Origin of the sequence: Roseburia hominis (assembly GCA_040702975.1) — a bacterium.
Taxonomy (GTDB): domain Bacteria; phylum Bacillota; class Clostridia; order Lachnospirales; family Lachnospiraceae; genus Allocoprococcus; species Allocoprococcus hominis_A.
In genome coordinates, this window is sequence record CP159990.1 from 3402200 (window position 1) to 3517542 (window position 115343).

At 46.8% G+C, this 115343-nt stretch carries 91 protein-coding genes, 3 rRNA genes, 1 other RNA gene, 3 pseudogenes, 1 riboswitch and 2 other annotated features (1 of these 101 cut by a window edge); of the genes and pseudogenes, 15 read left to right on the forward strand and 83 right to left on the reverse strand.

Annotation, left to right across the window (positions count from 1 at the left end):
- Window positions 1-87 precede the first annotated feature (87 nt).
- From ABXS75_15725 to ABXS75_15735, 3 genes and pseudogenes are all read right to left on the reverse strand, one after another.
- Window positions 88-1026, reverse strand: a pseudogene (locus tag ABXS75_15725) (MATE family efflux transporter).
- A 109-nt stretch (window positions 1027-1135) separates the two neighbouring features.
- Entirely contained in the window at window positions 1136-2608 is a 1473-nt protein-coding gene (locus ABXS75_15730; GenBank protein ID XCP84491.1) for an IS1182 family transposase, read from the reverse strand.
- A 97-nt stretch (window positions 2609-2705) separates the two neighbouring features.
- Window positions 2706-2954: pseudogene (locus ABXS75_15735) on the reverse strand (MATE family efflux transporter).
- A 24-nt stretch (window positions 2955-2978) separates the two neighbouring features.
- Between ABXS75_15735 and ABXS75_15740 the strand changes: the two are divergent.
- The 6 genes and pseudogenes from ABXS75_15740 to ABXS75_15765 all read left to right on the forward strand — a co-directional run bounded on the left by ABXS75_15740 (window position 2979) and on the right by ABXS75_15765 (window position 9370).
- A pseudogene (locus ABXS75_15740) lies at window positions 2979-3161 on the forward strand (PadR family transcriptional regulator).
- Between the two features lie 978 nt (window positions 3162-4139).
- Window positions 4140-5480: an MATE family efflux transporter gene (locus ABXS75_15745; protein ID XCP84492.1), complete on the forward strand. Its 1341-nt coding sequence runs from the start codon at window positions 4140-4142 to the stop codon at window positions 5478-5480.
- A gap of 69 nt (window positions 5481-5549) precedes the next feature.
- Window positions 5550-6209 (forward strand): response regulator transcription factor, encoded by a 660-nt coding sequence (locus tag ABXS75_15750; protein ID XCP84493.1) that lies wholly within the window; start codon window positions 5550-5552, stop codon window positions 6207-6209.
- The gene (locus tag ABXS75_15755; protein ID XCP84494.1) at window positions 6206-7663 is read left to right on the forward strand and encodes a HAMP domain-containing sensor histidine kinase; all 1458 of its coding nucleotides are present in this window, start codon (window positions 6206-6208) and stop codon (window positions 7661-7663) included. The genes ABXS75_15750 and ABXS75_15755 overlap by 4 nt, the downstream gene beginning before the upstream one ends.
- Window positions 7651-8454 (forward strand): hypothetical protein, encoded by an 804-nt coding sequence (locus ABXS75_15760; GenBank protein ID XCP84495.1) that lies wholly within the window; start codon window positions 7651-7653, stop codon window positions 8452-8454. The genes ABXS75_15755 and ABXS75_15760 overlap by 13 nt, the downstream gene beginning before the upstream one ends.
- Window positions 8455-8539: 85 nt before the next feature.
- Complete coding sequence (locus tag ABXS75_15765) at window positions 8540-9370, forward strand: M15 family metallopeptidase (protein XCP84496.1); 831 nt, start codon at window positions 8540-8542, stop codon at window positions 9368-9370.
- A gap of 7 nt (window positions 9371-9377) precedes the next feature.
- Here the strand turns inward: ABXS75_15765 and queA are convergent, their stop codons facing one another.
- From queA to pheS, 3 genes are all read right to left on the reverse strand, one after another.
- Window positions 9378-10403 (reverse strand): tRNA preQ1(34) S-adenosylmethionine ribosyltransferase-isomerase QueA, encoded by a 1026-nt coding sequence (gene queA, locus ABXS75_15770; protein XCP87176.1) that lies wholly within the window; start codon window positions 10401-10403, stop codon window positions 9378-9380.
- 15 nt (window positions 10404-10418) lie between these two features.
- Entirely contained in the window at window positions 10419-12839 is a 2421-nt protein-coding gene (gene pheT, locus ABXS75_15775; protein XCP84497.1) for a phenylalanine--tRNA ligase subunit beta, read from the reverse strand.
- A 432-nt stretch (window positions 12840-13271) separates the two neighbouring features.
- Window positions 13272-14291 carry a phenylalanine--tRNA ligase subunit alpha gene (gene pheS, locus ABXS75_15780; GenBank protein XCP84498.1) on the reverse strand — a complete coding sequence of 340 codons (1020 nt, stop codon included), beginning with the start codon at window positions 14289-14291 and terminating at the stop codon, window positions 13272-13274.
- 296 nt (window positions 14292-14587) lie between these two features.
- Between pheS and ABXS75_15785 the strand changes: the two genes are divergently transcribed.
- From ABXS75_15785 to ABXS75_15795, 3 genes are all read left to right on the forward strand, one after another.
- Window positions 14588-15859 (forward strand): IS110 family transposase, encoded by a 1272-nt coding sequence (locus tag ABXS75_15785; GenBank protein ID XCP84499.1) that lies wholly within the window; start codon window positions 14588-14590, stop codon window positions 15857-15859.
- Between the two features lie 218 nt (window positions 15860-16077).
- Window positions 16078-16300 (reverse strand) — a binding site (T-box leader).
- A gap of 574 nt (window positions 16301-16874) precedes the next feature.
- Window positions 16875-18881 carry an amino acid permease gene (locus ABXS75_15790; protein XCP84500.1) on the forward strand — a complete coding sequence of 669 codons (2007 nt, stop codon included), beginning with the start codon at window positions 16875-16877 and terminating at the stop codon, window positions 18879-18881.
- A gap of 79 nt (window positions 18882-18960) precedes the next feature.
- A complete protein-coding gene (locus tag ABXS75_15795) occupies window positions 18961-20175 on the forward strand; it encodes an IS256 family transposase (protein ID XCP84501.1) in 1215 nt (404 codons plus the stop codon).
- A 432-nt stretch (window positions 20176-20607) separates the two neighbouring features.
- Here the strand turns inward: ABXS75_15795 and ABXS75_15800 are convergent, their stop codons facing one another.
- Together ABXS75_15800 and ABXS75_15805 are read right to left on the reverse strand one after the other, a co-directional pair.
- On the reverse strand, window positions 20608-21510 hold the full coding sequence (locus ABXS75_15800) for an Rpn family recombination-promoting nuclease/putative transposase (GenBank protein ID XCP84502.1): 903 nt from the start codon (window positions 21508-21510) through the stop codon (window positions 20608-20610).
- 490 nt (window positions 21511-22000) lie between these two features.
- Window positions 22001-22816 (reverse strand): hypothetical protein, encoded by an 816-nt coding sequence (locus ABXS75_15805; protein XCP84503.1) that lies wholly within the window; start codon window positions 22814-22816, stop codon window positions 22001-22003.
- 190 nt (window positions 22817-23006) lie between these two features.
- Here ABXS75_15805 and ABXS75_15810 point away from each other — a divergent pair, with 190 nt between their 5' ends.
- Window positions 23007-23162: a toxin-antitoxin system protein gene (locus tag ABXS75_15810; protein ID XCP84504.1), complete on the forward strand. Its 156-nt coding sequence runs from the start codon at window positions 23007-23009 to the stop codon at window positions 23160-23162.
- Between the two features lie 183 nt (window positions 23163-23345).
- Here the strand turns inward: ABXS75_15810 and ABXS75_15815 are convergent, their stop codons facing one another.
- Complete coding sequence (locus ABXS75_15815; GenBank protein ID XCP84505.1) at window positions 23346-24446, reverse strand: protein kinase; 1101 nt, start codon at window positions 24444-24446, stop codon at window positions 23346-23348.
- Window positions 24447-24523: 77 nt separating this feature from the next.
- On the opposite strand from ABXS75_15815, the gene ABXS75_15820 reads away from it, so the two are divergent.
- Complete coding sequence (locus ABXS75_15820) at window positions 24524-24955, forward strand: helix-turn-helix transcriptional regulator (GenBank protein ID XCP84506.1); 432 nt, start codon at window positions 24524-24526, stop codon at window positions 24953-24955.
- 75 nt (window positions 24956-25030) lie between these two features.
- On the opposite strand, the gene ABXS75_15825 is transcribed toward ABXS75_15820, so the two are convergent.
- From ABXS75_15825 to trpE, 49 genes are all read right to left on the reverse strand, one after another.
- Window positions 25031-25849, reverse strand: coding sequence for a YihY/virulence factor BrkB family protein (locus ABXS75_15825; GenBank protein ID XCP84507.1), 819 nt, complete (start codon window positions 25847-25849; stop codon window positions 25031-25033).
- A gap of 221 nt (window positions 25850-26070) precedes the next feature.
- Window positions 26071-26251: non-coding RNA, 6S RNA (gene ssrS, locus ABXS75_15830), on the reverse strand.
- A gap of 215 nt (window positions 26252-26466) precedes the next feature.
- On the reverse strand, window positions 26467-27528 hold the full coding sequence (locus ABXS75_15835; GenBank protein ID XCP84508.1) for a sulfate/molybdate ABC transporter ATP-binding protein: 1062 nt from the start codon (window positions 27526-27528) through the stop codon (window positions 26467-26469).
- Between the two features lie 8 nt (window positions 27529-27536).
- Complete coding sequence (gene modB, locus ABXS75_15840) at window positions 27537-28241, reverse strand: molybdate ABC transporter permease subunit (protein ID XCP84509.1); 705 nt, start codon at window positions 28239-28241, stop codon at window positions 27537-27539.
- Between the two features lie 96 nt (window positions 28242-28337).
- The gene (gene modA, locus ABXS75_15845) at window positions 28338-29234 is read right to left on the reverse strand and encodes a molybdate ABC transporter substrate-binding protein (GenBank protein XCP84510.1); all 897 of its coding nucleotides are present in this window, start codon (window positions 29232-29234) and stop codon (window positions 28338-28340) included.
- Between the two features lie 283 nt (window positions 29235-29517).
- The gene (locus ABXS75_15850) at window positions 29518-30477 is read right to left on the reverse strand and encodes a molybdopterin-binding protein (protein XCP84511.1); all 960 of its coding nucleotides are present in this window, start codon (window positions 30475-30477) and stop codon (window positions 29518-29520) included.
- Between the two features lie 5 nt (window positions 30478-30482).
- Entirely contained in the window at window positions 30483-31460 is a 978-nt protein-coding gene (gene moaA / locus ABXS75_15855; GenBank protein ID XCP87177.1) for a GTP 3',8-cyclase MoaA, read from the reverse strand.
- Between the two features lie 26 nt (window positions 31461-31486).
- Window positions 31487-32512, reverse strand: coding sequence for a molybdopterin-binding protein (locus tag ABXS75_15860; protein XCP84512.1), 1026 nt, complete (start codon window positions 32510-32512; stop codon window positions 31487-31489).
- Window positions 32509-33048 (reverse strand): molybdopterin-guanine dinucleotide biosynthesis protein B, encoded by a 540-nt coding sequence (gene mobB, locus ABXS75_15865; GenBank protein XCP84513.1) that lies wholly within the window; start codon window positions 33046-33048, stop codon window positions 32509-32511. The genes ABXS75_15860 and mobB overlap by 4 nt, the downstream gene beginning before the upstream one ends.
- Complete coding sequence (glp, locus tag ABXS75_15870; GenBank protein XCP84514.1) at window positions 33030-34238, reverse strand: gephyrin-like molybdotransferase Glp; 1209 nt, start codon at window positions 34236-34238, stop codon at window positions 33030-33032. The genes mobB and glp overlap by 19 nt, the downstream gene beginning before the upstream one ends.
- Before the next feature lie 23 nt (window positions 34239-34261).
- The gene (locus ABXS75_15875) at window positions 34262-34858 is read right to left on the reverse strand and encodes a molybdenum cofactor guanylyltransferase (protein ID XCP84515.1); all 597 of its coding nucleotides are present in this window, start codon (window positions 34856-34858) and stop codon (window positions 34262-34264) included.
- A gap of 182 nt (window positions 34859-35040) precedes the next feature.
- Window positions 35041-35203, reverse strand: a riboswitch (molybdenum cofactor riboswitch).
- A 94-nt stretch (window positions 35204-35297) separates the two neighbouring features.
- Window positions 35298-36584 (reverse strand): glycoside hydrolase family 3 protein, encoded by a 1287-nt coding sequence (locus ABXS75_15880; protein XCP84516.1) that lies wholly within the window; start codon window positions 36582-36584, stop codon window positions 35298-35300.
- Window positions 36577-37716: a zinc-ribbon domain-containing protein gene (locus ABXS75_15885; GenBank protein XCP84517.1), complete on the reverse strand. Its 1140-nt coding sequence runs from the start codon at window positions 37714-37716 to the stop codon at window positions 36577-36579. The genes ABXS75_15880 and ABXS75_15885 overlap by 8 nt, the downstream gene beginning before the upstream one ends.
- A 21-nt stretch (window positions 37717-37737) precedes the next feature.
- The gene (locus tag ABXS75_15890; GenBank protein XCP84518.1) at window positions 37738-39438 is read right to left on the reverse strand and encodes a hypothetical protein; all 1701 of its coding nucleotides are present in this window, start codon (window positions 39436-39438) and stop codon (window positions 37738-37740) included.
- Entirely contained in the window at window positions 39431-40951 is a 1521-nt protein-coding gene (locus tag ABXS75_15895) for an AAA family ATPase (GenBank protein ID XCP84519.1), read from the reverse strand. Before ABXS75_15895 ends, ABXS75_15890 begins: the two co-directional genes overlap by 8 nt.
- Complete coding sequence (locus tag ABXS75_15900; protein XCP84520.1) at window positions 40936-41487, reverse strand: hypothetical protein; 552 nt, start codon at window positions 41485-41487, stop codon at window positions 40936-40938. Before ABXS75_15900 ends, ABXS75_15895 begins: the two co-directional genes overlap by 16 nt.
- A gap of 51 nt (window positions 41488-41538) precedes the next feature.
- A complete protein-coding gene (locus ABXS75_15905; GenBank protein ID XCP84521.1) occupies window positions 41539-41718 on the reverse strand; it encodes a hypothetical protein in 180 nt (59 codons plus the stop codon).
- 25 nt (window positions 41719-41743) lie between these two features.
- Window positions 41744-43345 (reverse strand): hypothetical protein, encoded by a 1602-nt coding sequence (locus ABXS75_15910; protein XCP84522.1) that lies wholly within the window; start codon window positions 43343-43345, stop codon window positions 41744-41746.
- Between the two features lie 14 nt (window positions 43346-43359).
- Entirely contained in the window at window positions 43360-45102 is a 1743-nt protein-coding gene (locus tag ABXS75_15915) for a hypothetical protein (GenBank protein XCP84523.1), read from the reverse strand.
- A 111-nt stretch (window positions 45103-45213) separates the two neighbouring features.
- Entirely contained in the window at window positions 45214-46332 is a 1119-nt protein-coding gene (locus ABXS75_15920; protein XCP84524.1) for a hypothetical protein, read from the reverse strand.
- A gap of 5 nt (window positions 46333-46337) precedes the next feature.
- The gene (locus tag ABXS75_15925) at window positions 46338-47216 is read right to left on the reverse strand and encodes a hypothetical protein (GenBank protein XCP84525.1); all 879 of its coding nucleotides are present in this window, start codon (window positions 47214-47216) and stop codon (window positions 46338-46340) included.
- 32 nt (window positions 47217-47248) lie between these two features.
- Window positions 47249-47947, reverse strand: coding sequence for a hypothetical protein (locus ABXS75_15930; protein ID XCP84526.1), 699 nt, complete (start codon window positions 47945-47947; stop codon window positions 47249-47251).
- A 44-nt stretch (window positions 47948-47991) separates the two neighbouring features.
- Entirely contained in the window at window positions 47992-49182 is a 1191-nt protein-coding gene (locus ABXS75_15935) for an SPFH domain-containing protein (GenBank protein XCP84527.1), read from the reverse strand.
- Window positions 49183-49196: 14 nt separating this feature from the next.
- Complete coding sequence (locus ABXS75_15940; GenBank protein XCP84528.1) at window positions 49197-50477, reverse strand: zinc ribbon domain-containing protein; 1281 nt, start codon at window positions 50475-50477, stop codon at window positions 49197-49199.
- Window positions 50478-50528: 51 nt separating this feature from the next.
- Window positions 50529-51212 (reverse strand): YARHG domain-containing protein, encoded by a 684-nt coding sequence (locus ABXS75_15945; GenBank protein ID XCP84529.1) that lies wholly within the window; start codon window positions 51210-51212, stop codon window positions 50529-50531.
- A 12-nt stretch (window positions 51213-51224) separates the two neighbouring features.
- Entirely contained in the window at window positions 51225-52439 is a 1215-nt protein-coding gene (locus tag ABXS75_15950) for a M48 family metalloprotease (GenBank protein XCP84530.1), read from the reverse strand.
- Window positions 52440-52469: 30 nt separating this feature from the next.
- Window positions 52470-53369, reverse strand: coding sequence for an N-acetylmuramoyl-L-alanine amidase (locus ABXS75_15955; GenBank protein ID XCP84531.1), 900 nt, complete (start codon window positions 53367-53369; stop codon window positions 52470-52472).
- Window positions 53370-53391: 22 nt separating this feature from the next.
- Window positions 53392-53997: a protein adenylyltransferase Fic gene (gene fic / locus ABXS75_15960; GenBank protein ID XCP84532.1), complete on the reverse strand. Its 606-nt coding sequence runs from the start codon at window positions 53995-53997 to the stop codon at window positions 53392-53394.
- Between the two features lie 99 nt (window positions 53998-54096).
- A complete protein-coding gene (locus ABXS75_15965) occupies window positions 54097-55437 on the reverse strand; it encodes an ATP-binding protein (GenBank protein ID XCP84533.1) in 1341 nt (446 codons plus the stop codon).
- 195 nt (window positions 55438-55632) lie between these two features.
- Window positions 55633-56562, reverse strand: a complete 930-nt coding sequence (locus tag ABXS75_15970) for a TDT family transporter (GenBank protein ID XCP84534.1) — start codon at window positions 56560-56562, stop codon at window positions 55633-55635.
- A gap of 32 nt (window positions 56563-56594) precedes the next feature.
- Window positions 56595-57827: an FAD-dependent oxidoreductase gene (locus ABXS75_15975; protein ID XCP84535.1), complete on the reverse strand. Its 1233-nt coding sequence runs from the start codon at window positions 57825-57827 to the stop codon at window positions 56595-56597.
- The gene (locus tag ABXS75_15980; protein XCP84536.1) at window positions 57824-58255 is read right to left on the reverse strand and encodes a 4Fe-4S dicluster domain-containing protein; all 432 of its coding nucleotides are present in this window, start codon (window positions 58253-58255) and stop codon (window positions 57824-57826) included. The genes ABXS75_15975 and ABXS75_15980 overlap by 4 nt, the downstream gene beginning before the upstream one ends.
- 10 nt (window positions 58256-58265) lie before the next feature.
- Entirely contained in the window at window positions 58266-60422 is a 2157-nt protein-coding gene (locus tag ABXS75_15985; protein XCP84537.1) for a molybdopterin oxidoreductase family protein, read from the reverse strand.
- Between the two features lie 12 nt (window positions 60423-60434).
- A complete protein-coding gene (asrC, locus tag ABXS75_15990) occupies window positions 60435-61424 on the reverse strand; it encodes a sulfite reductase subunit C (GenBank protein ID XCP84538.1) in 990 nt (329 codons plus the stop codon).
- A 12-nt stretch (window positions 61425-61436) separates the two neighbouring features.
- Entirely contained in the window at window positions 61437-62228 is a 792-nt protein-coding gene (gene asrB, locus ABXS75_15995) for an anaerobic sulfite reductase subunit AsrB (protein ID XCP84539.1), read from the reverse strand.
- Entirely contained in the window at window positions 62228-63241 is a 1014-nt protein-coding gene (gene asrA, locus ABXS75_16000; protein XCP84540.1) for an anaerobic sulfite reductase subunit AsrA, read from the reverse strand. Before asrA ends, asrB begins: the two co-directional genes overlap by 1 nt.
- A 156-nt stretch (window positions 63242-63397) precedes the next feature.
- Window positions 63398-64162 carry a Crp/Fnr family transcriptional regulator gene (locus ABXS75_16005; protein ID XCP84541.1) on the reverse strand — a complete coding sequence of 255 codons (765 nt, stop codon included), beginning with the start codon at window positions 64160-64162 and terminating at the stop codon, window positions 63398-63400.
- A 42-nt stretch (window positions 64163-64204) separates the two neighbouring features.
- A complete protein-coding gene (locus ABXS75_16010; GenBank protein XCP84542.1) occupies window positions 64205-64960 on the reverse strand; it encodes a prepilin peptidase in 756 nt (251 codons plus the stop codon).
- Between the two features lie 377 nt (window positions 64961-65337).
- Entirely contained in the window at window positions 65338-69804 is a 4467-nt protein-coding gene (locus ABXS75_16015; GenBank protein XCP84543.1) for an MBG domain-containing protein, read from the reverse strand.
- 669 nt (window positions 69805-70473) lie between these two features.
- Window positions 70474-72078, reverse strand: coding sequence for a phosphoenolpyruvate carboxykinase (ATP) (gene pckA / locus ABXS75_16020; GenBank protein ID XCP84544.1), 1605 nt, complete (start codon window positions 72076-72078; stop codon window positions 70474-70476).
- Window positions 72079-72480: 402 nt separating this feature from the next.
- The gene (locus ABXS75_16025; GenBank protein XCP84545.1) at window positions 72481-72828 is read right to left on the reverse strand and encodes a hypothetical protein; all 348 of its coding nucleotides are present in this window, start codon (window positions 72826-72828) and stop codon (window positions 72481-72483) included.
- Window positions 72829-72942: 114 nt separating this feature from the next.
- Window positions 72943-74433, reverse strand: coding sequence for a threonine synthase (thrC, locus tag ABXS75_16030; GenBank protein ID XCP84546.1), 1491 nt, complete (start codon window positions 74431-74433; stop codon window positions 72943-72945).
- Between the two features lie 154 nt (window positions 74434-74587).
- Window positions 74588-75370: a tryptophan synthase subunit alpha gene (gene trpA, locus ABXS75_16035; GenBank protein ID XCP84547.1), complete on the reverse strand. Its 783-nt coding sequence runs from the start codon at window positions 75368-75370 to the stop codon at window positions 74588-74590.
- A complete protein-coding gene (trpB, locus tag ABXS75_16040; GenBank protein ID XCP84548.1) occupies window positions 75363-76550 on the reverse strand; it encodes a tryptophan synthase subunit beta in 1188 nt (395 codons plus the stop codon). Before trpB ends, trpA begins: the two co-directional genes overlap by 8 nt.
- Window positions 76540-77163, reverse strand: coding sequence for a phosphoribosylanthranilate isomerase (locus tag ABXS75_16045; GenBank protein ID XCP87178.1), 624 nt, complete (start codon window positions 77161-77163; stop codon window positions 76540-76542). The genes trpB and ABXS75_16045 overlap by 11 nt, the downstream gene beginning before the upstream one ends.
- Before the next feature lie 66 nt (window positions 77164-77229).
- The gene (trpC, locus tag ABXS75_16050; GenBank protein XCP84549.1) at window positions 77230-78024 is read right to left on the reverse strand and encodes an indole-3-glycerol phosphate synthase TrpC; all 795 of its coding nucleotides are present in this window, start codon (window positions 78022-78024) and stop codon (window positions 77230-77232) included.
- Between the two features lie 147 nt (window positions 78025-78171).
- Entirely contained in the window at window positions 78172-79188 is a 1017-nt protein-coding gene (gene trpD, locus ABXS75_16055) for an anthranilate phosphoribosyltransferase (protein ID XCP84550.1), read from the reverse strand.
- A gap of 85 nt (window positions 79189-79273) precedes the next feature.
- Entirely contained in the window at window positions 79274-79840 is a 567-nt protein-coding gene (locus ABXS75_16060) for an aminodeoxychorismate/anthranilate synthase component II (GenBank protein XCP84551.1), read from the reverse strand.
- On the reverse strand, window positions 79840-81300 hold the full coding sequence (gene trpE / locus ABXS75_16065; GenBank protein XCP87179.1) for an anthranilate synthase component I: 1461 nt from the start codon (window positions 81298-81300) through the stop codon (window positions 79840-79842). The genes ABXS75_16060 and trpE overlap by 1 nt, the downstream gene beginning before the upstream one ends.
- A 69-nt stretch (window positions 81301-81369) precedes the next feature.
- Window positions 81370-81631, reverse strand: a binding site (T-box leader).
- A gap of 272 nt (window positions 81632-81903) precedes the next feature.
- Between trpE and ABXS75_16070 the strand changes: the two genes are divergently transcribed.
- Window positions 81904-82710 carry a polysaccharide deacetylase family protein gene (locus tag ABXS75_16070; protein XCP84552.1) on the forward strand — a complete coding sequence of 269 codons (807 nt, stop codon included), beginning with the start codon at window positions 81904-81906 and terminating at the stop codon, window positions 82708-82710.
- Between the two features lie 65 nt (window positions 82711-82775).
- On the opposite strand, the gene ABXS75_16075 is transcribed toward ABXS75_16070, so the two are convergent.
- From ABXS75_16075 to ABXS75_16110, 8 genes are all read right to left on the reverse strand, one after another.
- A complete protein-coding gene (locus tag ABXS75_16075; GenBank protein XCP84553.1) occupies window positions 82776-83573 on the reverse strand; it encodes an HAD family hydrolase in 798 nt (265 codons plus the stop codon).
- 232 nt (window positions 83574-83805) lie between these two features.
- Window positions 83806-86692, reverse strand: a 23S ribosomal RNA gene (locus ABXS75_16080).
- Between the two features lie 284 nt (window positions 86693-86976).
- Window positions 86977-87094 (reverse strand): 5S ribosomal RNA (rrf, locus tag ABXS75_16085).
- A gap of 213 nt (window positions 87095-87307) precedes the next feature.
- Window positions 87308-88839 (reverse strand): 16S ribosomal RNA (locus ABXS75_16090).
- The 16S, 23S and 5S rRNA genes sit together here, the layout of an rRNA operon.
- A gap of 779 nt (window positions 88840-89618) precedes the next feature.
- Window positions 89619-90092 (reverse strand): glycine/sarcosine/betaine reductase complex selenoprotein A, encoded by a 474-nt coding sequence (gene grdA / locus ABXS75_16095; GenBank protein ID XCP84554.1) that lies wholly within the window; start codon window positions 90090-90092, stop codon window positions 89619-89621.
- 135 nt (window positions 90093-90227) lie between these two features.
- Complete coding sequence (grdH, locus tag ABXS75_16100) at window positions 90228-91532, reverse strand: betaine reductase selenoprotein B (GenBank protein XCP84555.1); 1305 nt, start codon at window positions 91530-91532, stop codon at window positions 90228-90230.
- Window positions 91533-91547: 15 nt separating this feature from the next.
- Window positions 91548-92873, reverse strand: coding sequence for a glycine/sarcosine/betaine reductase component B subunit (locus ABXS75_16105; protein XCP84556.1), 1326 nt, complete (start codon window positions 92871-92873; stop codon window positions 91548-91550).
- A 38-nt stretch (window positions 92874-92911) separates the two neighbouring features.
- Window positions 92912-94426 (reverse strand): BCCT family transporter, encoded by a 1515-nt coding sequence (locus ABXS75_16110; GenBank protein ID XCP84557.1) that lies wholly within the window; start codon window positions 94424-94426, stop codon window positions 92912-92914.
- A gap of 442 nt (window positions 94427-94868) precedes the next feature.
- Between ABXS75_16110 and ABXS75_16115 the strand changes: the two genes are divergently transcribed.
- On the forward strand, window positions 94869-95546 hold the full coding sequence (locus ABXS75_16115; protein ID XCP84558.1) for a helix-turn-helix domain-containing protein: 678 nt from the start codon (window positions 94869-94871) through the stop codon (window positions 95544-95546).
- Here ABXS75_16115 and ABXS75_16120 read toward each other — a convergent pair.
- The 11 genes from ABXS75_16120 to trpS form a co-directional block, all read right to left on the reverse strand.
- The gene (locus ABXS75_16120) at window positions 95541-96104 is read right to left on the reverse strand and encodes a DUF3841 domain-containing protein (GenBank protein ID XCP84559.1); all 564 of its coding nucleotides are present in this window, start codon (window positions 96102-96104) and stop codon (window positions 95541-95543) included. The genes ABXS75_16115 and ABXS75_16120 overlap by 6 nt on opposite strands.
- Complete coding sequence (locus ABXS75_16125; GenBank protein XCP84560.1) at window positions 96049-96753, reverse strand: DUF3841 domain-containing protein; 705 nt, start codon at window positions 96751-96753, stop codon at window positions 96049-96051. The genes ABXS75_16120 and ABXS75_16125 overlap by 56 nt, the downstream gene beginning before the upstream one ends.
- 140 nt (window positions 96754-96893) lie before the next feature.
- Window positions 96894-98249 (reverse strand): DNA repair protein RadA, encoded by a 1356-nt coding sequence (radA, locus tag ABXS75_16130; GenBank protein ID XCP84561.1) that lies wholly within the window; start codon window positions 98247-98249, stop codon window positions 96894-96896.
- Between the two features lie 13 nt (window positions 98250-98262).
- On the reverse strand, window positions 98263-98673 hold the full coding sequence (locus ABXS75_16135) for an endosialidase (GenBank protein XCP84562.1): 411 nt from the start codon (window positions 98671-98673) through the stop codon (window positions 98263-98265).
- Between the two features lie 157 nt (window positions 98674-98830).
- A complete protein-coding gene (locus ABXS75_16140; GenBank protein ID XCP84563.1) occupies window positions 98831-101278 on the reverse strand; it encodes an ATP-dependent Clp protease ATP-binding subunit in 2448 nt (815 codons plus the stop codon).
- Between the two features lie 58 nt (window positions 101279-101336).
- On the reverse strand, window positions 101337-101708 hold the full coding sequence (locus tag ABXS75_16145; protein XCP84564.1) for a GntR family transcriptional regulator: 372 nt from the start codon (window positions 101706-101708) through the stop codon (window positions 101337-101339).
- A 364-nt stretch (window positions 101709-102072) separates the two neighbouring features.
- Window positions 102073-103101: a hypothetical protein gene (locus tag ABXS75_16150; protein XCP84565.1), complete on the reverse strand. Its 1029-nt coding sequence runs from the start codon at window positions 103099-103101 to the stop codon at window positions 102073-102075.
- Complete coding sequence (locus ABXS75_16155; protein ID XCP84566.1) at window positions 103098-103643, reverse strand: sigma-70 family RNA polymerase sigma factor; 546 nt, start codon at window positions 103641-103643, stop codon at window positions 103098-103100. Before ABXS75_16155 ends, ABXS75_16150 begins: the two co-directional genes overlap by 4 nt.
- Before the next feature lie 191 nt (window positions 103644-103834).
- Window positions 103835-104050 carry a hypothetical protein gene (locus ABXS75_16160; GenBank protein XCP84567.1) on the reverse strand — a complete coding sequence of 72 codons (216 nt, stop codon included), beginning with the start codon at window positions 104048-104050 and terminating at the stop codon, window positions 103835-103837.
- A 31-nt stretch (window positions 104051-104081) separates the two neighbouring features.
- On the reverse strand, window positions 104082-105428 hold the full coding sequence (glmM, locus tag ABXS75_16165; protein ID XCP84568.1) for a phosphoglucosamine mutase: 1347 nt from the start codon (window positions 105426-105428) through the stop codon (window positions 104082-104084).
- Window positions 105429-105521: 93 nt separating this feature from the next.
- Window positions 105522-106613 (reverse strand): tryptophan--tRNA ligase, encoded by a 1092-nt coding sequence (gene trpS / locus ABXS75_16170; GenBank protein ID XCP84569.1) that lies wholly within the window; start codon window positions 106611-106613, stop codon window positions 105522-105524.
- Window positions 106614-106987: 374 nt separating this feature from the next.
- Between trpS and ABXS75_16175 the strand changes: the two genes are divergently transcribed.
- Window positions 106988-107710: a 4Fe-4S binding protein gene (locus ABXS75_16175; GenBank protein ID XCP84570.1), complete on the forward strand. Its 723-nt coding sequence runs from the start codon at window positions 106988-106990 to the stop codon at window positions 107708-107710.
- A 265-nt stretch (window positions 107711-107975) separates the two neighbouring features.
- Here ABXS75_16175 and mscL read toward each other — a convergent pair whose 3' ends face one another.
- The 4 genes from mscL to ABXS75_16195 all read right to left on the reverse strand — a co-directional run bounded on the left by mscL (window position 107976) and on the right by ABXS75_16195 (window position 111740).
- Entirely contained in the window at window positions 107976-108407 is a 432-nt protein-coding gene (mscL, locus tag ABXS75_16180; GenBank protein XCP84571.1) for a large conductance mechanosensitive channel protein MscL, read from the reverse strand.
- A 202-nt stretch (window positions 108408-108609) separates the two neighbouring features.
- A complete protein-coding gene (locus ABXS75_16185) occupies window positions 108610-109470 on the reverse strand; it encodes a putative manganese transporter (protein ID XCP84572.1) in 861 nt (286 codons plus the stop codon).
- A 107-nt stretch (window positions 109471-109577) separates the two neighbouring features.
- Window positions 109578-111461 carry a heavy metal translocating P-type ATPase gene (locus tag ABXS75_16190; protein XCP84573.1) on the reverse strand — a complete coding sequence of 628 codons (1884 nt, stop codon included), beginning with the start codon at window positions 111459-111461 and terminating at the stop codon, window positions 109578-109580.
- 60 nt (window positions 111462-111521) lie between these two features.
- A complete protein-coding gene (locus ABXS75_16195; GenBank protein ID XCP84574.1) occupies window positions 111522-111740 on the reverse strand; it encodes a cation transporter in 219 nt (72 codons plus the stop codon).
- A 233-nt stretch (window positions 111741-111973) separates the two neighbouring features.
- Here ABXS75_16195 and ABXS75_16200 point away from each other — a divergent pair, with 233 nt between their 5' ends.
- Window positions 111974-112393, forward strand: coding sequence for a hypothetical protein (locus ABXS75_16200; GenBank protein ID XCP84575.1), 420 nt, complete (start codon window positions 111974-111976; stop codon window positions 112391-112393).
- Window positions 112394-112496: 103 nt separating this feature from the next.
- On the opposite strand, the gene ABXS75_16205 is transcribed toward ABXS75_16200, so the two are convergent.
- Together ABXS75_16205 and ABXS75_16210 are read right to left on the reverse strand one after the other, a co-directional pair.
- The gene (locus tag ABXS75_16205; protein ID XCP84576.1) at window positions 112497-114620 is read right to left on the reverse strand and encodes a complex I subunit 5 family protein; all 2124 of its coding nucleotides are present in this window, start codon (window positions 114618-114620) and stop codon (window positions 112497-112499) included.
- Window positions 114621-114635: 15 nt separating this feature from the next.
- Window positions 114636-115343, reverse strand: the 3' portion of a protein-coding gene (locus tag ABXS75_16210) for a proton-conducting transporter membrane subunit (protein XCP84577.1). The gene runs 768 nt beyond the window's last position; 708 of the gene's 1476 nt are visible here — the last part of the coding sequence; its start codon lies beyond the right edge, outside the window — the gene reads right to left on this strand; its stop codon occupies window positions 114636-114638.

Sequence of the window (115343 nt, forward strand, 5' to 3'; positions counted from 1 at the left end):
TTTATCCATGTAAAAATGCTTTTACATCGGCGTTTTTCTGACCTGTCTCTTTTATTTTGTTGTAAGTATAACACAAAACTATAAGAGCTACCACCTCTCCGCCGCCAATTCCTTATGTAAATGTATCGCCATGACAACAGTAATCACCGCAGAAAAAACATCGGCAATTGGTTGTGCATATAAAATACCAGTAATCCCCCAGACCCCAGGAAGGATCAAAATCACAGGGACAAAACAAATTCCCTGCCTACACGCACCGAGAAAAAATCCTGCCGTGCCTTTCCCCAGCGCAAGAAATAAAGAAGAATACACCGTGTAAAATCCAAACAGCATAAATGAAACTCCATTTGCCATAAGGGATTTCGCCCCGACGTCAATCATCTCTACATTCCCTTCTGTAAACTGTGAGATAATCTGCGTAGATAAGGTAACCATCAGAAGACCTGCGACTACACAAAAGATTGTTGACCACAGAATCGAGGTCTTGACCGCTTCCCGAAGACGGTCAAATTTCTTTGCCCCGTAGCTGAATCCTGCAATCGGCTGGAATCCTTTCAAAAATCCGAATACCACCAGGGTTCCCATAGATGTCACTCTAGTAACAGCTCCCATCCCGGCAATTACCGCATCACCATATCCGCCAGATGCGCGGTTAATCAGTGCGATGGACAGACTGGTGAGAACCTGGAATGTCAGAGTCGGAACGCCTATCTTCAAAATCTCCGCCAGCATTTGCTTTGAAGGAGCAAAATCCCTGATGCGAAAAGAAAATGCACTTTTCCCACGAAGGACATAGAACAGATACACAATAGTGGACACAAACTGTGAAATAGCGGTAGCAATGGCTGCACCGGCAACACCCATATCAAACACATAGATAAAAACCGGATCCAGGCCAATATTCAATACCGCTCCCAACAGCAGCGCGCGCATCGTTGTTTTTGCTGCACCTTCACTTGTGACAATATTGTTCATAGTCACATTAAATACGTTGAAAATACAAGAAATCACGTAAATCCTTGCATAGATAAGGGCACTGAAAAACTTCCATTTTTTAAGTGGGAGTTTTTCTTTTATGACGATTTTTTGTGATTTTCAGTTCTTTTTCGATAAGATTACAGAATAATGCTATGGTTTAAGCCATAGCCAATTCCTGTAATCTTACTATCCTTTTTACATTTGCTGTAAATGCGGTAAAATACATTTGAACATGCATAGCAAATAACCCTCTTGAATCTGCTCTGCGCAAACCGTGGGCTTCTTTTAATTCTCCATTCTTTTCTTCTATCCTATGCCGGATTTTCATTCTCTCTTGGAAGTATTCACTTTCTTCAAATTTAAGCCTTTCCATGTTTTTCGCGCTTGCCTGCGTGATACTGTAACTCCGTTCTTTTGAGTTTGATTTTCCTACACGGCAGTTTTCTCTTTGCGGGCATTTCCGGCACTTAACTTTGCTAAATATATATCTTAAATAGGTGTTCCCGTTTTTGGCAGCTCTCTTTTCCACTCGCATGGAAAGCTCTCCGGCAGGACATTGCAGCAACCCTGCATCTTTATTGAAACAGAACCCCTCCGCAAGGTTTCCGTTTGCAGCCGCCGCTACAGCTGTATTCGTTCGGGCAATCAGTGCAATCTCTTTTCCGCATACTTCCAGATTATCATCACTGACATATGCCATATCTCCGATAACTTCTGTTACTTTTATTCCATTTTTCTGTGCTTTTTCTATCAGTTTCGGCAATTCCTGACCATCCGGTGCTCCTCCATCTGTTACACTTATCCCAGCAATCAGACGGCCTTCTGTCATTGCGAGATGATTCTTATACCCATAAAACGTACTGGTCGCCGTTTTGTGCCCAAACCGTGCATCTTTATCATCTTTGGAACGGATCTCTCTGATCTGTTCGTTCTCAAGCAGTTCTTTCATCTCTTTAGAGATTTTCTGTATCTTTTGATTTCCACAGGTTTCTATCCCTTCCTCCAGAACCTGGAGCAGTTCCTTCGTATAGGCGATCTCTTCGTCCAATCCTGCTTCCAAAGATGGTTTCTCTGGAAATCTCTCTGATAATTCAAAAGCATTTTTATAAATCTCTTTCCGAAGTTGTTTACTCATATCCCTCAGGATTTGTGTGGGGGATTTCGCTCGGACGGATGCAGTTGTGTGGGTAGAATCCACGATAATCGTTCCCGATTTGATTAGACCTTTGTCCAGAGCCTGCTGGATTGTTTCTTTCAGCATTTCCTCCAGAATATCTTCCGTGATGCGGGTCTTTCTGAATTTCGTCAGAAGACTGGGATCTATCATTTTTTCTTCTGGTTCCAGATCCAGAAAAAATTTATATGCCATGTCTGTCTGAGCACTGCTGATCAGGGTTTCATCGGACAGATCGTACAGCTTTTTCAGAAAAAGCAGTTTAAACATCATCTCCGGTTCTTTCGCCGGCCGCCCGAAATTTTCACAATACTGTTTACGGAGCATTGGATTTACAAAACTAAAATCTATATTTTCTTTAATTCTACGCAAAAGATGATTTGCTGGAATGATTGCATCATAAATCCCCTGATAGGGTGATAATGAAAGTTTCAACTGTGAATGGTCTTTCAACATGGCAGAACCTCCTTCCTCATGATTCTATTATAATGGATACATTAAAAAAGCCCAATTCTTTTTTAGAATCAGACTTTTTCAGTGCCCTTGCATAGATAAGGGCATACGGCAGAATTGTATCTGTTGCTCCCAATATCGTCAATAAGGGTTTTAGGAAAATTACGGCCAGAATAATCATAACTGCTCCAATCAGAACACTGCTATACAGTGCGGTACTGGCAACCTTATTGGCGGTATCTTTGTCCCCTCGCCCCAACAGTCTCGAGAGATAGGATGCGGCGCCATTTCCAAACATCAAACCTAAACCTACGACTACCTGTCCCAACGGGAATACAATGGAGATTGCCTGCCGGCAGACAAACAGAAAGCCTGCCTTACCGATATTGAAGAGAACGTAAAAGTTCTGAAATCCTATCTGGAGGAAAATATTCTTGCCAAAGAAAACGTTCCGGAAATACCGGAGACCGGAATGGCGGTCCTACAGCAACAGTTTATACTGGCTCAGTCAATTGAAACTTGGATTGCTTCTGTGAAAGAAAATCTGCAAAAATAATGACATAAATTGCCCTTAAGGCAGACATAAAGTAAGCGACGCAGCCGAGTTGTACGATCTCTCTCGTATAACTCGGCTGCGCTCTCTTCTTTCAGCCTTCGTTTTAAACTGCTCCCGTTCCTCTGCCTGGATAAATGCTCATCACTTTCATAAAACTTTTATTCACCTGATCCCTCATGTATAAACCTCTTATTCGCTTGCTCCCTCATGTACCACAGGAAAAGAAATCTGCATTTCAAATCCCTGTTCCCACTCGGAAATGACGTGCAAAGTGATACTCATTTCTTTCGCAAGATACAAGCCCATACCAGTGGCTTTTTCCTGCTGTCGCCGGTATCGCCGGTAAAACCCTTTTCAAATATATAGGGCAAATCACATTTCCGCACGCCAGTACCATTATCCTTGATACAAAGAACATATCGCCCCTCTTTTATAAGGGACTCAAAACACAGCCCCGGCTCATTTCCACTATATTTAACGGAATTACTGATAATCTATTTTTTTAATGATTCAATTTCAAGAATAGGTCTCATTTCGTTACCTCCTTTGCTACTGTCCTTATCATAGCATAAGACCATTCCTGAAAACACTTACACTCAATGAAAGGGTTGCCCTTTAAATTCGTCCTCTGTCACGAATTCAATAATTTTGTAACTCTTGCTTGGTGATGTTTAAAGCTACATTGGAAATACCTTTAAGGTAACTTACCCCTCTTTTTTAAATGAAACGGCTAATTTCCTCTATTTCATTAGCATAACCACCGTAGAATATGTGCACAGTCTAACATAGTTGTAGTTCATTTGCAAATGATTCTTAATTACTATCCATACTACTCATGGGTCGAAAAATGCTCTTGACCTAAAAATAGAGTGATGATATAATTGAAAAATCAAAGAGGCGTTTTGAAGTAACCCCTATGGTACAGCTTGACTGTACGGTAACTTCAGAACGCCTCTAATTTATTTTAGAGGAGGACTTATGAAACAAAATCAACGGAAATCAGCTTTCAGAACGGGAAAAGAATTGGTCCTTTTCAGTGTGCCACTGATTTTGAGTGGAATATTGCAACAACTTTATAATTGGGCAGATGCTTTCATTGTCGGACATTCAGCAGGGGAAGAAGCATTAGCGGCAGTTGGCGCGACATCTACAATCACTAATCTATTCATACTTGTTATAACAGGATTTACACTCGGCTTGTCCATATATGCCGCATATAAAAACGGTGAAAACGAGCAGGAAGAGGTTCGCCGCATTCTTTCTTCTTTTCTTCTTTTAGGTGTGATATTCCTTGTATTGTCCATTGCAGGAATCGGACTTGCCGATTTTATTCTTACGGCCATGAATACCTCAAAAGATATGTTTACTCCGGCAAGCTACTATTTGCGTGTTATCTTATTAGGTATTCCGATTCTTGTGGTTTACAATATTTATTCTGCACTCCTCAGAGCGCTGAATAATAGCAAGGCACCATTCTATTCCGTCTTGCTGTCTTCCGTTTTAAATGTAGTTTTGGACATTATATTTGTAAGCATTTTGCCTTTTGGTGTAATTGGAGCTGCGGCAGCAACCATCCTGTCCCAAATTGCTATGACTGTCTTTATTGTTTTTTATTCCATCAAAAAATATCCTGTGTTAAGATTTACACTCAAAGAAAAGCTAATCCACTGGGAGACAGTGCTAAACGGCGCAAAAATGGGTTGCCCTCCAGCAATCCAATCCTCCATAAATGCCCTCGGCAATATTGCTTTGCAAAGTTTTATGAACGGCTTTGGCACACATACCGTGGCCGCCGTCACAACTGCGTATCGAATTGACAGTATCATATTGCTTCCGATCACCAATCTAAGTTCGGGCATTTCTACAAAAGTTGCAAACAGTATGGGACGGAATGATCAAAAAGAAGCAAACAACTATCTATATACCGGATTTTTAATGATGATAGTCTTTTCAGTTCTGTTGACGGTACTAATGCCAATATGCGGCAGTTCACTGGTTGCATTTTTCGGAGTTGGCCCGGAAGCTACGGAGATCGGCAGACAGTTTTTTATAAATATAGCGAAGTTTTATTTATTCTTTGGCATGACATCTGCGTTGCGGGGATATACTGAAGGAATTGGCAAAGTCTTTGTGTCAAGTATGATTGGGATATTGGCGTTGGCTTCCCGTATCTCTCTTTCCTATCTCCTTGCCCCATCCCTTGGAAATATGTCCATTGCATATTCCGAGGGACTACAGTTTATATTGATGTTCACCCTTTACATGACCTATTTCTTTTACATTCAAAAGAAACTGAAAGGGGACAGATATTGTTTTTGATGCCAAACTGATGTCAAATTCATGTATAATGATTTTGTATGTATTTTGTCAAGAAGGGAGATGACATTTTTGCTGCAGATTTTAGTGGTAGAAGACGACAGACCGATTTCCAAATTAATTTGCCTCAATCTAAAGAAAACAGGATACGCCTGCACCACTGCCTTTGACGGCATGAGCGCTGCCGATCTTCTGGAAAAGAACCGGTACGATCTGATCCTGCTGGACGTAATGCTTCCCTTAGTCGATGGATTTGAATTGATGGATTATATCCGCCCTTTGGAAATACCTGTCATTTTCATCACCGCAAAGGATTCCGTAAAGGACCGGGTCCGGGGGCTGCGTCTGGGGGCGGACGACTATATTGTGAAGCCCTTTGAAATGATCGAACTGCTGGCAAGAATCGACACGGTCCTGCGCCGTTATCATAAAACAGATGTAATCGTCCGAATCGGCGGACTTGAAATCGACACACGCTCCAGACAGGTATGGCGGGATGGTCTGGAAATCAAACTGACGAAAACGGAATACGGCTTGCTGCTTTTGTTTGCACGAAATCCCCGGCGCGCCCTTTCCCGGGAAACAATCTATGAACAGGTGTGGGGCGGCGAATTTCCTTTCGGGAGCAAAGTCGTAGATTTACAGGTACAGCGGCTGAGAAAGAAAGTGGGCTGGGATTCGATGCTTAAGTCCGTCAACCGTGTAGGGTACCGCCTTGAGGCCACAGTATGAAAGTTCGAATGAAAATTACCCTTTGTGTATTGGGACTGCTCTCCCTGCTATTGGGAATCGGCAGCAGTTTCCTGATTTCTTTATCCTTTCAGGATACCCTGGCGAGAGAAAAAGATACTGCCTTTGGCTCCTACAAAATGATTTTGGAAACGCTTCAGCTCGTAGGGGAATTCAATCCTTCTCACGACTACGATACCGTGGATCAGGTAATAAGGCAGCTTGATCAGCAGACCTCGCGTAACTGGCTGGCGCTTTCCCTGTCCTCAGAGAGCGGTTACGCCTATGAATCCGATCAGGCCGGGCATTATTTCACCGAGATGAACGTCCACCGGACGTTCACTCAGGCATGCTTGGCAACTAAAACAGCCGGCACTACCGATTCTGGAACCGTCACTTTTCGATATGAAACAGACCCCACCGGAAACCGGTATCTGCTTCTTGCCGGCACCTTCCCTGCGGTGGGCGACACCCTGACCCTTCGCATGGCCTATGATATTTCCCCGGTCTATCGTATGCGGCAGGTGCAACAGCAAATCTATCTGCGCCTGTTCCTGGTCATGCTCCTTATCGGCAGTGTGCTTTCCTACGCCATGTCCAGACTCATTACCGCTCCCCTCGAAAAGCTCTCCACCGCTTCCCGGGCCATCGCGTCCGGTGATTATTCCAGCCGCGTGGGCCTTTATGCCACAGATGAGATTGGAACGGTCGCCGCAGATTTTGACACGATGGCCGAGCAAATGGAGCAGTATATCCTGAAACTCCAGGAATCCCTCCTTCGGCAGGAACGTTTTATGGGCAGCTTTGCCCATGAACTGAAAACCCCTATGACCTCCATCATAGGCTACGCCGAACTGCTCCGGGAAGAAATATTATCACAGGAAGAACGTGTGGAGGCGGCAGACTACATCGTTTCCGAGGGAAAACGTCTGGAACGGCTTTCCCGGAAACTTTTATCTCTGTTCGGCCTGAAACAGGAAGCCCCCTCTTTCTCTGCTGCCAATCCCGCCGCCATCGTCCATGCAACAGTAGAACAGCTTGGGCCGCTCTATGAAACTTTGAATATCCGCCTTGTCTGCAAATGCCAGGGCGGCGTCTGCTATCTGGAAACTTCCCTGGTTCGTTCCCTGCTGCTCAATCTTCTTGATAACGCAAGGAAATCCATGGATAGCGGCGGCACAATTCTGATTCATCAGGAAATGCTGGCAGACGGATGCCGCATCCGCATTCTGGACGAAGGACGGGGCGTTCCCTCTGAGGCCCTGCCCCATTTGACCGAAGCCTTCTACCGGGTAGATAAAGCACGTTCAAGACAGCAGGGCGGCGTCGGGCTCGGACTGGCCTTATGTAAGGAAATCGTGGAACTACACCACGGAACAATTCGCATAAGAAACCGCAAAAAACGAGGAACCAGCGTTACCGTAGAGTTGAGAGGAGGAAGACCATGCACAAAATAAGAAATAGCCTGCTGATTCTTTTGACGCTCGTACTGCTAACAACCGGGGCATTTCTGCCTCAGGTCTTGGCCATGCTTCAGGACCGGCAGCTGGAAAAAACAAGTGAATCGCGGGAACTTAATCAAGTACAGCTATTGATCCAACAGGAAATGAGCACGGTTCAGCTCCTTGGCCTTCTCGGAAATGAGCACACCAGCCTTGCCTGGGACGCAAGCGCCAGCCTTTCCGAAGAGGAGGCCATGGACTATGCTTTTGAAACCGCACAGTTCATGATCACAAACGGCATTTTGTCTTCCATGGCAATCGACGCTTCCTTTAACTTTACGAATCACTCCTTTAAGTCCGAGCATTTGAAGCTGCCCGACTGGGACGCCGCTGCCGAGCCGTATCTTGTCATTTCCAAGACGGAAAGCCATGCTGCCGTCCTTTGGAAATGCACCTGGAAAAGCACTTTAGGCGAAATTTATACCATGTGGATTGACGACTGCACAAGAATCCTGTGCGGCATGACCAGAACGAAGCCGAAGAACTCCGATACTAAAATATACACTGATTCCAAATCCCCTTACGTTTATGTTGAGGCAGCCGATATAAATGAACTGCTTGGAAATTGGGTCGCTTTTATCAATGATTATTATGGACTTCGGACATACGATTTTGTAGAAACGCATATAGACGATAAGCAAAATAGTATAGCGCTGTCTCTGGTGCTGGCGCCAGAGGAATCTCCCAAGGATACCTGTACGGTACGCCTGCTATACGAAGAAAAAAATATTTCTTTTATTATCTGATGCCGTTTTGATGCAGAACAGATACCGTTTTAAAGCCTTTCCTTTTTATGATGAATCTGTGATAAAAGGAAAGGAGATTTTATACATGTACAGAGAAATTCAAAAGAAATACGGACAGAAAAATCGAAGAAAGGATCTATGGATACTTAAAATGTGTCTTTTGATTATTTTTTGTTTCGTATGTGTGTATCTTGCGCTCCCCTACGTTCAAAAAGCCGGCATTTTCCGCAAATTCCCAAGTAGTAAATCCGCAAATACCAAAACCGCTAACAACAAAGCCACAAACAATAATAGCACAAATAGTAATGCCGCCAATACCGAAAACGGACTGAGCTCCGCTGACAGCCAAGACTCAGAAGATGACTGGAAACTGCTCCTTGTAAACCCCTGGAACGCCCTTCCGGAGAATTATTCGGTGAATTTGACCCGGCTTCAGAACGGCCATTCTGTAGACGAGCGCTGCTATCCGGCTCTGCAGGATATGATGGACGCCTGCCGGGCAGCGGGATATAACCCCCTCATCTGCTCCTCCTACCGTACCTGGGATTATCAGGAAAATTTGTACAATAAGGAAGTCAATGCACAGATTGCACTGGGGTATTCCAAAGAAGAAGCCAAAGAAGTCGCGGCAACGATGGTGGCGATTCCCGGGTACAGTGAACACCAGCTCGGTCTGGCTGTCGACATCGTCGATAGAGACTATCAGCTCCTTGATAAAGCGCAGGAAAATACGGCCGTCCAGAAATGGCTGATGGAGCACTGCTGGGAATATGGTTTTATCCTTCGCTACCCAAACGACAAAAGCGAACTTACCGGCGTCATTTATGAGCCATGGCATTACCGGTATGTCGGCAAAAAGGCAGCGAAGGAAATCATGAAGGCCGGAATTTGCCTGGAGGAATATTTGGGGCAGTAGATCGTATTTATTTTATAAACATCGCATCCCCAAAGCTAAAGAACCGATACCGCTCTTTAATCGCTTCTTCATACGCCGCCAGCACATGCTCCCGGCCTGCGAGGGCCGAAACTAGCATGATCAGTGTGGATTCCGGCAAATGGAAATTCGTGATCAGGCAGTCCAATACTTTGAACCTATACCCCGGGTAAATGAAGATCTCGGTCCAGCCGCTGCACTCTCTTAATCTTCCATTTTCATCGGCGGCCGACTCCACTGTGCGGCAGCTTGTCGTTCCCACGCAGATGACCCTGTGTCCGCTGTCCTTGGCCCGATTGATCTTCTGCGCTTCCTCTGCCTCGATCCGGTAGAATTCCGAATGCATATGGTGTTCCAGAATATTTTCCACCTTGACCGGACGGAAAGTCCCCAGGCCTACGTGCAGGGTAACGTGGGCGATATCCACGCCCTTTTCTTCAATCTCTTTTAGCAGCTCCGGCGTAAAATGAAGTCCCGCCGTGGGCGCCGCCGCACTGCCCAAATGCCTGGCGTACACGGTCTGATAGCGGTTCTTATCCTCGAGCTGGTGCGTGATATAAGGTGGGAGGGGCATCTGCCCCAGCCGATCCAATATTTCCTCAAAAATTCCTTCATAGGAAAACTGAATCAGCCTGTTTCCCTCCTCCACGACCTCCAGAACCTCTGCTTTCAGAATTCCTCCGCCAAAAATAAGCCTCGCCCCCGGTCTCATCTTCCTCCCGGGTTTTACAAGGGTCTCCCAGATATCGTGCTCCTTCCGTTTCAGAAGAAGGACCTCCACTTTGGCGCCGGTTCCTTCTTTTTCTCCGATCAGTCTTGCCGGAATGACCTTGGTGTCATTAATCACCAGACAGTCACCCGGCTCCAGATACTCTGCAATATCCCGGAAAATGTGATGCGAAGTCTCTCCTGTTTCTTTATCCAGCACCAAAAGCCGGGAGCCGGAACGATCCTCAAGCGGATCCTGGGCAATCAGTTCTTCAGGGAGATCAAAATAAAAATCCTCTTTTTTCAACATAGAATATCCTCTTTACTGTCTCAGCTCAATACCCATCTCTTCGAGCGCTTTCAGAATCTTCTTCATTGCGGCAGAGACGTCGGCCTCTTCCAGTGTCTTATCCTTCGCACGGAAGGTGATGGAGTATGCAACAGACTTGAAGCCTGCCTTGATCTGTGCTCCTTCATAAAGGTCGAACAGCTTATAATGCTCCAGATAAGCGCCGCCCTTCTTCTCGATCACCTCTTCGATCTGGCCTACGAGAATTTCTTTCGGCACTACCATACTGATATCGCGGTTCACTGCCGGGTATTTGGCAATTCCCTGATATTTTCTGTCGTAAGTTGCAAGCTCTACGATCTCCGGCATGTCGATCACTGCCACATAAGCTCTCTCGCCGATTCCGTAAGTGTCTGCCACCTCCGGGTGAATCTCGCCCAGATAGCCAACCACTTTTCCATCGTAAATGATGTTTGCCTGACGGCCCGGGTGAAGGAAATTCTTTCCCGCATTCGGATCGTAGGTCTCTTTTTTCAGAAGTCCTACCTTCTCAAAGAATTCTTCTACTACGCCTTTCATGGTGAAGAAATCGCCGTCTCCGTACATTCCCAGTGTGAACTGCATTCTCTCTTCCGGAAGTTCGGTAAGCGGTAGGCTCTTCGGCAGGTAAATATTTCCCAGCTCGTATAAGCGTACATTCTTATTTCTACGGTTGTAATTTGTCGCAAGAGACGTCAGCATTCCGTTCAGGGAAATGGTTCTCATGATACTGTAATCTTCCCCAAGCGGATTCATGATCTGAACGGTTTCGCGTGCTTTATCGTCCGTATCGAGAAGTAATTTATCAAATACCTTCGGACTTTCAAAGGAATAGGTCATTCCCTGGCTGAAACCGCAGAATTCCGCGATATTTCTCGCCGTCTCCTCCACTCTCAGCTTGAAGGACAGCTTACCTGTGGTAGCTTCCCCCTTCGGGAGTGTAGTCGGAATGTTGTCATAGCCATAGAATCTTGCCACTTCCTCCGCCAGATCGGCCAGACGGAACAGGTCGTGACGGAAGGTCGGCGCGATTACTTCTTTTGTCTCTGCGTCATATCCCAGACCAAGTTTCTCAAAATATCCAAGCATCTCTTCCTCCGGGATATCGGTTCCCAGAAGAACGTTGATCTGCTCTGCGTCAAATGGTACTCTTACCGGCTCTTTCTTCTTGCCGTAAACGTCGACCATACCGCCGACAACTTCTCCGGCGCCCATCTCTTCTACAAGCTGGCACGCACGGTCGATGGCGTCCTTCGCATTGTTCGGGTCAAGTCCCTTCTCGAATTTGCCGGAAGCGTCTGTACGCAGACCTACCTTCTTGCTGGATTTACGGATATTTGTTCCGTCAAAGCAGGCAGCCTCAAAGAGCATCGTCTGTACATTATCTGTAATCATGGAATTCTCGCCGCCCATGATTCCCGCGATTCCGACTGCTTTTTCGCCGTCGCAGATCATCAGGACCGTGTCGTCCATCTCACGTTCCTGCCCGTCCAAAGTCACGAATTTCTCGCCTTTTTCTGCTGTGCGCACAATAATCTGATGTCCCGCGATGGTATCCAGATCATACGCATGCATCGGCTGACCGTACTCTTCCATCACGTAGTTGGTGATGTCGACCAGGTTGTTGATTGGACGGATTCCCACGGAACGCAGTCTCTCCTGCATCCATTTCGGTGAAGGTCCGATTTTAATATTCTTAACCACTCTTGCGCAGTAGCGCGGGCAAAGGTCTGTATTATCTACTCTTACTTTGATATAATCATTTACGTCTTCGTCATTTCCGGTAGGCGTCACCACTGGCGGATAGAATTTCTTGCGGAAGGTCGCCGCCGCTTCCCTTGCGATTCCAATCACACTAAAACAGTCTACACGGTTTGAGGTAATCTCATATTCAAATACTACATCGTCAAGTCCCAGAGCTTTGATTGCGCTCTCGCCTACTACTGCGTCTTCTCCGAAGATGTAGATTCCATATTCCGGAGCTTCCGGATACATGTTTCTGTCAGATCCCAATTCCTCGATGGAGCACATCATTCCGCAGCTTTCAACCCCGCGGAGTTTTCCTTTTTTGATCTTAATGCCGCCAGCAACTCTCTGCCCCGGCTCGTGACCTCCTGCCACGCGTCCGCCGTCGAGAACGACCGGAATCTTGTCCCCTTCTTTGACATTCGGGGCACCGGTAACGATCTGTACGGTCTCATTTCCCACGTTTACCTGGCAAATGATCAGTTTGTCCGCGTCCGGGTGTTTCTCTATTTTCTCAATCTGTCCAATTACGATTTTATCTAAATCTGCATCCAATTTCTCGTAGCCTTCTACCTTGGTACCGGAAAGCGTCATCGCATCCGTGTACTCCTGAGCGGTAACGTCAAGCTCTGGAACATATGCTTTAACCCATGATAATGATGTATTCATGCCTTTTTCTCCTATCTATGCTTCTCTTTCTTTCACTTCACCCCGCAGTGCTAAGCTCGATTACGCTTCGCTTCTTCTCGCTTTCCGGGCTTCGCCCTATGCAGAAAGCCTGACAAGAAAATACTTTTATGCAAGCATAACGGGGCTTCTTTTCTTTCACTTCACCCCGCAGTGCTAAGCTCGATTACGCTTCGCTTCTTCTCGCTTTCCGGGCTTCGCCCTATGCAGAAAGCCTGACAAGAAAATACTTTTATGCAAGCATAACGGGGCTTCTTTTCTTTCACTTCACCCCGCAGTGCTAAGCTCGATTACGCTTCGCTTCTTCTCGCTTTTCGGGCTTCGCCCTATGCAGAAAGCCTGACAAGAAAATGCTTTTATGCTAGCATAACGCATTTTCTTGTCATTCTTTCTGCGCACTGCTCATTGCCAACGCTAAAACTGTTTCAAAAACCTTATGTCGTTCTCGTATAACAGTCTCATATCATCAATTTCGTATTTCAGAAGTGCGATTCGCTCGAGGCCTACGCCGAATGCGAAGCCGGTGTATTCTTCGGGATCGATGCCGCACATTTCGAGTACGTGGGGATGTACCATGCCGCAGCCAAGGATCTCGATCCAGCCGGAGCCTTTACAGAAACGGCAGCCTTTTCCGCCGCACTTGAAGCAGGATACGTCTACCTCCGCGCTTGGCTCGGTGAACGGGAAATGGTGCGGACGGAACTTAGTCTTGGTATCCGGTCCGAATAATTCCTTTGCGAATACTTCCAGTGTTCCCTTGAGGTCTGCAAACGAAATATTTTTATCAATTACCAGACCTTCAATCTGATGGAAGGACGGTGAATGTGTTGCGTCCACTTCGTCAGAGCGGAATACACGTCCCGGTGCGATCATACGGATCGGCAGTTTTCCCTGCTCCATCACACGTGCCTGCACCGGAGAGGTCTGGGTACGAAGTACGATATCCTTGTTGATATAGAAGGTATCCTGCTCGTCTTTTGCCGGATGGTCTGCAGGAATATTCAGCTTCTCAAAGTTATACAGATCATACTCCACCTCCGGGCCTTCTACAACTTCATATCCCATGCCGATGAAAATACGCTCTACTTCTTCCAGCGCGATCGTATTCGGGTGACGATGTCCCACGGTGTTCTTTTTGGAAGGAAGGGTCACATCAATCACTTCCTGTTTCAGCTTTTCTGCGCGGATAGCTGCTTCCATCTTCTTTTTGGTATCTTCAAGGATTTCCTCAATGGCAGCTCTGGTCTCATTTACCAGCTGACCTACCTTCGGGCGCTCCTCCGGCGCTACATCCTTCATACCTTTTAATACTGCGGTCAGTTCTCCTTTTTTACCAAGGAACTTCACCCGCACCTCATTCAATTTTTCCGGGACATCAGAAGCCTCGATCTGTCTTAACGCTTCTTGTTTGATGCTCTCAAGTCTCTCTTTCATGGTTTTTATCATTCCTTTCGCTTCGCTCAAGGCACAAACAAGACATGAAAAAGCTTGTTGTGTCTCTCCTCCACTTTGTTTATAATGGTCTTAGGAATAGCAATACACTACAGAGCACGGAAGGAGGAGTGGCGAATTTATTTCGACCCCGTATGGTTATATGTGCCGTCATCCTTTCAAGCACAAACAAGTGGGACTTTGAGCCCGGACTCTTATCATTGGTAATAAACCATGTTTATTCAGTCGCAGGATGACAGTCAATGTTGCTATTCCTTTTTATTAAGGTGGTGATACTTATGATGAAGTTAAAATACTCCATCTGCTGTGGGCTTGATGTCCACAAAAACGTTATCGTTGCAACCATTGTAACTACCAATTCAGACGGAATATCCGAATATAACCAGAAATCCTTTTCCACCATCAATTCGGATATCCGGAAGTTTCACGACTGGCTTATCGGGAATAATTGCTATCATGTCTGTATGGAATCCACTGGAAAGTATTGGATTCCTATTTTTAATTATCTTGAAAATGACATTGACGTGTGCCTTACGCATCCCAAATATGTCAAAGCCATCAAGGGTAAGAAAACGGACAAAAAAGATTCCAAATGGATTGCCGACCTCTACAAATTTGACCTTGTCAGGTGCTCCTTTATCCCTCCAAAAGATTTTCGACAGCTCCGGGAAATCACAAGATACCGTTTTAAGCTGGTCTGCATGAAATCTTCGGAGAAGAACCGCATCCAGAACTGCATGACGGTTTCTAATGTTGGTATTGCCAGCGTACTGTCGGACCCTTTTGGCAAAACGGCAACCGAAATCATGTCTTACCTGCTGGAGCATACCGCTGATAGCATTGATGAAAAAGCCGTCCGCAAACTTATAAAAAAGGGTGCAAAAGCCAAGTCTGATGAAATCATTGAGGCTATTAAAGGCTACCGCATTGAAACAGACCAGGCCAAAAAGCTGGAACTTGCCCGCGGACATCTGGAATATCTGGATGATATGATTACCCAGACCGATGTAGAGCTCTATGTCCGCATAAAACCTTATTATGAATTTGTCGAATTCGTAAACACCATGCCAGGCATGACGGAATTGAGTTCTGCCATTGTACTTGCTGAAACAGGTGTAGACATGGACATCTTTGATGATGCCAAACACCTTTGTTCCTGGTGTGGTCTTTCCCCTGCGAACAATGAATCCGCCGGCAAGAAAAAAACTGTCCGAATTTCTAAAGCGGGCGATTATCTGAAACCAATGATGGTACAGTGTGCCCTTGCTGCAATCAAAAGCAAAAAACAGCCCTATTTTGCAATCAAGTATGGCAGGCTTAAAAAGCGCCGTGGCCACAAGAAAGCAATTATTGCAATCGCAAGAATGATGATGGTCTGTATTTACCATATGGTATCTGAAAAGAAGCCATTTACGCCTACTGACTATGAGGAATTGGTGAATCCCCAAAACCATGTGGAACGCGTTGTTCTAAATGAAAGCAATGTTTTCGCTTACCTTGAAAGCCTTGGTTATGATAGCTCTAAATTAGTAAAACGCAACGATAACTAATTCTTATTCAGTTTTATTGAATATTGTAAAAATGTGGGGATTATGTCCCCTTATTTAAGTGCTGCCAAAATCTACTTTATTTTTCACTCTTTCCTCCTTTTAGTTCTGTTTTTTGAACATAGTGGTATACCTTATGAAACGGCCGAATGGCCATACGGGATGCCCTTTGGGTATACCTTGTGGTATTTCTGTTATGAAACAAAAAAAATCCCGCCCCAAATAGGGACGAGAATCTCTCGCGGTACCACCCTGTTTCCTGCGTCAATACAACACAAGCACTCGGACTGCGTAACGTGCAGAAACGTCGTTTTCTACTCTGATTTCAAAAACGCAGCTCACGTGGGAAATTCGTTTCCTGCCTGAACCTGAGGGAACTTACAGCCGGGGATTCCCTCTCTCTGTCGGAAAACAGTGCACTACTGACACGATCATAGCTTTTTCCATATACCATAATATTCTATCATATGTTGCGAGGTTGTCAAGCTGTTTTGTTTAAAAATCCCCGGCTTTTTTTTGACCTAACTTTTCTGTTTCCGCATCAATTTCCGTGTAACCGCTTTTCATTCTTTGAATTGATGGCTGAATCGCCAGATTATATCGATATTCTTGATAATTACAATCCTCTGAAAAGTACCCTTATTATATAAGATCCCCCTCTCGCATGCAATCCGGCATATTTCACAAAATTGCAAAACCTAAAAAAACCTCATCAAATTTATTACTAAGGAAACAAAAACATAACTCCTTCCTCTTTCTTCTTAATAATCAATTTCAAGTCGCTCTATGTAATAGTCGCAATTGTTCCTTATGTTTAGCATTTTCTCCAAACATATTCAACAGAATTCAACATATTTATACCTTTTTCATGATTTTTTCTTGCAGATTTGCTCATCTTTCGATATAATATTTTCAAGACTTCATTCTATACTAAAGTCTATTTTTAATTCATACGAAAGGAAAACAACAGCGGATAACGGAGATCGTTTCTGTGAGTATGCTGTTGAAGGTGGGGGAAATGGAAAAAAAGAGTAAAGTTATGGTTCTTGATTTCTTTTGTATTGGATTCGGAGCGATTGTCGGAGTCGGCTGGGCTGTGTCAATCAATAGCTGGATGAAAGGAAGCGGCGGACCTCTTCCGGCAGCGACAGGCTATATGCTGGCGCTGGTACTGATGATTCCGGTCGCACTTTGCTATTGCGAGCTCTGTACTATGCTTCCGGTGTCGGGAGGCGGCATGGCGTATGCATTTAGGGCATTCGGAGATGAGATTGCATTCGTATCCGGCTGGGCCGCATTCGGAGCATTTATCACAATTATTCCCTGGGAGGCAATCTATGTCGTTGATATTCTAAGTATCCTGTTCCCGCAATTAAAAACGGGCAGTCCGCTCTACACGCTGGCCGGAGCAGATATTTACATCGGACATATTATCGTTGGAACTATTATTTCAATTATTCTCTTTTTCATCAACAGGAGAGGGGTTGCGGCCTCTGCCTCTCTGCAGCGATTCTTGTGCTTTGCACTGGTTGGTGCTGGCGTTCTGGCCATGATTTGTGCTGCGCTCAAAATTGATATCAACAATTATTATCCTTTATATGAAAATATGGGCTCCGGGTCCCATGATTCTTTTATGGGCGGGGCATTCTCTATTCTGGCCTCCGTTCCGTTCTTCCTGGCAGGATTTGAGACTATTCCCCAGGGAATCGAAAGCGCGGGCGGACAGGCCAAAAATGTCGGAAAGACGGTGGTACTTACCGTCATCCTATCCTGCATTTTTTATGCGCTACTTCTTGCCACTCTTGGCGGTGCACTTCCCTGGCAGGAATTCATCAATTTCGATAATCCTTCTGCCGCACTGTTGTTCCAGAAGCTTTACCCGGGCGCTGTCGGCTCCATACTATATATGCTCATTTTAGTTGGAGCTATCTGTGGCCTGCTTACAACCTGGAATGGATTTATGATGGCTTCCTCACAGATTCTTATGGCGATGGCACGGGTCAGCATCGTTCCCTATTCTCTTGCAAAACAGGATTCAAAATACAAAACGCCAGTTAACGCTCTCAAGGTCAGCCTTGTCGCCTCTCTGATCGGGCCTTTCCTCGGAAGCGGCCTGATTGGTTCTCTTACCAACTTCTCTGCCGCAGGCTACGTCGTAAGCTGGATGATTACGGCATTCTGTCTGATCAGGCTAAGACGTACCGAGCCGGACCTTGAGCGCCCGTATCGCATTCCCGGCGGCACCGCGACTGCATGGTTTGCCGGCATCAGCATGGCCGTACTTCTTGCACTGCTTTTCATACCGAATCAGCCTGTCTTCATGGGGAAAATGACGATTGCCATATTCTTCGGCTGGATGCTGATCGGTGTTGTTCTTTACATTTTAGATTACAGACAACGTCAGCGATATTCTAAACTAAAAAGAGCCACCTTCCTTTTTGCAAGTATGGCTGCATCAGATGTCAATATTCCGGAATTCGCAGGCATTTTCGAGGATGACTATCGAATCATGTCCTTCCTCGTTCCAAATGACGCCGACTATCGAGGGCAAAGCTTGATGGAACTTGGCTGGGGCCAGAGACAGAATATCCTTATAATTAAAATTGAACGTAAAACAGAAATGTTGATTCTCCCAACAGGAAAAACGACTCTCCAGGCCGGCGACAGAGTCTTCGCCGTCGGACTCAGAAAAACGATTCAAAAATTCAGTAATTACTACGATGTCGGTCCTAAATATACCGTCAGCAGCCTGAGAGATTTTATGGGCCTGGGAGATACAGAAAGACAGTCGCCACTGATTTGTGTTGAGATGAAAGTTAGAGGTATAGAGCCCTACTGCGGCAAGCAGCTCAAATACACCGGTATCCAATCAGAAGAGCATTGTATGGTAGTCGGAGTCAAACGAGCTGGCAATACAATCATGATGCCCGATGCAAATACCGTAATTCAAAAAGACGATATCCTCTGGGTCATGGGCGCGGAGGAAGATCTTGAACATCTAAAATCACTCGGTAGTGTAAAATAGTTTGTGTTTTTTGGTAAAAAATGGCTCCTTTTTGGTAAGAATTCAGATATGACAATTCTTATCGAAAAGGAGTATTTTTATGGCAGTAGCAAAGGAACAAATTCGACAGATTATCTCAGAAAATAACATCAACAGCGTTGCAGATGTATATGCACTTCTCAAAGACAGTTTCAAAGACATCCTTCAGGAGCTTATGGAGGCTGAGTTGGATGCAACCCTCGGTTATGAAAAAAATCATAAAGGGGATTTGAGCACCGGCAATAAAAGAAATGGTTATTCTACGAAAAACCTGAAAAGTCAGTATGGTGAATTTCAAATTGATGTCCCGAGAGACCGCAATGGAGAGTTTGAGCCAAAACTGATTCCTAAATATCAACGGGACATTTCCGGGATTGAAGAAAAAGTGATTTCTTTATATGCCCGTGGTATGAGTACACGTGATATTCATGACCAGCTTCAGGATCTTTATGGAATTGAATTATCAGCAGAAATGGTCAGCAAGATTACTGATAAGATCCTCCCACAGGTCAAAGAATGGCAGTCTCGCCCTCTGAATCCGGTTTATCCTTTTGTTTTTATGGACTGCATCCATTACAAGGTCAGGGAAGACGGAAGAATCTTAAGCCGTGCTGCCTATGTGGTCCTTGGGGTTACTGTGGAAGGTTATAAAGATATCCTGAGCATTACAGTAGGTGCCAATGAGACCAGCAAGTTCTGGCTGGGGATGCTGAATGATCTGAAAAATCGTGGGGTAAAAGATGTTCTCTTTTTCTGTGTAGATGGGTTGCCAGGATTTAAAGAAGCAATACAGGCAGTCTATCCTCAGGCAGAGATCCAGAGATGTATCATCCATATGCTGCGTAATTCCTTCAAATATGTAAACTATAATGATTTAAAAAAATTTTCCTCCGATTTCAAAGCAGTATATAATGCCCCAACTGAAGCAGCAGCTTTGTCAGAGCTTGATGCCATTAAAGAAAAATGGGGAAAGAAATATCCCTATGCAATCAGTAACTGGGAAAACAACTGGGAAGATTTGAGTTCCTTTTTCCAGTTTTCAAATGATATCCGACGGATCATGTACACAACGAATATTATAGAGGGATTGAATCGGCAGTATCGGAAAGTCACGAAAACTAAAAGTGTATTCCCGAGCGATACGGCATTGGAAAAGATGTTATATCTTGCCAGTGAAAATGTAGTTAAGAAGTGGACACAGAGATATCGGAACTGGGATCAGGTATTGAATCAGCTGATTGTTTTATATGGAGAAAGGCTTACCGATTATCTGTAAATAGAAAAGGCAGGAATGGCAACGCTCCTGAAGCCCCCATTCCCGCCTCTCCTTTATTCCGTCGGCATTTGTATTATTGCCAAAAAATCCCAATCTTATTCCAGAGGTCGGGTGTGGGCAGAGCCCACAAAAGAGCAATAAGCACAATGCCTTGTTTGCTATGCAAAAAATCAAAAAAGATGTATAAAATCTTGCCAAATGGTTATATTATAAATAGAACAACTAATTCGACAACAGTAAAGGCATGAATTCGACAGCAAAATATTACATATCTAATTCTTATCAGAAAAATTCATTTTTTATAGACACAAGATTTTTTACGCCCTCAATCACTCAGTAACTCTTAGAAAATGATTTTAAAAACGTCGCACTTATAACTTACTTTCATAAGTGCGACGTTTTTTGGCCTCCAAATTAACCCTCTATCCCAGGCTATCTATCTTCCACCAGTTCAACAATCTGCTTCACCTTTTCTACCGTCACATCGCAGCTTGTGGCAATCTCTTCCGGGGTCTTCCCTTGAAGATAAAGTTTGAAAATCTTTATAGTACGCTCTTCACCTCGTTTTTCACCGCGTTTTTCACCACGTTTTTCGCCTAGTTTTTCTCCTCGCTTTTCTCCTCTTGCCAACGCGCTGGACATTTGGGTGTTATAGTCTTTTAAAGCCTTCTCCCTCGCCTCATATTCCAGTCTCTTCACATCGTCCGCACTGAGTTCCTCCAGCATCCGAAAAGCTTCATCCAGATATTCGCTCGTCTTTGCCATATTCACAAACTCCTTTCTGCTCTTCCCACCGAAAAAACGCATCCACTTGATTACTTCGCCTTCATTTTTCACCTGCTTTGACAACTTCGGCAGCTCCAAAATCTGAATCTCCATCAAATCACTATACACCTTACCAGTGTCTTTATCCATGAATACAATCTTTCGATAACACGTTTCGTCGTCAGGTATATGAATAAAATTCAGAATACTCACATGAATACATTTTTGTAGTTTTTCGTAGGATTCCCCTTTCTGAATCTGCTCCGCGTACATCTTGCTCAGATAAAAAATAACACGCTCTGTCCAGAATTCAAAATACGTCACCTGCATTTCCATGTCCATCTGTGTTCCATCCCCCAAAAACACCCGGACATCTAAAATGCCACTCTTATCGTCGACATATTCTTTTTTAAGAATCGTCGGAAAAAGTTCCGTCTTTTCGATTTCCTCCGGTGTCTTACCTAGCAGCGCTGCGATAAATCCTTTACGGACTTTTGGATTCTCCATCAATCCCTTGAAACAAAAATCTACGGTAGGTAACATAATAAAATCGTCTTTGTTCTTATTCATGCCAAACTCCTTTCCTGTCCGCGAAAACCGGCTACTTTCTAAAAGAAGTTGCAATCACAAGTACAGTATAGCATACTCCTTTCAAATCCAAAAGTACCCTCATTTCTTTCTATGCAAATTCTATACAAAACTTTTGGTTTCCGCTTTTAGCCTCCCTGCAACACCTTTTCTTTGAATTGATGGCTGAACCGCCAGATTATATCGACATTTTTTGATAATTACAATCCTATGAAAAGTACCCTTATTATATAGGACTCACCCCTCACATGCAATCCGGCATATTTCACAAAATTGCAAAACCTAAAAAAACCTTATTAAAATAGTTTTCAAAGTCATGAAATCCTATCTAATCCAGCCAAAACAAGGTCCGTCTCACCTTATTTTTCAGATATGCTTGGCAATGAAAAAACGGCTATTAGCCAACAAAAAGCCGCTACATAGCCGTTTTTCTATTTTCTATATATTAACCCATTCTACTACCAGAATTCTTCTACTCTCCTACCGGAACAAGCTGCACGGTTGTTCCTGAAATAGTAAGAGTCGTCCCCTCTGGAAACACGGCATTGGCAAATTCCGTGATGCCAAACCCATCTGCTCCCATAATCTCATTCAATCCACCATCATACATATTGGAGGAAGATACATTTCCTGATGTCCCAGTTGCTACAATTTTATAAGTTCCAGACGAAAAATCTGTTCCTGCCGTATAATTTCCTGCCTGCAAATCTATCGGTTTCCCTTCTCCCGTCGTTCTGCCAGTCACTTCCTGCGTCTGGGCATCCTCGGATACCATGTGAATCACTACCGTACTTCCTAAAGTAAGCACCACTCCTTCTTCCATTTTTAAACCATTAAAGCTTTGCTGACTAAATCCATCATTTTCAACTCCCATGACTTCATTCAATCCGCCATTATACATATTGGAGGAACTTACATTTCCACTCCCTGCTGTTGCAGTCAAATTATATGTACCTACCGGGATATCCTTTCCTGCTATATAATTTCCGGCTCGCAAATCCAGTTCATAATGCTCTTTGACTATTTCCTTCTTTTCTTCTTGCTTCTCTACTTTCTTTTCTTCCTTTTTGTTCTCACTTTTACCGGTTATGCTCGTACTTGTCTTATCTGCTCCCTGCTCCGAGTTTCCTCCTCCGGCAGCGGCTGCTATAATGAACACAGCTATCACACATATAACGATCCACTTCAATTTTCCTCCTTGTTTTTTCTTACAATTCGGACAAACCTTTGCCTTTTTCGGAATCTCCATCTGACAATACTTACACAATTTTGTTTGCTTATTTTCCATAATCTCTCTCCCTTTATTTGGGCGGTTTGAAACCAGCCTTTTAATCCTACTTTATACTGCTTTATCTTATTTAGTGGCATGTGTCAACATATTATCGTATATATTAAATGATAATAATGATAATTATCGCAGAAATTTCCTGTTCCAAAGGGAACAACCATTTTCTAAAAATATACAGCGAGGTCAACCAATGAAACCACTAAAAAACAAAGTCAGCATTACACTTGATTCCAATATCATTGAAGAAATAAAATTACTTGCCGAGCAGGATGATCGTTCCTTTTCGCAATATATTAATATGATTTTAAAAGACTATCTAAATCAGGCCAAAAATGCGAAGGAATAATCCCACCACACATACTGCACCGAGATGAAGGTCCACCGGACCTTCACTTAGGTATGCTTAGCAACAAAAAAGAAGCATATTGGAGTTCTCATGCTTCTTTCATTTTACCAATTTTTAATTTTTCTTTGGTATGCTGGCAGCATACTTTTACAGGCTGAAATAACCAGGCAGTCTTTTTCTATGTTAAAAAAACTCCACCGCTGCGCACACAAATGCCGCCGCCACTAAAAGGACAAAATATACCAACACATACCCAAAACCGCGAACCCACCATCTTTTGCTCTTTACCAATGGCAGGTTCTCACTGCATCCTAAATAATTGCACACAACACCTACAAACAGAATCTGCGAGATCCATATCATGGTCTGTTCGAATCGCAGAAGCCTTCCGGTCATTGCGATTCCATTTTTCTCAATCTCTAAAGAAAAGCAAAACCATGTAATGAATGCATATCCCATCACGGCGATCGCCATTTTCCATACCTTTTTACTCCGGAATCCCGGAAGCAGAAAATCCGAAATGCCCCGGTTCGGCCCTTCATTCCCGTACTGCTTTGACACAGGATATTGCCGATAAAGACGCACAAATTCCCTCTCGATTTCCTCCACCGACTGATAGCGCTCTTTTGGTTCAAGGCTGATGCATTTTCTCACTATCTTTTCCATTTTTCCCCGCACGATCTGCTCAACAGGGAATTTACCCGACAACATATAGTTTATAAGCACACCTAATGCGTAAATATCTGTGCGGTTATCCGTCTGAAAATATCCAAATTGCTCCGGTGCCGCATATTCCGCAGTCCCTAAAAGAACCGTGTCCCGATGCTGCCCTTCCCGAAATATCCTGGCTATATTAAAATCTATCAGCTTTACATGTCCTGTTTTGTCAATGATCACATTTTCCGCCTTCAAGTCGCGGCATATAATCATAGGAGTCGCGTGATGCAGAATCTTAAGCGCGCTGCACAGTTCCAATGCGATCTGCACCGTTTCTTCCTCTTCCATACATCTCTCCGTCAGGAGATCTGCGAGCGTCCTGCCCTCTATGTATTCCTCTATAATAATGATTTCATCTTTATCCGGAATACACTCATATATTTTCGGTATATGAACCGATGAGTTCTCCTTCAGATACTGATATACCGGAAACAATTTCCCAGCAGCTCTCTTTTCCACACAAATAATCCCGCTGATTTTATGTCTCTTCAAACGGATATTCTTTCTGGTATTTAGCGCCCCTAAGTCCTGATATTCTGATAATCGATATTCCTCATCTATACGCATAGCAATTCCACCCTTGCTTTTCTTCTCTCCAAATTATATGATATATGTAGCAGGAAAACAAGAAGGGAAACTTTTTTATGAATTACAAATCTACCAAAGAACTTTTAGACGAACTAAATTCCATTGACACGGTTGCCTCTTTAAATACGTTTACACAAAACGCCTCAAAATACAACTTAAATATTTCCTTTTCAACATACATATTTTATCATCTCGAAAAATCTGGCCTTACACAAGCCCAGTTAATCGAAAAGACACAGATTCAGCGCAACTACGCTTATCAGATTCTAAGCGGAACGAAGAATCCCGGACGGGATAAAGTAATTGCCATCTGTCTTGCCCTGTCACTTTCCCTGGACGAGACACAGCGCGCCCTGACAATCGCAAGAGAGTCCATTCTCTACCCCAAAAACAAACGGGATTCCATATTGATATTCTGTATTAATAAAAATTTATCCGTTTTGGAAACGAATGATTTATTGTATGAAATGCAGGAAAAAATCCTTTAAAGTTCCAGGCGGCCTATCTCCCGCCAATTCCACAACCTGCCCTATCGGCAATTTTTTTCTCATATTCCTGCACCTCTACAAATCATTTTTCTCCTGCCAGACCCGGTTTATAATCCCGCCTAAAAGCATCACATACATACAAAAATACAACCACAGCATCACCAGAATAATCGCCGTCATACTACCGTAAAGTCCGGAAAATCCTTTGAATATCGTTAAATACATCGAAAAAATAAAGGAGATCAGAAGCCATCCAATAGAGGTAAACACCGCTCCTGGAAGCTGGTATTTGATCTTATCCTTACGGTTCGGCAAAAACCGGTAGATCAAAAGTGAAAATCCAAGCATCATAAAGAAGGAAATCACCGTCCTCATCTGCAAAATGTAAGCCATCGTTTCCTCAAAAATTGGAAATTTACTGCTCACAAAAATGCTTATACTATTGCCGAAAACTGACAGCACCAACGCCACCACAATCGCCACAATAAATACAAATGTATAGATGGAAGCACGAATTCGCAGAATAAAATAGTTACGTGTCTCCCGAATCTCATAGACACAATTCAGTCCGGTATTCATCGCAAGAACTCCTTTCCCTGCTGACCAGAGCGCTACCAGAGCAGTGATCGGGATCACGGTCTGCGACTGATTATAGACCTGATTCACGATTCCCACGATAAAGCTCTGCATACTCTCCTCAGGGAAAACGAGGACGGCAGCCGTCATCACATCTGCTTTCGTGACAGGAGTATACTGTACGATCGCAAGCAGCAGCAAAATAATCGGAATCAAACTCAACATAAAGAAATAGGCAGACTGGGCTGCGTAAGCTCCCGTACGATTCTTTGAAACCAAACCGGCAAAATTCATGATTTTGTTTACTATTTTTTTCATGATCACACCTCCCGCCTTCGTCTGAAAAACTCTCATTCTTCCATTCTGTCGCCAATCGACGAAGAATTTTATCTTTATAGTCTACCACGATTTCCTAAAATTGGAAACTGTTTCTTTTCAGGCTGCTCTAAACCTTGTGAAACGGCCGAATGGCCATACGGGATGCCCTTGGGTATAATTTAAAAGACAGTTGCCGAAAGCAACTGTCTTTTTATCTTTGGTAGTCCCCCGGATATGCCGTTTTCCGTTTTTTGACTCCTAGCCACAGCTAGGTGGGCGACCGCATCCGCTTTTCTGCCTTCCCCTGCGCAATGAGGGCCTGACATATTACGGAGATATAGGAATCCCGTTTAAAGTTTTGTAGGTTCAAAAATACGGAATTCTCGTGCATCCCAGGTTTTCCTAACACATATTATAGCCTATTATCTGCAACATTTCAACTATTATTCTCGAAAGAAGTCGATTCCCATCTATTCCCTGATCACTGTCAAACTTACTACCAACAGTCACTTCATGCTACACAAAAATTATACTTATTTCTTAATTCCACACATTATATATCTCAAAATTTCTATACTTATCTGCATAAAACACTTCATGGAATAACATAGGTTTCTCTATCCCAATAACAACAAATCGACATTTTTAAGATAGATTTTATCCGGCAATTTGTTGCCTTGTGCGCCCCACTCTTTTTTTGAAATTTTCCAATCGATTCTCTCTTTCGCTTCCTGAGAAGGCCAAAAGGAAATATTATACTCAAACATATCCTCCGTAATAACCGGATCTATGACCTGAAAAACAAGTTCTTCATTCTCCTGTGTTTTTACTATTTCAAACTCGTGCGCGCGAATTCCAACTGCACGGATTTCCCCTTTCAAGGTATTTTTGACTGGAAGGGTCATTCCCCAATTCTCTACTTGGACCATTCCTCCACCTATCACCTGTACCGCTGCAATATTTTTGCAACCGGTCAGTCTCGCTGTCTCCACATTTCCCGGATTCAGGAACACCTCTTTCGTCGGCCCTTGTCCGACCAGTCGACCTGCTTCAAGGATCAGCACCTCATCACTCATTCGATAGATCTCATCACGGCTGTGAGACACCAGGATTACCGTCCCCGGATAACCTTTAAGCATTTCCATCAGTTCTCGCTGCATTTTGTCCCGCAAATGCACATCCAAAGCGGAAAACGGCTCATCGAGTAATATCATTTCCGGTTCATACGCCATAATGCGCGCCAATGCAACTCTCTGCTGCTGACCGCCTGAGAGCTGTCCGGGAAAATGTTTTTCCAGACCTCTTAACTGAAACTTATCGATCATCTCAGCGACACGCTCCTGCTGCTTCGCCTTGTTGCCCGTAAGCCCCGCCGCAATATTCTGTGCCACCGTCATCGTGGGAAACAATGCATAATTTTGAAAAAGATACCCCACCCGTCTCTTCTGCGGCCTTAAGTTCAAACGTTCTTTGCTGTCGAACAGAACCCGTCCGCCGATGCAGATCCTTCCCGAATCCGGTTCTTCAATCCCAGCGATGCTCTTTAAAGTCAGGCTTTTTCCACACCCGGATGCACCCAGGATTCCCAGCCGCTTCGCATGGCTTGTAAACGCAATATTCAGTTGAAATCGTCCCAAATTTTTCTGTATGCTGACAGAAATTCCATTTTTCTCCGCCATCGTTTCTCCTACCACCGCCTCATCGTTTTCCCGGAGGTTCCCAGAATCAGATTCATAAGCACTACGATTCCAAACGCGATGACAATGACAATGGCGACCCAGACTCCTGCTGTCAGGTAGTCCCCGTCCTGTATCACCATTGCGATCTTCTGCGAGATTGTGCCTGTTTTCCCCGGAATATTTCCCGCCAGCATGGAAGTCGCTCCATACTCGCCCATCGCCCTGGCAAACGCCAGGATCGTTCCGGAAACCACGCCCGGCCTGGCCGTCGGGAGGACCACCTTCCAGAAAATGTCTCTCTCCTTCATTCCCAGCGTCCGCGCCGCATAGACGAGATTCGGGTCTATTTGCTCAAAAGCCGCTCTTGCGTTCCGGTACATCAGCGGAAAGGCGATCACCGTGGCGGCGATCACACACCCTGCCCAGGACTGAACGATCTTAATATCAAAGGTATCATACAGATACATTCCCACCGGACGCCTGGTGCTGAATAAAAGAAGCAGAAAGAATCCGGCCACGGTGGGCGGAAGCACCATCGGAAGCGTCAGAAACCCGTCAAGAAACGCCTTCCCCTTTGGTCCGGCCTTTATCGCCTCTCTGGCCGCAAAAATCCCCAGAAAGAAAGCGATAAAAGTCGCCACAACTCCAGTTTTCAGTGAGATTACAAGCGGGCTCCAATCCAAATTTTCCAAAATTCTCTCGATTTCCTGCATCTCAAATTCCCTCTATGTTCGCATAAATCTCTATATTCGCATATCAATTATACTTGTATCAACCTTCTATGTTTGCATCAACTCTCTGTGCTCACACTAATCCTCTACATTCGTGTCAAAATAATACTGCTCAAATACCTCTTTCGCCTCATCAGACAGAATGTAATTCATGAACTCCTCCGCCGCTTTTTTCTGCGCATCATCTGCCTCCTTATTATTTACCAGGCAGACCGGATAAATCACGTTTCCTGTCAGATCATAGCTTACCGTTTCCAGGATCTTCACCTTATCCTCAAACCCGTAGGTATCGGAATAATAGGTCGTACCCACCTCGCAGGCGCCCTCGGTCACGGCGATCAGCACCTTGCTCACATTATCCTGCTCGCTGATTTCTATTCCTCCCAGAGCCTCAGAAATCTGCTGCGTCGTGATAGTGGAAACATCTTCCACTTTCTCCAGAGTCCCCAGATTCACCAGTGCCTGACGGGTGTATTTGCCGACCGGAACGCTGCCGCCTGCAAGGGCAATGCTTTCGGCCTCACTTAAATTCGCAAGTCCCGTTACTTTGGTCTTGCTATCGTTAAGCGTAAGAACCACAACCTGATTATTCACCACATTGTGCCGTGAGCCGTCCACTACAAATCCGTCTTCCTCAAGCTGATTCATCTGTTTTTGAGCAGCAGAGAAGAACATATCACACTCATAACCCTCCTCGATCTGCGTCAAAAGAGTTCCGGAACTGTCCGCATTATAGGTAATCTTCACCTCCGGGTGATCCTTCTGAAAACGCTCTGCCAGATCCGTCATCACCGTATTTAAACTGGCTGCGATAAATACCTGAATCTCTGTTTCCTCCGGCGTCTCTTCGTTCTGGCTCTCAGTGGATTCTTCCTTCTCCTGTTTTTCTCCTTCTGTCTCTTTCTTGCTTCCGCATGCAACGAGGCTTGCCATCATACATAACGCGAGCAAAACCGTAAGTATTCTTTTTTTCATATTATATTGGCCTCCATTTTTATTTAAGCGCCGTCTTATGACGGCACACAAAGTAAGGAAAGAGTTACTCCCTTTCATACTTTCACACTATTTTTTCTTTTGTTTCCATCTATATCAAAGACAGTCGGCCGCCCTGTCATGATACCTCTATTCGTAAAAATATATGTATAAGCGCACATTCTTTGCGCGGTCAGGCTGCGCAGCAGCGCCTTCCTTCCCACGAACCGCGCATTGTCGCGCGAAACGCACTTCATTTTCTAAAAAATTTCAAAATCTACTTTGACTACTTTGTCATAGGACGGGCGCATTCCCCTTCCGTCCCCCGCAGAATTCCAAGTCCATGTCCCAGCTCCGGGAGAATGAATTCCAATGCTTCCCGCACTGCCTTCGGGCTTCCCGGGAGATTCACGATCAGGGTATTTCCCCGGATTCCCGACTCGCCCCGGCTTAACATCGCACGTTTCGTAATGGTCATGGAATACCCTCTGATCGCCTCGGCAATTCCCCTTGCCATGCGGTCGCAGACTGCGATGGTCGCCTCCGGAGTAATATCACGGCTGGAAAATCCGGTTCCTCCTGTCGTCAGGATCAGGTTCACCTGCCTCTGATCCGCAAGACGCATAAGCTGTCTCTTTAAGCCTGCCACCTCATCCGGAAGAAGCAGAGCCTCCTTCACCTGGTAGCCCGCATCGCTTAGCATTTCCTGAATTAGAGGGCCGCTCTTATCCTCCCGCTCTCCTGCAAATCCTTTATCACTTAACGTAATAACTGCCGCCGTGAACGGCCTGTCCTTGTCCGGTAAGAGTAACTCCACCTCATCGCCCTTTGCAATATGACCGCCCGTCACCACCTGGGTAAATACACCTTCCCTCGGCATGATACAGTCGCCCATTTTCTTATAAATCTCACAATGGCTATGGCATTCCTTTCCAATCTGCGTCAGCTCCAACACCACTTCCCCAATCCGGAAGCGGCAGCCCACCGGAAGCGTGCGGAGGTCAAAACCTTCTATAATGATATTTTCTCCAAATGCTCCGAAATCCACCTCGGCTCCGCGGCTTCGGAAATCTTCAATCTTCTCGTAAGATAAAAGACTGACCTGTCTGTGCCATTTTCCACCGTGCGCATCTCCTACGATTCCCCAATCCACCTGAATATCCGCCTCAGGCACTTCACTTTTCTGCGTTCCTCTTTTTACGCTGATACAGATTGCTTTGATCACGCCAAATTTCTTCTCTTCCATTTCTCCTAACCTCCAATTTTTGCCATTTCCCGTGTTTCCGTCACCGTCTCCCATTTGTCAAACGAGTGGCTGGCCGGCTTGCTTAAAATCGCCTCACGGATCAGCGACCGCACCTCTTCCAAATTTCCCGCTCTCAAACTCTCCTTCAAGGAAATACTGTCCGCATAACACAGACAGGGTTTCAGCTGTCCTGTAGAAGTCAGGCGGATTCGATTGCACTGATCGCAGAATTTCCCGTGAATCGCGCTGATAAATCCAATGCTTCCCTGAAATCCCGGAATCTTATAATAAACAGCCGGGCCATTTCCATGCACCGCCGTCTCCGGCTGCATTTCCCCATATTTGCAGCGCAGATCCTTAAGCAACCTGGTGTTGGAAATAGGCTGAAACTCTTTTCCATGCCCGACCGGCATCATCTCTATGAAACGCACGTCAAGCCGGCGGTCTCTCGCCATCTCTACCAAAGAATAGAGTTCCTGGATTTCTCCCTTCTCCTCATGCATCTGGTGCGGGACCACATTGATCTTGACCGGAACCGCATGCGCTTCCATTGCTTCTATCCCTTTCAGAACCTCGCCAAGTTCCGGCCTCCCCGTGATCCGCTCGTAGCGCGCCGGATCCAGCGTATCCAGACTTACATTTACCGCGTCCAGACCGTTTGCTGCCAATTCCCCGGCATACTTTTCAAGAAGGACGCCGTTGGTGGTAAGCGTCACCTGCTCCACCTGCGGTATACCTTTCAACATTTTGATCAGATCCGGACAGCCCTTTCTCACAAGCGGCTCCCCGCCCGTCACTTTAATTTTGCGGATCCCCATGTCCGCCGCCAGGAGGCAGACCGTTTCAATCTCCTCCAGCGTCAGGATCTCCTCCATCGGAATCCAGGTAACTCCCTCCGGCATACAATATTTGCAGCGCAGGTTACACCTGTCCGTAATGGAGACCCGCATATAGTCAATGACTCTTCCGTAATTATCTTTCATCTCTAATTCCATACCTTTACTTTTTTCTACATCGTTTTTCCAAATCCACAATTCGGGAAAGTGCACACCGGACAGGACAGGCAAAGTCCGCCCTCGCCCATTCGGTCCAGATCCTCTTTTACCAGGATCTCTCCTGTCAGAACCCGCGGTAATACCAGGTCAAATATGGTCCGTTTCGCGTACATCACGCAGCCCGGAAGACCCATGACCGGCACCTTTCCTTCGTAGTACGCCAGCATGAACATGGCTCCCGGAAGCACCGGCGCGCCGTAGGTCACGACCGCAGCTCCTGTGCTGCGGATCGCAAGCGGCGTCTTATCGTCCGGATCCACACTCATTCCACCCGTACAGATGACCATATCCACGCCGGAAGCAATCATTTCCTGAATCGTCTGCGTGATCTTCGCGTTGTCATCTCCCGGATAGGCGTGTTTCGTCATTTTCACGCCATACTCTGCCAGTTTTTCCTCAATTACCGGGGTAAATGTGTCCTGAATCCGCTCTTTCAGCACTTCATTTCCGGTAGTTACCACCCCCGCTGTGCAATATTTGTAAGGGCGAATGTTGAAGATCGGCGCATCTTTTCCTATTTCCCGCGCTTCCTCCATTTTTTCCTTCTCGATAACAAGCGGAATGATTCTGGTGCCGGCAATCTTATCTCCTGCTTTGATCGGAAAATTGCCGTGTCTGGACGCGATCATCATCTGTCCCATGCTATTGACCGCGCGCAGCTTTTCCCTGTCTATCTTGAGAATGCCGTCTATGTCGGCGATCAGCTCGATCTTTCCTTCCTTGACCGGAGAGCCGTGCATATGGTCCCCTTTGCAGATCTCATACAATATCTCTGCCGCCTCATTTTCATGCATCATGCTCTCATCATTTTCCCAGATATAGATGTTCTCCTTCCCCACACTCAAAAGAACCGGAATATCTTCCTCGGTGATTACATGGCCTTTGCGGAAAACGGCGTCTTTCGTCACGCCCCGAATGATCTGGGTAATATCGTGGCACAGAACCTGTCCCACCGCATCTTCTGTTCTTATCAATTTCACAATGATTCCCTCCTGCTTATAATTTCCTCTATCATCTCTTCCAGATGTTCAAAATCTACAATCTTTTCCTGCCCGATTTCCCACTGCCTGATTTCCTCCCCGGAGCAGTCCGTCACGATCAGAAATCTGCCCTCAGGATTAGAAACCGGTTTTTGGGAAATGGCTCTTCTCACCACCTCGATTTTCGGGTAAGCACTATTTTTTAATCCCTCCAGAAAGATCAGGTCTGCCTCGGGAAACTGCCGGATCAGCTCCGTCTCCAAAGCTCCTTCCACTTCCTTATGAAGAAAAATTCTATTCTTCGAAAATACTGCCGTTCCGTAAGCTCCCGCCCTGTGCAGGCGGTCACTGTCTGTTCCCGGCACATCACAGCTAAAATCGTGCCCGTCATGCTTGACCACAGCGACCTTCACGCCTCTTTTGGTCAGTTTCCCGATCAGCCGCGCAAGAAGTGTGGTCTTTCCGGAATTTTTGACTCCGCAGACGGCTACTACCTGTGGGATCTTCCCCTTGTTCTCTATAACAGTATGACGCATACCGTCTCCCCTTCCTTCACCTGCTCATTTCCGGCCGGAACCTCAACCAGGCAGTTACAGCCGCACATGGAACTCAGAATTCCGGAGCTGTTAGCCCGGCTATCCACCATGCTGACTTCCCCGTCCTCGTAATAAGCGCGGATATATCTGGTCACAAAGCTTTTCTTTAAGAAACTGCTTTTTGTCACGGCCTTAGTGCGCCTTAGTTCCAGGTCTCTTCTTCCCGACATCTTCGCCAAAAGCGGGCGAACCAGAAGCTCCAGATTGACCGCTGCTCCGTATGGATTTCCGGAAAGACAGATCAGAAGTTTTCCCTGATAAACGGCACAAAGTGTCGGCATTCCCGGTTTGATCGAGATTCCCCAGAACAGCCTCTCGCAGCCTAACAGATCTAGAACATCATGCATGATATCCTTTTTCCCCACGGACACGCCGCCGGTACTGATGATGATATCCGCCTTTTTCGCCGCCTCCTTCACCTGCTCTGCCACAAGATGCGCATCATCTCCTGCTCTTGTCCGGAGGGCAAGCGGGATACGCCAGTTGATGAGACGGGAACCTAACGTATATAAGTTGGAATCGTAGATCTGCCCTTCTCCAAGGGGCCCTCCGGGAAGAATGATCTCATCTCCTGTTGTAATGAGTGCGGCTAAAGGACTCCGGTACACCCGGACCGTCTCCTTTCCCAGGCTTGCGATCGTTCCCACTTCCGCCGCGCCGAGCAGCGTATCTGCGGGAAGCAGGAGCGCTCCTTTCTTATAATCTTCCCCTTCCAGACAGTAATTCTGTCCGGCCAGGATCTCCTCGTACACCTCTACCGTCTCTTCCCCGTAGTTGGTATCTTCCTGACCTACGATACAATCCGCTCCGGCCGGAATAGGCGCCCCCGTCATGATCCGAACCGCCATGTTCTCTCCTACGACCTTCTTCGTTACATGCCCCGCCGTCACTTCATCGATCACGGTAAGCACGGCCGGCCGTTCCCTGGAAGCTCCTTTTATATCTGCTCCCCTCACGGCATAGCCATCCAGGGGCGATCTGGGAAAGGGGGGCTGGTTTCTTACAGCCGTCACATCCTCTGCCAGAATCCTCCCCACCGCATCCCACAAAGGAATCTCTTCGGTCTCCGTAATTCTTCTGGTCCGGCAAAGTAAACGTCCCATTGCTTCCTCTAATGTCAGTCTGTCCATTCCTTCACTTCTCCTTTATCCTCCTAAAGTCCTGTAAGCTGCTCATATTCTTCTACTGTATTTATATTGCGCAGCATATTCCGATACTTCTCCTCCCGGGTCAAATCCACATATAACACGTCCACTGCGTGAAATGCGTCTCGTATCCGATAGTTCTTCTCCATGATCTGCTCTTTCAGCCGTTCTTTGATCTTTATTCTGTAAATCGCTGCCAGCGGGTGCATTCTTCCTTCAACCACCGGAACCACCGCTATGTACGTAATTCCGCTCCGTTTTTCCTCTTCGGCAAGCCGCCCGCTCAAATACTGAAAAAGCTCTGTCCCGATAAGCGGCATATCGCAGGCCGCCACCATGACCGCCTCGCTTTGACACCTGGTAAGGCATGTATAGATTCCCCCGATCGGTCCCAGGCCGGGATAAATATCCGTGATCACACTGCAGCCCTCATACGTCTTCCCGGGTACCTCCCCGTAGGAAAGCCAGATATGCGCAGCATTTTGCCGAAACTGCTGCACGATTCTTCCCGTAAAGGTCTGGTCCCGGTACAGCAGATCTCCTTTATGTTTTCCTCCCATTCTGGTGCTCTTTCCGCCCGCCAGAATCAGTCCGTCCATCGTCATATATACTCCATTTCCTATGAAATAAAAAAAGCAGAAAGACACAAAGTCTCCCTGCTGCTTTTTACACGCAAATTAGTGCCAGGACATAAACCGCCTCTGGACATCTCGGTAACTTTGTGCTCTTTTTTTCAATCAAAGTACGTCTCTTTCCACTTTGTACTTCGTCCTGTACGCATCACAAAGCAAACGCTTCATCATCTACCATACAAGATAGGAAGGCCTGGGCGTTTCCATCCAAACCCCGGGGACTTGCAGAGCATATATCCTCCACGCATCCCGGCTAAGTCTCATATCTTCCGGTCTCCCGGAAAACTTAGACACTTTCGCTCAAAGAACAACTTCATTTTTCAATTTACTATACATATCATACAATCTGATTCGCAAAATGTCAACACCCTGCGCCATCAATATCCCTGCCATTTTTCCTCAGCAAGACTTCTTATTCATTCTCAAGCCCTTTTTTTACCTTCCAGATCCGGCACACCGACTCAGTAAGCCTCTCTTCTGTCAGTTCTCCGCTTTTCACCGCATCTAAGATACCCTGGTAAGCAGCCTTAAAATCCTCTGGCATGAGTATCATATCCACGCCAGCTTTGACGGCTTCCACAGCCGCCTGCCCGGACGAATACTGCTGTGTGATCGCTCCCATGTTCATGGCATCGGTGATCACCATGCCTTCAAATCCCATTTCCTCGCGAAGAATCTGCTGAAGCAGCATGGGCGAAAGTGTCGCAGGCCTGGTATCCCCCGTAATATTCGGACAGGAGATATGCCCTGCCATGATCACCTGTACGCCTGCATCAATGCCGTCCCTGAACGGCACCATTTCCCGCTCCCTAAGCTCCTCGATCGTGGTCTCAATATATCCATATCCTTCATGCGTATCCGCCGTAGTGCCCCCATGTCCTGGAAAATGCTTGTATGTGCCTACGATTCCCTGGCTCTTAAGTCCCTCGAACTGGGCAAGCGCCATAGCTGATACCAGTTCCGGGTCTGCTCCGAAGGACCGATACCGCACAACTTGATTCTGTGGATTTATAAGAACATCCGCATCCGGCGCAAAATCCATATTGAACCCGTACTCCTTCAGATATGCTCCGATCTGTTCACCGATCTCTCTGACCTTCTGCGGGTCACCCCCTTTTGCAACCTCACTCATATAGGGAAACTCAGGCACATCAAATCCCTGCGTACCGCTGATTCTGGTCACCTGTCCGCCTTCCTCATCAATGGCAAGCAGCATCGGAACACCGATTCTCTCCCTCGTATAAGACTGCACATTTGACAGCATTTCCTCCACCTGCTCCGGTGATTGCAGATTCTGGCGGAAATAAATAATCCCTCCTACCGGGTAGTCGTCCACCGCCTGACGGGTTACATCTCCCGCCGCGACGGCTACGCCCACGCCGGTAAGCTGTTCCGGAGTCACCATAAAAATCTGCGCCGTTTTTTCCTCTAAGGTCAGAGCCTCCACCTCTTCTTTTAGAAGCTCTTCCGGCGTTTTTTCCGGAGTCTTCACCTCATCTGGCGCTTCCTCCTGCCCATCTGACTGAACATTCTCTTTCTGTTCTTTCTTCCCTGCTTCTTCCTCAGAATCCTTCGCCTGCCTTTCTTTTAAGCCCATTCCTACTGCACAGATTCCGGCCATCACAACGCAGACTATAAAAACCAATATGACAATACCTTTTTTCTTTTTACTTCTTTGTCTTTTCTTTCTCTTATTCATATTCCACTATATATCCGACTTTTCCTGCAAGAAGATCCGGATAATCTATTGCCAGGCTTCCCGAAGAATCATTGAGATACCAGGTTCCGGATACACAAAACAGGTTCATGTACGCTTCCTCAATGTTGCGTCCCGCTCCTCCGGAGCCGGTATCCACAAAACTTGGCTCATTTTTAAACCAGTATCCACCGGCAGTCCAGGAATCCACCGCATTCAGACATTCTCCCATAAAAGCGCCTTCGTTATCCACCCAATAATAGTCGACTCCCTGCGGTCCACGTTTACCCCCAAGGTAGAAATGAATCTTACCATAATTCTGCAGTATACCTATAATATGACTGTACTCCTCGGCCGAATTGATGCGAACCAGATATCCGCCCCGGTTTTTGCAGTCTGCATAAGCCTGTTCCCAGGTGCAGTCTGAGACCACTACCTCATAGCTATGGATTGAAAGCTCACGCGCTGCCTTTTCCTGGGCCTCCCGCTCCGCCCGTTCTTTTTCCTCCTGCTCTTTTCTGAGCCGTTCTTCTTCTTTCTTCGCCTTCTCCTGCTCCACTTTCTCCTGCTCCGCTTTCTCCCTTGCGGCTTTCTCTTCCTCACTCTCTTCATAGACCGCCTTGCCGATTCCGTTTCCTTCGGCATTCTCCGCAGAAGAGGCCTGTTGCTTCCCACCGGTCTCCTTCCTATCTCCCAGGAACAGCCAGGCTCCAAAGATCAGCGCTGCCACCAGAACAAGTGCTGCCACTGCTGTCAGAATTTTCTTAGCCCCTTTTCCGGAAGCTTTCCCTGTATCCGGTTCCTTTTGTTCTACACCTGTATTGCCTGAATCCCCCGTTTCTCCGGCTGCATCCCTCCGATTGTTTTCTGCGTTCTTCTCTCCTTCCGTCATCTTAGCGGCTCTCCTAAGCGGATTTCCACAACCGGTACAGAACTTTGCCTCGATCGGCATTTTCTTTCCGCATTTCGTGCAGAACTGGCTGCCTCTGCTCTGCTCCGGTATACGAATCTTCTTGAACTTCTTCTGCCCTGCATTTCCTGCCGTCTTCTGAGCAAACCACGCCTGACACTCCTCACACATCGTTTCACCTGCGCCACACGGTTTCCCGCAGCGCATACATGTATTCTCTCCCATCTTCTCTCACCTCACAAGCCTTTACAACTTATCCATCTCCTCACTAATCCGTTCCTGGTAGACATCATATTCACTGTAGATCTGCCGCATCTTTTCGTACTCGACAAATACTTTATCCATCAAATCTGTCTTTCCTTTTACGTTCAACAGACAATCCTTTTCAATCTGCTTCTTCTGCTTCGCACCGGAAACCAGAACGTAAATTCCCACGGCTGCACCGACCACAGTTCCTGCCAAAAGCGTCAGCACTCCTAAATACAGTGCACCCCCTGCTGCTGCCACTCCAAGCGCAAAAGCCACATAAGCCGGCCAAGCCTTGATCGCTGCCAGTCTTTCCTCCTTTTGTGCCTGATAGAAGGCTTCAATCTTCGCATGCTCTGCCGATTGATTATTAAAATCTGCCGTCGTGCGGTATTCTCCCAGCGTGACAGGGTGCTGATGTACCTCCATCTGCCGATAATCCTGCGCGTATTGTTCTACTGCTTTTTTCTGAAGAGTTCCGGTAAGTGTAAACATATTTTTTCTTACCTGCCCGTTCACCTCTGCGTTTCCCGGCGCATATACCCACTGCACCATCTCCCTGATCAGGTTCAGTTCCTTCTCTCTGCGCTCCTGCTCCGCCGCATACAGTTTCCTTGCGCGTTCCACATCACCGTCACACCGGATCACCATCTCATTATATTCGATTTCATCATACACTTCCCGCTCGACACTGTTCGGTCTTTCAATCTCCTCGTCGATGAACTTGCTAAGATATTCATTTCGTTCCAGTTCACTTACATTTCCTACATCAAGAATGAATTGCAGAATCTGCATATTATTCTGAGCAAGACTGACCATTTCGGCAATCCGCCCGTAATCGTCACAGCATTTTTTCAGCAGGTTCAGTTCCAGGACATCCCCCTGTTTCATCGCAGTCAGATACCCCTGAATCTGCCCTACGACCTGCTCTTCACTGAAGCCCTCTGCCTGCGCATTCAGCGCGATCACACGATTGATAAAGCCGTAGATTTCATACTTGGTATAATCGTCTACCTGCTCGTCCATGGTTTTGCTAAGAAGTGAAAAGAGCATCAAAAATGTACGTTCATCACTCCCCTTCAGATCGCATTCCTGATATATGGTGAACCATTTCAGCGCTGCATCCTCCCTGCCTGACCGGATATTAAAAAGCATATAGAAAATCGAGCTTTCCTTTTTATCCAGTTCAATTGCCTTTGCCATCGCCCGGTCGGCAAGCGGGCGGTCATCATTTTTCCATGCCATTACACTAATCAACACGCAGGTCAGCCAGTAATCCGGCGTCATCAGATGCTGCTTTTCCACGGATTTATAAATAATCTCATCTGAGACCATCTGCACATCCATATTATCCATGATTCCCTGGACCAGCTTGCGCACGGTACGGTAATTTCCAAAATCATAGTATTTCTTATTGTTACATTCCCGAATCTTCTTATTGGCAAGCTCCATATTCTTGAACCGGACATACAACCGGTCAATCTCGCCCTGAATCTCATATGCCTGAATGATCCGCTCATGTGAGTTCACCAGTCTATGTGAACTGTCCGCCAAAGTCCCGGTGACGTGATTGCGAAATCCGGCAAGCTCACTGTCTGCTCTCGAGACTCCGTTCGCCAATTCATATAGCTGGCTTTTCAGTTCTCTATTTATCCTTTCCTGCCTGCTAAGCTCCGCACGCAGAGAACTAATATCACTCATGACCTTCTCCTCCCTCGTTTTCTTCTATCGATGCAGACACCGCGCGCTTTGCTCCCCATCTGCGCAAGGCTTCCACCGCCTCAGGGTTCGTCCTCTCAAACGGTATCACTCTTTGGAACAATTCGCGGATCTGCTCCTCTCCCACTCCATCTGTGCCATACAGAAGTACCTTCTGGGCAGCCTCTTTGATCACGTACTCAATGTCTGCAAAAGAAAATCCCTCTGTCATCTGTACCAGTTCTTCCAGGAACTCTGTCCCGAAATGACAGCGCAGACTCCTCATACCGTATTGGCAGATTGCCTGCCGCCTCTCATTTTCTTTCGGCAGATCAACAAAGAACATTTCAGAAAAACGACCTTTTCTAAAAAGCTCTGGCGGTAATTTCCCAATATCATTGGCCGTCGCTACCAGGAACACCCGGCTTTCCGACTCCTGAAGCCAGAACAGAAACTGTCCGAGCACCCGTTTCCCCGTATCATTACCGGCATTCGATATGGATAGTGCTTTCTCGATCTCATCGATCCACACAACACAGGGAGCCACATTGTCAATGAACCTAAGCGCCTCCCGCATTCTCCGCTCGCTCTCTCCTACCCATTTATCGTACACGCTTCCAATATCAAACCGAAAAAGCGGTAATTCCCACTCCCTGGCCGTCATTTTAGCCGAATAGGATTTCCCGCACCCCGGTACTCCGGCAAGCAGAATGCCTTTTGGCGGCGTAAGATCATATTTTCTCAGGACTTCGTCCGGCACAAAAAAGAGTTTTTTCTTTTCCCGCAGCCAGTCCTTTAATCGGTCAAGTCCCGAGACTTCCAAATCCTCCCTGACCCTGACCTCCTGAATACACGGAACAGCAGCATACATTCTGCTTTTCAGCCGCGTAAGCTCATAAAGCTGCTCTCTTCCCAGCCCACCATGCTCTACCATCACCGAAGACAGGATATTTTCAATCTGAAGCTCCGTAAAACCCCTTAATAATGCCGATGCCCGGGAAATCTCATCCTCCGCCCATTCAATCGGAAAACGGCCGCCAAATCTAGTCTTAAATCTCTGGATCTGCGCCTCTCTTTCTCCGGCATCCGGCAGATCCAAAGAAATCTTAAGTCCAAATGCGGCAACCCTCTGCCACACCATATCCGGTGTAATGATGATCAAGGTACACGCCTGTTCTATCGCAAGATAGAGCAGGTTTACGATTTCTCTGGCAAACATACTTTCCTCACTGATCTTGCGCACATCACCCAGTACAAATGTTACGCCGCGTTTCCTGCGAAACTGATCCGCCACGAACGGAAGAGGATCAAAATCCACATCTCTCGTCACATTGCTGCCCAGATGATAGACCTGCCGGGTATCCGTATAACAGGCAATCTCGATCTTCATCTCCCGACCGGCCTCGGCCAAAAGCCGCTCAGCCCGCTCCCGTTCTTTCGTATCCAGGATAATCAAAGGAATTCTGGCAAATATGTAATTTTCAATCTCATTTTTGGTCTCTATGTAATTTCCCATCGTCTTTGCGGTATCGTATCCTTTCCCTGCGGCATCCGGGCTTTCCCGCAGTCCTCGCCGACATTTTGTCTTTGCATTCTTTTCAGAAAATAGTATAATTCTTCCACATCGCCCTGCAGTGTCTCCTCGCCCAGTCTCCTGAATTCTTTTGCCTCATGCTCCCAAAAAAGTAATATCTGCCTGCTAAGTTCCTGATCCAGCCTTTCCACAAACTCGCTTTCCAGGAACCGTATGTGGCGGTAAAAGTAGCAATGCTCCATCTCTCGTTTTAACCGAATGCACAAAAAGGGAATACTGTCGATCTCACCTGCTTCCAGCGCCTCTTTTCTGGCACGGTCATACCTTTTTACACTCCGCCTTAACATCACATCGACCGTCTCCGTCACATGCGTCTGGAATCTATCTGGCAGATAGGCTTCGGCCATGATTTTCCCCTGCTCCAGATATAGAAGCTCCTCCTGAAATACAGGCTGCTTCTGCATTCTTTTCAACAGATCCAGCCATTCCTGATAAGTGCCTGGTATCCTGCTTTGCATAGATACACCCCCTGCTCCGGTACTTATGAGTCACAAAATTATCCTCTAAATTTATTTCAGAAAACTGTACGGAGGCTCCAGACTCCAGGATGGAAGTTTTTTACTCATCTCACGAAGACGTTCGCTTGAAACGTCCGTTCTGGCCTCGCCAGATGCAAAATTAGACTGAATTCTCTGTTCCATCATTGCTTCAAAATCCATAGCCGCTTCATTGTTATTCTCGTTCGTCATTGCTTTTCTCCTTTGTTCCTAAATCCTAGATGAATTCTGCAGAAGAAAGTACATCATCCTTCTTCCCCGTGTTCTCCTCAAAATATTCTCTGAAATCTGTGATCTCAGCCATCACTGCTGCCAGTGCTTCCAATGCCGCATTCACACGCTGCGGGTATTCCTTCATTGCCTTGATACACCTGAAAGCAAGCACCGCCGCCGCTCCTGCGGTTGCCACCAACGCATATAGTGTCACAAACGCAAGTCCTGCCGACACAATCAGTACCAAAAGTGCCGCAATATTGATCGTATTTACAAACATATTGTGAAATTTATTCGTATCGTAGTAATTCTTCATATTCTCCGTAAGCTCCGCCTGATCCTCGCCATTGCTTACACCCGTCCAGGTATCGATGGCAAGAGAATACTCGATCGGGAATTCCTGCTGCACCTTCATCGCCCAGCGATCCAGTGCGTTCCTGAACCAGGGCTTCGTATTCTGGAACCCGAATTTCCGCACGTACACGTTGGTCGTATCATCATCGTCGTAAATCGCCCATTTGATCATCTGTTTCCCGATATTAAAATGTTCATTCTGCAGGGCCATCTGCGCCTCATACTGTGCTTCGGCCTTCTCTACCTCGCCCTCATTGCGGACCACCATATTAAAATATTCCTGCTGATTCCGAAGTTCCAGCTCCTCCGCGTCATAATTAGAGATCAGGTTTATAAGCACCGCATCCACTCTCTGTGCATAATTCGCGTCATTTTGCGGTCCCGCCTCTACGTCCAGACCTTTCAGCACATCTAAAAGCACCTGGTATTTTGAGACATCACGGTAAGCCTGTGCAAGTTCCTGTGCATTAACACAATATTGCAGAATCGAAACATAGTCAAATTTTACCTGCGGATTCAGATTTCCAATATAAGTCTCGTAAGCGCCAACCAGCTCTTCGCAGATCTGCGCATCTTCATTTATGATGGAGATCCACTGATCGATCACCTGAATGACCTCGTGCTCCAATTCCTTGTCTTTACCAAAAATTCCATTCAAAAATGCCTGGAGCATCACCGCTGTCTCCTGTTGAAGCATCGTCGGGTCCAGCGTCTTAAAATATTCGTAAAACCATTTCTTCGCGGCATCCATTCTATTGAACCTGAGATTCAAAAGACAGAAGAACAAGGTCGTCTTAATGGCATCCTTTCTTCCACTCTCTCCTAGTGCATTCCTTGCGACTTCCGGGTAATTGTTCACCCAGGCCGTGATAGCAATAAGCGCATAGGAGAGCCAATACCGCGAGCTGGTGATCCAAAGTTCTTCGGACAGCTCCTGGATCGTACTGTTGCGCACCAGATTAATGTCAAAATCCCTTACGACTCCCATCACCGTGCGCCGGATCGTCTCATAATTGCTGAACTGTTCTTTGATAATCTGGTCGATTCGGATAATATTCTCATGGGCAAGCTGTTTCTGCTCTCCATGCTCCATATCCTCACGGAACTTCAGAATCTTCTGATAAATGCGCTCCGTCGCCTCATCCACGCTGATGCTGGAGCTGTGAACGCTCTGTACATGGACATCTACTTTGGTTTCAAATGTGTTAATAGTTTGATTTAATTCAGAAATTGCTCCTGATACATTCGACATCTTTCCTGCCCCCTTTACTCAAATTCCCTGTCAAACCCGCGAAGCGCCGCCTCTAAATCTGCCATTTTATCATCTGCCTGGTGGAACAGTTCGCGCCACTGGGAGAGTTCCGTCAGACAGTGCCTAAGCTTCTGCACGCCCAATCTCTTCTTCTCTTTTATGGCGTCGCCTAATTCCACGATCCGCCTCCAGATTAAAAATGTACCTACGATCACCAGCAAAATCCCGATTGTAAGCGCCACTTTCGAAAATTGGAACGCCATAATGACCAGCGTTATAATTCCACAGGCTATAAGCAGCAGGTAAAGAAGTGTAAATTTATCGGATAGAATATGCTTCCATTTGTTACGTTCATAGTATTCTTCCACCTGTTTTTTGCCCTTCTCGAAATCATGCTCCGTACAAACGATCTGACATTCTTCGTCGATCTGGAAAGCATATGCCTGTTTTTCTTTCTTTCGATAGTCCTCAGCATACTTCTGATAACCTTTCAAAATCCAGTCTTTCATAAAAGAAATCGAAAACTTGCGGATCATAAGTGGCGTAAGATTGCTGTCTTCTGCAAAAGCCCAGTCGACGAGGAGATCTCCAAAATTCTTCTTTCCCGCCTCGCCGAACTCCTGGTCGTACTTTTCCTGCGCCTTCGTCACATTTCCCTGTGCAGAAAGAACGGCTTCATTATATCTCATCTTCTTTACCACTTCAAATTCCGCATCATCATAGCTGCCGACAAGAGAATACAGCACATTCTCGATCCGCTGACTGATATCTTTTCCTATCTCCTCGGTTTCCTGAGACAGCTTATCATAAAATGCCGCGATTACTTCATTTTTCTCGGCGTCAGAGAGAAGCTCTGTCATCTCCTGGTAGGAGGTGCAGCATTGCTTCAGATGCGCGAATGCCTGGGTTGTCTGATGCAAATACGTTTCCTCGAACCGATAGGCCCGGTCACTAAATTTCCTGCCCAGATCTACCGTCGTCGCCTCCGCTCTTGCAAGCATGGTCTTTAATTTTTCCGCAACCGCCGCCTGGAACACTTCTTCCTCGCCAAAGGCGCCACTAAGATAGGCCTGAAGCAGATACTTCCATTCTTCTCCCAAATTGGACGCATCGATTCTTTCCATGTAATACACGAACCACTCCTGCGCAGGCTGCGTCCGGTCGAACCTCAGATTCACCAGCATAAAGAATAGTGCTGCTTTTCCCTGATTCATGAACAAGGCCTTATCCAGCGCCCGCTTTGCAGCCTCCTTTTCGTCAGAGGCCCATAGCATGATCGCACTTGCAGCATACGCCAGCCAGTATTCCGTGTTCTGAAGATATGCCTTTTCTACCGTTTTTCTCATGTTCTCGCTGGAAACAAAATTGCTGTCCAGGCCGATAACGTACCCCAATGTGATCCTCCTTAGCATGTGATAATAGGAGAATCTGGTGTAATATTCCTCGGTATACTGGGACAGATTCTTCGAGGCAGAAGACAGCGTTTTAAACGTAAAATACTGCTCGGTCAATTCATTCAGTGCATCGCTCACCATCTTTGCCTTGTCCGCATTCATTCCCATCTCCCCGGACAGAACATGCATGGCTGGCTCCACATCCCGGTGCAGAACGCTGATGTTGCTCTTTAGCACCTGGATATTATGCAGCGCATTTTCAATCTCCTGCGCAAGCATGTTATTTTCAGCAATCAGGGCATTGATCTGATTGATTAGCTGTTCTATTTCCCGTTGCTGCTCCTCGTATTCTTCCTGAGTCATGTGTTATCCCCCTCCTTTTCCCTTTTTTGTCACGCCTTCACTTCTCTGCTTTTCCCGATTGCCGCCATTCATTTTCGGTTCGCCCTGCAGCAAAAAAAGTGTTTCGGCTTCTTAAAATAACAGTGTAAACACTCGATTTTCTGTACATAATTGTTCCGTAAGAACGCTTAATTCCTGTCGATGCTCTACCACATATTTCTTGAATTTCACGCTCTCACCCTCTGCCATTATGGGAAGATTCAGCCTGCTCTTTGCATTTTTCATTGCATTTAACAAAATTCGTGCAGTCTCGGGATCATCCTGTACCGTCAGGATATAGCCCTGCATCAGATTACACCGGATTTCTTTTCCCAAATGTATCACCTTGCACATAGCACTTCCAAAAGGCTGGCTGCATTGCTCGGAAAACACCAATGCATTTTGCGCCTTTATACCGCCTTCATCACGGCAATACAGCACGTAATTGTTCACTGCTTCTGCGCTTAAGATTCCTGATGGCTGATGTAAAAGACGAATGATCTGTGAATGATAGCGGTGCTCTTTTGCCTTCTCCAGATACTGGCTCAGTGCATCATTGCGTAGCCTGACACCGCCGGAAAGCATCGTTTGAATAAATGCCGCTGTCTCCTCAAGATTTCCCTCCTCTATCGCAAGTGCCTTTTCTACTAACACTTGTCCATCCACTTTCAGCCCTTTTTTCGATAACAAAGAAACAATTTCATTTTTTGTTTCTGTCGAATCGCAGTTACTTCTCATATACTCTTTCAGCAGATCCCCGAAGAAGCTAAGATTGATGTTCAACTCCAACAATTTCTTCAGGACTTCTACCTTCTGCTCTTTGTCCGTGCCGGTCTTTAGCACATACTGTGCAAGCGCCGGTGTGGAAATTGTCTCCACATAAGTGATCAGCTTTTCGATCACTGGCATTCTCTTTTCAAAGCTGTCCTGATTCCGATTCAGATATTCTGCAAGAATACTGTCATTTGCCCGTGCGTCCATCTTCCAGTGGTGAGCCAGTTCAAGAAGCGCTGTTTTTTCCTCCCCGTTCAAATCCCCTCTGCTCAACATCGCACTTACATTTTTTACGGAGATCGCCAGGTAGATGCCGCTCTTTTCTATCTCATCAAGCTCTGCGCGCGCCATCGCGCCTGTATGGACCTGAAAGATTCTGTCGACCAAATAATATAACTGCACATCCTGTGGTTTCGACTCGCAAAGAAGAGCGATCACTTCTCTTACAGCCTCTTCCCGCTGCGAGCTCTCTCCAGCAAATGCTCCGTGACATATTCAATAGAAGGAACTACCCCTTTATGCATTCCTTCCCGGTATACGCAGAGCTTTGTCTCCAGAGTATCCTGCGATTCTTTTATGTATGTTTCCAGAAGTTTCCTGTCATCTGGCCCAAGCTGCGCTTTTGGCAGGATTCTCCTGATATGCCCCCGCTTGCCTTCCCCATCCTGGTATCCTTCCAGCACTGCGAGGAGTGCACTTTTACAGGAAAGATTTTCAACATTTTCCAGTATCCGGTCGGTCATATCCTGTTTTTTATTCTTCATCGCATAGCGCAAAAGGCTGTCATTTACAGACACGGAATATACATCGGGTACATGCAGCAGATTTTCCGCAAAATCCCGGTGTAGTGTGTCTCCCAAGGAGTCAAACACAAGAACCAGCACGCCAAATACATCGGCGCTGTTTTCAAAAGACTCATAGAGTGCTTCTTCCTCAGCAGCAATCCCTTCCCCCATTTCCTTCAATTCTTCATAGCCTTTTTTTAGCTGAGCGATCAGCCTTTTCTCATTCCCCGGCGGACATGCACCGGGGGTGATGAGCGTAAACATCTGTACGCAAAGTCTGGCAATCGCTGTCCCTACGTAACGTGACGCCATTTTCTCACATTCAGCAAGATTGTTTCTTGCCGCATCAAGACGGGCATATGCCGTATCCAAAATCGTCTGACGCACGACATTCTTGATCGTATAAAGCCCGTCATACTCTTCTTCTCTGCGAATCTCGTTCCCGCAATACTGACAAATCCAGACTTTTTTCTCTTTATTGTATTCTAATGCCCCTGCACAACAGTCGCATTTTAAACTCTTGTAGCTTACTGCCATACATCTGCCTCTTTTCTTATCAGTTACTTGATCTATTTTGTTGCTTTCAGCAATTTATTCCGCTGCACAAACAAGAGCTCTGTATCACGGCAGGCCTGCATTGCTTCCGCATTCTGCTCATTTTCACATAAAATGCGCAGCTCAGAAATCGCCTGCATGATCTCATCTTCGATTTCCACAACAGCGTCATTTGACATCGGGTCAGAATACCGAATCGTCTCGCTAAGTTTCCTTAAACTTTTCTTTAACGCGGCGTCATTCACATACCCCATGAGCGTGTCCACGTCCACCTGCATACTGCGGATCGCTGTCACAGAGACTTTTACCTGGTCGTTCACATCCTGTACCACATCACGCGACATAAGCGACAAAATAGCTACGACTGTGTACACGGCAAGAATGATGATATGAAGTGCAAGTGCCAGCTTAAGCGGCGCATTCTGGAAAAACATAAATACTACTGCCGTAAATACCGCTGCAAAAAAGTAGAACAAAGACAAAGATGACAGCGGAATCCCGAAAAACACTGCCTCTGCCTCCAAAGCTTTAAACGCCAGAAACATACTGACAATCTGTACTACAAACGCCACACACATAAAACCATAGCTGATCCAAAAAACTGTATTTTTCTCATCAAATATAAAGAAGATCAGCATATTTGCCACGCCAAACGCAATAAGGTAAATCAGCCCCAGCATCACACCGGCTTTTTTCTCCGTCATTCTACTCATCTCACCCGTTCCTCCTTATAGTATATCTCTATTTTCTTAATTTCCTACATCAGTTTCGTTCCACATTCCGGACAGAACTTCATTCCCGGTTTGATCGGACTTTTGCATCCCGGGCAGGTGTCTGCCGCAAGCTTATGTCCGCACTCAGAACAGAATTTGGCACCTTCTGCCACTGGCATTCCACATTCCGGACAAAATTTGGTCTGCTTTGATGCCGTCTCCCCTTCTGCCTGGGTTTCCTGAACCTGTGCGTTCTCCTGATTTTTCAAAACTGCCTGTACGTCGACTTTGCCCGCTGATCCTGCATTTACTCCCATGACAGGCGGCTGACCGGCTACATTCTTCGGCGGCGCTTCTTTGGGAACCCGCTCTGCGGACAGGGCATTTCTCGCCACTTCAGAAATCGTATTTCCCATTACGATTCCTCCTGCGGCCCCTCCTATGACCCCTCCGATCATTCCCATGGATCCTTCGTTGGCCGCAAATTTCTCCGCGATCATCATCTGACGTTCCTCCTGCCAGGTATAACCCTGAATGAGCCTGCTGGATCTGAGTTTCTTCGCCTGTGAGATCTCTGCATAGTCCTTATCCGGTACTTCAATAGCTTCAATGTTGAAAAATTCGATTCTGACGCCATATTCCTCAAAAATCTCGTCAAGCCGCTCTTTTACAACATTACTGATTTCCAACAAGTGCGAGCTGATCATGAAATAGCTGAGCTGCCCTTCGATCATGATTTTGGAAATTGCATCTTTCACATGTGAAGAAATGATTCCCCGGAACTTGGCAACCAGATTATTTGCATCAAAACGATCCCTGAAGCCTACCATTTTCAACATGAATTTTCTGGACTCATCCACAGAAATCGAAATACTTCCGTGAAGCATCACATGCATAAAGATGTCATACAGAGGGTCTTCCAGCGGAATAGAGCTCTGGGTTCCCCATTTCATATCCATCTGGTGTACTTTGTTGATAAAGAACACCTTACAGGGGAATGGAGTCGCTCCACCCGTGGGAATCTCTATGATGTTCCGAAGGAGCGGAATGTTGGATGTGCTTAATGTCCTGCGTCCCGGTCCAAAAAGGTCCGCTGCATTTCCGTTAATCACAAAAAGGGCTTCGTGTGTTTCATCTACAATGAGCTGGGACAGCGTATTGAAATCTTCCGCCGGGTGTTTCCAGACTAATTGATTGGGATCCCCTTCAAACTTAATTACTTCTGCTATTGCCATTATAAATAAACCTCCTATTTCTTTTTTCTGGAGCCTGCTAATTTTTCCACCTTTGAGGTGCGGAATCCTTTGCCTGCCTCTGCCTGTGTACTGGAGCCAAAACTCCTTCTCGGTATATGCGGTGTGGATGTCCCGTTAACATGCGCTGTGTCTTCTTTAACACTTACCTGCTCCTTGCGGCGCTCTTCTTCCTGAATGCTCCGCATCACTTCTACGCTGCGTTCCAGTTGCGTTTCCGCATCTACTCTCCGGAGCCGTTCCTCGTTTAGCTGCTTCATATATTGCTGCTTCTGCTCTTCTGCCAGCTCTTCGATTCGATTTTTTTCTGCAGCTAATTGTTCTTTTATTTCTTTTTCACGCCTCAATATTGTTTCTTCTGTCTGGCGTTTAATCTGGGCCAACTCCTCCTGATGCCGTCGCGCTTCTTCCTCACGCATCTGACGCTCACGCGCCACCTCTTCCTCCGCCCGGCGACGAGCTTCTTCTATACGTGCTTTTTCTTCCGCTCGACGGCATTCTTCCTCTATACGCTCTTCTTCCGCTCGACGTCGTTCTTTCTCCACGCGCTCTTTTTCCGCCCGACGTTGCTCCTCTTCTATACGCGCCTCTTCTTCCGCTCGACGTCGCTCCTCTTCTATACGCGCCTCTTCTTCCGCTCGACATCGCTCTTCTTCACGGCACTCTTCTTCCGCCCGACGACGTTCTTCCTCGCGACGCGCGCTCTCTTCTGCCTGGCGTCGTTCTTCTTCACGGCGCTCTTCTTCCGCCCAACGATGTTCTTCCTCTATACGCTCTTCTTCCGTTCGACAACGCCCTTCCCCTGCATGCGCTTGCTCTTCCTCATTCCCAGTATTCTCTGTACGCGAAGCGAAAATTTCGCGGAACTTTATTTTCCTCTTCTCCAGCTTCCTGAGCGAAGGGTGTATAATATCCTCGCATGGATTCTTCCCATTTAGTAAAAACGGATTCCTGACATTTTCGTCCGCCTTAGACACATTGATTGTTTCCGTCCTCTTCTTTCCCGGGCTCTCCCTCATTCCTGATTCTTCCCGTATTTCCGGCATTTTCCCTATTTCCGGCTCTTCTTCAGCCCCCGAAGCCCCTCTTATTTCCTGCCCCTCCTCTATTCTCGGCTCCTGATCCATCGCCGGATTTTCCTTCACATCCAGGGCTTCCTCTGCCGGCTTCTCCACAACCGCACGAACCGGAGTTCCACACCCGGTACAAAACCTTGCTTCTGGTTTCAACACCTTGCCACAAGCCGTACAAAACCTAACTTTCCTCTCCTCTTCCATCCGTCAATTCCCCTCCGCGAAATCTTCCCGCCAAAAAATAACATCCTCTCTCTATTTATATCCCTTCGACTTCTCATAAGAAAGAATGGTCTCCGCATTCTTCTTCTCATATTCATTTAACATTCCATCTGAAAAATCGTCCGGATTTACGGTTCCACTATACCAGGCCTTTGAATCAAAATAGCTTTGAAGCCCCGCATCCTTGAACTTCCGGCCATGGCGTGCATAAATCTCATTCCGTGCCCGGCTCAGTTCCTCTTTACTTAATCCTTCTAGCTCACTGACGGACACATATCTGGAATTACTATCTGCAATGATGTAATCCGGATTTTCCTTGGGCTCCTCAGGAGTCACTTCCGGCTCTTCCGTCACCTCGTCTGTGCCCTCATCTGTATCCGCCACATCCTCCGGCTCTTCCTCTTGCACTTCTTCAAGCTCTGTCACATCTTCCTGCTGATCCTGCGGTTCATTCTGCTGCGTTGTAACAGAGTTATTTCCATAATTCCCATAAGCGTTGACCTGATTCATATAACTAAACTTAGAAACAATAAATACCACCAGGAGTACGCATACCACGGTAGTTCCAAACGCCGTGAGCAGCTCCTGCATATCACTTTCCTGCTTCGGCGGATAGAGCGGATTATGCTGCATATCTACCTTGACCGATTTTACCGGTACACTTTTCATCTCTTCCTTCTTTGCTTTCTTCGCCTTTTTCTTCTTACCGAATCCCATCAGCTCATCCTCCTACCCTTCAATACTCTGTGTATTCTTCATTTCCTGAAGACGTGCAATCCTGTCCACGCTTGCCGGATGACTGCTGGCAAGGTTCGCAAACAGTCCCTGCGGCTTCTCCCCGCCTCCTAATGCCGACAGCATAGCGCAAAGACCGTCTCCATATCCCAGCTTAAAGGAAAATGCATCTGCCAGATATTCGTTTCCTCTGCTGGTCTTCATACAAAGAGCAACTCCAAGTGCACTCCATACCTTCATGAATCCACGAATCAAAACCAAGGTGATTACTCTTGAAATCGCACTCAAAATAGAAATGAAAAATCCTTCATCATCTCCCGTAAACATCGCTACGATCTGCATGATCACATCGCCAATGATTACGCCGATCTGGAACAGCATCATAATTGCAGTAATAACTGTATTTCCCACGGAGACCACAAGAATCCGGTCCGTATCCTTGTGAGATAAATGTCCAAATTCATGACCTAACGTCGCGCGGATCTGCTCATCGTCCATAGCGAGAAGTCCCCGCGTCACGCAGACAGTCTTCCTTCCTGTTGCAAATGCGTTCGGCGCTTCATCATCATTAATAAAGAGTCTCACATCGCTGGAAATCATCGGATTTGCCTTTTTTGCTTTATAATATACTTCACGGAATATCGGTTCTAAACGATCAATCACGTCCTTATCGTCTATCTTCACACACCCCGTCTGTCTCCTCAGCATCCATTCCCCAATTGGAGAAAGCGCAACAGAAACCGAAGCCAGATACAACAAAAAACCTACCGCAATGCCCCAGCCGATCGGCAGTGCACAAAACAGAGTCGCAATAATACCGATAATCACCACATTGATAATAAGATAAATAAAGAGCGGAATATTGGACTTATCCAACATTCGGATAAAGAAATCTATCACATAAATATTATGTATGCCCTGCGGTTTCTCTGTAGGCAGTTTCTCATAGTCATAATCCTCATGCCCCTTATCTGCTGCCCGATTTTCCATATCATTACTACTTGACACCACCACTTTTTCCTGGCTGCTTTCGGAAAATCCCACCTTCTTCAGAACATTTTCCCCGTCCGGGACCCCATTTTCCTCCTTCTCTTCCCTGAATTCTGCCGTCATTTCCTGCGATTGCAAAGCTTTGCCAATCTCTACACCGCAATTCCAGCAAAATCTGTCGTCACTTTGTACTTCTTTCCCACAATTTTGACAAAACATACTGTCTCTCCTCCTTCATAAATTTCTCTCTTAAAATCCAAAATACTGCTCAATCCCGTTTGCGATTCCCACCGCGATCTTACTCCTGTAATCCTCCGTAGCCATAAGCTGATCTTCCTCAGGATTGGTCATATAGCCCATCTCCACGATGGTCGTCGGAATCTGGGCCCAGTTGATACCGCTCATGGTATCGGTCTCCCAGACTCTCTCATACCTTGCGCCCGTAGAAGCAACTGCTGCATTTAACACGCAGTCCGCAAGTGACCGGCTCTGAGAATAAAGCGCCCCGTTATATGGATTATTGGGAGTCTGGCAGATCGTCATCATGCCGTTTGCACTGCTGGAAGACGCCCCATTCGCATGTACCCGGATAAATGCACTGGCCTCAGCCTCATTTGCCATCTGCGCACGCTCTGCATTGGAAATATTGACATCATTGGTCTCCCGGACCATCAGCACCTCATAGCCCCGGCTTTCCAGTTCATCTCTGAGCTTTAATGAAACAGCCAAGGTCAGCTCATACTCCGGGATCTCCGTCGTCGTTCCGCTGGTCCCACCGGCAACTTTCGCCTTCGTCTGAGAGGCTCCCGGCCCTACCGGCTCCTGCTCACTGTTCCCGTGCTGCTGATGCCCCGCATCGATTGCGATCAGATAGCCGCTCCTGGCATTCTTCGCTTCCTCTTCCGCCTTTTTCGCTGCTTCCTCAGCCTTTCTGGCTTCCTCGGCCTTCTTCTCCTCCTCGGCTTTTTTTGCCTCTTCGGCCTTTCTGGCTTCTTCTTCGGCCTTCTTTTTCTCTTCCTCTTCCTTTTTCTCCTGCTCCTCCTGGGCTTCCTTCTTCGCCGCCTCTTCTGCCTCTTTTCCTCCGCAGCCGCCAAAGCATAAAACGGCGGCAAGCAAAAGCAGTATAAGCCCAATTCCTCTTCTCCTCATAACTTACCTTCTCTCCTTCCTTTTACAATTCTTCCGTCTTAAAGGTTGTATAGCCCTCATAATAGTAGCTGTGATCAATGCCTTTCATATAGACTTCACGGCTGTTGATCTCGTCCGTCAATGCGTTTTTCAACAGATGTTTAATTTCGATATCTCTAATCGGGCTGCGTTCCATTGCGAGCGGGTAGTCCTCTTTATCCACTTTGCTCCAGTCAACAACTTTGTGAAGTTCAGTTTTGAAAATTAAATCCAGCCAGATACGAGTGCTGCGCCCATTTCCCTCCCTAAACGGGTGGGCGATATTCATCTCTACATACTTTTCAACGATTTCATCAAAAGTAGACTGTGGCATCTTATCGATATTCTCAAGTGCTGCTTCAAGATACATCAAAGGAGCAAAGCGGAAGCTCCCCTTTGAAAGATTGACGGTTCTGAGTTCTCCGGCAAAATCGTAGATATCCTCGTAAAGATATTTATGAATTGCTTTAAGTGCAGAAAACTTTCCTGCATCGAGCTTATCAAGCGTTCCGTTTTCGAAAAGCTCCACAGCCTTTTTCTTACTGATGCGTTCTTCCTCACGGGCAAGATCTACAGAACTTGTAAGCCCTAATTTATTTTCGAGCGCCATTGTACACCTCCAAAAATCTGACTCCTATAAAGCCAGACTGTTCCGTTTCTCCTTCAACACTAAAATAATATTTATTAGTTGATTTTCTCTTTGCCATCACTACACCTCTTCTTCTCTCTCCAAAATCTCCTCAAAGATTGGTGTAAAATCAATATCCTTAATCGCACCATACTGGCTGATAAAGTATTTCCCCATATAATCTTCATATTTACGAACGCCCTTGTCGCCCGCCGTTCCAAAATCAGATAATGCATACAGGATGCTCTGATGATTATCGTCATCACGCTCTACAAACTTAATCTCATCCCGTCTAAACAGATTGGAGTTCAAAAAAATCGGATTATGCGTATTAAAAATCAACTGCGCATGATGAATATTGATGTCATCATTATGAAAAGCATTGATAATACTCATCAACGCCATTGGGTGAATAGACGCATCAAATTCATCAACTACCAATGTTCCACCTGTCTGAATTGCTTTTATAACTAACGGAAACATATTAATAAAGCGGATTGTTCCGTAAGATTCAAAAATTTCTGCCGCAATAGCCGCACTTTTTTTATTCTTTGTGTTCCTAAATATAGAATACAATTTTGCATCCGGCTCATCTTCACTTACTACATAGCCTACTGCATTGGAATTGATTCCAAATAATTTTGCCGCTTTATCGGTTGTCTTTTCCACATAAACTGCCTTTTTCTTAGGATCCGCAAATCTTTTAATCAACTGCATAGAATCCGCACGATATATTACCATAAACTTATTCGTAAACCAATCTACAATAAGTTTTGTAAATTTCTGTGAAAAAATGAGTTTAAATCCATTTGTTAAAAACAATTCCTCTTGACTTAAACTGTTCTTTGCAATCTCATTTACACTTTCTGTATTTAGTTTTGCCACGTCAGAGAGGTATCTTTTGATTACTTTCATATTCCCAATATGCAAATCTTCTGCGCGTTTAAAAACCGGCTCTCCATTTACAAAAAGGCTTTCAAATGTTATTTTTCTTGGATATTCTTCATCCAGGAATGTTCCTAAATCAATTGCCAATTCATACAAAATCCTAAATTTATCATCTGCTTCTTCTTCATAAAACTCGGTAGAAAAATAGACCTGCTTTCCTTCCGTTTCATTATTATTAGGAATTAACTCCAATGCCGCCGCTGCCGGATTTGGTGAAGATTTTTCATCAGAATTTCTGACATTCCCTCGTAATACAATTGCGCGAAATACGTCCATTGCGCCTATAATATTCGTCTTTCCTGCAGCATTCGGTCCATAAATTACAGAGGAACTCAATCCTCTAATCTCTTTCCCTTTTATTTTAGTTTTCATCAAACTGTAATCTAGTCCTTTCTGCTTTGGCGCAGCGACCATAGAGAAACTGGCTTCTTCTATAAATGATTTATAATTCTTTGTCTTAAATTCGAGAAGCATATAGCCACCTCCATTCTGCAATTTTTTTGCAAAATCACATTATAATTATATATCTATTATTATCATACGTCAACAATCTTATTCTGGCAGCAAAAAGGAGATTCTCTCCATCCCTCACGATTTCAAGAATCCCCTCTTCCATTTCATACCGCCCGAAAATCCATTTCCCCGGACAGCACCATTTCAATCACAATCCTATTTCCGCTCAATCCTAAGCGCCATGATCAGGAAATTCAGAAGCACAAATCCCACGATCATACTGGTCAGATAGATCTGAATTCCGGAAAGCTGCGCGGTCATCGCCGCCAGAGACTCTTTGCCTGCTCCGGTCAGATAAGCCGTCATCTTATTAGTCGCTACGATCCCGATACACATCGGGAAAGTCATGCCTGCAAATCCCGGTGCAAAGGAAAATGCGAAAAATTTCGGCAGCTTAATAATGATAAATGCAATCGAAGCCAGCACACAGCCATAAAGTACAAATAGCAGAACCTGATTCGGATCCTGTACCAGATTCAGGTAGCTTACCACGCACAGACTACACGGCGCAAGGAGCACTGCCATCGTATGGTAGACCGGCGGTTTTACCTCTACCGTAAAGAGTCGCCACAGCATGAACGGCAGAATCACAAAATAAACGATAATTCCATAGTAAAGCACGTATTTCAAAACATGCGCGATATTCATCGGTCCGCCGATGACACAGCTCACCATGATTCCGTTGTAGGTAACGAACCAGCTCGGCATAAAGGTGTTGATATCCCGTTTTTTAATCACATTGCGATAGGTAAATATCAGAATATGCACCGCATGAATCGCAACGGCCGCCAGTACCATGCCTTTTCCAAGTGCCGGAACATAATCAAAATAATAACTTCCCAGAATCATCATCACCATCGTAAATCCCGCGTACAGGCTGCAGGGAATTACCGTCTCATATTCCTTCTTGCAGGTTCCCGGGAACCTGACGATCTTCACAATGTAAAGCAGCAGCACAATGGTCGCCGTCCACATCGTCAAATGTCTCACCCAGGTATATCCCATTCCCGAATACACATTACTTAAAGTCAAAGCTCCCACAAAAGTCGGCAGCACCGGAACCGGCATTCTCTCTAATCTCTCCATCTATTCTCTCCTTCCTTCTCCCGCAGGCGGGTCTACTCTTCTTCAAAATAATACTCAAAATTCTCCTTCATATGGAAAAAGTCAGAGTAATCAATATCAAATATCGGTTTCTTCACCCTGCGCACATCGATTTTCCGCGCGATCAGCTGCTGCAGGATTCCGCCATAAGCAAGATCCCCCTGAAGAACCGCTCCCACGATTTTCCCATTTTTATGTAAAATCTTCTTGTAGGAGTCTTTCGTCTTCTTCACTTCCACTTCGATATCCTCTCCTTCCAGATTCACATCTCCTAAAGACATACTTGGAATTCCAAGGAAATTCATGGTGGACTTGCTGGCGAAGAAATCCGTCATCTTCCGCGGCACGCCTGCCATGTTGCTTGCAGCCACGATTCCTTCCTTGACTGCCACCGGCCAAATCGGGCTACTTCCCGATACGTCTCCGGCTCCGTAAATATTGTCGTCGCTGGTCTTTCCGGTCTCGTCATACACAAGTCCGAAACGGCTCAGCTCAATTCCTGTTCCCTCGAGGAATTCTACGTTAGAGCGCACGCCCGCAGTCACAACCACAAAGTCGCATGGAAGTCTGGTCCCATCGGTCAGAACTGCCTCCGTAATCCGGTTCTCCTCATCTAAAGTCACTTCTGCAATACCCACGCCATAATATTGTTTCACGCCGCGCCCTGCAAATGCGTCCTGGTAAGCCTCGGCTGCTCTTTTGTCAAGCTGCTTCGATAACAGCCAGCCCGCCATTTCCACCAGCGTCACCTTGACGCCCAGCTCCAGGAAACCGCTGGCACAGTCAAGCCCGACAAGTCCCGCGCCCATGACGATGATATGCTTCGCATGTTTTGCCGCGTCCTTTAATACTTCCATATCCTCAATATTGCGGAAACCAACCACATTTTTTGCTTCTTTCAAATTCTTTACCGGCGGCACAAAGGTGTGGGAGCCGGTGGCAATCAGGAGTTTGTCATAGCTGACGGTCTCGCCATTTTCCAGCACCACTTCTTTTTCTTCCGGCTTAAGATGCGTGCAGCTTCTTTCCTTAAACCAGGTAATGCCATAAAGCGTTTCAAAATCCTTCTCCGCAAAACAGAGCCTCTCCATCGTCCGCTTACCGCCAAGGTACTGATGCAGGATACAACGAGAATAGATCTCTTTATCCTTGGAAATCAGAACGATCTCACTATCCGCATCCAGCCGTCTAAGCTCTCTGACCCCGTTCACGCCGGCTGCCGAGGAGCCCAATACTACATATTTCATGATTCCCGCACCTCCTCAAGAGTGATGGCCTGCATCGGACATTTTTCCACGCACATCGGGTTCGCGCTTCCATCTTCCGTCCGATGTACACACATGTTACATTTCATGATCTCCACGTTGCGGATACTGTCGTACTTCAAAATACCGTATGGACAGGACATGATACACATATAACAGCTTGCGCACTGCTCTTTATCATATTCTACATATCCGGTCTGGGGATTCTTCTTCATCGCGCCGGTCATACAGGTGTATACACATTCCGGTCTCTCACAATGACGGCAGAAAATAGGCGCAGGACGAGTCTCACTGTCGATCACCACACGGTTTCTCGCATCGGTACTCTCTGTCTCATGGCTGACCACACATGCCGTCACACAGGTCAGGCAGCCGATACAGCGGCTGCGGTCAATTTTAATTCGATACATAACGCCCCTCCTATTTCTGACATGACGGACTTAACTCGTCCGCACTCACACCTAATGTAGCCTCTTTTTCACACGTTTCATGTACAATCTTCTCGAACCGGATTGGAGTCGCTTTATAGGACGGCTCTTTGGAATAAGAATCATAAACAGACGGAGTCAGCTTATTACACTCGATATAATGAATCGGTGCATACAATTCATCATGCTGTACATTGTCGGTCACTTTTACGGTAAATACCGCATTCTGTCCATTTACAGAATATACCCGGATCTCGTCCGTCTCCTCGATTCCGTTTTGGGCAGCAAGCTCTGTATTCATATAGAGATATGCCTTTTTCAGTGAAACGTCCTCCACGAACCGCACTTCCTTCGTCCTGCTCTGGGTGTGCCACTGGCCTACGCTGCCGCGTCCTGTATTCAGTACATACGGAAATTCCTCTGTTCTCGGGAGCGGATTTTCCCGCACCTCCTCAAACATGAACTGTGCCTTCTTAGACGGTGTAAAGAACATGCCGTCGCCGTAAAGGCGCCGCTGTTCTTCGGCATTTACCTCTTCCTTACCTTCCGGATACGGCCACTGGATTCCGTGGGAATTCTCAAGGGCCTCCCAGGTCACTCCGGTAATGTCACACGGCATATTCCGCGAGCATTCACGCATCAGGTTAAAGCAGTCTCTTGGAGTCTCCCAGCCTTTGAGGGCATCTCCCATTCCCAGCGCTTTTCCTACCCCGTAAATCGCCTCGTAATCGGAAATCTCGTTCTCTCCCCGCTCAAGTACCGGACGCATCGCCGACAGACGGCGCTCCAGATTAATATACGTTCCCTCTTTCTTAAGTCCGGGAACGACCGGGAAGAATACCGTACAATCCTCTGCACTTTCAATGGTATCGTAAATATCCTGCACGACGAACAGCTCCAGCTTCTTTGCCGCCGAAGCAAAGGTCTCGTTGTTCGTCCAGCTATGCCGCGGGTTGGTACAGAGGATCCAAAGCCCCTTGATCTCGCCGGCGTTGATTCCTTCAATGATCTGGTTGTAGGTCTTCGTCGGCTTCTCGGCCAGCATACTCTCGTCTACGTGCAGCACTTCCGCGATCCGTTTTCTTCTCGCCGGATTGGCGAAATCCCCTCCCCCGAAAAATACCGCCGTATTGCTGTAGGAACGGGAACCCATAGCGTTGCACTGTCCGGTGATGGAGTTAGCTCCGGTTCCCGGTTTTCCGATATTGCCGGTCATCAGCGCCAGGTTGATGATGGCCTGGGCCGTCCGCACCGCCTCATATCCCTGATTGACGCCCATGGTCCACCAGAAGGATACCTTCTTTCCACTGTGAATGAGTTCCACCAGCTCCAGAATCTGCTCAGAGGAAAGTCCGGTGCCGCTTACCGCTCTCTCAAGGGTATAGCTCCTTACGAACTCTTTGAATTCCTCAAATTTCTCTGTATGCTCCTCGATAAAGGCATGATCCAGATAATCTTTCTCGATCAGCAGATTTGCAATCGTATAGAGGAGGAGCAGATCGCTGCGCCATTTCAGACCGTACCAGTAATCTGCATTCATGGCAGTCTCGGATCTTCTCGGGTCGATCACGATGATCTTATGATCCGGCACCTGGTTCTTCCGTACTCTTCCCCAGAGAATCGGGTGCGCCACCACCGGATTGGCTCCGATAAAAATGATCCGGTCGGATAATTCCAGATCCTTAAGTGTAAATCCCGGCGCGTCAAAACCGTAGCTCTGCTTGTGTGCCACCACCGCCGTCGCCATACAAAGACGGGTGTTTCCGTCCACATTTGCTTTCAGGTAATTCCGCATCACATGTCCGAAGATGGCAAATTCCTCCATGGTCAGCTGGCCGGTACTGATTCCCGCCACGCTCTCCTGGCCATACTTTGCCTGAAGCTCTTTTAATTTATCTGCCACATACTGAAATCCTTCGTCCCAGGAAACCTCCTTAAAGGTCCCGTCCTCCTGGCGGATCTTCGGAAGACTGTTCGGTTTTACCGTCGTCTGCTGCTTATCGAGAGACAGGCCCTTGATACAGCAGAATCCGTCGTTTACCGGGTATCCTTTTGTCGGCACCGCCTTCACTACCCGGCCTTTCTCCACATAGAAGTCAATGTTACAGTCTATGGCACAGTAATTACAGGTTGATTGTATTTTTTTCATGCTAATTCTCTCCTATCTCCCAAGGGAGTCCCTGTCAAAATGAATTCCGTCCCAGTAAACACACGCTTTCATGACCGTTTCCGGCATCAGCTCCACGCCGTCCAGCGCCCATTTCTTATATTCCTCAAATCCCACACGGTCAATGATATAGCCGATGTGCTCTTTCCTCGCCGGTGCGTCCGGTGAAATGTGCTGCTCTACAAACTTATAGGTATTCAGGATAATCTTGATAATATTGTCCGCGTCTGCCCATACCAGGAAATCCTGTCCAAGACGCGGGTTCTTTTTACCTGTTCTTCCCATGATCGTCAGCTTATAGTATTTCTTTTTGCTCCTTGTAAGCGCGCGGGTCGGACATTTGGTAATGCAGACTCCGCAGCCGATACATTTTTCCGTATCCCGCACAATCTTATAATTCTCCACACGAAGTGCATTTACCGACAGCTTTTTGCAGCCTTTCACGCAGGCCTGACAGTTCACGCAGCGATCCGGGTCATACTGCGGCATGGTCATACCGATGATGCCGAAATCATGCATTCTTGCCTTGGCGCAGTCATTGGAACAGCCCGTAAGTGCGATCTTAAAATGCAGATCATTTGGAAATACGGCCTTCTCAATCCGTTTTGCCAGCTCGGCCGTATTAAAATTTGCGAAAGGACAGACGTTATTTCCGATACACGCGCTGATATTTCTGGTTCCGGACGCCGGATAGCCCGTTTCGGGATCCGTCTGATTGATTTCCAGCTTTTCAATGATCGGCTGTAATTTCTTATTGATCCCGTCCATATCCTCAAGGCGGATTCCTTCGATCTCAAATCCCTGCCGGGTGGTCAAGTGTACATAACCGTTTCCATAGCTCTGGGCAATCTCCTGTACCATACCCAGCACCTCCGCATTCAGATAACCTCCCGGAACACGGATTCTGGAAGCGCCGATGCCTCTTTCCTTCGACACACGAAATGCATTCTTTTTCAGTTTTTTCGTATTAATATCTAATCCCACTTATTTCACCTCCTAGTCAAGCAACTCTTTGCCGTCTACATAGTTGAATACCGGACCGTCCAGGCAGATATAAGTAGATCCGATCTTGCAGTGTCCACATTTCCCCAGTCCGCAGCACATCTTCCGCTCGTGGGAGATCCAGATATTTTTCTCCGGTACGCCCAACTTTAAGATCTCCATCACCGTAAATTTGATCATAATCGGAGGTCCTACACAGATGAACGCCGTATTTTGGATATCGTTAAATTTCAGATCCGGAATGTATTTGGTCACCATTCCCACAGGGCCCTCGTAGCCTTCCGGCGCCGCATCTACCGTCTGGATTACAGAAATGTGTTCCTTCCAGAAGGCAAAATCCTCCCGGAACAATACGTCTTTCGGCGACTTGAAGCCCGCAATCAAGGTCGTGCTCACCGCCTCGTCGGTATGCCGTGCGAAATAATCCACCACGCCTTTTACGGGCGAAAGGCCGGTTCCACCGGCGATCACTACCAGCTCCTTGCCCTTATAATTCTCAATCTCAAATCCATTTCCGTAGGGTCCGCGGATAAAGAACTGGTCGCCTACATAGTTTTCAAAAATCTCATTCGTCACCTTTCCGACTCTCCGGATCGTGAAATCCACGGTTCCCTCGCTGATGCCGCTCACCGAGATCGGAGCCTCGCCGTATTTAGGTATGGATACTTCAAAAAACTGTCCCGGTTTCACGTCTCCTTCAAATTCCATGAGGAAGGTGTATTCCAGATCCGTATGCCTAATGACTTCCCGGATAGTTGATAACTGAGGAATATATTCGTTTTTCATTACTCGTTTTCCTCCTTTGCCAGACGATTGATACAGTTGGAGTAGGATATGTATTCCGGACAAACATCGTCGCAGCGTCCGCAGCCCACGCACATCGGATAGCCGAAACGTTTCTCATAATCATAGATCTTGTGCATCACTTTGAACCGCATACGCTCTCCCTGGGTCTTTCTGAAGCTTAGGCCGCCTGCCATATCGGTATAACCGTCCACCTGACAGGAAGCCCACACGCGCCGTCTCTCGCCCGCCTTCGGATTGTCTTTATAGAAAATATCCTGCATGGTAAAACAGGTACAGGTAGGACAGACAAAATTGCAGCGCCCACAGCCGATACAACGATCTCCGTACTCTTTCCAGATATCCTTTCCAAAACTCTCGTTGGAGAGCTGTTTCGGAAGGGTCACTTTTTCCTGGTTCTCCGTCACATAATCCGGCGTTACATCACAGACCACCGCTTCCTCGCCGTCTGCTGCCTCCCTTAACATCTGTTCCATGCATTCGCATTTCACATCAAGTAAAACGGTATCACTCTCCACCTTCAGGTAGGCGTCATAATTCTCAGCCCGGTTGGTTCCCATGCTCACACAGAACCCGGACTTGCAAGTCTCCTTGCAGCCCATTAGAATGAATTTCGCCTTCTCGCGCACCCGCGCATAGTAGAAATCCTCAAATCCATTTTTCAGATAAATCTCGTCTAAGCGCTTCACTGCATGAAGATCGCAGGCGCGAAGGAAGATCAGAATATCCTTCTTAGGTCCCTTCGGAACGGTCGTCGTATCCTCCGTAAAATAAAACAAGGTCTCATTGATCGCAAGCAGCGCTTCCTTGAAAGAATAGTCCGATTTTTTGTCCCAAACGATCTCGTCCAGCGAGTGCACCTTTCCATACCGGATAATGTCCGTATCGGAGAAGCAGCCTTCCCCTTCCATCAGCTTTGGAGCAAAGATGTCACATGTGACCGACAGCTTCTGAAACATCTGTTCCGCTTTCGTTTTTGTTAACTGATAGCCCATAACGTCTCCTTTCTTGTACGAAATTTTTATTGATAATATTTTATCAAAAACGAAAAAAAGATTCCGTGATAATCCTCACAGAATCTAAAATTTCCTTATATTGTTGCCTTGTTTTTCCGTCTTGTGTCTACCATTTTTTACTGCTCTTCAGGACCCTTATGCCTTCTTCGCGATCTCCCCTGTTTTGTAGAAATGCGACATTGCCTCCGGATTCGTAATCGTGATTCGCTTCTTGCAAATCCTCATAAGCCCATACTCCGTCAGCGTATTGCAGATCCGCGACGTCGTCTCTCTCGGCGCCCCCAGCATATCCGCCAGAAACGTAATCGACATGTTTATATCGATTTCAATCCCTTCCGGCGTCTCCACCCCAAAATCTCTGGACAATTTCCAGAGCTTGGCTGCCAGCTTTCTCTCCAGATAGATGCTCCCCATCGTGTTCTTAAGCTGATGCCCCAGCCTCCAGATCTTCCGCTCCTGCGCCGCCAGAACTGCTTTCGTCAGACTGAAATCTTCCTCCATGCACTGCATGAACTCCGCCATCGGAATCACCAGAATCCGGCTTTTCTCAATCGTCTCACAGAACTGTGCCGCCGCATGAAAATTGGACACATGCTCATTCAGAAGTGCACCCCGCCCGAAAATGAAGATGATCTTCCGTTTTCCGTTATGCGTCAGATTATAGATCATCGACTTTCCGCTAAGCTGAATATAGACCTGGCCGACCAGCCGTTTTGCGTGCATGATCACCTGTCCCTTGGGGAACTCTTTTACCGCCCCTGCCAGGGAGAGCCGCTTTACTGTCTCCGGATTCACATTCTCAAAAATGCTAAGGCCACATAACTTCTGCCAGCCGTCTATCGCTTCTTTCTGCTTCAGCGATTTGTCCATTCTCCGTCCTTGATATGGGTATTTTGACATTGTCTCACTTCCTTTCACAACTATGACATTTTAAATTGCACGTTAAAGCCCAAATATTCCAAAATACCACTTAAGTATCCACTCGCCCCACAAAAAAGCAACCAGGATTCCAAGGCAAATAAACGCTCCGAATGAAATCTGCGTCTTCCTGCCTCCCTTCCTTATCACAAGAAGGATTCCGCAGTAAATTCCGGCAAGTGCCAGAGCCAGAACAATCGCGAGCAGACTATACTTCCAGCCAAGAAAGACCCCACAGGCCGCCATCAATTTGATATCGCCGCCTCCAAAGGTCCCCGGCACTGCACAGGTAAACGCCAGCATCGGAACGCTGACACATACAATTCCGATTCCCCGATCAAGAATCGGAATCTCCGGGAAGAACAGAATTGAAAGCGCTCCAACCACCTCTGCTATCACTACCAGCCCGTTCGGTATCTCCTTCGTTTCCATGTCCACGAAAGCCACTACCGTAAGCACCGCAAAGAATACGAACGCTGCCAGTGCCCGCAGACTCCAGCCAAACACAAAAACGCAAAGGAATCCGATAGCGCCTCCCAGAAGTTCTATCAAAATGGATTTCCTGGAAATCTTTGCCTTACAGTACCGACATTTTCCCCTGTGAATCAGAAAACTAAGCACGGGTATCATATCTGTTATCGACAATTTCTGTCCACAGACCGGACACCGCATACGCTTCGTAAAATCTATATGAAAAACTAAACGATAAATAATTCTACTAAGAAATGAGAATATACAAATTCCCAAAATCACCGCTGTCAAAAGCTCTATTTGTCTCATCTAACTCGCCTGCCATATTAAAAAATACTCGCTCGATATTTTTATTATATCACAAGGACATAAGTTCTCTCTACTAAAATCAAAAAATTTACATTTCAAGAAATCACCTCCTGGCAGTCAAGATGTCAGGCATACTTGGCGACCGAGATGAAAGTCCACCGGGCGTTCACTCAGATATGCTTAGCGACCGAGATGAAGATCCATTGGATCTTCACTTAGGTATGCTTTGCAACATAAAAAGACAGCAATACGATTCTTTCATCCGTATTACTGTCTTTTCTATCCTATTGCCGCTTATATCAGCCAGGTAAAGACCATTTCAGATCTTTACCTGAATATACCTGACAATCAAAATGTCGTTCAAAATCAGCAGGCAATTAGTACCTTCTTCTTCTCCGTGCAAATCCATATACTACAATTGCACCAAGACTCAATACCAACAGTATCAGGTATCTGCCCGTAAGAGCATTATCTCCGGTCTGCGGATTTTTGGAAGTATTATCCTTCTTATCAGGAGTGGTCGTCTCAGGTTTCTGGTCTGTTGTTTCCGCTTTGGTCCAGCCAACAGAAATCGGTGACAGGCCATTTACCTTGAAGCTGATACCATCTGCCGTCTTTGTAACAGCCGGGTATTCCACCTCTCCTGCCTGATGTCCATTCATATCCATAGCAAACATATGTGCTACCACGAAATCATGTGTTTTCTCGCCTGTTCCCTCCGGATATGGAAGTGTAACTGTCAGTCCGCCCTCCGGGAAATTATCTACATCGGCCTTTTTCCAACCGGTACCATTGATATTTACCAGCAGAGTCACATCATAAACCTGGATATTATCAGATGAAATCTTTGCATCCTTCTTCTGGATATCCAATCTCATCTGCTTATCAATCTTAGCCGGTGTATTCAGACTCTCGATTGCCTTCAAAGCATCCGGTACAATGGAAATGCCGCCTTCAACCTCAACCTTGTACTTCACGTCTTTATTGGATTCCGGAAGCTCCGGAAGGTCTGTTACTACTGCATGGATCTTACCATTGATCACCGGAAGTTCTCCCGGAAGATTGTAGTTCTCTGCCTTCGCTCCCTGCAATGTTACCGGACTTACGGAATCTGCCCATGCCAGACTCACCTTCTGTGTTCCGGCTTTTACGGATTCATAGGTACCAACCAGCTTTTCTGCCGGGCAAGTATAAACTGCTTCCGCTTTATCTGCTTCCAAAATACCCATAACCTTCAGTTCACCATAAAGGGTTGCTTTCGCATCTTCGATGGCTCCCTCTTTATCTACCGCATATAATCCAGTCACATCCCATGCCAGATTCTTCTTATTGATCACTACCTCGCAGGTTGCATTTGCCGCCATATAATCTGCAGTCTCAGCAGCCTCAGCTGTGATCACAGTCGTTCCTGCCTTGAGGATTGTAATCTTTCCTGTCTGATCTACAGTTGCCACGGAAGGATCGCTGCTTACATAAGTCACCTTGCTTCCTTTTGCCACATCTAATGCTTTTACCGTAAAGCTCTCATCGCCATACGTCTTGCTGACCACATCGGATTCAAAATGAAGGTTCTGCGCCAGCTTGTCAGACATCGTAATTGTAAGAGTAAGCTCGAACGGCTTATAGTTCTTGCTCTCCATTACCTTCACGATAATGACTGCCTTATGTCCTACCTTACCTTTTTCAGCCACCAGCTTATACGCCACAACGGAACCATCGACAGACGGTTCACCGTCCAGAATCTGGTTCTCATCTGTCACATCTGTAAGCTCCAGTTTATAGCCTTCCGGAAGCAGTGACGCCAGATTAAAGTTTGCTTCATTTCCATATCTTGCCGTCGTCTCAGCAGCCTTTTCTCCGCTATATTCAGCTTTTGCAATAGTAAAGGTTGCAGATGCCTCTCCGTCCCAGGTATAATTGCTGCCATCTTTTGCAGTGACTACAACTTTTCCTGTACCAGCGTTCACGTTATCACTAACTACTGCTGTATAATCAGAAGCCTCCAGTTCAACATCTCCGTCTTTTACGATGAATGCCGGAGTGATCTCTTTTCCCGTATAAGTATAGGTGCCTGTAATTTCCACTACCGGCTTAATCTTCTTTGGCGTAATCTCACAGGGAACCGCTATCTGATCGGCTTCCAGAACGTAGTTCTCTGCTCCATTGCCTTCAAGCGCCAGCTCCACCTCTACGGTCTTCTGTCCGCCCACATTCGGGTTTGTGTAAGCATCCGGATTGGCTGTTACAGACACATCGGCATCTTCTGAAAGAATACCATTTACGGAAATCTTACCGGTACTCTTTCCTGCTTTGGTTGTACCGTCATATTCTTTGCTGACTTTGTAGCTTCCAGCCGCAACGGTCACCGTTTTCTTAGCTACATCTACAAAGCCGGAACAAACCTCTACATCTTTATAAGTCTTTCCTGCCAAAGTGCCGTTATACAGTACCTTGAATTCCAGGTTCTTTCTGGCATTCGGTTTTCCACTTACACTCAATGTGAAATGACTTGCATCGCTGTCGCTTTCCTCTCCTGCCTTCGCAGTAATGGCATTAATCTTTACGATATCCTTCCATGCATCACCATAAACCGGATTCTCCTTAATGCTTACTGCATTTTCCAAAGTTGCTGTCTCTGTACCGACAACAAATTCTACATCCTTCACAGCAAGCTGAATCTCACCTGTTTTAGCTTCAGCCACATAGTTGGAATCACTGCTCTTGAATGAGTAGGAAACCATCACCTCTGTATCCTTATCGAGCTTAGACAAAATCTCCTTCATCTCTTCGTAAGTTTTTGACTCGCTGTTGTAAGTATAGGTAAGCGTTCCTTTTACCTTCTCGCCGTTTACCCCGGTAAATACCGGCTCAATAAATTTTCCAATTCCCTGCAATACATTCTGTTTTGCCTGAACTGTAACTGTATAGTCGGCCGGAGTAATCGTTAGTACATCGGCGCTGAATGTAATCGCATAGTTCGGATTGTTTTCATTAGTCAATGTACCCTGTCCAATTGCATAACCGCCGGCTTTCACGTCTTCACCCTTCTCGCGTGAAAGCTCACCGTTTAATTTCTCTCCTTCAGCCAATGAAATGCTGGATACAATCTCATAAGTCAGAGCCGGATCCTTTTCTCCATAGGTCTTACTCTTATGATCTACCTGTACAGTAACCGGACGCTTGCTGATCGTAATCGGGCCGCTTTCTGTAGTGGCTGCCTCTCTGTTCTCATTTCCTTTTACAGAAGCTACTAACACATAAGTACCTGCATCCTTCGGTGCACCGGAAAGTACCTCGTCTTTCGCACTATCCTTATGCCATGTGTAAGTTACTTCATCGAAATCTACACCCGTTACCTTAAGCGTATCGGCTGTCGGATTTGAAAGAGCCTTTCCATCATAGACTTTATCCTGCTTGTATCCATTAAAGGTAAGTTTTGGAGAAACCTTCTTGATTGTGAGTTCCAGTTCATTTGTGCTATAGGCGCCTCTGTATTCGTCTGTATCTCCTACGTGAGCCTTTACCATGTAGGTTCCGGCATTTACCGGAAGTCCCTTGACATAGTCGCCGGAAGAACCTTTCACTTTATAATAGTATGTAATGTTCACTCCGGTAATCTCATTTCCGCCGACTGTTACGGTCGGAGCCAATACCTTCGCGCTGCTTCCTGTATAGGTTACGCTCTGAGTGGTCTGCGGGAACTTTACAACTGCTGTAGGTTTCGGTACATAGGATGATTCTGCAAGTGTCAGGACTGTCTTTTCAAAAGAGTCAAAGGTATCTTGGTCGTAGACATACTCTATACCTTCATTCCCATACGCTAGTATATATCCATACTCTACACTTCCAGCTATCGGTGCTTTCAGGAATAAAATATCTGTATATTCCTGACCATATTCTGAAAGTGGATCACAGTTTGTGACATCAACCAGGTAATTTTTTCCCTCTAACGTCACAATATTCCACATATGCGCTCCGCCATCCATTTCTCCGGTAACTGTATAACAACGAGTATCCGGATTCTCGAAATCTGACAGATCACACAAGTACTGGAATGCCTTAGAATATCCTTCACAGACTACATCCGTTGCAGGGTCTCCATCAAACACCCAAATCAACTGCCACGGATCGCCATAAGCTGTAGTCGGATCTTCCACCGCATCAAAATTATATTCTACCAAACCGCATATCTCATCTTTGTAGGCCTTTAGCTTTTCATAATCCGGCAAATCCGCATATTGTTTCACAATGCTCTTCGCCTTACTAATGGCTGCTTTCGCGCTGATTACTTTTGAAGAATCTACATATACCGCCATATCGACGTCTCCATCTTCAGATATGTAATGCTTCTTTCCAGAATCTTCGTATCCTTTTGCAACAGCCATATAAAGCGAACCAGCTTCTATGCTAAAAGAAGTGCCATCGCTCTTCAAATCATTAATTCCATATAACCATCCTATTGTCTTATCAAACCAGTACACTTCATATGGACAGTCCATCAGAGTATACGACATCACAGAATTAATGGATTCCGCATATTTCGCCCAGATCCGATTTACAATTTCATTCTCTGTAGAATCAGCTTGAATACCTAATTCTTTGAAGGTCCATTTAAACCAAATTCCTGACATATCAAACTGCGTATTGCTTCTTGTGCCATTTGCAATCTTCTCAACTTCCGCTCTCAACTTATTGTACAGTGAAAGTTCCGGCCCTTTCAGCCTGTCTTTACCATAATCGGCAAAAAGACTGAATCCACCATTCTGCTCCGCATAGAGAAGGTTCGTCACATACGCATCAAACAATTCGTCATTGTCCGGAAGATCATTCTCCGGAGTCTGCATACGAAGTTCACCTAACTCATTCTCGATCGCAGCTAATTTTGCCTGAAGGTCTTCATCAGCCTCTTTTGTCTCATCGGCCTTCGGCTTCTCGGCATCAGCAGTTTTCGTCTCTTCCTGCTTTTCAGAAAATTTCTCCTGTTCCGGTTCTTTTTTATCATCTGAAGCTTCATCTTCAGTTATACCGATCAGGTCATCTTCTGTCTGCGGAGCTGTCTTGTCCTCTTCCTGGGTGATCTCAGGATCTTTTTCTGATGCTGAAACTCTCAGTGTCGCGCTGCTAAGGCCTGCCGATCATCGCCGCCGTCAACGCAATCACGAGACCTCTTTTCAGCACGTCTCTCCACTTACCCATTACGCTTTCTCTCCTTAACACATATTTTTAACTTGCACCAGCACAGACTGATACAATTATTTATATCATAGCACAATATTCAGAAAAAATCACTAGAAAAAAACAATTATTACCACTAAATTTACAATAATTTTTCAATGATTTTGAAATCAAACTTTTGAAAGCAGTCTCAGCACTCCTGGCAACCGAAACAAGGTCCACTGGACCTTATTTCAGGTATGCATGGCAACAAAAAAGCCGCTGTATCCATAACTTATCATTCATGAATACAGCAGCTCCTCTTATACGTCACCAGCCATAACGGCCATCTGTTTTAATTATAACTGCGGACCAGCCGGTACTAATGCTTTACCAGCGTCATTGCCCTCATACTTAGCAAAGTTCTTGATAAATCTTCCAGCCAGGTCTTTTGCCTTAGCTTCCCACTCAGCAGCATCTGCATACGTATCGCGAGGATCAAGAATCTTCGGATCTACGCCCGGAAGCTCGGTCGGAACTTCAAGGTTGAAGTACGGAATCTTTTTGGTAGGTGCGTTCAGGATATCTCCGTTCAGGATCGCATCGATGATACCACGGGTGTCACGGATAGAGATACGTTTTCCGGTTCCGTTCCAGCCGGTATTTACCAGGTATGCCTTAGCGCCGCTCATCTCCATCTTCTTCACAAGCTCCTCGGCATATTTGGTCGGGTGAAGCTCAAGGAATGCCTGTCCGAAGCAAGCGGAGAATGTCGGTGTCGGCTCTGTGATACCACGCTCTGTACCTGCAAGCTTAGCGGTAAATCCTGACAGGAAATAATACTGTGTCTGCTCCGGAGTCAGAACGGATACCGGCGGAAGTACGCCGAACGCGTCTGCTGACAGGAAGATGACTTCCTTAGCTGCCGGTGCGGAAGATACCGGACGTACAATATTCTCAATATGATCAATCGGGTAAGATACACGGGTATTCTCTGTTACGCTCTTGTCAGCGAAATCAATCTTGCCTTCTGCATCAAGTGTAACATTCTCAAGAAGAGCGTTACGTTTGATCGCATTGTAGATATCCGGCTCAGACTCTTTGTCAAGGTTGATAACCTTCGCATAGCAGCCACCCTCAAAGTTAAATACGCCGTTGTCGTCCCAACCGTGCTCATCATCACCAATCAGAAGACGTTTCGGGTCTGTGGACAGAGTGGTCTTACCTGTTCCGGAAAGTCCGAAGAAGATGGCGGTATTCTCGCCGTTCATATCTGTGTTCGCAGAGCAGTGCATAGCAGCGATGCCTTTGAGCGGCAGATAGTAGTTCATCATAGAGAACATACCCTTCTTCATCTCTCCGCCGTACCATGTGTTGATGATGACCTGCTCGCGGCTTGTGATATTGAACACTACTGCTGTCTCAGAGTTAAGGCCCAGTTCTTTATAGTTCTCTACTTTTGCCTTAGAAGCATTGTAAACAACGAACTCCGGCTCGAAATCTGCAAGTTCTTCCTCTGTCGGCTGGATAAACATGTTCTTAATAAAATGAGCCTGCCATGCAACTTCCATGATGAAACGGATCGGCATACGGGTGTCCTTGTTAGCGCCGCAGAACGCATCTACTACGAAAAGTCTCTTATCAGAGAGTTCTTTTATTGCGATGTCCTTAACAGCTTCCCAGGTCTCTTCTGAAGCCGGGTGGTTGTCGTTCTTGTACTCATCAGAAGTCCACCAAACAGTGTCCTTGGAATTCTCGTCCATAACGATGAATTTGTCTTTCGGCGAACGACCTGTGTAAATACCGGTCATTACGTTCACTGCACCAAGCTCACTTACCTGACCTTTTTCAAAACCTTCCAGGTCGCCCTTGGTCTCTTCTTCAAATAACATCTCGTAAGAAGGATTGTATACGATCTCTGTGGTTCCGGTAATGCCGTACTTGCTTAAATTAATCTCTGCCATCTTGCATCTTACCTCTTTTCTTAAATAATAAATACCATAGGGTTGCTAATGTATCGAATCACCCCATACCCCTCCGATAACGGGTGATTGTATAATATGATAACCGCCTGCCAGGGCAGGGCTTACGATATCTTTCGGGGAAGCATCAAAAGTACTCCCAATAACATATTATACATACTAGCCCTGGAAAATCAATAAAAATATTCTAAATTGGAGATTTTTTGTTAAATTATTCACCAAGTATTGCCCGAATCCCCGGCATTTTCATTCATAAATACTAGTATTTCTTCTTTCCGTCAAAAGCATACCTGTTTTTTGCTATTTTCTTCACAATCAAAGCGAACGGTCAAAATCCGTTGCACCATCATGCCCGCATACCTTATTTCAGGTATATTTGGCAACTTAAAAATAAGTCTTATTCAACCGGGAAATCGATACCGCAAACCAGATCAGCACCGCCAAAAATATCACGATCGCCGCCCAAAACAGACCGACCGGAATCTTCATATAGCTGCAGCACAAATCTACGGCCCCATAAAAAACTGCTGCCAATCCGAGAGCCAGCATTTTCGGTGACACCGCCTGAATATACGCCGCCTTATTCTTACACTTTTTCGGATTTTCAGACTTAGGCAGCAAAATCGTCGTATTGATTTCTCCTGTCCGTCTCATCTGGAACCATGCATATAAAACATACATTCCGCACGCAAGTCCAATTATTCCAAAAAATCCGCCCATACTGTCATTCATATTCTATCTCCTCACGCTACTATCTATCCTGAAACTACAAATCTCCTGATCCCGGCAGGCTTCCGTGGCTTACTCCCACAGGCGCCTGCATCAGGTACATTCTGTTTTTATTTTCTACTTTACTCCAAGAATCTCTTTCACGGACGCCTCCATCTTGTCCACATCACACTCACGATCATGGAGAATCTTCGCATTTCTGATCTCCTCAATCGCATTCGGAATTTCCATGCCGGACACCTCATGCAGCTTATCGATCAGATCAAATTCTTCCAGCTTGTCGTATCCGGCGTCAATCGCGGTCATCACGCTGCGCGCGAATTTGTACGGGCTTGCGGTAGATGCGATCACCGTCTTGTGCTCGTCCCCCTGTGCCTTCCGATACGACTGATATACGGTAGACGCCACCGCCGTATGGGTATCCATCACATACCCTGTCGCAACATAAACGTCATGAATCGTCTGCTTTACCTGCTCTTCCGTCGCATAGCCTGCTTCAAAATCTGCCAGCTTTTCTCTCATCTCTTCACTGATCGCATACTCGCCCTGAGACTTAAGAGCCGCCATAAGCTCCGCATTTTTTTCAGAATCCTCCCCCGCGATCCGGTAGATCAGTCTTTCCAGATTGCTGGAAATCAGAATGTCCATAGACGGCGAAGTTGTCAAAATAAACTCTCTGTTCCTATCATAGGTTCCGGTCTGGAAGAAATCGTAAAGCACCTTATTCTCGTTGGAAGCACAGATCAATTTTGCGATCGGAAGCCCCATATTTTTTGCGTAATAAGCCGCAAGGATATTGCCAAAGTTACCGGTCGGCACAACTACATTGATCTCCTCTCCCTCGGCGATCTCGCCATTTTGCAGCAGCTTCGCGTAAGCATACACATAATACACGACCTGCGGAACCAGACGTCCGATATTGATGGAATTCGCGGAAGAGAACTGGAAACCGGCTGCGTCCAGCTCCTTTGCCAGCTCCTTATTCTCAAACATTGCTTTTACGCCGCTTTGCGCATTGTCAAAATTTCCGTGAATCGCCACGACCGATGTGTTCGCACCTTTCTGCGTCACCATTTGCAGCTTCTGCACCTCGCTGACCCCGCCCTTCGGGTAGAACACGATGATCCGGGTCCCTTCCACATCTGCAAAGCCTGCAAGCGCTGCTTTTCCGGTATCTCCTGAGGTCGCCGTCAGAATCACGATTTCATTTTTCACCTGATTCTTCTTTGCGGAAGTGGTGAGAAGGTGCGGCAAAATGGAGAGGGCCATATCCTTGAACGCGATCGTTGCCCCATGGTAGAGTTCCAGATAATACGCCTCGTTCACCTTTGCAAGAGGCGCGATTTCCTCCGTGTCGAACTTGCTGTCATAAGCCTTCGCGATACAGTTCTTTAATTCCTCCTCCGTAAAATCCGTGAGGAATTCCTTCATCACCGTATAGGCAGTCTCCTGGTAACTCATATCCTTTAACTCATTAAGAGAAACAGGCAGCTTCGGAATGCTGACCGGAACAAATAATCCTCCGTCGTCCGCAAGTCCTTTCAGAATTGCCTGAGATGCTGTCACTGTCATGTCAGAATTTCTTGTACTTTTGTAAAGTAGATTCATAACCTTCACCCTTCTATTTGTAGTCTCTTCTTTCATTTCTGATAATCATAGCACAACTCTTTCGATTGCGCAATTTAATTCTGCCGGGAAAGTCCTATTCTTCCGCAAAACATTACGGTTTATTCCGCTCTTCGCACCCCTTCTCCATAACGCACTACCCTGAAATGGAGAGTATCGCTTCTTTCATGCCCCGCACATATTCCTCCACATACGGAACGCACTCTTCCCCGTGCTCTGCTATGATCTTCACGATCGCAGAGCCAACGATCACCCCGTCAGAAATCTCTGCCATTTCTTTCGCCTGCTCAGGAGTCGCAATCCCAAATCCTACAGCACAGGGGATATCCGTCACCTTTCTCACCTGCCCGATCATTTTCCCGATATCCGTCGTGATCTTACTGCGCACGCCGGTCACCCCAAGGGAGGATACGCAGTACAAAAATCCTTCCGCCTCTTTTGCGATCATCGCGATTCTCTCATGAGAGGTCGGCGCGATGAGGGATACCAGTTCTACACCGTACTTCCTGCACATTCCCGCAAGCTCCTCTTTTTCTTCATAGGGCATATCCGGCACGATCACGCCGCACATTCCGCACTCCACACAGCGCTTCATGAACCGCTCCACTCCATAGGTATAAATGGCATTGATATAAGTCATGAATACCCTGGGAATTTGCATCTCCTCTTTAATTTCCTTCATAGCGTCAAACAGTTTATCTGTCGTACAGCCCCCGGTAAGCGCTCTCTCATCGGCCTCCTGGATCACCGGCCCTTCTGCAATCGGATCGGAAAATGGAATCCCTACCTCTATTAAATCCGCCCCCGCGTCCTGCATGGCAAGCAGCAGACTCTTTGTCACTTCAAGCGAAGGATCTCCTCCCGTAATAAATGGAATAAATGCTTTTTTCTTATCAAATGCGTCCTTAATCCTACTCATAAATCTCCACTCCTCTATATCTTGCAATAGCCGCCACATCTTTATCTCCGCGGCCCGAAATGTTAATCACGATAATCTGATTCTTTGACATGGTCGGCGCCAGCTTCATCGCGTAAGCCACCGCATGAGAGCTCTCCACCGCCGGAATGATTCCTTCTGTCCGCGACAAATACTCAAATGCTTCTACCGCCTCGCTGTCCGTAATTGGAACGTATTTCGCCCGGTCCTGGGCCGCCAGCATGGCGTGTTCCGGTCCAATTCCCGGATAATCAAGCCCTGCCGAAATCGAATATACCGGTGCGATCTGTCCGTCCTCATTCTGGCAGAACAAGGATTTCATTCCGTGGAAAATACCTTCCGTCCCTCTGGCGATGGTCGCCGCATGTTTTTCCGTATCCACACCCAGGCCTGCCGCCTCGCAGCCGATGAGCTGCACCTCCTTGTGTGGAATGAATTCATAAAATGCTCCCATCGCATTGCTTCCGCCGCCCACACAGGCGATCACGGCGTCCGGAAGTCTTCCTTCTTTTTCCAATAGCTGTTCTTTGATCTCTTTTCCGATGATTTTCTGAAAATCACGGACAATTGTGGGAAATGGATGCGGCCCCATCACAGAGCCCAGCACGTAGAGAGTATCGTCCATTCGGCTTGCCCACTCCCGCATCGTCTCATTTACAGCGTCTTTCAGTGTCATGGTGCCTGTAGTGACCGGGTGCACCTTTGCCCCTAAAAGCTCCATTCGAAATACATTCAAAGCCTGGCGCTCGGTATCTTCTTTTCCCATGTAAATCTCACATTCCATATCCATGAGAGCTGCCGCCGTGGCGGTCGCCACTCCATGCTGCCCTGCTCCTGTTTCCGCAATCACGCGGGTCTTCCCCATTTTCTTTGCCAGGAGCACCTGACCCAATACATTGTTGATCTTATGGGAGCCGGTGTGGTTCAGATCCTCCCGCTTCAGATAAATCTTTGCGCCTCCCAGATCCTTTGACATCTTTTTTGCCTCATAAAGAAGGGAGGGACGCCCTGCATAATTTCGCAAAAGTTCGTCAAGCTCCCTGTTAAATTCCGGATCGTTTTTATACTTCTCGTATGCTTCCTCCAGCTCATTTACCGCGTTCATCAGCGTTTCCGGCACGAACTGCCCTCCATATCTGCCAAATCTACCTTTACTTCCCATAATTCCTGACCCTTTCTATAAACTCTTTCATTTTAATTTCATCTTTTACTCCGTCCGTCTCCACCGCACTGCTTACGTCCACTGCGTAGGGACGGCAGGCCTTTACGTGGCCGCAGACATTTTCCCCCGTCAGCCCGCCCGCAAGAAAATACGGTTTTGTAAGCTTGGGAATAAGGCTCTTGTCAAATTCCTGTCCGCTCCCACCGTACGTTCCTTTTACATAGGTATCCAGAAGAAGATAATCTGCGTCTAAATGCTCCGCCTCCAGAATCTGCTCCCGGCTCCTGACCCGGACCGCCCGGATAATGGGAACTTCAGGCACCGCCTCACGGACACGCCGGATATACGCCGCGTCTTCCTCCCCGTGGAGCTGTATCATCTGGATCGTTCCGCTTTCGCACAGCCTACTGATTATCCCGATATCTTCCTGGACAAACACGCCTACTGCCGGGATTTCCGTGGACAATTCCTTTCGCAGAGCAGACGCTCTCTCCTCGTCTACATGCCGCCGGGTGTGCGCAAATACGAACCCTATATAATCCGGCTTCAGCCGGTTTGCCATCTGTACGTCCTCGCTGCGTTTTAACCCGCATATTTTGATCTTCGTCTCCAAACTCTTTGTCTCCAACTTTCCTGATACTCCTTAAGGTCTTGATATCTATGATTTTTTCCCGCCATATTAGGAACAGAAAAGCTCGCCGCCATTCAATTCTTCGAGCATTGCTTTTTTGTCAGCGCTTCTCATCAGTGTCTCTCCGATCAGCACTCCATTTACCCGGGCCTTACGCAATCTTTCGATGTCTGCCGCCGTTTTAATCCCGCTTTCCGCAACAAACAGAACTGTCTCAGGAGCCAGGCTGCGCAGGCGAATACTATTTTCGATATCCACGGTAAAATCCTTAAGATTCCGGTTATTTACACCGATGATCCTCGCTCCCGCCCGGATTGCGGACTGCATTTGGGCCTCATCGTGGACCTCCACCAGCGCGGACAGCCCCAGCCGGTCGCAAATGCGAAGATACCGCTTCACCGTCTCCGTATCCAAAAGTGCGCAGATCAGGAGCACCACCTTTGCGCCGAGGACCTTCGCCTCATAAATCATATACTCGTCTATCACAAAATCTTTTCTCAGAACCGGAATATTTACATTTTCTGCAATCTCTTTCAGATATTCGTTCTTTCCCTGAAAGTGTTTCGGCTCCGTCAGGCAGGAAATCGCCGCCGCTCCCGCCATCTCGTACTCCTTCGCAATTTCCAGATAAGGGAACTCTTCTGCGATGATCCCCTTGGAAGGGGAAGCCTTTTTCACTTCGCAGATATAATGAATCCCCTCTTCCCTTAATTTCTTTTCAAAGGGGAATCCGGTATCTCCCTCTAATTCTAATGCCCGCCTGCACATTTCCGAATACGGGACCTTCCGTTTTGCCTTCTCCACACGAAGCTTCGTGTCCGCAGCTATTTTATCCAAAATCATACCATTCTCTCCTCGTATAATAAGTTTGTAAACAAGTAAAAGCTTACAGACCTTGGGGAAACACACTGATTGCCCGCTTTCCCTTTCCTTCCATATACTCGCGACTTTGTCGGCGCTAAAACGCCCCTCACTTAGGTGCATTAAGCTTTATTCGACTGCCTGGGTCGCCGCCTTAAATTCCTCATATTTTGCAAGTGCCTTGCCGCTATCGATCAGTTCTTTGGCCATCTCAATTCCTTCGGCCAGGGAAATGCCGTCGATTCCCAGATACAGGCTCATACCGGCGTTTAAGAGCACCACGTCACGTTTCGCGCCCTTTTCTTTTCCATTCAGAATGTCCAGGGTAATCTGCGCATTCTCTTCCGGCGTCCCCCCGATCAGATCCTGAAGCGGACATCTGACAAGCCCGAACTGCTCCGGCGTGATTGTATAAGAGGTAATCTCGCCGAACCGGATCTCATGCACCTGCGTCTCTCCCGTCAGTGTGATCTCGTCAAGTCCGTCCTCCCCGCACACTGCCACACCGCGGGTCACTCCCAGATTGGCCAGCACGCGCGCCAGAGGCTCAGCCAGCTTCTTATCGTACACGCCCAGGAGCTGCATCGTAGCCGCTGCCGGATTGGAAAGGGGCCCCAGAATATTGAATACGGTGCGTACTCCAAGCTCTTTTCTCACCGGAGCCGCATATTTCATGGAAGAATGATATACCGGAGCAAACATAAAACAGATTCCCGTATCATTCAATACCTTTTCATTTTGCTCTGCCGAAAGCGCCACCTTGATTCCCAGCTTTTCAAGCACATCTGCCGCACCGCTTCTGCTCGACACGCTGCGGTTTCCATGCTTTGCCACCGGCACCCCTCCTGCTGCCACCACAAACGCGGATGTCGTGGAAATATTAAAGGTACCCACCTGGTCACCGCCCGTCCCTACGATGTCGATCACTTCTCTTTGCGGCTGGATCTTTATGCCCTTTTCCCTCATGACTGTGGCAAATGCCGTAATCTCATCTATGGTCTCTCCCTGCATACTGAGCGCCATCAGGAAACCTCCCATCTGCGCCTGCGTCGCGGTGCCGTCCATCATTTCTTCCATGACACCCCTCGCCTCGTCGTATGTCAAATCCTCTTTTTTCGCCAGTTTTGCAATTGCTTCTCTAATCATGTCTGTTACCTCCTGTTGTATTGTAAAATATATTTTCTCCGGTATTCCCGGTTTATTGCCTCGTGTATGTTGTTCACTCACTACTTTACAGCGAGAGGAAATTCCCAAGTATTTTTCTTCCGTCCGGTGTCAAAATGGATTCGGGGTGAAATTGAAGTCCATAGATCTCATAATTCTTATGCCGGACTGCCATCACCTCCCCGTCCTTTGAGCGGGCCGTCACCTGGAGCACCTCCGGTATCGTTCCTTCTTCTGCCACCAGAGAATGATACCGGGCCGCGTCTATTTCCGGCTCCATATTCCTAAAGACCGGGCACGCCGTATCAATGGATATCCGGCTTTTCTTTCCGTGCATCAGTTCCTTCGCATGGATGATTCTCCCTCCGAATGCCTCACAAATCGCCTGATGTCCCAGACAGACACCCAGAATAGGAATCTTCCCGCCAATCCCTTTTACCACCGCTTCACAGACCCCCGCGTCCTTCGGGTATCCCGGCCCCGGCGACAGTATTATGTGGCTTGGGTTCATTTTGAAAACCTCTTCTACAGTGACCGCATCATTTCTCACCACCTGGATATCCTGACGGATACTGCCCGCAAGCTGTACCAGATTGTAAGAAAAACTGTCATAATTATCTATCAAAAGCACCATTATTCCAGCACCTCCTTTGCCGAGCGGATCGCATTCATGACAGCCGCCGCCTTATTTGCCGATTCTTCGTACTCCATTTCCGGAATGCTATCCGCCACAATGCCGCCTCCGGCCTGCACATAGACCTTTCCGTTCTTCTTGACCGCCATTCGAATCGCAATACAGGTATCCATATTTCCCGTAAAATCCAGATATCCCAAAGCACCTCCGTAAATGCCTCTCTCTTCGCTTTCCATTTTCTCTATGATCTCACACGCCCGAATCTTCGGCGCCCCGGAAAGTGTTCCGGCGGGCAGGACCGCTTCCATGGCATGCAGGGCGTCTTGGTCCTTCCGGATATTTCCCTCTACCTGCGAGCAAATATGCATGATCTTGGAATAGCGATGGATCATCATATACTCCGTCACCTCCACCGAATTAAATTCGCAGACCCTTCCCAGGTCGTTTCTTCCCAGATCCACCAGCATATTGTGTTCGGAAAGCTCCTTCTCATCTGCCAAAAGTTCCCTCTCCAGGCGCTTATCTTCCTCATCGTTCCTTCCCCTTGGCCTTGAGCCTGCCACAGGAAATGTCGTCAGCCTGCCATTTTGCAGCCGCACCAGGGTTTCCGGCGAGGTGCTCATGATTTCCTCGTCGTCAATATGGAAATACACCATATAGGGCGACGGATTCGTCGTTCTGAGTACCCGGTAAGGGTGAATCAGGCTTCCCTCATAGGGACTTGTGAACTGTCTGGAAATAACCGCCTGGAAAATGTCTCCGTCCACGATATACTCCTTTGTCCGTTCCACCAGTTTGCAATACTCTTCCTTGCTGACATTACAGGTAAATTTAATCTTGCTGTCGGACACGGGAATCTCCGGGACCTCCCTGCTGCGGATCATTCCCACGATTTCCTGAATCTGCGCCATGGCCCTGCCGTAATTCTCCATGACCTTATCTGTTTTCATATTTACAATAATACTGATCTTCTGTTTCAGGTGATCGTAGGCAATGATTTTATCGAACATCATCAAATCATAATCATTGAATGTTCCCTTTTTTATGTTCAGGACCGGCTCCGCATACCCAATCATGGCATAGGAAAAATATCCGGCAAATCCTCCGGCAAACGGCGGAAGTCCCTCAAGTCTCGGCGCTTTATACCTCTTCATAATCTCACGGATCACTTCCATCGGTTTCCCGGTAACGCTGACCTTCTCCTCGGCATTCTCTTCTATCGTCACCTTCCCGCAACTGCAGGATACCCGTATGACCGGATCATACCCCAGGAAGGAATACCTTCCCCACTTTTCTCCGCCTTCCACACTTTCCAGCAGAAAATAGCGTTTGCTTGTGGCTGCGATTTTCCGAAGCAGCGTGATCGGCGTAATCACATCTGCATAAATCTCGCGGCAGACCGGTATGATGTCGTAATCAGGTGCTAGTCTTAAAATCTCTTCACAATCCGGATGCATTATTGTTTTTTTCCTCCTTTTTCACTTGGGTATGCCGGGCAACAAAAAAAAGCTCCTGTCCCTCATAATTAAATAAGGGACAAAAGCTCTATAACTCATAAACTTCTGCGGTACCACCCAATTTGCCGAACAAATTCGACCACTCTATAAATGTACTAACATACATCTCTCCTTGGTAACGGGCGAGAATCCCGTCAGCGTCTACTCCCGATATACGGTTTCAAGCTGCCCTCACAAGTCCATTCAGCAAAAACTCTTACTGCTGCCTTTCCACCATGCGGCAACTCTCTGGAAGTAAATATCCTTGCTTACTCCTCTTGTTCAGCGGTTTGTCATTTGATTTTTATAGTATATGCCTGATTTATGAATTTGTCAATCTTTTTTTGAATCCTTGGGTATATCCCAAGTTCTCCGCAAACTGGGGGATATGATGGAACTTGTACATATATTTGGCCAATAATTTTTCTATCATTTTAATAAATATAGGATTACGGGAATAGGAAGTAATCCGTATATCATAGGGGAAAGTTTTTGCGCACTAATCCAGCATATTCTACATTCTATTACATATATTTAACTACAATCCTATACTTATCGGAGTGTTCTATGATACCCAAAGGTAAACTTAAAAAATCTCTCACCGTCGCCTTCCTCTTTGCCATCTGCTTCCTCGCCGGCAATGCCATAGGCCGCCTGAAGGAACATTTCTTTCCGGCCACAGTCACAACATCCACCGAAAACTGGGGCCTGAGCTTCCAGGAAGAAGGCGCCGCTCCTATTGGAAATGCCACCTTTGATGAGCTCAAACAATTTGATGCCTATTACGCAGAGGATACCGATGAAAAAATTCTGTATCTTACATTCGACGCAGGCTACGAAAATGGAAATACGCCTGCGATTTTAGACGCCCTGAAAAAGCATAAAGTCCCGGCTACCTTCTTCGTAGTAGGGACCTACCTGGACGATAATGCGGATTTGATAAAACGGATGTTACAGGAAGGCCACACGGTGGGGAACCATACCTGGCACCACAAAGATATGTCACAGATTTCCACTCTGGATTCTTTTTCAGAAGAGGTCGTTACTGTGGAGGATAAATTCAAAGAGATCACCGGGCAGTCCATGACCAAATATTACCGTCCGCCTCAGGGAAAATATGATGAAAATAATTTGAAAATGGCTCAGGAACTGGGATATAAAACATTCTTCTGGAGTCTCGCCTATGTAGATTGGTACCAGGATAACCAGCCTTCCAAAGAGGAAGCCTTTGAGAAATTACTGGGCCGCATTCATCCGGGCGCGATCGTACTTCTTCACAGCACCTCTTCTACTAATGCCGCAATCCTCGACGAATTACTCACAAAATGGGAGGAAATGGGCTACAAATTTGGCGCACTGTCTGATCTATCCTGACCAAAATATTACAATGCCCCACAAACCTTATTGGTCGTGGGGCACTCTTCTTCTCTACTCAAGAATCATGGTACAATCGAATAATGCCTCAAAGCATATTCGATTCCATCCTCTTCCACCGTTTTCGTAATAAATTCCGTGTAGGGCTCCAGAACCGGACTATGCTCCCCCATCGCGACCGTATGCACCGCATACTGAAACATAGGTAGATCATTAGAGCTGTCTCCAAATACATAAGCCTGCTCTTTATCCAGTCCGAATTTTTTCAGGACCGCCTCGATTGCCGTAGCCTTGGAATACCCCGCAGGCACACATTCATAAGTACCGCACCCACGGTCAATCACCTGCATTTTCCGGGAAATTTCACGAAGAAACCTGTCCTTATCGCTCTGCTCGTCCATTACCAGAAACATTTTATCATAAGGGCAGACTACCTGGTCGACATAGCTTGTCACGCCAAGCCCCACAAGAGCCATCTGAGCCTTCATGGTCTCCATCTGCTCAAACCGGGAGTTTCCGGAAAAGAAATATACGTCGTCTGTCCCTTCAAACACGCCATCGATCCGACACTTCCGGACAAAAGCTACGATTTCTTTTCTGTCCTCCTCCGTCAAATGCATTTCAAAAAACACCTGTTCATGAAAGGTCAAATAGATTCCACAGCCACACAGAAACCCATCAAAAGGCTGTTCCAGGATTTCATGTGGCAATCTGCAGGTCGTTCTTCCCGTATTTACAAAAAGCAGATGTCCACACTCTTTTGCCTCTTTTAGCGCACACTTTGTGCTTTCCGGAATCTGCTTTGTATGGTCACTTAAAACCGTTCCGTCTATATCAAAAAATAGTGCTGCTCGCTTACGCATCGTATCCTGCTATCCTCCCGTAATACCTTTCTGTGCAAAACACAATCTGATTGAAAATAAAAAATGAAAGTAAAAAACATCCTCTCAGAGCGATTTTGCTTCATAGGACCCACTTTTCTATAAAACAAAAAACCACAAATTCAATCTATAGAATTTGCGGCTTTTATTCTAATGTACCTTCAAAACAGCATACAAAGAATCATCTTCCATCCACTACTACCTATCCTACCTCTTGGTTATGCCCTCGACCGATTAGTAACAGTCAGCTCCGTACATTGCTGCACTTCCACCTCTGTCCTATCTACCTTGTCGTCTTCAAGGGGTCTTACAACTTGCGTTGGGATATCTCATCTTGAGGGGGGCTTCACGCTTAGATGCCTTCAGCGTTTATCCCTTCCTGACTTGGCTACTCTGCCATGCCTTTGGCAAGACAACAGATACACCAGCGGTCAGTCCAGCCCGGTCCTCTCGTACTAAGGCCAGCTCCTCTCAAATATCCTACGCCCACGCCGGATAGGGACCGAACTGTCTCACGACGTTCTGAACCCAGCTCGCGTACCGCTTTAATGGGCGAACAGCCCAACCCTTGGGACCTACTTCAGCCCCAGGATGCGATGAGCCGACATCGAGGTGCCAAACCACTCCGTCGATGTGAACTCTTGGGAGTGATAAGCCTGTTATCCCCAGGGTAGCTTTTATCCGTTGAGCGATGGCAATCCCACTTTATACCACCGGATCACTAAGTCCTACTTTCGTACCTGCTCCACCCGTCGGTGTCGCAGTCAAGCTCCCTTCTGCCTTTGCACTCTTCGAATGGTTTCCAACCATTCTGAGGGAACCTTTGAGCGCCTCCGATACCCTTTCGGAGGCGACCGCCCCAGTCAAACTCCCCACCTGACATTGTCCCCCAGCCGGATCACGGCTGCTGGTTAGAAATCCAATACTGCAAGGGTGGTATCCCAACAGCGGCTCCATGGCAACTGGCGTCACCACTTCACGGCCTCCCACCTATCCTGTACATACAATATCGAATCCCAGTATCAAGCTGGAGTAAAGCTCCATGGGGTCTTTCCGTCCTGGCGCAGGTAACCAGCATCTTCACTGGTACTTCAATTTCACCGGGTGCATTGTTGAGACAGTGCCCAAATCATTACGCCTTTCGTGCGGGTCGGAACTTACCCGACAAGGAATTTCGCTACCTTAGGACCGTTATAGTTACGGCCGCCGTTTACTGGGGCTTAAGTTCAAAGCTTCGCCTTTCGACTAACCTCTCCCCTTAACCTTCCAGCACCGGGCAGGCGTCAGCCCATATACTTCACCTTACGGTTTTGCATAGACCTGTGTTTTTGCTAAACAGTTGCTTGGGCCAATTCTCTGCGGCCTGTCGCCAGGCACTCCTTCTCCCGAAGTTACGGAGTCATTTTGCCGAGTTCCTTAACAATGCTTCTCCCGTCGGCCTTAGGATTCTCTCCTCACCTACCTGTGTCGGTTTACGGTACGGGTGCAGTATGAACGATAGCGGCTTTTCTTGGCAGCTGGCTCACACACTTCCCTACTTATAGTTCGGTACGCTTAACGTCTTCGGATTGCATGGCGGATTTGCCAGCCACGCTCCTACCTCGCTTGCCCCGGGATTCCATTCCCGGTAGTGCTCTCCCTCTGCGTCCCCACAGTTCTGTCATACTGCAGTACAGGAATCTCAACCTGTTGTCCATCGGCTACGTCTCCCGACCTCGCCTTAGGTCCCGACTTACCCAGAGCAGATCAGCTTTACTCTGGAAACCTTGGGTATTCGGCCGGAAGGATTCCCACCTTCCTCTCGCTACTCATTCCGGCATTCTCTCTTCTTAAAGATCCACAGCTCCTTCCGGTACTGCTTCGTCTCTCTAAGAATGCTCCTCTACCAATCTACTTTGTAGATTCCTGAGCTTCGGTAGTGTGTTTCAGCCCCGGACATTTTCGGCGCAGGACCTCTCGACCAGTGAGCTATTACGCACTCTTTTAATGTATGGCTGCTTCTAAGCCAACATCCTGGTTGTCTTTGAAATCCCACATCCTTTTCCACTTAACACACATTTTGGGACCTTAGCTGCAGGTCTGGGCTCTTTCCCTTTTGACTGCCCAACTTATCTCGTGCAGTCTGACTCCCATGAATCATCTTACTGGCATTCGGAGTTTGATATCCTTTGGTAAGCTTTGACGCCCCCGCGGGAATTCAGTGCTCTACCTCCAAAAGACTCTCATGAGGCTAGCCCTAAAGCTATTTCGAGGAGAACCAGCTATCTCCGGGTTCGATTGGAATTTCTCCCCTATCCACACCTCATCCCCACCCTTTTCAACGGATGTGGGTTCGGACCTCCATTGCCTTTTACGGCAACTTCATCCTGGACATGGATAGATCACCCGGTTTCGGGTCTACTCCGACTGACTTCACGCCCTCTTAAGACTTGGTTTCCCTTCGGCTCCACACCTTGAGTGCTTAACCTCGCCAGCCAGCGTAACTCGCCGGACCGTTCTACAAAAAGTACGCGGTTCATCATATATAGATGTTCCACAGCTTGTAAACACAGGGTTTCAGGTTCTCTTTCACTCCCCTCCCGGGGTCCTTTTCACCTTTCCTTCACAGTACTATGCGCTATCGGTCACTAAGGAGTATTTAGCCTTACGGGGTGGTCCCCGCGTATTCCTACAAGGTTTCACGTGTCTCGTAGTACTCTGGATACCGCCATGCTGGTTCATCTTTCGCTTACGGGGCTTTCACCCTCTTTGGCTGGCTTTCCCAAAACCATTCTGCTAAACTCACCAGATCATTTATGCGGTCCGAACCCCGTGGTGCACGCACCACGGTTTGGGCTCTTTCCATTTCGCTCGCCGCTACTTTGGAAATCGATGTTTCTTTCTCTTCCTCCGGCTACTTAGATGTTTCAGTTCACCGGGTTCCCCTCCATACGTTATGGATTGGCGTATGGATACTGGAGGTCTGCTCCAGTGGGTTTCCCCATTCAGATATCTCCGGATCGTCGGATATTTGCTCCTCCCCGAAGCTTTTCGCAGCTTATCACGTCTTTCATCGGCTCTTAGTGCCAAGGCATCCACCCTGCGCTCTTTCTAGCATAACCAAACGCTTCCTCTCATGGGAATGAGAGTCGGCTACACATACTAGCGTGTATGTGTTGGTATTCAGGTTCGTTTTTTTACTTCGTTGTCTCGAAGTGTCAGTTAATTGTTATCCTTAAGAACAACAATCACCTCGGATGTCTTTCTCTTTTATTTGAGAATTGATTTATCTTTGTATGCAGTTTTCAAGGTACATGTGTGACTGAAATCTTTATCAGTCATTAAAGAACAAAACTCTTTGTTTTACTCTTTAATCACTGGTAAAACCAGCTGACTTTTTTTTGAAATCTGGCGGCCACCTGCTCTCCCACACCGTCTCCAGTGCAGTACCATCGGCCGCTTAGGTCTTAACCATCGTGTTCGGGATGGGAACGGGTGTTGCCCCTAAGCGCATCGCCACCAGATATATTCCGTCAATCAACACCGTGAGTGCCGGCTCTCATCTAGCTCAATTCCGCTCCGCTCCATTTCGCTAGATTCAATCCTTCTTATGCATCTTAGCTGCCATGTGCGCTCCTGAAAGCAAGCTTTCGTCGCACCCCTGCCAGCTAATCTGCGCACTCACTCCTTGATGACTAAATAACAGACAACAACTCTCCCTACTTCTTCTTCCTTAGAAAGGAGGTGATCCAGCCGCACCTTCCGATACGGCTACCTTGTTACGACTTCACCCCAGTTATCGGTCCCACCTTCGGCAGCTCCCTCCTTTATGGTTGGGTCACTGACTTCGGGCGTTACCAACTCCCATGGTGTGACGGGCGGTGTGTACAAGACCCGGGAACGTATTCACCGCGACATGCTGATTCGCGATTACTAGCGATTCCAGCTTCATGTAGTCGAGTTGCAGACTACAATCCGAACTGAGACGTTATTTTTGAGATTTGCTTGGCCTCGCGGCTTCGCTTCCCTTTGTTTACGCCATTGTAGCACGTGTGTAGCCCTGGTCATAAGGGGCATGATGATTTGACGTCATCCCCACCTTCCTCCAGGTTATCCCTGGCAGTCTCTCTAGAGTGCCCGGCCTTACCGCTGGCTACTAAAGATAAGGGTTGCGCTCGTTGCGGGACTTAACCCAACATCTCACGACACGAGCTGACGACAACCATGCACCACCTGTCTCCAGTGTCCCGAAGGAAAGCAGACATTACTCTGCCGGCACCGGGATGTCAAGACCAGGTAAGGTTCTTCGCGTTGCTTCGAATTAAACCACATGCTCCACCGCTTGTGCGGGTCCCCGTCAATTCCTTTGAGTTTCATTCTTGCGAACGTACTCCCCAGGTGGACTACTTATTGCGTTGGCTGCGGCACCGAATAGCTCTGCTACCCGACACCTAGTAGTCATCGTTTACGGCGTGGACTACCAGGGTATCTAATCCTGTTTGCTCCCCACGCTTTCGAGCCTCAACGTCAGTCATCGTCCAGCAAGCCGCCTTCGCCACTGGTGTTCCTCCCAATATCTACGCATTTCACCGCTACACTGGGAATTCCACTTGCCTCTCCGACACTCTAGCTGTATAGTTTCCAAAGCAGTCCGGGAGTTGAGCCCCCGCCTTTCACTTCAGACTTACACAGCCGTCTACGCTCCCTTTACACCCAGTAAATCCGGATAACGCTTGCACCATACGTATTACCGCGGCTGCTGGCACGTATTTAGCCGGTGCTTCTTAGTCAGGTACCGTCATTTTCTTCCCTGCTGATAGAGCTTTACATACCGAAATACTTCTTCGCTCACGCGGCGTCGCTGCATCAGGGTTTCCCCCATTGTGCAATATTCCCCACTGCTGCCTCCCGTAGGAGTTTGGGCCGTGTCTCAGTCCCAATGTGGCCGTTCACCCTCTCAGGCCGGCTACTGATCGTCGCCTTGGTGGGCCGTTACCCCGCCAACAAGCTAATCAGACGCGGGTCCATCTCATACCACCGGAGTTTTTCCCACTGAGCCATGCGGCTCCGTGGTCTTATGCGGTATTAGCAGTCATTTCTAACTGTTATCCCCCTGTATGAGGCAGGTTACCCACGCGTTACTCACCCGTCCGCCACTCAGTCACAAAAGGCTTCTTCCGAAGAATCCGTCTTAAGTGCTTCGTTCGACTTGCATGTGTTAGGCACGCCGCCAGCGTTCATCCTGAGCCAGGATCAAACTCTCGTTAAAAGTGTTTGTATCCAGTCCAGAATCGCTTGGCAATTCTGTTCCTGTTTACTGTTCTTAGGTTTCGAATCTTGTCGATTCAACGTTCTTGAAAATCTCTTTAAAGAATTTTCAGGGTTGTTGTCTATTATTTAATTATCAAAGTTCTTCGTGCTGACTGCCGTTCCTCGCGACAGCCATTATAGCTTATCACATTCCTTCGTGCTTGTCAACACTTTTTTATTCTTTTTGTTTGTCGCTTTTGATCAGCGTTTGCATCTCTCTTTGCGACAGCTTATTTAGATTACCACATCTTTCGACGTGTGTCAACCACTTTTTTCATTTATTTTCCAGCATTTTGTCACTGCATGCCGTCCCTGACCTCTGTCTCGACAATCGCTGAATCTTAATATGTATCAAATGATTGATTGCCTTGCCTGGATCACTTTTGGGTGTTTCCCGCTCAGCAAAACTTATAATATCACCTTATCTTCCAATTGTCAATATTGTTTTTTCTTTTTATTTATTTCAGACAATTCGCACAATTCTGACATCTTCGCATTATCGATAGCCGCAATACCTCCAATATTTCCGCGCATAAAAACAACGCATTAAAAGGCTCTCCACATAACTACTCTTAAAGCCTCAAAATAACAACCATTACCGTGCCTAATCACACAATATACCTTTTATCATACAAAACGGACATCGTCCCCTTTATATGATAAAAAGCAAATTTGGTAGAAATATGGAGTTTTACGCCTTTTAATGCTATCTGTTCTTCATTATATATCATGCATCTATTATAAATATTTGCAATATTCCTCACGGATTGCTGACATTTCGCTTACGATGTCATCGATATCCAGCACCAGTTCCATCATACTGATCTGCTCATCATAAACATCTTCGTCGAACTCTGCCTTAAGTTCCGGTTCGCATGCGTGATATACCGTAAGTCCAAGCTGGACTCCTGTCAATGGACCTGCGAATGTCGGGTCACCTGCTGTTACGGTTTCTGCCGCAAGACCTGCAGCTTCACCTTCTGCCGCGCCCACGATAACGACTACGTTCTCCGGGCCGTACTCCTCAGCAAATTCCTTTACCCTTTTCTGATTCTCAAGATCCATCGCGCCTGCGCTCGTTCAGACGAAGCATTCCGTCGAAGAAAATACAATCTCTCCGCCCGCCGTCTGCACGCATTCTGCAATAGCCGGTCCCGGAATTCCGTCACGATCGCCAATGATCACGACTTTTTTTCCATTTAAGATTGACATACTGTCTGCTCCTTTCTCATTTGAGGTGGCAGGAACCGACAAACCTGCCGATTCCTGCCCCCATAAGTTCCATTCTAAATAATAGTTTCCCCCAAGATACCTGCAGCTTTTCCCAGCTTACCAGCTCCTACAATTCTATACACGGAATACCGTCTGTTCCTCAATATCTGTTGCAAGGCTCTCAAGAGCAACCTTGGTTCTGTGATAACGCAATTTCCACTGATCTTCTTTTGATGTTCCCGGATCGCCAAGCGGATACGGAATGGAAATTGTCGGAACGATTCTGTTTGAACCAACCGTCTTTGCAACAGGAATCAGGTTACACATCTGAACAATCGGGAAACCTGCTTTTTCAACTTCTTTTACCATCGTTGCACCGCAACGTGTACAGGTACCTCATGTAGAAACCATGATAACGCCATCTACGTTGTCTTCCTTGAGATATGGAATAATCTCCTGTGCCATTCTCTGTGCCTCTGCCTGTGTTGTACCGGTACCAACAGTACTGTAGAAATACGGATGAAGGCTTCCATAGAATCCTTCTTTTTCCAATACTTTCAGTGCATCTACCGGAGTGATAACATTTGGATTCGCATCCGCTGCCGCCGGGTCAAATCCAGCATGAATCGTCTTGTATTCTCCGCCTTTTAATGCGTCTGTGTTGGAAATGTCGTAACGTCCCCAGCGTGTAGCTGACGCGGACTGAATTCTGTCCGGATTATCAACCGGAACGATTCCTCCGGTCGTTAACAGTGCGATTCTCGCCTTCTTCAGATCCTTAATTGCCGGAGCGATCGGAACACGGTCCATCTTCGGAATCGGGAGCTCTGTCTCAAACGGCTGTCCATTCAGCTTCTTGATCAGCATATCGATCATACGCTCGGATGCCGGAGTACCGTCTGCCAGCCATGTCTGACGGCGGATACCTCTTGCGAAATAGCCTTCCTCGTCAGCGCTGCCTACTTCTTCGCCATTTAAGAGCTTATTCGCAACGGCTACCATTGCTTTTACGTCTTCTCTCATCTTTGCGGCAATATTTCCGCCCTTCAGGATATACATATCTTTCTTGAACATCTCTACGCCCGGATTCTCTACATTCATAGAAGTAACTACCGGAACGCCGAATTTCGCTTTTACAGCCTTACAGATCGTGCCGCAGGCTACGCCGTAACGTCCTGCCTGGAATGCCGGTCCTGCCAGGAAGATATCCATCTCTTTTCCTTCCAGCATGCCTATGATCTCTGCGATAGCTGCATCCGTATTCGTTCCCATGTAGTTGTCGCCACAGATGATCGTATGTGTAATCTCTGCGTCCAGCTCTTTTGCAAACTGCATTGCCGGTCCTACCTGTCCTTCATGGATCTGCGGTGCCACATCCGCTTTATCCTCTCCACCAATCTGTCCAAAAAACTGATTAATATATAATATAGCCTTTTTCATGCTCTTTCACCTCCACTAGAATTCCTTCATAGTCTTCGGAGACCAGCCACAAACCTGATCGCCGCAGAACATTGAGTTGTTTTCCATGATAATAGAACCGTCTTCTCTTACAGAAGGTCCTAATAACTCGTCGTCTGCCCATCCTCCTGACAAGCCGTCACGTTTTAATGACTCAAGTTCTCCGAGTACCGTCTCCATCGGAGGAAGTTCGATAAGCTCTGAAACATTACCACAGGATACGATCGCATCACATTTCTCATCCAATGTAACGAGCGGCTGTGACTGTCCGTCACGCCCGGTACACTCATTTGTAACGCCTACCGTCTTCACGCCTACGTCCTCAAGTGCAACGATACATCCGACAAAGTCTGCATCCGGATTGCCGTATCCTTCTTCTGCTACAACTGCTCCGTCTGCCCCAAGGCTCTTAGCGATCTGAGCTACGAACAAAGCAGAACGTTCTTTCTGTTCCAACGCCACATTCAGGTTGGACATGATTACGCCAAGGAAATTGATTGTCTTTCCATGTTCTCTGTAAAGCGCCTTAATATTCGGGCAGTTCTGGAAATCATAGGTAGACCATTTTGAAGATACCGGCATAAAGCTTCCTGATACCAAAGCTCCGTCCAGAACTTCATTGGGATGCATTACGGTCGGAACCATATGGTTCATATCCCAGCCATATACCAGGTCATTGTATCCCATCTCTTCCATCTGTGACTGCGGCTGCATTACATATACGACTGAAGGCAGTTTCTCTGTCTCTTCGTCACGTTTGATCATAGAACCAAGCTCGTATACTTCCGTATCTTCCGGTGTAAGTTCTTTTACGCACGCAGCGATATATTCTGCCAGCTTATGTCCTGCACGGCGGAGTGCATCATTCTTCTTCTGCTGCTCTCTCTTCTCAAAATCCTCGTTCGTGTCTGCTACAAGAACGATATTATTGAGCTGGCCAAAATATGTATACTTCTGTCCCTCACCGCTCATGTCGATGATACCATCCTGGAATCCGCCCCAGTGTCTGCCTACTACAAGAACACTACAGTTCTTAAGTGCGTGAACCGTTCCTTCTCCTGCAGGCGCCAGATCTCCTGTGTATCCCGGGAAAACACCTCTTCCGTCCGGACGTACTCTCGGCTCGATCGCTTCTTTTACCGGACACATACGGATCTTATCTCCCGGCTTCGCTATGTAAAGCTCAGCCTCTGTGATTCTGTCATCCTCACGAATATAAGCAAGTGCTTCATCCTTATTAATCGTCAGCACTCCGTCTTTATATGATAATTCTTCTCCAAAAATAATATCATTCACATAGAAATTTCCAATCTCCAGTTTCATGATTTCCCTCCTTACTTTTCATCTAAACTACTATCTGATTACTCCTGCTTCATCTTCGGAATCTTAAGCGTACCCTTTTTTTCCGATTTCATGACCTTGACCGTACTTACCATCGTACCGATCATGACCAGTGCAAACGGCAAGGCCGCAACAATCGAGATCGCCTGCAGCATCTCCAGACCATTTACTGTTCCAAGAAGAAGTGCCAGTGCCAGAAGAGACTGAATAACGCCCCAAACCACTTTTCTGCTTGTCTTCGGATTCAGATCACCGTAAGAGCTGAGCATACCTAATACGAACGTAGCGGAGTCCGCTGAGGTAACGAAGAATGTACAAAGGAGTACAACTACGATCAATGAAATTGCTGCTCCCATCGGATATTCTTTTAATACTACGAACAGCGCCGTAGAGGTATTCTGAATGGCTTCAGATGCAACTTCTGTTCCTGTATTGATTCCCAGTGTACCGAAAATAGCGAACCATACAAAGGATACCAGTGCCGGTACAAGTGTCACGCCCATGATAAATTCTTTGACTGTACGTCCTTTGGAAATACGTGCGATAAATGTTCCGGTAAACGGTGCCCATGCAATCCACCATGACCAGTAGAAAATAGTCCAGCCACCGTACCAGCCACTGTCGCTGTACGCACCCACTGCAAATGAATTATGCGGGAGCTCCTGAATGTAATCGCCAATACCTTCAATCAGTGTATTGAAGATCTGTCTTGTCGGTCCTACGATCAGGCAGGCAAGTGCGAGCAGACAGCAAAGCGCCACATTCGCGTTGGAAAGGAACTTAATTCCTTTATCCACACCGGTAATCGCAGATGTCATGAACATCGCCGTTACGATTACTACGATAATAATAAGAACAACATTATTCTCCGGTATATCGAACAGGAAATTCAGACCACTGTTAATCTGCATCGCGCCAAGTCCCAATGAAGTGGCAACTCCGGCAACTGTTGCGAAAATAGCGAGAATATCAATCGTTTTTCCGATAGGGCCTTTGACTCTTTCTTCGCCGATCAGAGGAATAAAGATGGAGCTGATAAGTCCCGGCTTATTCTTTCTGAACTGCATATAAGCAAGTGCCAAAGCAAGTACAGCGTAGTTAGCCCACGGATGCAGTCCCCAGTGAAGAAATGCCTTCGTTATGGCAAACTGTGCTGCTGCAGGCGTTCCTGCTTCCGCTCCGATCGGAGCCATGTAAAAGTTCAGAGGCTCTGCCACGCCCCAGAACACCAGGCCGATTCCCATACCTGCCGAGAACAGCATCGCGAACCATGAAATATTACTGTACTCCGGTTTTGAATCGTCCGGTCCTAACCGGATGTCTTTATATTTGCTGAAGAATCCCAGCCATACTACAAAGGCCACAAATCCCGTCATTACCGCCGCATAGAACCAGCTAAAATTGTCTGTAATAAAGCCCTTTGTCACCGTTGCTACCGTCTCAAAGCTTCCCGGGAAGCCTAACCCCCATACTACGATAATAGCAACAATAATCAAAGAAATCACAAATGTCGGGTTCATTTTCTTTTTATTCATCGTATCCCTCACTTTCCTATTCATGTCCTTCAGTCTGCAGCCTCATTCACCTTTCTGCAGAATCTAAGTTCCTTTAAAACTATGCTTTTTTACACCCGTTTTTCTCTCCGCACTTCCCATTACGGGTACCTCCTTTCTACATTTTACTGATTGTTTATATCTTAACATAATCTTGATTTTTAGTAAACACGTTTAAAAAATAAACGCGTTTAATAGTTACCAAATTTTTCACCTCATTTTTGGTTAATATAGACAAATTCTATTCTCATATTTATTTTATCTATACATAATGCACATAAATAACAGTATATTTTTTCCTTCCATAATGCGCCATCTTATGATATACTTGGAATATTGTAAGCAAAATGTTACATCAATGTAAGGTTTCAGGATATAAAGATGGATTGTTCTAAAATACACAAAGATTAGGAGGATAACTTCTATGAGAAACAGCCAGCAATACAATCGAATGGTACGCTATTTTGTTGAAGCTGCCCGCTCTATCATCGACACAGAAGGGGAGGAAGCCGTTACGGCAAGAAAAGTCGCGGATGCTGCGGGCTATAATGTAGCTACGCTCTACCACTATTTTGAGAATCTGGATCACCTGCTTTTTTTCACTTCTCTGCGGCATTTAAAGGATTATGCACTTGATCTTCCTGAATATACCAAGGGAGTCTATGATCCGATTCAATTATATTTGATGACATGGGAATGCTTTAATCAACATGCTTTTCGGTTACCGCAGATATATGCGAGACTTTTTTTGCCGGAATATCAGACCAAATACAACCATTCTCTGCGGTTTTACTATGAGATTTTCCCGGAGGAACTCCCCAAAAACGGACTTCGGTTTTTCCCCATGTTTCAGCAGGGGGGCCTCTATGAAAGAGACTACGTCCTTCTTATTGATGCTGCCCGAAGAGGGCTTCTTCGCAAAGAGGACGTAGCAGATATTTCGATTATGAATACAATGATTTTTAAGGGAATGATCAACAAATTCCTCGGCAGCTCCCCTCGCCCCTCCATCGAACAGGCGATGCGCGATACCATGCGCTACCAGTCCCGCACTTTGATCGGGTTCGGCGTGTCCAGGGAATATGTAAAAGACTATTTATAGGGAATGTTCACCGCAGAGCCATTCCTTTCTCAGTACCCATGCGGCGCCCTGCGTGTACAGTTCTTCCTGGCTGGTGTCCTCGAAAAGGAGGTCCCAGCTTTTTATGATTCTATTTTTCAAAAGCGGATAATATGGCTTTTCAAACACGTCGGAATACGCCATGATTCCCTGTCGCTTTAATTCCTGTTCAAATTCTTTCTGTCGTTTTTCGTCTCCAAGCGGTGACAAATTGAGAATTCGGTTCCATTTCCGCAGATCGAACAGAATCACTTCCTCCCGCGGAATCTGAAATTTAAGCAGCTTAGCATCCGGGCCGGTAACCGCCCATTTGGGATCTCTATATAACCAGAAGGGGGATTCTGCTCCCTCAGGTCTGGCTATTTTTTCTGCGGCTCTTTTTGCAAAGTAAGAGTAGGCAATAGAAAAACTCCATGTTGTTTCCTGATATTTTTTACTGATATACTCCTTTTTCACGAGGCAATGCCCATCTCGCTCCAGCACATCAATGACCTGCCGGCTCTGCGACGTCCACAATGTGATATGATCCTTCACTTCCATAAAAGCGCACCTCCTTGATCCATTCCCTGCGCAGCTCCCACATGGTAGCGGTAAATCCTTCCCTTTTCTCCGGCAGAAGCGTAAACACTCTGCTCCAGCTATCTGTAATCTTCTTTTTCAGTAACGGATAAAAATTCCCCTTATCCGTGGAAATCAAAGTGTCTTCCTCCCCAATCCCATACTTCTGAAATTCCAGGCGGTGGCGTTTTTCATCTTCCTTCTCCAGCGGGATATACCAGTAATTAACACGATATCCCCACGCATCCATATTGCAGATGATTACGTTTTCCCTCGGTACCTCAACCTTGAGTATCACCGTATCTTCCGTTGGCTGCAGCATATTCTCCTCATCCACACACAGCCAAATCGGATACTCCAGTTCTTCCGACAGCTCCAGATATTTTCGCGCTTCTTTCGTATACCAGCGGTATAGGTCCAAATAATACTCTGCCATCGAATCATTCTTTTTCCGAATATATTCCGGTTTTACCCGATAAATCCCCGTACTTTTAAGTTCTTCCCAAACCTCCGGCACCTGCCTGGTCCACAGGATTACCGTTTCGCCTGACCCATTGTCACCGTCTCCATTTGAGAACGCTCTGTTTTTTAATTCCTCCTGTTTTATGGCATCCATCCTGCGATTTTCCATTTTTTCACTCCATTCCCGTAACTTCTGCCAATTGCAGACTACTCCTATAAGGAAAAACTACAAACTCTGTCCTCAAAGCTTGTAGTCCTCTCTTAGTTTACACTAAATCGCCAACTTTTCGTCCTATTCTTCTTGCTATATTACAATAATTGTATCGCGTCATTGATGGTCTTCACCCCAATGATCTTAATCCCCTTGATATTCTTTACACTTTCCAGGGAAACCGCCGGCATAATGCAGGCGGAAAAGCCAAGTTTTTTCGCTTCCGCCACTCTCTGTTCGGGCATACTCACCGCCCGCACTTCTCCGCTCAAACCAACCTCGCCAAAGACGATTGTCTTCTCATCAATCGGGCGATTCTTATAGCTGGACACGATCGCCATCACAATACCCAAATCGATCGCCGGCTCATTGATCTTCATTCCTCCCGCGATATTTACATAAGCATCATGATTGCCGAGTCGGTAACCGATTCGTTTCTCCAATACCGCCATCAGCAGATTCACGCGATTATAATCTGTTCCCGCAGCAGTTCTTCTTGGCATACCAAAATTGCTCTCACATACAAGAGCCTGAATCTCAAGCAAAATCGGCCGTGTCCCTTCCATAGAACACGCCACGACAGAACCGGAGGCATTCTCCGGACGTCCATCAAGCATAAACTCTGAAGGATTCTTCACTTCCCTGAGCCCGTCCTGCCGCATCTCGAACACTCCGATCTCATTCGTTGACCCGAAACGATTCTTGACGCCTCGCAGGATACGATAGGAGGCGTGCCGGTCGCCCTCAAAATACAGAACGGTATCCACCATATGCTCCAATACCCTGGGGCCTGCTACCGTCCCTTCTTTGGTCACATGCCCCACAATAAATATGGTAATACAAAGGCCCTTTGCAAGCTGCATCAACGTATTGGTAGCCTCCCTTACCTGGGAGACACTCCCGGGCGCCGAGGCGACCTCCTCACTGTACATGGTCTGTATGGAATCAATGATCACGGTCTCCGGACTCTCTTTTTCGATCACACTCTTGATCACTTCCAGATTCGTCTCGCAAAACAGAAGCAGATGATCCGTAAAATCACCCATTCTCTGTGCGCGCAGCTTAATCTGCCTAAGCGACTCCTCTCCGGAAATGTAGAGGACTTTCCTCTCGGTCTGCGCCAGCTGTCTGCACACCTGTAAAAGCAGAGTCGACTTCCCGATTCCCGGATCTCCGCCTACCAAAATCAAAGATCCCGGAACGATTCCGCCGCCAAGCACCCTGTCCAGTTCTTCCATATTTGTACTGATCCGTTCCTCAGCTTCCGTCTTTACTTTAGACAGAGGAACCAGAACGGTCTCGCTTCTTTCCCGGGCTGCTGCCGATCTTGATACCGTTACCCGCTCTTCCACAAAGGTATTCCATTCCCTGCATGCGGGGCATTGTCCCAGCCATTTCGATTCCTCATGCCCGCAGTTCTGACAGAAGTACGTGGTCTTTTTTACTTTTGCCATTCTCTATACTGCCTTACTTTCTTACGACCCTGATCTTAGCTGCACCATTTGAAAGCTCCGCGCTCAAGCTGAGTTTTGCGCTCAAGTTCGTGGTCATATCTCCAACATTCACATCATTCATATAAACGGTATACTCGCTGTCCGCCTCCATCTCCAGCGTGATCTGTGCATCGCCTGCACCTGACACCTTGAAGGAAACCATATCTTCCGACACCTTAAAATCTTCTACGTTTGTTCCCGGTACGGACTCATATACCATCATACCGTTCTTCTCCAGCTTCGTGATCTCTTTAAACGTCTTTACTTTATATAAATCTCCCTGAAACTCAAATCCATCCTGCTTGGTCTTTGCCTCTAAAGTATAATCGCCAAAGCTGATCGTTCCATTCTCCCCTGTTCTAATAAGTTCTTTGAACTCTGCCATCTTTGTACTCCTCCTGGTAAGTATTCTCTTTTGGATACAGACCGGCAGACCCGGTCTGTATAGTAATCTCATTATAAACGAAAGTCCTCTTGTTTTCCAGTATTACCTTGCAGAAAATAGTTTCCAAATCCGCCTCAGGCAACCCTGCTTTTTGCAGCTATGCTTCTGTCTCTGAGACAGTGAACCGAATCTCATTTTTAGAAATTCCCGCAGTCACTTTCTGTCCCCTTCTTATCTCTCCTGCCAGCAAAGCCTCTGCCAGTTTATCCTCCAACTGGCTCTGCACTGCACGTCGGAGTGGTCTTGCCCCATACTTCTTGTCGCTTCCGGTCTCTGCAATATGCTTTTTAACCGAATCACGGATGACAAGCGTGATATCAAGCTGCTCTTTTGCCCTCTTTACTACCTCGCCGCACATCAGTCCCACGATCCGTTTCATGTCCGCTTCGCCCAGTGGGTGGAATACGATGATCTCATCGATACGATTCAAAAATTCCGGACGGAAGAGCTGCTTCACCTCATCCATCACATTGCTCTTCATACGCTTATAGTCCCCCGCCGCATCTTCCTGATAGTTAAAGCCTAACTTCTTCGGCTCAACGATCGCTTTTGCTCCCGCATTAGACGTCATAATAATCACCGTGTTGCGGAAATCCACCTTTCTTCCCTGGGAATCCGTGATATGTCCATCGTCGAGGACCTGCAAAAGAATATTGAACACATCCGGGTGTGCCTTCTCTATCTCATCAAACAAGATCACCGAATATGGATTGCGGCGCACTTTCTCGCTGAGCTGTCCTCCCTCTTCATGTCCCACATATCCCGGAGGAGAGCCGATCATCTTCGCCACACTGTGCTTCTCCATATATTCCGACATATCCACACGGATCATGTCTTCCTCGTTGCCAAACAGCGCCTCCGCAAGCGCCTTGGAAAGTTCGGTCTTTCCCACACCTGTGGGGCCAAGGAATAAGAAGGAACCGATTGGACGTGACGGGTCTTTAAGACCCACTCTTCCACGTTTTACAGCCCGTGCAAGTGCATGGACCGCCTCACTTTGACCGATCACGCGCTTCTCCAGAATCTTCTCCAGCTTCTGAAGACGCGTACTCTCAGATTCGTTCAGGCGGCTGAGCGGAATCCGGGTCCATGCAGAGATTACTTCCGCAATGTCCTCTTCCGTCACATTTACTTTGCGGTTCTCATTCTGCTTATCGAACCGCTTTTTCGCCTGTTCCAGCTTGGTGCGAAGCTCCTTCTGCTCCTTGTGGATCAGGGACGCCTCCTCCATATTGCCGGATTTGATACATTCTTCCTTTTCTATTCCCAGTGTCTTTAAAAGCTCTTCCATCTTCTGGATATTGGCCGGAATCTTAAAACCACGTAATTTTACCTTGGAACAGCTCTCATCAAGCACATCGATCGCCTTATCCGGCAGAAATCTGTCATTAATATAGCGGCATGACAAATGTACGGCCGCCACAAGGGCTGCCTCCTCTACCTCTACATTATGATGTGCCTCGTATTTTGGCTTTAAGCCGGTGAGGATGTGAAGACACTGCTCCTCGTCCGGTTCCTCCACCGTGACAGGCTGGAATCTTCTCTCCAGCGCCGCATCTTTTTCAATATACTTGCGGTACTCCGTCAGGGTGGTCGCGCCGATGAGCTGCATCTCTCCCCGTGCAAGCGCCGGTTTCAGAATATTGGAGGCATCGATCGCGCCTTCCGCACCGCCCGCTCCGATAATCGTATGGAGTTCATCGAGGAACAAGATCACATTCCCCGAAGATGTCACCTCACGAATCAACCGCTTCATTCTCTCTTCAAATTCCCCACGGTACTTGGAACCTGCGATCATACCCGGAAGATCCAGTACAAGTATCCTCTTATCTTTCATGCTGTCCGGTACGATCCCGTCTGCAATCTGCATGGCAAGTCCTTCTACGATCGCGGTCTTTCCAACTCCCGGCTCTCCTACAAGACAGGGGTTATTCTTTGTCCTGCGGCTCAGGATCTGCATGATTCGCGTGATCTCGTCCTGTCGGCCGATCACCGGGTCCAGCCTGCCGTCACGGGCTTCCATAGTCAGATCGGTGCTGTATTGCTCCAGCATCCCGCCCTGTCCTTCACTTTCTTTTTGCATCTGCATGTATTCCTTGGGGTCCACTCCCATGGATACCAGAAGATCCTGGAACAATTTCTGCATATTGATTCCCAGAGTCATAAGCATTCTTGTACCCACGCAATCCGAATCTTTCAGCATGGCCAGAAGCATATGCTCGGTTCCGATCTTTTTGGAATGAAAACGCGCCGCTTCATTCCTGCTTTCTTCCAAAATGTAAGCAAGTCTCGGGCTCTGCTCCAGCTTCCGTCTGGAAAAAGTCCCTCCCGCCGGAGTGGATACCAGCATATCCATCGCTTTTGCCATCGGCTCTTCCTCGACCTTGTTCTTATCCAGAACCTGTCCGGCAACCCCTGTATAAATCTTTTTGAGTCCCAGAAGAAGATGCTCTGTCCCTATATACGGATGCTGCAGCTCCTCCGCTATTTTCTTCGCCGTATTCAAGGCTTCCTGTGCCTGTCTGGTATATTGATTGTCTGTCATAATATATCTGGCTTCTCCTTATATCTAGTTTTCATTTTCACAAAATGCTTTTGTAAAATCAGCAGCCGTATTCGGCATAAATCTCATCCACCAAAGCATGTACTTCCTCTTTCGTGATGCGCTTACAGCTTCCCTTCGCCAGCAGAATGCGAAGTTGTTCCTTCATATCCTCAAGCGCCTGCAATTTGTTCACATCAATGCAGATCACGGCGCCTTTTCGGCGGTCTAATTGAATAAAACCTTCCTGCCGCAATACATTGTATGCCTTATTGACCGTGTGCATGTTGATTCCGATGTTGTCGGCTAACTGACGCACGGAAGGAAGGGGATCGCCTTCATGAATCATGGAGGTAGCTATTCCCATAATGATCTGATTGCGGAGCTGCATATAAATGGCTTCGTCACTGTTAAAATCAATTTCTATCAGCATGATTATTACCTCTTTTTCTTTTGGTGGGAATATTGTTATATTTATGTTAGCACAAGTGGCAGGGAAATTCAAATGGTTTTTTTGAAATAGGTGGTGGACGCTGAGGAGGGCGGGAGGAGGATTGCTCAGACGTTTCATGGGCTTCGGCTAGTTCACGCATATGTAAGTGTCCGGCGTAGTCGGTCATTGGACCTCCTGCGCCGGGCACTAACATCTGCGGAACGGATCCTGCGCCCATTCCACTTAACCTTCGCAATCCTCCTCCCGCCCTCCTCGGCTTCTCAACGTATTTCAAGACGGGACGGAGGTGTGTGGGGAACGGTGTTGGGTGGCCATAGAGTTATTTCTTGTCTTTTGTGAGGCTTTACTGCTGTACATTGAAGGGGTACTCTGTTCCGTTTATCCAGATTTTTTGGATTTGGGCGGTGTCCAGGGCCTGGACGAAGGGGTAAATGGCCTGGTATCTGGCGGTGTTGGAATCTGGAATCTTGCTGCCATGATTGCTTTCTGCCAGGTTGATTCTCTGAAATTCGTCGGCTTCGGCGGCCCGGGGGCTTAGGGGGGTGGTGGCTTCATAGAGAAGGCAGATTGTTTTGCCGTCTTTGGTCTCTGCCAGGATTTCGGGTTTTTGTTTTTTCTTGTTTTCCTGTATGGCAAGTTCATTTTCTGCTGTGCCGCTCAATGTTATGGCAAGAGGGGTGATTTCTATGGTTTCCAGAGGTATGTCCCATAAAAACCGGGTGTTTTCGGGATATATTAAAATACTTCTTTCGGATTTTGGAGCAACCTGGACCGGGAGGAGCAGGCAATTGCTTTTTTCAAAGTATTCTACACTTTCTTCTGTATTTTCCTTCCATATTGTATTCCATTCTCCTACTACCGCTGTGCACTCATTGAGGTCATTTTGGAGTTTACATAGATAGTATTTTGTGTAGCTTCCTTTTTCAGCTTCCTTTTCTGTACACTCCTCCGTAGAAGTGGCTCCGATCATATGAAAAACATTTTCTCCCGAATTCAGGCGCAGCCAGCTTTCATCATTTAATGCGGTTACGGATATCAGGACTCGTTTCACCTGTTGATCTGCCATGATGGCCTCTACCGCTATATTGTAATTCCCATTTTTTGCCTGTTCTTTTCCGATCTGTATCAACTCCTGGGACAGTTCTTCTGTCTCTTTTCCGAAATAGCGGCTGAAAATTTCAGGATAAGCAAGTACCGCATATCCGGTACAGCCTGCAAGAATGCAGATAACACTGAAAATGGCGGCAATATGCCAATAACGGCGGCGATGCGGTGATGCTGTCTGGTGACGTTTTTCTGCTTTTTTGTTTATCATATTTTCCAGTTCTTCAACGGGAATATCTGTCATTATATCTGTCATGCTCATTTTCATAATTCTTCTCTCCTTTCCTTTAACTGTTTTTCCAGCTTTTTTCTTCCTCTGCGGAGTTTTGATTTGACCGTATTGACCCTCATATTCAAAAGCTCCGCAATTTCTTTGGTATCCTGATAGAAAAAATAATACCTGATCAGAATTTCTCTTTCTTCTTCCTTTAGTGTTCTTAGGGCCTGTCCGATGATCGCGGCTCGTTCTTTTTGTACCATTTTCTCAAACAGCTCGTCGACTTCTACGGTATCCTGCTCCCGAAGCGGCACTTCCCGGGGAGATTCGCGAAATTTATTTCTTGCACGATTCCTGGCGATTGCTGTCAGATAGGTTTTCAAACTGCCTCTACTTAAATCTATATTTTCACTGTGTATCCACAGACTGTAAAATGTATCATTTACGACCTCCTGGACGTCTTCCTGACACATATAGGGCAACAAAATTTTTGAGGCGACTCCGGTGATATAACCTCCATATGATTCCAGTAGCTCCTCCAATGCCGCCTCTTCTTTATTTTTAATACGTGCGAGTATCATACCTTCGTCCATTTTCTTCCCCCCTTACGTCATTCTACTTAATAACAGGCTTTTCCTGCCAAATATATTTGGTTTTTGTCCTCAACAGAAACGTTTCTAATTAGTATACACATATTTGTTGAAGTAGGGTGCAAAAAAGACTCCCCGAGATCATCTCACTCAGGAAGTCTTTTTTCAAAAGTCACTTTTTGATTTACAAATTGCTATTTTTTCTTCTTAATACAACAAATCAATTTGTTTACAATGAATAACGATATCGGGAATATGACTGCAGCCATCACTACTACGATTCCGACTGCCCCCATTCCCGTCGTGACGAATATATGTCCGAGCAATAGCTTTGACAGAAAATAGGTAAGTGCGACGGATGCCGCAATCCATATGATCATCTTTAATGTGCCAAATGTTTTCGGTTCCATCGCTACGCCTCCTCTGTCTGAATCTACCGTTCTATGCTACCACCAAACCTTCGGCCTCCATCACCTGGATTACCTGGTTTACGTATTTTTCACAGAGTTCGTCGGTTGTAGCCTCTACCATGACGCGGATTACCGGCTCGGTTCCGCTCTCGCGTACCAGAATGCGGCCGTCGTCGCCGAGGGCTGATGCTACTTCCTCTACGGCTTTTACTACCTGCGGGTTCTCGCGAGCGGTCTTTTTGTCGGATACGCGCACATTTTTAAGAAGCTGCGGGTAGATTGTGACCGGCTCAGCGAGTTTGCTAAGACTCATCTTCGTCTCCATAATAACCTCCATGATCATAAGAGAGGTCAGGATACCGTCGCCGGTTCTTGCGTGTTTGCTGAAAATGATGTGACCGGACTGCTCGCCGCCGAGAACATAACCGTTCGTCATCATATTTTCGTAAACATATTTGTCGCCTACGCGGGTTTTTTCATAGCGAAGTCCTACTTTATCGCAGGCCTTGTACAGACCGATATTGGACATAACTGTCGTTACGATGGTATTGTCGTTTAACTGTCCGTGATCTTTTAAGTACTTTCCGCAAATGTAAAGGATCAGATCTCCGTCGACTACATTGCCATTCTCATCGACTGCGATACAGCGGTCTGCATCTCCGTCGTAAGCGAAACCTACGTCCAGCTTTTTCTCTTTCACGAAATTCTGTAGCACCTCAATGTGCGTGGAACCGCAGTTTGTATTGATATTGGTTCCATCCGGCTCATTATTGATCACATAAGTCTTTGCTCCAAGTGCATCGTAAACGCTCTTGGCGATTGCAAAAGCACTTCCGTTCGCACAGTCCAGTCCGATCCGCATATCCTTGAAGGAACGTGTGGCAAGAGAGATCAGATGACCAATATAACGGTTTCTTCCTGCCGCATGGTCGATCGTCTTTCCGATATTTTCTTTCTGCGCAAGTGGAATCTCGCCGGTAACACCGTCGATGTATGCCTCGATCTTCTCCTCGACCTCAGCCTCCAGCTTGTGCCCCTTGCCGTTGATCACTTTGATACCGTTGTCATAGTACGGATTGTGGCTGGCAGAGATCATGATTCCGCAATCGAAATCCTCTGTTCTGGTCACATAGGATACACTTGGGGTTGTTGTAACATGAAGAAGATAAGCGTCGGCTCCGGAAGCGGTAAGTCCTGCAGCGAGGGCGTACTCAAACATATAACTGCTTCTTCTGGTATCTTTTCCGATCACGACTCTCGCCTTGTGATCCTGTCCGTAATACCAGCCCAGGAAACGACCCACCTTAAACGCATGTTCTACAGTAAGTACTGCATTTGCTTCGCCACGAAAACCATCTGTTCCAAAATATTTTCCCATAATATCTATCTCCTTTTCTTTTACGCACTTCGCTGAATGTATCCTTGCAGACGGCGAAATGCTGATTATCTTATTCCATTACAGAAATGATGATTATTTCTCTTCGCCGTACTTCTTCGCCTGCTCGTTAATCAGTTCCATGTCGTCAAAATAGTTGATCTTCATGGCTTCTTTGACCTCTCGAAGCGTCTCGGCAGCGACCTTTTCTGCTTCTATACTTCCCTTTCGCAGAATCTCGTAAATCTCAGGAATTCGTTTTTCCAATTCTTTTCTTCTGGCGCGGATTGGTGCAAGCTCCTCCTGCATCACAGAATTCAGGAAACGTTTTACTTTCACATCGCCCAGGCCACCTCTGCGGTAATGTGCTTTCAGTTCGTCCAGATTCTGATAATCCGGCAGATATTTTGCAAAATGTTCGTCCCGGCAAAATGCGTCCAGATAGATAAATACCGGATTCCCTTCTACCTCTCCCGGATCGGAAACCTTCAGATGATTCGGGTCCGTGAACATGCTCATGATCTTTTTCTGTACTTCCTCTTCGGTGTCCGCAAGGTAAATGCAGTTTCCGAGAGACTTGCTCATCTTGGCTTTTCCGTCGATACCCGGAAGCCGGCAGCAGCTCTCGTTTTCCGGGATCAATGCTTTTGGCATCACTAAGGTCTCACCGTACACACTGTTGAACTTATGCACGATCTCCCTGCACTGCTCGATCATCGGAAGCTGATCGTCCCCTACCGGTACGGTAGTCGCTTTAAATGCAGTGATATCAGAGGCCTGGCTGATCGGGTAAGTAAAGAACCCGACCGGGATACTTGCCTCAAAATTCCGCATCTGGATCTCGGATTTCACCGTTGGGTTTCTCTGAAGACGGGACACTGTCACCAGATTCATATAATAAAATGTGAGTTCCGTCAGCTCCGGTACCTGAGACTGGATAAATAAGGTAGATTTCTCCGGATCCAGCCCGCACGCCAGATAATCCAGCGCTACTTCGATGATATTCTGACGTACCTTCTCGGGATTATCTGCATTATCCGTAAGTGCCTGCGCATCTGCGATCATAATAAAGATTTTATCATACTCACCGGAATTCTGTAATTCCACCCTGCGCCTTAAGGACCCCACATAATGTCCCACATGAAGACGTCCTGTTGGTCTGTCGCCTGTTAAAATAATATTTTCCATAATGCTATTCCTCTCTACTATCATTCTGCATCTCTGCAGAATCTACGAAAAATTCTTTATCTGCCCAAATTCTCCGTATTTTTTCTCTTAAATAGTATAGCAGAATACCGATAGCTGTCAACAAAAACAAACATTTCCTTACCGGTATCTACACTTTTTCATTATAGTAGTTTTATTTCTCTTTGGCAACAGAAAATGACCTGCAGGCACATTTGTCCAGCTATCATTAATTCAGGCATTTATTCTCTCGTGATACGAATCTAATATTTCCTTTAAATTAATCGATTTCATGCTATGGATTAAATCACAACGGATTTTGTCATAGGAATCATACAGGACTGCCTGGATATTACTTCCGACCGGGCACATCGGTGATGGGTTTTGATGAATTCCTATCAATTTGTCCAGCATATTCGGCTCTACGCACATACATATCCGATACAGCATTTGAACCTGTCAGTTTTGCCGCAGGTAACGAAGAGATTGCCGTTATTGCGCTTCCCTCCTATGGCGGACGGGTTCCCGCATTGGCGGCTGAGCGCTTAAAAAAAGTGCAGGGAAACGGTATGCCCTGTGTATTACTTTGCGTTTATGGAAACCGTGCCTACGAGGACACTCTGGTCGAAATGGAAGATTTGGCAAAGGCCTGCGGCTTTTCTGTAGTGGCCGCAGTTGCGGCAGTAGCAGAGCATTCTATCATGCATCAATATGCGGCAGGGCGCCCTGATGCAACAGATGAAAAGAATATGAAAGAAATCGGTGCAAAAATCCTTGAAAAGTTATCCGGATCTCTTGTAAGCGACAGTTTTGTTATTCCCGGGAATCGTCCGTACAAAAAAGCCGGCGGCGTAGGGCTTGTGCCAAAAGCAGATTCTGCTTGTGTAAACTGTGGATTGTGCGCCAATCAATGTCCTGCAGACGCCATTGACAATACAAATCTCAAAACAGCGGATAAAACGAAATGCATCTCCTGCATGCGCTGTGTAGTCAAATGTCCAAAAAATGCAAGAAATGTCAACAGTGCAATGGTAGCCGCCGCTTCGCTTGCACTCAAAAAAGCCTGTTCTGTCCGCAAGGAATGTGAGTACTATCTCTAAACCTCCTCTTCTGCGAAGTAAGGCAGTAAAAAAGGATCCTGCTCCGCAGGATTCTCCGCCTGCGGCGGGTCGCTTTAGCGACATAATTCCTCTCCGCCGCAGTGCGTCTCCTCTCCGTTCCAGTCGGTGTTAACCGGGTGTCACTGGCACCAGGCACCCTCGCGAAGCGTTTTTATTTCATAGGACGCACTTTCCTATGAAATAAAAAATGTCCCATTCACTTTCATCAAAATGTGAACGGGACATTCTACTTTCTTCATTCCTTCTACTCTGTAAGTTCAGAAGTACAATGTGCGCATCTTACTGCGTCGATCGGAATCTCGGATTTGCAATAGGGACAAATCTTTGTTGTCGGAGCCGCTGCTTCTTCCTGATGGTGTGACATCTTAGCCGCTGCCTGATTCATCGCATTGATTGCTTTCATGATAAGGAAAATGACGAGCGCCATAATCAGGAAATTCACTATCGCCGTAATGAATTTACCATAGTTAAGCGTCACCTCTCCCATAATATTCACGGAAAGCTTATCAAAGTTCATTCCTCCGAAAAGTCCAAGAATTGGAGAAATAATATCCTCCGTCAGTGAGCTGACAATCGCGGAAAAGGCACCTCCAATAATAACACCAACTGCCATATCCATCACGTTTCCGCGACTGATAAATTCTTTGAACTCTCCAATAAAACCTTTTGCTGCCATATGAGTTTCCTCTCCTCCTTTGTATTTTGTCGTAATTTATCTCTCTTCTATATCTTACATAATAGAAACGCAAGTGGCAAGTTCTAATTTTAAATTTTTATTCATTTTGCTAATATTTAGCTCAAAGGACATTTTTCTCCCCCTGATATTCGGATTATTCCTCATTTCATGTTTCTGCTTTCCAAAAGCTGCTTAAATTTTTTCACCGGATCACAAATTCCACCAAAATCCCACAGACTACACTGATTACATAAAGACACCCCATGATTTGCAAGTTCACTTTCCAGTTTCTATGTGTACGAAACAAAACCAACAGTCCGATCCCTGCACAGGACAAAAGGCCTGCGAACATACTTCCGGCAGATAACACTCCTTCCAGATAGAAGGTTGTGATGGCAACGGAAGCCGCGCAGTTGGGAATCAGCCCCACGAGGGCTGTAAGGAAAATGCTGACAAACGGATAACTGGAAATCATTCTGACGATCCGTTCCATTCCGATCCATTCCACCAGCCCATTTAATGCCAACGTGATTACAAAAATGAACAGAACGATCTGTACCGAATGAGTAAATGCTGATTTCAAAATGCTTCCCTCTTCGCAATGGCAGTGGTCTCTCTCGCAGATTTCGTGGATATGAAGTCCTCTTTGCTCCCCTTTGTGCCGCATCCGCACCACAAAATCCACTATGATACCGGCTACGACCCCCGCGGTCATTTTGCCTCCCAGAATCAGAAGAATAGCGGATACCTTCGTTCGCTCTGAGAGCAGAATCGGGAGCATCTCATCTGAGGTAGACAAAAATACTGCGATCAGCGTTCCCACCGTGATCACGCCGCCGGAATAGAGATTCGCGGCGGCGGCAGAAAAACCGCACTGTGGGACTACTCCCAGAATTCCGCCAATCAACGGCCCTTTCTTTCCTGCACCAAGAAGGAATTCCACCGTCTTCTCCCCTGCCTTATTTTCCAGATATTCCATTGCAAGATAGGTCAGGAATAAAAAAGGTATTAGCTTCGCCGTATCCAAAGCCGCATCCATGATAATGTCTATTAGTAATTCCATAAGATTCATCCTTTCCCGAATGGAGTCTATTCTACCTGTTTTGTATGGAAAAATCAAGGAGTTTATTATTTAAAAAAGAATGTGCACTCGCACATTCTTTTTTCTCTCTATTTCACCTTAAGCGTCCGCATCGAATTCAGGATCGCAATTACGGATACACCAACATCCGCAAACACCGCTTCCCACATATTTGCCATGCCAAGTGCGCCCAGGAGCAGGACTGCCGCTTTAACAAGAAGTGCAAATACGATATTCTGCTTTACGATCTTCAAGGTCTGTCTAGCAATACGCATTACCGCAGAGATCTTCATGATATCGTCATCCATCAGCACGATATCTGCCGCTTCGATCGCGGCGTCAGAACCCATGCTTCCCATGGCGATTCCTATATCTGCACGGCCAAGGACCGGAGCATCATTGATTCCATCTCCCACGAAACCGAGACGTTCCTTCTCTCCAAGTTCCGAAAGCAGGCTTTCCACTTTGTCAACCTTATCTCCGGGGAGCAGATCCGTATAAACCTGATCAATACCAAGCTCATGAGCTACGGCCTCGCCGACCTCCCTGCGGTCTCCGGTGAGCATGACCGTTTTTGCGACTCCGCTTCGCCTCAATTGGGAAATTGCCTGCCTTGCTTCCGGTTTTACGGTGTCGGATATCACGATGGACCCCATATAGATTCCATCTTTTGCAAGGTACACCACGGTTCCCGGCTCCGGATTCGCCTCGTACCAGACGCCCTCTTTTTCCATCAATTTGGCGTTGCCGGCACAGACGAGATTTCCATCGATTCTGGCCATGATACCGTGTCCCGGGATTTCTCTGGCATCTGCGACACGTTCCATGGAAAGCGCAGATGACACACGCTCCACATAGGCGTTTTTCAGCGCGCCCGCCACCGGATGGTCAGAAAATCCTTCCGCCAGCGCCGCCATTTCCAAAAGCTCCTCCTCCTTACATTCCTCGCCTGGAAGGATCTTTGAGACAGCGAATTCGCCTTTGGTCAGCGTCCCTGTCTTGTCAAATACGATGGTCTTCATCTCGGACAACACTTCCAGGTAGTTACTTCCCTTGACCAGAACGCCCTGTCTCGACGCCGCTCCGATTCCCCCAAAGAAGCCCAGCGGCACAGAAATCACCAACGCACACGGGCAGGAAATTACAAGGAAAATGCATGCTCTCTTCAGCCATTCCCCAAAAGGCTGGGAAAGCACAAGCGGCGGAAAAATGGCAAGCACCACAGCCGCACATACGACAAACGGCGTATAATATTTTGCAAATTTGGTGATAAAATTCTCCACCTTTGCCTTTTTGCTGCTCGCATTCTCCACCAGTTCCAGGATCTTTGCCACCGTGGAATCGTCGAATTCTTTCGTCGTTTTTACCTTCAGAAGTCCGCTTCCGTTCACGCAGCCGCTGATAATCTCGGAGCCCTCGCCCACCTTGCGCGGTACGGACTCACCCGTGAGGGCAGAGGTATCCACAAAGGAGGTTCCCGACACCACAACGCCATCGAGCGGGATCCGTTCACCGGCTTTGACTACGATGATATCGCCCACACTGACATCATCGGGATCTACCTGCTTTAGCTGTCCGTCCACTTCGATATTGGCGTACTCCGGGCAAATGTCCATCATCTCGCTGATCGACTGGCGGGATTTGCCGACTGCATACCCCTGGAACAGTTCGCCGATCTGATAGAATAGCATCACGGCCACCGCCTCAGAATATTCCTGCACGCCCAGCGCCCCGAATGTGGCAATGCACATGAGGAAATTCTCGTCAAATACCTGGCCGTGGCTGATATTTCTCACTGCCCGGTATACGATATCCCACCCAACGATCACGTATGGAACCATAAACAGAAGGAAGCTTATCGGAAATGTTGTCTCAAATTCCAGCTTCCCCATATGCTCCATCACAAAAAGTGGAATGTAGATCACGGCTGCTATTATAATACGATAAAGCATGTTTTTCTGTTTTTTTGTCATATTGCACCTCTCCACCAAATACCTGTCATAAAACTTTGATTCTCTTCACGTACTTGCTCATTACATCTGGATCTGGCAATCCGGCTCCACCTTCTTGCAGACCCTTACTACTTCCTGCATGATCTCGTCAAATCTGGCGTCGTCGGCTTCAATCGTCATCTTCTGCATCATGAAGCTCACATTCGCGTCGGTCACACCATCTATTTTCTTGATGGCATTCTCCATCTTTGCAGCGCAGTTCGCACAGTCTAAATCTACCAGTTTGAATTTTTTCTTCATTTGAATGTCCTCCTGATTGTGATAAGTAATTTTTGTTTTTGAACATATGAGCAACCGTTCATGTGTTCATAATAATACTATCAATTCAATTAGTCAATAAGATACGTGCTTTTTTTGCATTTCTTTTTGCCCTGCCTGATACAGAATTCTATACTGTCTTGAAAAACAGGCCGTTTCACGATATACTTTATCTTAATAAAACGGAGAATTACAAATGATGGGGGTGGAATTATATGAGTTGGAAGGATCAGTGCCTTGCGGCGCTCAGCGAGGCAAAGCTATTTGAAAATTCAGAACACAGAACACGTTTTAAAGAATTGATGGACTGCTATTCCGGCCAGCCTTTTTTCACAAAGGGGCTGTGTAAATGCATGTACCTCTCGGCCTGGGACGATGAGCATTTTTTCATCATGCTGGAAACGTTAAGTAACATGAGCCTCGGCAAGGAGCAGAATACCGGAGAGATGCGGGTGATTGGGGACGCGCTGGCCGAGGAACAGGTGACGGACGAATATTACGTATATATGCTTTCCATTGCATTTCTGGACAATATTCCTTATCCGGTTCCGGATGCGGCAGATATAAGGCCGGAGACGGTTTACATTATCCAGCAGGCATTAAAGGCGGCGGCAGTCATTGATGCATTGATCTAAAAGGACCGAGATGAACGTCCACCAGACGTTCACTCAGGTATGCTTGGCAAATAAAAATAGCTCTGTCGGAAGTAATCTCCTTACTTCCGCAGAGTTATTTTCTTTACCACCATATAATATAGACAAGCGTCAGACAAAGTCCAATACAGAACAGCAAAAGTCCGAATGACAGACTCCTCTGAATAATCATATTACTTTCCTTGATAATCTCATTATGCATCGCCGCAATATGCACATAATCCTTGTGGGAAGGCTTTTTCCGTCCCCAGGTCAGATTCCGGATCATTTGTAGGAAATTCAGCACCTTTCCCAGCGCCTCGGTAAACACATTTCCCTCCGTCCGCTCATATGGCAGCGGACTGTCGCGGTATATACTTTTTCGAAGCGCCACCACGATCCAGTCCACCAGGCTATCCACGATTCTACATACAATTCCAAATACCAACGGCAGAACCGTAAGAAGAAGCGGCCGGTAAATCAAATTTTCCAGATCCAGCCAGACCGGCCATGCATCAATATAACTGCGCCTGCCGTCCTCTCCCTTTTTCATCAGCAGCGGGCGAATGATTCCCATATACACTGCCCCGCCAATCACGATGGAAATGAGCGCGCCTGAAAGGTTCTTAAGGCTGAAATAAGACACTACATGCTCACTTTCATTTAACTGGAAGATTCCCTGGCTAAGCTCTGCCGCCCGGTCCATGATTCCGTGGGGAAACAGTCCCCACACCAGAAGAACAGCCGCCGCGCCGGATAGCGAGGTGGTGCTCGCTTTATTCATGTAAACGGTCTGCCCGTCGTACTCCTCCTGCAGGGCCTCGTCCTCATTTTCTTCCACAAATACAGCTACAAAAAGTTTCGTCATATAGGCCAGGGTCAGTCCTCCCGAGATCAGGAACACATACTCAATCGCCCGGATCACCCAGCCGCCGCCGTATGTTGCGATACTCTCATGGATCAGCGTCTTACTGATATATCCTCCGAAAAGCGGAATTCCGGCAATCGCCAGCGCTCCGACCAGAAAGATTCCTTTCAGAAGCGGTTTCTTTCTTCCGTATCCGCGAATCCGGTTCAAATTCAGCGCATGCGCATTCATAAAGATCACTCCGGCCGCCATGAACAGCACCAGCTTGATCAGGGAATGATTCACCATATGAAGCAGGCTTCCGTGCACGGCCATTTCATACCCTTCCCGGAATTTAAGCGCCATTTCGCCTTCAGACGCCGCCATCTGACTTCCAAGCATTCCCTGCATGCCAAGTCCGACCAGGATAAATCCGACCTGCGACATGGAAGAACACGCCAGCGTCCGTTTTAAGTCTACCGAAAATACGGCCAAAAGTGCGCCGCCGAACATAGTCAGCACGCCAATTACCAGAACCAGACGTCCCCATGCGCCATCGTACTGGAAAATACTTGCCGAAATCACCAGGATTCCGAAAAGTCCCGTCTTCGTCAAAATACCGGAAAGCAGCGCCGACGCAGGAGCCGGTGCCACCGGGTGAGCCTTCGGCAGCCAGATATGAAGCGGAACCGCGCCTGCCTTTGCTCCAAAGCCCACGAAAAGACAGGCTCCCGCCGCATACAGAACCCTTTTGTTTTCACACCCGGCCGCGGCCGAAAGTAATTCTGTCATCGTCAGGGTTCCCAGCTCATGATACAGAAGGAATAAGCCCATCAGCATCACCAGCCCCCCTATGACCGCGACCGCCAGATACGTTTCCGCAGCCTTAAGGGACGGCTCATTTTCCTCCTGCGCCACCCACACATAGGAAGTAAACGACATAATCTCAAAGAAAATAAAGGTCGTAAACAAATCTGCCGACAGGAAGACTCCCATCACCGCTCCCAAAGTCCAGAGCAGGAACAGATAAAACCGGTCTTTATTCTTATGATGCAAAAAATATTCTCCGGACAGAACGGTCGTCATCGTCCACATCAGGCCCGCGATCAATCCGTAGATCACCCGGAATCCGTCCAGTGTAAATGTCATTCCAAAACCGCAGATTTCCGGAATCTCAAGGCTCATATACAGGCCGTCCTCCGAAGGCCCCGCTCCGCTAAGCGCCAGAACTGCCAGGATCAGCATCAGGACAAACTCACTGACTGCCACAAAATCCGCCAGATACTCTCTATATTTCTCCTGTTTCCTCCCGACAGCATAGACGAGGAGTCCTCCGATAAACGGATAGAATACAAGCACTGCTAAAAGTAAACTCTCTTTCATTTTGCCCCTCCTCCCCTATTTCAGAACTGCCACGACCTGATCCAGCATACCGAGCACCGGACCGGAATGCAGGCCGAATACAAACATCAGAACAACAAATATTACCAGCGGGAGCAGCATCAGCCAGTTCGGATCTTCAACCCCGCGCGAGGCGGTGTAATCGAAGTCTTTCCCCGGGAAAAACGCCCGCACGGAAATCGTCATCATATAAATTGCCGTCAAAAGTGCCGAGATCAGAAGTGCGCCGACTCCCACATACGCCAGAGGGTTGCCGCTTTCTGCGGCCGCCTTTGCCAGATTCCATTTGCTGACGAATCCGCAGAGCCCCGGCACTCCCATCAGCGCCAGGCCGGAGATCGTGAAGATCAGGAATACCTTCGGCATACGCCTTCCCAGTCCGTCCAGCTCATGAACATAATGCTTCCCGGCCTTGTACATGATCGCGCCGGCACAGAAGAAGGAGCAGATCTTCATCACCGCATGGAACAGCATGTGGCTTAAAGCCCCTTTAAGCCCCAACGGAGTCATGATCACCACGCCGAACAAAATGTAAGACAGATTGCTCACCGTCGACCACGCCAGCCTTCGTTTGATGTGCGTCTCCTTGAGCGCCCGGCTGCAGCCATATACGATCGTAATGATCACCAGCGTCATCACCAGGTACTGCGCCCAGGTTCCCCTAAGGATCTCGGTCCCAAAACTGTAATAGGTGACCCGCATCAC

Coding starts and splice junctions, on each gene's coding strand:
- ABXS75_15730 (XCP84491.1), bottom strand. CDS start 2,608: ATGTTGAAAGACCATTCACAGTTGAAACTTTCATTATCACCCTATCAG.
- ABXS75_15745 (XCP84492.1), top strand. CDS start 4,140: ATGAAACAAAATCAACGGAAATCAGCTTTCAGAACGGGAAAAGAATTG.
- ABXS75_15755 (XCP84494.1), top strand. CDS start 6,206: ATGAAAGTTCGAATGAAAATTACCCTTTGTGTATTGGGACTGCTCTCC.
- ABXS75_15760 (XCP84495.1), top strand. CDS start 7,651: ATGCACAAAATAAGAAATAGCCTGCTGATTCTTTTGACGCTCGTACTG.
- ABXS75_15765 (XCP84496.1), top strand. CDS start 8,540: ATGTACAGAGAAATTCAAAAGAAATACGGACAGAAAAATCGAAGAAAG.
- pheT (XCP84497.1), bottom strand. CDS start 12,839: ATGAATACATCATTATCATGGGTTAAAGCATATGTTCCAGAGCTTGAC.
- pheS (XCP84498.1), bottom strand. CDS start 14,291: ATGAAAGAGAGACTTGAGAGCATCAAACAAGAAGCGTTAAGACAGATC.
- ABXS75_15785 (XCP84499.1), top strand. CDS start 14,588: ATGATGAAGTTAAAATACTCCATCTGCTGTGGGCTTGATGTCCACAAA.
- ABXS75_15790 (XCP84500.1), top strand. CDS start 16,875: ATGGAAAAAAAGAGTAAAGTTATGGTTCTTGATTTCTTTTGTATTGGA.
- ABXS75_15795 (XCP84501.1), top strand. CDS start 18,961: ATGGCAGTAGCAAAGGAACAAATTCGACAGATTATCTCAGAAAATAAC.
- ABXS75_15800 (XCP84502.1), bottom strand. CDS start 21,510: ATGAATAAGAACAAAGACGATTTTATTATGTTACCTACCGTAGATTTT.
- ABXS75_15805 (XCP84503.1), bottom strand. CDS start 22,816: ATGGAAAATAAGCAAACAAAATTGTGTAAGTATTGTCAGATGGAGATT.
- ABXS75_15810 (XCP84504.1), top strand. CDS start 23,007: ATGAAACCACTAAAAAACAAAGTCAGCATTACACTTGATTCCAATATC.
- ABXS75_15815 (XCP84505.1), bottom strand. CDS start 24,446: ATGCGTATAGATGAGGAATATCGATTATCAGAATATCAGGACTTAGGG.
- ABXS75_15820 (XCP84506.1), top strand. CDS start 24,524: ATGAATTACAAATCTACCAAAGAACTTTTAGACGAACTAAATTCCATT.
- ABXS75_15825 (XCP84507.1), bottom strand. CDS start 25,849: ATGAAAAAAATAGTAAACAAAATCATGAATTTTGCCGGTTTGGTTTCA.
- ABXS75_15835 (XCP84508.1), bottom strand. CDS start 27,528: ATGGCGGAGAAAAATGGAATTTCTGTCAGCATACAGAAAAATTTGGGA.
- modB (XCP84509.1), bottom strand. CDS start 28,241: ATGCAGGAAATCGAGAGAATTTTGGAAAATTTGGATTGGAGCCCGCTT.
- modA (XCP84510.1), bottom strand. CDS start 29,234: ATGAAAAAAAGAATACTTACGGTTTTGCTCGCGTTATGTATGATGGCA.
- ABXS75_15850 (XCP84511.1), bottom strand. CDS start 30,477: ATGGAAGAGAAGAAATTTGGCGTGATCAAAGCAATCTGTATCAGCGTA.
- moaA (XCP87177.1), bottom strand. CDS start 31,460: ATGAAAGATAATTACGGAAGAGTCATTGACTATATGCGGGTCTCCATT.
- mobB (XCP84513.1), bottom strand. CDS start 33,048: ATGCGTCATACTGTTATAGAGAACAAGGGGAAGATCCCACAGGTAGTA.
- glp (XCP84514.1), bottom strand. CDS start 34,238: ATGGACAGACTGACATTAGAGGAAGCAATGGGACGTTTACTTTGCCGG.
- ABXS75_15875 (XCP84515.1), bottom strand. CDS start 34,858: ATGACGATGGACGGACTGATTCTGGCGGGCGGAAAGAGCACCAGAATG.
- ABXS75_15880 (XCP84516.1), bottom strand. CDS start 36,584: ATGAATAAGAGAAAGAAAAGACAAAGAAGTAAAAAGAAAAAAGGTATT.
- ABXS75_15885 (XCP84517.1), bottom strand. CDS start 37,716: ATGGGAGAGAATACATGTATGCGCTGCGGGAAACCGTGTGGCGCAGGT.
- ABXS75_15890 (XCP84518.1), bottom strand. CDS start 39,438: ATGAGTGATATTAGTTCTCTGCGTGCGGAGCTTAGCAGGCAGGAAAGG.
- ABXS75_15895 (XCP84519.1), bottom strand. CDS start 40,951: ATGGGAAATTACATAGAGACCAAAAATGAGATTGAAAATTACATATTT.
- ABXS75_15900 (XCP84520.1), bottom strand. CDS start 41,487: ATGCAAAGCAGGATACCAGGCACTTATCAGGAATGGCTGGATCTGTTG.
- ABXS75_15905 (XCP84521.1), bottom strand. CDS start 41,718: ATGACGAACGAGAATAACAATGAAGCGGCTATGGATTTTGAAGCAATG.
- ABXS75_15910 (XCP84522.1), bottom strand. CDS start 43,345: ATGTCGAATGTATCAGGAGCAATTTCTGAATTAAATCAAACTATTAAC.
- ABXS75_15915 (XCP84523.1), bottom strand. CDS start 45,102: ATGACTCAGGAAGAATACGAGGAGCAGCAACGGGAAATAGAACAGCTA.
- ABXS75_15925 (XCP84525.1), bottom strand. CDS start 47,216: ATGGCAGTAAGCTACAAGAGTTTAAAATGCGACTGTTGTGCAGGGGCA.
- ABXS75_15930 (XCP84526.1), bottom strand. CDS start 47,947: ATGAGTAGAATGACGGAGAAAAAAGCCGGTGTGATGCTGGGGCTGATT.
- ABXS75_15935 (XCP84527.1), bottom strand. CDS start 49,182: ATGGCAATAGCAGAAGTAATTAAGTTTGAAGGGGATCCCAATCAATTA.
- ABXS75_15940 (XCP84528.1), bottom strand. CDS start 50,477: ATGGAAGAGGAGAGGAAAGTTAGGTTTTGTACGGCTTGTGGCAAGGTG.
- ABXS75_15945 (XCP84529.1), bottom strand. CDS start 51,212: ATGGGATTCGGTAAGAAGAAAAAGGCGAAGAAAGCAAAGAAGGAAGAG.
- ABXS75_15950 (XCP84530.1), bottom strand. CDS start 52,439: ATGTTTTGTCAAAATTGTGGGAAAGAAGTACAAAGTGACGACAGATTT.
- ABXS75_15955 (XCP84531.1), bottom strand. CDS start 53,369: ATGAGGAGAAGAGGAATTGGGCTTATACTGCTTTTGCTTGCCGCCGTT.
- fic (XCP84532.1), bottom strand. CDS start 53,997: ATGGCGCTCGAAAATAAATTAGGGCTTACAAGTTCTGTAGATCTTGCC.
- ABXS75_15965 (XCP84533.1), bottom strand. CDS start 55,437: ATGCTTCTCGAATTTAAGACAAAGAATTATAAATCATTTATAGAAGAA.
- ABXS75_15970 (XCP84534.1), bottom strand. CDS start 56,562: ATGGAGAGATTAGAGAGAATGCCGGTTCCGGTGCTGCCGACTTTTGTG.
- ABXS75_15975 (XCP84535.1), bottom strand. CDS start 57,827: ATGAAATATGTAGTATTGGGCTCCTCGGCAGCCGGCGTGAACGGGGTC.
- ABXS75_15980 (XCP84536.1), bottom strand. CDS start 58,255: ATGTATCGAATTAAAATTGACCGCAGCCGCTGTATCGGCTGCCTGACC.
- ABXS75_15985 (XCP84537.1), bottom strand. CDS start 60,422: ATGAAAAAAATACAATCAACCTGTAATTACTGTGCCATAGACTGTAAC.
- asrB (XCP84539.1), bottom strand. CDS start 62,228: ATGAAAAACGAATATATTCCTCAGTTATCAACTATCCGGGAAGTCATT.
- asrA (XCP84540.1), bottom strand. CDS start 63,241: ATGGGCTATCAGTTAACAAAAACGAAAGCGGAACAGATGTTTCAGAAG.
- ABXS75_16005 (XCP84541.1), bottom strand. CDS start 64,162: ATGTCAAAATACCCATATCAAGGACGGAGAATGGACAAATCGCTGAAG.
- ABXS75_16010 (XCP84542.1), bottom strand. CDS start 64,960: ATGAGACAAATAGAGCTTTTGACAGCGGTGATTTTGGGAATTTGTATA.
- ABXS75_16015 (XCP84543.1), bottom strand. CDS start 69,804: ATGCAGACTCCGGAGAATGATCTTCCGGACAATGACGAATTGTTTGAT.
- pckA (XCP84544.1), bottom strand. CDS start 72,078: ATGGCAGAGATTAATTTAAGCAAGTACGGCATTACCGGAACCACAGAG.
- ABXS75_16025 (XCP84545.1), bottom strand. CDS start 72,828: ATGAATGACAGTATGGGCGGATTTTTTGGAATAATTGGACTTGCGTGC.
- thrC (XCP84546.1), bottom strand. CDS start 74,433: ATGAATCTACTTTACAAAAGTACAAGAAATTCTGACATGACAGTGACA.
- trpA (XCP84547.1), bottom strand. CDS start 75,370: ATGAGTAGGATTAAGGACGCATTTGATAAGAAAAAAGCATTTATTCCA.
- trpB (XCP84548.1), bottom strand. CDS start 76,550: ATGGGAAGTAAAGGTAGATTTGGCAGATATGGAGGGCAGTTCGTGCCG.
- trpC (XCP84549.1), bottom strand. CDS start 78,024: ATGATTTTGGATAAAATAGCTGCGGACACGAAGCTTCGTGTGGAGAAG.
- trpD (XCP84550.1), bottom strand. CDS start 79,188: ATGATTAGAGAAGCAATTGCAAAACTGGCGAAAAAAGAGGATTTGACA.
- ABXS75_16060 (XCP84551.1), bottom strand. CDS start 79,840: ATGGTGCTTTTGATAGATAATTATGACAGTTTTTCTTACAATCTGGTA.
- ABXS75_16070 (XCP84552.1), top strand. CDS start 81,904: ATGATACCCAAAGGTAAACTTAAAAAATCTCTCACCGTCGCCTTCCTC.
- ABXS75_16075 (XCP84553.1), bottom strand. CDS start 83,573: ATGCGTAAGCGAGCAGCACTATTTTTTGATATAGACGGAACGGTTTTA.
- ABXS75_16105 (XCP84556.1), bottom strand. CDS start 92,873: ATGAAACTGGAGATTGGAAATTTCTATGTGAATGATATTATTTTTGGA.
- ABXS75_16110 (XCP84557.1), bottom strand. CDS start 94,426: ATGAATAAAAAGAAAATGAACCCGACATTTGTGATTTCTTTGATTATT.
- ABXS75_16115 (XCP84558.1), top strand. CDS start 94,869: ATGAGAAACAGCCAGCAATACAATCGAATGGTACGCTATTTTGTTGAA.
- ABXS75_16120 (XCP84559.1), bottom strand. CDS start 96,104: ATGGAAGTGAAGGATCATATCACATTGTGGACGTCGCAGAGCCGGCAG.
- ABXS75_16125 (XCP84560.1), bottom strand. CDS start 96,753: ATGGAAAATCGCAGGATGGATGCCATAAAACAGGAGGAATTAAAAAAC.
- radA (XCP84561.1), bottom strand. CDS start 98,249: ATGGCAAAAGTAAAAAAGACCACGTACTTCTGTCAGAACTGCGGGCAT.
- ABXS75_16135 (XCP84562.1), bottom strand. CDS start 98,673: ATGGCAGAGTTCAAAGAACTTATTAGAACAGGGGAGAATGGAACGATC.
- ABXS75_16140 (XCP84563.1), bottom strand. CDS start 101,278: ATGACAGACAATCAATATACCAGACAGGCACAGGAAGCCTTGAATACG.
- ABXS75_16145 (XCP84564.1), bottom strand. CDS start 101,708: ATGCTGATAGAAATTGATTTTAACAGTGACGAAGCCATTTATATGCAG.
- ABXS75_16150 (XCP84565.1), bottom strand. CDS start 103,101: ATGAAAATGAGCATGACAGATATAATGACAGATATTCCCGTTGAAGAA.
- ABXS75_16155 (XCP84566.1), bottom strand. CDS start 103,643: ATGGACGAAGGTATGATACTCGCACGTATTAAAAATAAAGAAGAGGCG.
- ABXS75_16160 (XCP84567.1), bottom strand. CDS start 104,050: ATGGAACCGAAAACATTTGGCACATTAAAGATGATCATATGGATTGCG.
- glmM (XCP84568.1), bottom strand. CDS start 105,428: ATGGGAAAATATTTTGGAACAGATGGTTTTCGTGGCGAAGCAAATGCA.
- trpS (XCP84569.1), bottom strand. CDS start 106,613: ATGGAAAATATTATTTTAACAGGCGACAGACCAACAGGACGTCTTCAT.
- ABXS75_16175 (XCP84570.1), top strand. CDS start 106,988: ATGGGTTTTGATGAATTCCTATCAATTTGTCCAGCATATTCGGCTCTA.
- mscL (XCP84571.1), bottom strand. CDS start 108,407: ATGGCAGCAAAAGGTTTTATTGGAGAGTTCAAAGAATTTATCAGTCGC.
- ABXS75_16185 (XCP84572.1), bottom strand. CDS start 109,470: ATGGAATTACTAATAGACATTATCATGGATGCGGCTTTGGATACGGCG.
- ABXS75_16190 (XCP84573.1), bottom strand. CDS start 111,461: ATGACAAAAAAACAGAAAAACATGCTTTATCGTATTATAATAGCAGCC.
- ABXS75_16195 (XCP84574.1), bottom strand. CDS start 111,740: ATGAAGAAAAAATTCAAACTGGTAGATTTAGACTGTGCGAACTGCGCT.
- ABXS75_16200 (XCP84575.1), top strand. CDS start 111,974: ATGAGTTGGAAGGATCAGTGCCTTGCGGCGCTCAGCGAGGCAAAGCTA.
- ABXS75_16205 (XCP84576.1), bottom strand. CDS start 114,620: ATGAAAGAGAGTTTACTTTTAGCAGTGCTTGTATTCTATCCGTTTATC.